This is a genomic window from Sphingomonas sp. CFBP 13728 (assembly GCF_014841895.1).
Taxonomy (GTDB): Bacteria; Pseudomonadota; Alphaproteobacteria; order Sphingomonadales; family Sphingomonadaceae; genus Sphingomonas.
This window is the reverse complement of record NZ_JACYUS010000005.1, coordinates 1-114,889: the sequence shown is the minus strand read 5'-3', so window position 1 is coordinate 114,889 and position 114,889 is coordinate 1. Positions and strand designations below refer to the sequence as shown.

Annotated in this window: 107 protein-coding genes, 1 tRNA gene, 2 pseudogenes and 1 riboswitch (1 of these 111 cut by a window edge); of the genes and pseudogenes, 75 read left to right on the top strand and 35 right to left on the bottom strand. The window is 64.8% G+C overall.

What is annotated here, in order from left to right:
- Positions 1-903 carry the 5' portion of an efflux transporter outer membrane subunit gene (locus tag IFT67_RS17560; RefSeq protein WP_192239443.1) on the bottom strand. The gene continues 570 nt to the left of window position 1, outside the view, so 903 of the gene's 1,473 nt are visible here — the first part of the coding sequence; its start codon is at positions 901-903; its stop codon lies beyond the left edge, outside the window.
- Between the two features lie 654 nt (positions 904-1,557).
- Between IFT67_RS17560 and otsB the strand changes: the two genes are divergently transcribed.
- Genes otsB through IFT67_RS17545 form a run of 3 tightly spaced genes read left to right on the top strand, consistent with a single transcriptional unit; the run spans position 1,558 to position 5,515 of the window.
- A complete protein-coding gene (otsB, locus tag IFT67_RS17555) occupies positions 1,558-2,337 on the top strand; it encodes a trehalose-phosphatase (protein WP_244647488.1) in 780 nt (259 codons plus the stop codon).
- Positions 2,334-4,130, top strand: coding sequence for a glycoside hydrolase family 15 protein (locus tag IFT67_RS17550; protein ID WP_192239442.1), 1,797 nt, complete (start codon positions 2,334-2,336; stop codon positions 4,128-4,130). The genes otsB and IFT67_RS17550 overlap by 4 nt, the downstream gene beginning before the upstream one ends.
- The gene (locus tag IFT67_RS17545; RefSeq protein WP_056047374.1) at positions 4,127-5,515 is read left to right on the top strand and encodes an alpha,alpha-trehalose-phosphate synthase (UDP-forming); all 1,389 of its coding nucleotides are present in this window, start codon (positions 4,127-4,129) and stop codon (positions 5,513-5,515) included. Before IFT67_RS17550 ends, IFT67_RS17545 begins: the two co-directional genes overlap by 4 nt.
- 124 nt (positions 5,516-5,639) lie before the next feature.
- Here the strand turns inward: IFT67_RS17545 and IFT67_RS17540 are convergent, their stop codons facing one another.
- Positions 5,640-6,737 carry a mechanosensitive ion channel family protein gene (locus IFT67_RS17540; RefSeq protein WP_192239441.1) on the bottom strand — a complete coding sequence of 366 codons (1,098 nt, stop codon included), beginning with the start codon at positions 6,735-6,737 and terminating at the stop codon, positions 5,640-5,642.
- Between the two features lie 273 nt (positions 6,738-7,010).
- Between IFT67_RS17540 and IFT67_RS17535 the strand changes: the two genes are divergently transcribed.
- The 6 genes from IFT67_RS17535 (at position 7,011) to IFT67_RS17510 (ending at position 14,780) form a co-directional block, all read left to right on the top strand.
- Positions 7,011-8,669, top strand: coding sequence for an MFS transporter (locus IFT67_RS17535; protein WP_192239440.1), 1,659 nt, complete (start codon positions 7,011-7,013; stop codon positions 8,667-8,669).
- On the top strand, positions 8,666-9,835 hold the full coding sequence (locus IFT67_RS17530; protein ID WP_192239439.1) for an HlyD family secretion protein: 1,170 nt from the start codon (positions 8,666-8,668) through the stop codon (positions 9,833-9,835). Before IFT67_RS17535 ends, IFT67_RS17530 begins: the two co-directional genes overlap by 4 nt.
- 314 nt (positions 9,836-10,149) lie before the next feature.
- The gene (locus IFT67_RS17525; protein WP_192239478.1) at positions 10,150-11,517 is read left to right on the top strand and encodes an efflux transporter outer membrane subunit; all 1,368 of its coding nucleotides are present in this window, start codon (positions 10,150-10,152) and stop codon (positions 11,515-11,517) included.
- A gap of 123 nt (positions 11,518-11,640) precedes the next feature.
- A complete protein-coding gene (locus tag IFT67_RS17520) occupies positions 11,641-12,357 on the top strand; it encodes a phosphocholine cytidylyltransferase family protein (RefSeq protein ID WP_192239438.1) in 717 nt (238 codons plus the stop codon).
- Positions 12,354-13,469, top strand: coding sequence for a CDP-glycerol glycerophosphotransferase family protein (locus IFT67_RS17515; protein WP_192239437.1), 1,116 nt, complete (start codon positions 12,354-12,356; stop codon positions 13,467-13,469). The genes IFT67_RS17520 and IFT67_RS17515 overlap by 4 nt, the downstream gene beginning before the upstream one ends.
- 183 nt (positions 13,470-13,652) lie before the next feature.
- On the top strand, positions 13,653-14,780 hold the full coding sequence (locus IFT67_RS17510; RefSeq protein WP_192239436.1) for a CDP-alcohol phosphatidyltransferase family protein: 1,128 nt from the start codon (positions 13,653-13,655) through the stop codon (positions 14,778-14,780).
- A gap of 139 nt (positions 14,781-14,919) precedes the next feature.
- On the opposite strand, the gene asnB is transcribed toward IFT67_RS17510, so the two are convergent.
- The gene (gene asnB, locus IFT67_RS17505) at positions 14,920-16,863 is read right to left on the bottom strand and encodes an asparagine synthase (glutamine-hydrolyzing) (RefSeq protein ID WP_342450647.1); all 1,944 of its coding nucleotides are present in this window, start codon (positions 16,861-16,863) and stop codon (positions 14,920-14,922) included.
- A 122-nt stretch (positions 16,864-16,985) separates the two neighbouring features.
- On the opposite strand from asnB, the gene IFT67_RS17500 reads away from it, so the two are divergent.
- The 15 genes from IFT67_RS17500 (at position 16,986) to IFT67_RS17430 (ending at position 32,044) form a co-directional block, all read left to right on the top strand.
- The gene (locus IFT67_RS17500) at positions 16,986-18,332 is read left to right on the top strand and encodes a lipopolysaccharide biosynthesis protein (protein WP_192239435.1); all 1,347 of its coding nucleotides are present in this window, start codon (positions 16,986-16,988) and stop codon (positions 18,330-18,332) included.
- A gap of 126 nt (positions 18,333-18,458) precedes the next feature.
- Positions 18,459-18,923, top strand: a complete 465-nt coding sequence (locus IFT67_RS17495) for a DUF2141 domain-containing protein (RefSeq protein WP_192239434.1) — start codon at positions 18,459-18,461, stop codon at positions 18,921-18,923.
- A gap of 131 nt (positions 18,924-19,054) precedes the next feature.
- Positions 19,055-20,077, top strand: a complete 1,023-nt coding sequence (locus IFT67_RS17490) for a diacylglycerol kinase family protein (protein ID WP_192239433.1) — start codon at positions 19,055-19,057, stop codon at positions 20,075-20,077.
- On the top strand, positions 20,074-20,979 hold the full coding sequence (locus tag IFT67_RS17485) for a hypothetical protein (RefSeq protein ID WP_342450646.1): 906 nt from the start codon (positions 20,074-20,076) through the stop codon (positions 20,977-20,979). Before IFT67_RS17490 ends, IFT67_RS17485 begins: the two co-directional genes overlap by 4 nt.
- On the top strand, positions 20,976-21,731 hold the full coding sequence (gene mobA, locus IFT67_RS17480; RefSeq protein WP_192239432.1) for a nucleotidyltransferase family protein: 756 nt from the start codon (positions 20,976-20,978) through the stop codon (positions 21,729-21,731). Before IFT67_RS17485 ends, mobA begins: the two co-directional genes overlap by 4 nt.
- A 158-nt stretch (positions 21,732-21,889) precedes the next feature.
- Positions 21,890-22,618, top strand: coding sequence for a 4-hydroxy-tetrahydrodipicolinate reductase (gene dapB / locus IFT67_RS17475; RefSeq protein WP_107964091.1), 729 nt, complete (start codon positions 21,890-21,892; stop codon positions 22,616-22,618).
- Complete coding sequence (nth, locus tag IFT67_RS17470) at positions 22,615-23,280, top strand: endonuclease III (protein WP_192239431.1); 666 nt, start codon at positions 22,615-22,617, stop codon at positions 23,278-23,280. Before dapB ends, nth begins: the two co-directional genes overlap by 4 nt.
- 59 nt (positions 23,281-23,339) lie before the next feature.
- Positions 23,340-23,416 (top strand) — tRNA-Arg (locus IFT67_RS17465).
- 498 nt (positions 23,417-23,914) lie between these two features.
- Positions 23,915-24,622, top strand: a complete 708-nt coding sequence (locus IFT67_RS17460) for a sugar transferase (RefSeq protein ID WP_342450645.1) — start codon at positions 23,915-23,917, stop codon at positions 24,620-24,622.
- A gap of 77 nt (positions 24,623-24,699) precedes the next feature.
- Complete coding sequence (locus IFT67_RS17455) at positions 24,700-25,824, top strand: glycosyltransferase family 4 protein (protein WP_192239430.1); 1,125 nt, start codon at positions 24,700-24,702, stop codon at positions 25,822-25,824.
- On the top strand, positions 25,821-26,957 hold the full coding sequence (locus IFT67_RS17450) for a glycosyltransferase (protein WP_192239429.1): 1,137 nt from the start codon (positions 25,821-25,823) through the stop codon (positions 26,955-26,957). The genes IFT67_RS17455 and IFT67_RS17450 overlap by 4 nt, the downstream gene beginning before the upstream one ends.
- Complete coding sequence (locus IFT67_RS17445; protein ID WP_192239428.1) at positions 26,954-27,985, top strand: glycosyltransferase family 2 protein; 1,032 nt, start codon at positions 26,954-26,956, stop codon at positions 27,983-27,985. The genes IFT67_RS17450 and IFT67_RS17445 overlap by 4 nt, the downstream gene beginning before the upstream one ends.
- The gene (locus IFT67_RS17440; RefSeq protein WP_192239427.1) at positions 27,982-28,554 is read left to right on the top strand and encodes a polysaccharide biosynthesis/export family protein; all 573 of its coding nucleotides are present in this window, start codon (positions 27,982-27,984) and stop codon (positions 28,552-28,554) included. The genes IFT67_RS17445 and IFT67_RS17440 overlap by 4 nt, the downstream gene beginning before the upstream one ends.
- Positions 28,555-28,559: 5 nt before the next feature.
- A complete protein-coding gene (locus tag IFT67_RS17435) occupies positions 28,560-29,864 on the top strand; it encodes an outer membrane beta-barrel protein (protein WP_192239426.1) in 1,305 nt (434 codons plus the stop codon).
- Between the two features lie 5 nt (positions 29,865-29,869).
- Positions 29,870-32,044, top strand: coding sequence for a GumC family protein (locus IFT67_RS17430; protein ID WP_192239425.1), 2,175 nt, complete (start codon positions 29,870-29,872; stop codon positions 32,042-32,044).
- 13 nt (positions 32,045-32,057) lie between these two features.
- On the opposite strand, the gene IFT67_RS17425 is transcribed toward IFT67_RS17430, so the two are convergent.
- The gene (locus tag IFT67_RS17425; protein ID WP_244647487.1) at positions 32,058-32,969 is read right to left on the bottom strand and encodes a glycoside hydrolase family 26 protein; all 912 of its coding nucleotides are present in this window, start codon (positions 32,967-32,969) and stop codon (positions 32,058-32,060) included.
- A gap of 208 nt (positions 32,970-33,177) precedes the next feature.
- Between IFT67_RS17425 and IFT67_RS17420 the strand changes: the two genes are divergently transcribed.
- On the top strand, positions 33,178-34,479 hold the full coding sequence (locus IFT67_RS17420) for a hypothetical protein (RefSeq protein WP_244647486.1): 1,302 nt from the start codon (positions 33,178-33,180) through the stop codon (positions 34,477-34,479).
- Here IFT67_RS17420 and IFT67_RS17415 read toward each other — a convergent pair.
- Positions 34,466-34,657 carry a hypothetical protein gene (locus IFT67_RS17415; protein WP_192239423.1) on the bottom strand — a complete coding sequence of 64 codons (192 nt, stop codon included), beginning with the start codon at positions 34,655-34,657 and terminating at the stop codon, positions 34,466-34,468. The two genes, IFT67_RS17420 and IFT67_RS17415, sit on opposite strands and share 14 nt — an antisense overlap.
- Positions 34,658-34,846: 189 nt before the next feature.
- Complete coding sequence (locus IFT67_RS17410; protein ID WP_192239422.1) at positions 34,847-35,824, bottom strand: glycosyltransferase family 2 protein; 978 nt, start codon at positions 35,822-35,824, stop codon at positions 34,847-34,849.
- Between the two features lie 47 nt (positions 35,825-35,871).
- Between IFT67_RS17410 and IFT67_RS17405 the strand changes: the two genes are divergently transcribed.
- The gene (locus IFT67_RS17405) at positions 35,872-36,864 is read left to right on the top strand and encodes a glycosyltransferase family 2 protein (RefSeq protein ID WP_192239421.1); all 993 of its coding nucleotides are present in this window, start codon (positions 35,872-35,874) and stop codon (positions 36,862-36,864) included.
- Positions 36,861-38,357, top strand: a complete 1,497-nt coding sequence (locus IFT67_RS17400) for a lipopolysaccharide biosynthesis protein (RefSeq protein WP_192239420.1) — start codon at positions 36,861-36,863, stop codon at positions 38,355-38,357. The genes IFT67_RS17405 and IFT67_RS17400 overlap by 4 nt, the downstream gene beginning before the upstream one ends.
- Before the next feature lie 51 nt (positions 38,358-38,408).
- On the opposite strand, the gene IFT67_RS17395 is transcribed toward IFT67_RS17400, so the two are convergent.
- The 3 genes from IFT67_RS17395 to IFT67_RS17385 all read right to left on the bottom strand — a co-directional run bounded on the left by IFT67_RS17395 (position 38,409) and on the right by IFT67_RS17385 (position 41,247).
- Positions 38,409-39,425: a polysaccharide pyruvyl transferase family protein gene (locus IFT67_RS17395; protein ID WP_192239419.1), complete on the bottom strand. Its 1,017-nt coding sequence runs from the start codon at positions 39,423-39,425 to the stop codon at positions 38,409-38,411.
- A 492-nt stretch (positions 39,426-39,917) separates the two neighbouring features.
- Positions 39,918-40,391 carry a group I truncated hemoglobin gene (locus IFT67_RS17390; protein ID WP_192239418.1) on the bottom strand — a complete coding sequence of 158 codons (474 nt, stop codon included), beginning with the start codon at positions 40,389-40,391 and terminating at the stop codon, positions 39,918-39,920.
- Between the two features lie 4 nt (positions 40,392-40,395).
- Positions 40,396-41,247 carry a DUF3034 family protein gene (locus tag IFT67_RS17385; protein ID WP_342450644.1) on the bottom strand — a complete coding sequence of 284 codons (852 nt, stop codon included), beginning with the start codon at positions 41,245-41,247 and terminating at the stop codon, positions 40,396-40,398.
- A 177-nt stretch (positions 41,248-41,424) separates the two neighbouring features.
- On the opposite strand from IFT67_RS17385, the gene IFT67_RS17380 reads away from it, so the two are divergent.
- Positions 41,425-42,024 (top strand): methylamine utilization protein, encoded by a 600-nt coding sequence (locus tag IFT67_RS17380; protein WP_244647485.1) that lies wholly within the window; start codon positions 41,425-41,427, stop codon positions 42,022-42,024.
- The gene (locus IFT67_RS17375) at positions 42,021-44,393 is read left to right on the top strand and encodes a bifunctional diguanylate cyclase/phosphodiesterase (RefSeq protein ID WP_192239417.1); all 2,373 of its coding nucleotides are present in this window, start codon (positions 42,021-42,023) and stop codon (positions 44,391-44,393) included. The genes IFT67_RS17380 and IFT67_RS17375 overlap by 4 nt, the downstream gene beginning before the upstream one ends.
- A gap of 36 nt (positions 44,394-44,429) precedes the next feature.
- On the opposite strand, the gene IFT67_RS17370 is transcribed toward IFT67_RS17375, so the two are convergent.
- Genes IFT67_RS17370 through IFT67_RS17360 form a run of 3 tightly spaced genes read right to left on the bottom strand, consistent with a single transcriptional unit; the run spans position 44,430 to position 47,031 of the window.
- Positions 44,430-44,924 carry a DUF427 domain-containing protein gene (locus IFT67_RS17370; RefSeq protein WP_192239416.1) on the bottom strand — a complete coding sequence of 165 codons (495 nt, stop codon included), beginning with the start codon at positions 44,922-44,924 and terminating at the stop codon, positions 44,430-44,432.
- Entirely contained in the window at positions 44,921-45,280 is a 360-nt protein-coding gene (locus tag IFT67_RS17365; RefSeq protein WP_192239415.1) for a DCC1-like thiol-disulfide oxidoreductase family protein, read from the bottom strand. Before IFT67_RS17365 ends, IFT67_RS17370 begins: the two co-directional genes overlap by 4 nt.
- Positions 45,277-47,031, bottom strand: coding sequence for a tryptophan-rich sensory protein (locus IFT67_RS17360; RefSeq protein ID WP_192239414.1), 1,755 nt, complete (start codon positions 47,029-47,031; stop codon positions 45,277-45,279). The genes IFT67_RS17365 and IFT67_RS17360 overlap by 4 nt, the downstream gene beginning before the upstream one ends.
- Before the next feature lie 248 nt (positions 47,032-47,279).
- Here IFT67_RS17360 and IFT67_RS17355 point away from each other — a divergent pair, with 248 nt between their 5' ends.
- The 15 genes from IFT67_RS17355 (at position 47,280) to IFT67_RS17285 (ending at position 62,400) form a co-directional block, all read left to right on the top strand.
- Positions 47,280-47,462: a hypothetical protein gene (locus IFT67_RS17355; protein ID WP_192239413.1), complete on the top strand. Its 183-nt coding sequence runs from the start codon at positions 47,280-47,282 to the stop codon at positions 47,460-47,462.
- Positions 47,463-47,569: 107 nt separating this feature from the next.
- Positions 47,570-47,899 carry a hypothetical protein gene (locus IFT67_RS17350; RefSeq protein WP_192239412.1) on the top strand — a complete coding sequence of 110 codons (330 nt, stop codon included), beginning with the start codon at positions 47,570-47,572 and terminating at the stop codon, positions 47,897-47,899.
- A 37-nt stretch (positions 47,900-47,936) separates the two neighbouring features.
- Complete coding sequence (locus IFT67_RS17345) at positions 47,937-48,302, top strand: CsbD family protein (protein ID WP_192239411.1); 366 nt, start codon at positions 47,937-47,939, stop codon at positions 48,300-48,302.
- Positions 48,303-48,320: 18 nt separating this feature from the next.
- Positions 48,321-49,850 carry a PAS domain S-box protein gene (locus IFT67_RS17340; RefSeq protein WP_192239410.1) on the top strand — a complete coding sequence of 510 codons (1,530 nt, stop codon included), beginning with the start codon at positions 48,321-48,323 and terminating at the stop codon, positions 49,848-49,850.
- Positions 49,847-50,032, top strand: a complete 186-nt coding sequence (locus IFT67_RS17335) for a hypothetical protein (RefSeq protein WP_192239409.1) — start codon at positions 49,847-49,849, stop codon at positions 50,030-50,032. Before IFT67_RS17340 ends, IFT67_RS17335 begins: the two co-directional genes overlap by 4 nt.
- 54 nt (positions 50,033-50,086) lie before the next feature.
- Positions 50,087-50,965 (top strand): hypothetical protein, encoded by an 879-nt coding sequence (locus IFT67_RS17330; protein WP_192239408.1) that lies wholly within the window; start codon positions 50,087-50,089, stop codon positions 50,963-50,965.
- 287 nt (positions 50,966-51,252) lie between these two features.
- Positions 51,253-52,164 carry a hydrogen peroxide-inducible genes activator gene (locus tag IFT67_RS17325; RefSeq protein ID WP_192239407.1) on the top strand — a complete coding sequence of 304 codons (912 nt, stop codon included), beginning with the start codon at positions 51,253-51,255 and terminating at the stop codon, positions 52,162-52,164.
- A gap of 198 nt (positions 52,165-52,362) precedes the next feature.
- On the top strand, positions 52,363-53,028 hold the full coding sequence (locus IFT67_RS17320; RefSeq protein ID WP_192239406.1) for a DUF2490 domain-containing protein: 666 nt from the start codon (positions 52,363-52,365) through the stop codon (positions 53,026-53,028).
- Positions 53,029-53,054: 26 nt separating this feature from the next.
- The gene (locus IFT67_RS17315; protein WP_107964107.1) at positions 53,055-53,765 is read left to right on the top strand and encodes a carbonic anhydrase; all 711 of its coding nucleotides are present in this window, start codon (positions 53,055-53,057) and stop codon (positions 53,763-53,765) included.
- Between the two features lie 156 nt (positions 53,766-53,921).
- On the top strand, positions 53,922-54,821 hold the full coding sequence (locus IFT67_RS17310; RefSeq protein ID WP_192239405.1) for a hydrogen peroxide-inducible genes activator: 900 nt from the start codon (positions 53,922-53,924) through the stop codon (positions 54,819-54,821).
- A gap of 94 nt (positions 54,822-54,915) precedes the next feature.
- The gene (locus IFT67_RS17305) at positions 54,916-56,607 is read left to right on the top strand and encodes an ABC transporter transmembrane domain-containing protein (protein ID WP_192239404.1); all 1,692 of its coding nucleotides are present in this window, start codon (positions 54,916-54,918) and stop codon (positions 56,605-56,607) included.
- On the top strand, positions 56,591-57,670 hold the full coding sequence (locus tag IFT67_RS17300) for an efflux RND transporter periplasmic adaptor subunit (protein WP_192239403.1): 1,080 nt from the start codon (positions 56,591-56,593) through the stop codon (positions 57,668-57,670). Before IFT67_RS17305 ends, IFT67_RS17300 begins: the two co-directional genes overlap by 17 nt.
- On the top strand, positions 57,667-59,106 hold the full coding sequence (locus IFT67_RS17295) for a TolC family protein (protein ID WP_192239402.1): 1,440 nt from the start codon (positions 57,667-57,669) through the stop codon (positions 59,104-59,106). Before IFT67_RS17300 ends, IFT67_RS17295 begins: the two co-directional genes overlap by 4 nt.
- Before the next feature lie 173 nt (positions 59,107-59,279).
- A complete protein-coding gene (locus tag IFT67_RS17290; RefSeq protein ID WP_192239401.1) occupies positions 59,280-60,059 on the top strand; it encodes a glutathione S-transferase family protein in 780 nt (259 codons plus the stop codon).
- A gap of 181 nt (positions 60,060-60,240) precedes the next feature.
- Complete coding sequence (locus IFT67_RS17285) at positions 60,241-62,400, top strand: TonB-dependent siderophore receptor (RefSeq protein ID WP_192239400.1); 2,160 nt, start codon at positions 60,241-60,243, stop codon at positions 62,398-62,400.
- Between the two features lie 51 nt (positions 62,401-62,451).
- Here the strand turns inward: IFT67_RS17285 and IFT67_RS17280 are convergent, their stop codons facing one another.
- The 3 genes from IFT67_RS17280 to IFT67_RS17270 form a co-directional block, all read right to left on the bottom strand.
- Complete coding sequence (locus tag IFT67_RS17280; protein ID WP_244647484.1) at positions 62,452-63,354, bottom strand: serine hydrolase; 903 nt, start codon at positions 63,352-63,354, stop codon at positions 62,452-62,454.
- Between the two features lie 130 nt (positions 63,355-63,484).
- Positions 63,485-64,555: an LLM class flavin-dependent oxidoreductase gene (locus tag IFT67_RS17275; protein WP_192239399.1), complete on the bottom strand. Its 1,071-nt coding sequence runs from the start codon at positions 64,553-64,555 to the stop codon at positions 63,485-63,487.
- On the bottom strand, positions 64,552-65,460 hold the full coding sequence (locus tag IFT67_RS17270) for an aldo/keto reductase (protein WP_192239398.1): 909 nt from the start codon (positions 65,458-65,460) through the stop codon (positions 64,552-64,554). Before IFT67_RS17270 ends, IFT67_RS17275 begins: the two co-directional genes overlap by 4 nt.
- Positions 65,461-65,486: 26 nt before the next feature.
- On the opposite strand from IFT67_RS17270, the gene IFT67_RS17265 reads away from it, so the two are divergent.
- From IFT67_RS17265 to IFT67_RS17255, 3 genes are all read left to right on the top strand, one after another.
- Positions 65,487-66,575 carry a Gfo/Idh/MocA family protein gene (locus IFT67_RS17265; RefSeq protein ID WP_192239397.1) on the top strand — a complete coding sequence of 363 codons (1,089 nt, stop codon included), beginning with the start codon at positions 65,487-65,489 and terminating at the stop codon, positions 66,573-66,575.
- Between the two features lie 96 nt (positions 66,576-66,671).
- A complete protein-coding gene (locus IFT67_RS17260; RefSeq protein ID WP_192239396.1) occupies positions 66,672-68,978 on the top strand; it encodes a TonB-dependent receptor in 2,307 nt (768 codons plus the stop codon).
- Positions 68,979-69,067: 89 nt separating this feature from the next.
- Entirely contained in the window at positions 69,068-70,213 is a 1,146-nt protein-coding gene (locus IFT67_RS17255) for an MFS transporter (protein ID WP_192239471.1), read from the top strand.
- Here the strand turns inward: IFT67_RS17255 and IFT67_RS17250 are convergent.
- Positions 70,185-71,192, bottom strand: a complete 1,008-nt coding sequence (locus tag IFT67_RS17250; protein ID WP_192239395.1) for a substrate-binding domain-containing protein — start codon at positions 71,190-71,192, stop codon at positions 70,185-70,187. The two genes, IFT67_RS17255 and IFT67_RS17250, sit on opposite strands and share 29 nt — an antisense overlap.
- A 317-nt stretch (positions 71,193-71,509) precedes the next feature.
- On the opposite strand from IFT67_RS17250, the gene IFT67_RS17245 reads away from it, so the two are divergent.
- Positions 71,510-72,322, top strand: coding sequence for an alpha/beta fold hydrolase (locus IFT67_RS17245; protein ID WP_192239394.1), 813 nt, complete (start codon positions 71,510-71,512; stop codon positions 72,320-72,322).
- Positions 72,323-72,429: 107 nt separating this feature from the next.
- On the opposite strand, the gene IFT67_RS17240 is transcribed toward IFT67_RS17245, so the two are convergent.
- Entirely contained in the window at positions 72,430-73,335 is a 906-nt protein-coding gene (locus IFT67_RS17240; protein ID WP_197983138.1) for an AraC family transcriptional regulator, read from the bottom strand.
- Between the two features lie 306 nt (positions 73,336-73,641).
- Here IFT67_RS17240 and IFT67_RS17235 point away from each other — a divergent pair, with 306 nt between their 5' ends.
- From IFT67_RS17235 to IFT67_RS17215, 5 genes are all read left to right on the top strand, one after another.
- Positions 73,642-75,321, top strand: coding sequence for a GMC family oxidoreductase (locus IFT67_RS17235; protein ID WP_192239392.1), 1,680 nt, complete (start codon positions 73,642-73,644; stop codon positions 75,319-75,321).
- Between the two features lie 158 nt (positions 75,322-75,479).
- Positions 75,480-76,109: a LysE family translocator gene (locus IFT67_RS17230; protein WP_192239391.1), complete on the top strand. Its 630-nt coding sequence runs from the start codon at positions 75,480-75,482 to the stop codon at positions 76,107-76,109.
- A 169-nt stretch (positions 76,110-76,278) separates the two neighbouring features.
- Positions 76,279-77,166, top strand: coding sequence for a proline iminopeptidase-family hydrolase (locus IFT67_RS17225; protein WP_206757941.1), 888 nt, complete (start codon positions 76,279-76,281; stop codon positions 77,164-77,166).
- Positions 77,167-77,376: 210 nt separating this feature from the next.
- Positions 77,377-78,531: an N-acetyltransferase gene (locus IFT67_RS17220; protein ID WP_244647483.1), complete on the top strand. Its 1,155-nt coding sequence runs from the start codon at positions 77,377-77,379 to the stop codon at positions 78,529-78,531.
- A 16-nt stretch (positions 78,532-78,547) separates the two neighbouring features.
- Positions 78,548-79,255 (top strand): MOSC domain-containing protein, encoded by a 708-nt coding sequence (locus IFT67_RS17215; RefSeq protein ID WP_197983137.1) that lies wholly within the window; start codon positions 78,548-78,550, stop codon positions 79,253-79,255.
- 90 nt (positions 79,256-79,345) lie between these two features.
- On the opposite strand, the gene IFT67_RS17210 is transcribed toward IFT67_RS17215, so the two are convergent.
- Positions 79,346-80,020 carry an NADPH-dependent F420 reductase gene (locus tag IFT67_RS17210; RefSeq protein WP_342450648.1) on the bottom strand — a complete coding sequence of 225 codons (675 nt, stop codon included), beginning with the start codon at positions 80,018-80,020 and terminating at the stop codon, positions 79,346-79,348.
- Positions 80,021-80,090: 70 nt separating this feature from the next.
- Between IFT67_RS17210 and IFT67_RS17205 the strand changes: the two genes are divergently transcribed.
- The 5 genes from IFT67_RS17205 to IFT67_RS17185 all read left to right on the top strand — a co-directional run bounded on the left by IFT67_RS17205 (position 80,091) and on the right by IFT67_RS17185 (position 86,820).
- Positions 80,091-80,447, top strand: a complete 357-nt coding sequence (locus tag IFT67_RS17205; protein ID WP_192239387.1) for an HxlR-like winged helix-turn-helix transcriptional regulator — start codon at positions 80,091-80,093, stop codon at positions 80,445-80,447.
- Positions 80,448-82,482: 2,035 nt separating this feature from the next.
- The gene (locus IFT67_RS17200; RefSeq protein ID WP_056019268.1) at positions 82,483-82,920 is read left to right on the top strand and encodes a DUF202 domain-containing protein; all 438 of its coding nucleotides are present in this window, start codon (positions 82,483-82,485) and stop codon (positions 82,918-82,920) included.
- Between the two features lie 37 nt (positions 82,921-82,957).
- Complete coding sequence (locus IFT67_RS17195; protein WP_056019265.1) at positions 82,958-84,733, top strand: SLC13 family permease; 1,776 nt, start codon at positions 82,958-82,960, stop codon at positions 84,731-84,733.
- A gap of 25 nt (positions 84,734-84,758) precedes the next feature.
- Positions 84,759-85,040 (top strand): hypothetical protein, encoded by a 282-nt coding sequence (locus tag IFT67_RS17190; protein WP_132833781.1) that lies wholly within the window; start codon positions 84,759-84,761, stop codon positions 85,038-85,040.
- 121 nt (positions 85,041-85,161) lie between these two features.
- Positions 85,162-86,820: a chloride channel protein gene (locus IFT67_RS17185; RefSeq protein WP_243693493.1), complete on the top strand. Its 1,659-nt coding sequence runs from the start codon at positions 85,162-85,164 to the stop codon at positions 86,818-86,820.
- 28 nt (positions 86,821-86,848) lie between these two features.
- On the opposite strand, the gene IFT67_RS17180 is transcribed toward IFT67_RS17185, so the two are convergent.
- The 4 genes from IFT67_RS17180 to IFT67_RS17165 all read right to left on the bottom strand — a co-directional run bounded on the left by IFT67_RS17180 (position 86,849) and on the right by IFT67_RS17165 (position 89,668).
- Positions 86,849-87,070: a hypothetical protein gene (locus IFT67_RS17180; protein ID WP_056019259.1), complete on the bottom strand. Its 222-nt coding sequence runs from the start codon at positions 87,068-87,070 to the stop codon at positions 86,849-86,851.
- A 299-nt stretch (positions 87,071-87,369) separates the two neighbouring features.
- Entirely contained in the window at positions 87,370-88,788 is a 1,419-nt protein-coding gene (locus IFT67_RS17175; protein ID WP_133032469.1) for a YncE family protein, read from the bottom strand.
- A complete protein-coding gene (copM, locus tag IFT67_RS17170; RefSeq protein WP_244647482.1) occupies positions 88,785-89,165 on the bottom strand; it encodes a CopM family metallochaperone in 381 nt (126 codons plus the stop codon). The genes IFT67_RS17175 and copM overlap by 4 nt, the downstream gene beginning before the upstream one ends.
- A gap of 23 nt (positions 89,166-89,188) precedes the next feature.
- Positions 89,189-89,668 carry a hypothetical protein gene (locus IFT67_RS17165; RefSeq protein ID WP_043150680.1) on the bottom strand — a complete coding sequence of 160 codons (480 nt, stop codon included), beginning with the start codon at positions 89,666-89,668 and terminating at the stop codon, positions 89,189-89,191.
- Between the two features lie 244 nt (positions 89,669-89,912).
- Here IFT67_RS17165 and IFT67_RS17160 point away from each other — a divergent pair, with 244 nt between their 5' ends.
- The 12 genes and pseudogenes from IFT67_RS17160 (at position 89,913) to IFT67_RS17105 (ending at position 100,024) form a co-directional block, all read left to right on the top strand.
- Positions 89,913-91,082, top strand: a complete 1,170-nt coding sequence (locus IFT67_RS17160) for a YncE family protein (protein WP_051583499.1) — start codon at positions 89,913-89,915, stop codon at positions 91,080-91,082.
- The gene (locus IFT67_RS17155; RefSeq protein WP_244647481.1) at positions 91,054-92,112 is read left to right on the top strand and encodes a malate dehydrogenase; all 1,059 of its coding nucleotides are present in this window, start codon (positions 91,054-91,056) and stop codon (positions 92,110-92,112) included. The genes IFT67_RS17160 and IFT67_RS17155 overlap by 29 nt, the downstream gene beginning before the upstream one ends.
- Before the next feature lie 88 nt (positions 92,113-92,200).
- The gene (locus IFT67_RS17150; protein WP_192239386.1) at positions 92,201-93,073 is read left to right on the top strand and encodes a LysR family transcriptional regulator; all 873 of its coding nucleotides are present in this window, start codon (positions 92,201-92,203) and stop codon (positions 93,071-93,073) included.
- Positions 93,070-94,221 (top strand): TDT family transporter, encoded by a 1,152-nt coding sequence (locus tag IFT67_RS17145; protein WP_056056383.1) that lies wholly within the window; start codon positions 93,070-93,072, stop codon positions 94,219-94,221. The genes IFT67_RS17150 and IFT67_RS17145 overlap by 4 nt, the downstream gene beginning before the upstream one ends.
- Positions 94,222-94,327: 106 nt before the next feature.
- On the top strand, positions 94,328-95,572 hold the full coding sequence (locus IFT67_RS17140) for a molybdopterin-dependent oxidoreductase (protein ID WP_197983136.1): 1,245 nt from the start codon (positions 94,328-94,330) through the stop codon (positions 95,570-95,572).
- Positions 95,573-95,585: 13 nt separating this feature from the next.
- A complete protein-coding gene (locus IFT67_RS17135) occupies positions 95,586-96,062 on the top strand; it encodes a hypothetical protein (RefSeq protein WP_037535047.1) in 477 nt (158 codons plus the stop codon).
- Between the two features lie 331 nt (positions 96,063-96,393).
- Positions 96,394-96,726 (top strand): ArsR/SmtB family transcription factor, encoded by a 333-nt coding sequence (locus IFT67_RS17130; protein ID WP_192239385.1) that lies wholly within the window; start codon positions 96,394-96,396, stop codon positions 96,724-96,726.
- Positions 96,727-96,736: 10 nt separating this feature from the next.
- Positions 96,737-97,165: an arsenate reductase (glutaredoxin) gene (gene arsC / locus IFT67_RS17125; RefSeq protein ID WP_133192423.1), complete on the top strand. Its 429-nt coding sequence runs from the start codon at positions 96,737-96,739 to the stop codon at positions 97,163-97,165.
- Positions 97,165-98,325, top strand: coding sequence for an arsenic transporter (gene arsB, locus IFT67_RS17120; protein ID WP_446740825.1), 1,161 nt, complete (start codon positions 97,165-97,167; stop codon positions 98,323-98,325). Before arsC ends, arsB begins: the two co-directional genes overlap by 1 nt.
- Before the next feature lie 384 nt (positions 98,326-98,709).
- Positions 98,710-98,787, bottom strand: a riboswitch (Fluoride riboswitch).
- 161 nt (positions 98,788-98,948) lie between these two features.
- Positions 98,949-99,281: pseudogene (locus IFT67_RS17115) on the top strand (chloride channel protein); the annotation flags it as partial.
- A 104-nt stretch (positions 99,282-99,385) separates the two neighbouring features.
- Positions 99,386-99,748, top strand: coding sequence for a DUF190 domain-containing protein (locus tag IFT67_RS17110; protein WP_192239384.1), 363 nt, complete (start codon positions 99,386-99,388; stop codon positions 99,746-99,748).
- 21 nt (positions 99,749-99,769) lie between these two features.
- Entirely contained in the window at positions 99,770-100,024 is a 255-nt protein-coding gene (locus IFT67_RS17105) for a CrcB family protein (RefSeq protein ID WP_244647480.1), read from the top strand.
- Positions 100,025-100,149: 125 nt separating this feature from the next.
- On the opposite strand, the gene IFT67_RS20890 is transcribed toward IFT67_RS17105, so the two are convergent.
- The 4 genes from IFT67_RS20890 to IFT67_RS17090 are packed head-to-tail and all read right to left on the bottom strand — an operon-like array spanning position 100,150 to position 103,058.
- Positions 100,150-100,275, bottom strand: a complete 126-nt coding sequence (locus IFT67_RS20890; protein ID WP_260171586.1) for a hypothetical protein — start codon at positions 100,273-100,275, stop codon at positions 100,150-100,152.
- Between the two features lie 52 nt (positions 100,276-100,327).
- Entirely contained in the window at positions 100,328-100,840 is a 513-nt protein-coding gene (locus tag IFT67_RS17100; protein ID WP_107963382.1) for an MgtC/SapB family protein, read from the bottom strand.
- Positions 100,837-101,907 carry a sulfite oxidase gene (locus IFT67_RS17095; RefSeq protein ID WP_037535043.1) on the bottom strand — a complete coding sequence of 357 codons (1,071 nt, stop codon included), beginning with the start codon at positions 101,905-101,907 and terminating at the stop codon, positions 100,837-100,839. Before IFT67_RS17095 ends, IFT67_RS17100 begins: the two co-directional genes overlap by 4 nt.
- Before the next feature lie 59 nt (positions 101,908-101,966).
- A complete protein-coding gene (locus IFT67_RS17090) occupies positions 101,967-103,058 on the bottom strand; it encodes a YeiH family protein (RefSeq protein WP_183128845.1) in 1,092 nt (363 codons plus the stop codon).
- 110 nt (positions 103,059-103,168) lie between these two features.
- On the opposite strand from IFT67_RS17090, the pseudogene IFT67_RS17085 reads away from it, so the two are divergent.
- Positions 103,169-104,046, top strand: a pseudogene (locus IFT67_RS17085) (LysR substrate-binding domain-containing protein).
- Positions 104,047-104,541: 495 nt separating this feature from the next.
- Here the strand turns inward: IFT67_RS17085 and IFT67_RS17080 are convergent.
- The 3 genes from IFT67_RS17080 to IFT67_RS17070 all read right to left on the bottom strand — a co-directional run bounded on the left by IFT67_RS17080 (position 104,542) and on the right by IFT67_RS17070 (position 107,653).
- Positions 104,542-105,963 carry a hypothetical protein gene (locus IFT67_RS17080; RefSeq protein ID WP_192239483.1) on the bottom strand — a complete coding sequence of 474 codons (1,422 nt, stop codon included), beginning with the start codon at positions 105,961-105,963 and terminating at the stop codon, positions 104,542-104,544.
- Positions 105,960-106,550 (bottom strand): hypothetical protein, encoded by a 591-nt coding sequence (locus IFT67_RS17075; protein ID WP_192239383.1) that lies wholly within the window; start codon positions 106,548-106,550, stop codon positions 105,960-105,962. Before IFT67_RS17075 ends, IFT67_RS17080 begins: the two co-directional genes overlap by 4 nt.
- 101 nt (positions 106,551-106,651) lie before the next feature.
- Positions 106,652-107,653, bottom strand: a complete 1,002-nt coding sequence (locus IFT67_RS17070; RefSeq protein WP_192239382.1) for a M48 family metalloprotease — start codon at positions 107,651-107,653, stop codon at positions 106,652-106,654.
- 261 nt (positions 107,654-107,914) lie between these two features.
- Between IFT67_RS17070 and IFT67_RS17065 the strand changes: the two genes are divergently transcribed.
- Complete coding sequence (locus tag IFT67_RS17065; protein WP_192239381.1) at positions 107,915-108,235, top strand: SMR family transporter; 321 nt, start codon at positions 107,915-107,917, stop codon at positions 108,233-108,235.
- Between the two features lie 174 nt (positions 108,236-108,409).
- On the opposite strand, the gene IFT67_RS17060 is transcribed toward IFT67_RS17065, so the two are convergent.
- The gene (locus IFT67_RS17060) at positions 108,410-108,820 is read right to left on the bottom strand and encodes a hypothetical protein (RefSeq protein ID WP_244647479.1); all 411 of its coding nucleotides are present in this window, start codon (positions 108,818-108,820) and stop codon (positions 108,410-108,412) included.
- A 544-nt stretch (positions 108,821-109,364) separates the two neighbouring features.
- On the opposite strand from IFT67_RS17060, the gene IFT67_RS17055 reads away from it, so the two are divergent.
- Positions 109,365-109,874: a hypothetical protein gene (locus IFT67_RS17055; RefSeq protein ID WP_192239379.1), complete on the top strand. Its 510-nt coding sequence runs from the start codon at positions 109,365-109,367 to the stop codon at positions 109,872-109,874.
- Positions 109,875-110,363: 489 nt separating this feature from the next.
- Here the strand turns inward: IFT67_RS17055 and IFT67_RS17050 are convergent, their stop codons facing one another.
- From IFT67_RS17050 to IFT67_RS17040, 3 genes are all read right to left on the bottom strand, one after another.
- Positions 110,364-111,107, bottom strand: coding sequence for a TorF family putative porin (locus IFT67_RS17050; RefSeq protein WP_192239378.1), 744 nt, complete (start codon positions 111,105-111,107; stop codon positions 110,364-110,366).
- Positions 111,104-111,553 (bottom strand): hypothetical protein, encoded by a 450-nt coding sequence (locus IFT67_RS17045; protein WP_192239377.1) that lies wholly within the window; start codon positions 111,551-111,553, stop codon positions 111,104-111,106. The genes IFT67_RS17050 and IFT67_RS17045 overlap by 4 nt, the downstream gene beginning before the upstream one ends.
- Positions 111,554-111,645: 92 nt before the next feature.
- The gene (locus IFT67_RS17040; protein ID WP_244647478.1) at positions 111,646-111,798 is read right to left on the bottom strand and encodes a DUF465 domain-containing protein; all 153 of its coding nucleotides are present in this window, start codon (positions 111,796-111,798) and stop codon (positions 111,646-111,648) included.
- Between the two features lie 426 nt (positions 111,799-112,224).
- On the opposite strand from IFT67_RS17040, the gene IFT67_RS17035 reads away from it, so the two are divergent.
- Positions 112,225-112,509, top strand: coding sequence for a hypothetical protein (locus IFT67_RS17035; protein ID WP_192239375.1), 285 nt, complete (start codon positions 112,225-112,227; stop codon positions 112,507-112,509).
- A gap of 31 nt (positions 112,510-112,540) precedes the next feature.
- Here IFT67_RS17035 and IFT67_RS17030 read toward each other — a convergent pair whose 3' ends face one another.
- Together IFT67_RS17030 and IFT67_RS17025 are read right to left on the bottom strand one after the other, a co-directional pair.
- The gene (locus IFT67_RS17030; RefSeq protein WP_342450643.1) at positions 112,541-113,353 is read right to left on the bottom strand and encodes a class I SAM-dependent methyltransferase; all 813 of its coding nucleotides are present in this window, start codon (positions 113,351-113,353) and stop codon (positions 112,541-112,543) included.
- Entirely contained in the window at positions 113,283-113,747 is a 465-nt protein-coding gene (locus tag IFT67_RS17025; RefSeq protein ID WP_192239374.1) for an Rrf2 family transcriptional regulator, read from the bottom strand. Before IFT67_RS17025 ends, IFT67_RS17030 begins: the two co-directional genes overlap by 71 nt.
- A gap of 328 nt (positions 113,748-114,075) precedes the next feature.
- On the opposite strand from IFT67_RS17025, the gene IFT67_RS17020 reads away from it, so the two are divergent.
- Positions 114,076-114,816: an ABC transporter ATP-binding protein gene (locus tag IFT67_RS17020; RefSeq protein WP_192239373.1), complete on the top strand. Its 741-nt coding sequence runs from the start codon at positions 114,076-114,078 to the stop codon at positions 114,814-114,816.
- Positions 114,817-114,889 lie beyond the last annotated feature (73 nt).

Here is a 114,889-nt window from a genome sequence, read left to right as displayed (position 1 = left end):
GATGTCGGGACGCTGGCGGAGCGTGTCGCCGGGAATACCGACGCCGACCGCGGCGGGGCCGGTCGGGATCGCCTTGGCCGGTGCCATCATAGTGCGGAGCGCGCCGGGGGCTTGGCCGGTCAGCACGCCGATCCGCGCGACCGCGGCGGCATATTGCTGGTCGAGGCTCGGGATCGTCGCGGCGGTCTGCGCGCGCTGGGCGCGGGCCTGCTCGGCGTCGACGCTGGAGACGAGCCCGGCTTGGACGCGGAAGCCGGCGATTTCGAGGTTGTCGTCCTGGATCGCGAGCGAGGCGCGGGCGTTGGCGAGTTGCTGCTGGTACGAGCGAGCGAGGACGTAGTTGCGCGCGACCTCGCTTTCGACCGAGATCAGGACGGTGGCGTAGTCGTAGCCGGACGCGGCGTAATCCGCGCGGCTCGCCTCGACGGTGCGGCGGATCTCGCCGAAGACGCCGACCTGATAGCTGGCGCTGGCGCCGAGCGTGAAGCTGTTGGCGCCGCCGCCGCCGGTGTCGACGACGGTGCCGTCGGGCAGCGTGAACGACCGGCCGCCACCGCGGACGTTCTCGTTGCGCTGGTAGCCGGCCGAGCCATTGACCGTCGGAAGCAGCGACGCGCGGTTCTGGAGCAGGCTTTCGCGGGCTTGGCGAAGGCGGGCTACCGATTGTGCGATGTCGAGGTTGGCGGCGGCGGCCTGCTCGACGAGCTGGCCGAGGACGGGGTCGTCGAACTTCTGCCACCAGCGGGTGAGGTCTTCGGGCTTGGTCTCGGGAGTGACCGAGTATGCGTCGGGGACGCCCAGCTCTGCCGCCACCTTGGGGTGGTAGTCCGGGCCGACGGTGCAGCCGGCTAGCAGGACGGCCGCGGATACGGGTGCGATGAGGAGGGCGCGGACGCGGGACATGGGCGGCAGGCATGACCAAGCGGCTGGGGCTAGTCCAGCGGTTTTGTGTCGCGAGGTGTCGCAGGTGGGGTGGATTGGCGGGGGGCGCTGTTCCGTAATCGTTGCTGATGCGCGTCGCCTTTCTCGAGACCCAACTGTGCTTTTCGCATTCACCTTCGTCATCCCCGCGAAGGCGGGGATCCGGATGCTCTGGCGTCAGCGAGCTTGCGGTTAAGGTCTGCCCATGTGGGTTCCCGCCTCCTCGGGAATGACGGGAGAAGATCTGCGTCCGCATCCGCCACACACCACCACCCCGGCGAAGGCCGGGGCCCAATTGGGCGGACCGGGCTTATGAATGACTGTGGGCTATTACGACTGCCTTTCCTATTGGGCCCCGGCCTTCGCCGGGGTGGTGGTGGGTGCGGCGATGTGAGTGGTGAAAATGTGCCACGTCTTAGCGTTCATGCCTGCTTCTCCCTTTCCTGTTCCCCCGCGGAGGCGGGGGGCCAGGGTTACGGGCGTTGCGCTGCTGGGTCCTGGGCTCCCGCGTTCGCGGGAGAACAGGAAGGGTGGTCGCGCTTGCCGCAGCCACCCCACCCCACCCCAAAAATCGAACCGCACCCGTTCCAATTTTGCAGTGCAGCGGAACGGAGCGGTGGCGCTAGGGGTTCAGGGATGATGCTAGCCGAACGCCAGCCCGCGACTGATGTCCTCGCGCCGCCCCTTGCCGTGCCCGACGCCGTGAGCCTGTTCTTCGATTTCGACGGGACGCTCGTCGACCTAGCCGCAACGCCGGATGCGGTTGTGGTGAGCCAGATGCTGCTCGATACACTCGATACGCTCGCCGAGCGTTTTCCCGGTCGCGTCGCGATCATCAGCGGGCGGTCGATCGCGCAGCTCGACGCGATGCTTGGGCGTCACGCGCACCTGTTCGCCGTCGCTGGCAGTCACGGCGCGGAGACGCGCACGCCCGACGACGGCCATGTTGCCGCTGAGCGCCCCGCTTCGCTCGAAGCCGCTGCCGGTGCGTTTCGCGACTTCGCCGACGCTAACGGCCTCGTCTACGAAGCCAAGAGCCTCGGCGCCGGGCTGCACTACCGGATGGCGCCGGACTTCGAACCCGCCGCGGTCCGCCTCGCCGAAGACCTTGCCGCCACCCACGGCCTCACGCTCCAGCGGGGCAAGATGATGGTCGAGCTGCGCACCCCCGGCGACAAGGGTGCAGCCCTCCGCGACCTGATCGGCGCGCCGGCGATGGCGGGCAGCGTGCCGTATTTCTTTGGGGACGACGTCACCGACGAGGACGGGTTCGAGGCCGCGCGCGATCTTGGCGGGGCGGGCGTGCTGATCGGCGAGCAACGGCCTACCGCCGCCACCTACCGCCTGAACGACGTTGCCGCACTTCGCGACTGGATTGCTGCCATATTGGAAACACCCATGTTGGAAACACGATGACCGCACCTACCCAAAAAGCCGACATGAACCTGTGGCCGATCGGCAATTGCCAGGTCTCCGCGCTGATCGACAAGACCGGTACGTTCGTCTGGGGCTGCGTGCCCCGCGTCGACGGCGACCCCGCGTTCTGCGCGCTGCTCGGTAGCGATGCGCCAAAGACCGGGTTCTGGGCGATCGAACTGGAGGGCGGCGCGAAGACCACGCAGGCCTATATCCGCAACACGCCGATCCTGGTGACGCGGCACGAGGACGAGGCCGGCAACGCAGTCGAGGTGATCGATTTCTGCCCGCGCTTCGTGCGCGAAGGGCGGACTTATCGCCCGACCAGCTTCGTCCGGATCGTCAAGCCGATCGCGGGCTCGCCGCGGATCCGTATCCGCATGCGCGTCGCGACCAACTGGGGGCATGCGACCGAGCACACGCAGGGTTCGAACCACATCCGCTTCCTGATGGACGACCAGACGCTGCGGCTGACCACCGATGCGCCGGTCGGGCATATCGTCGGCGAGAACTGGTTCCGGCTCGAACGCCAGATGCACCTGTTCCTCGGCCCCGACGAGAGTTTCGCGGGCGTGCTGCACGAGGCGGCCGAGGCGATGCTGTCGCGGACCAAGGACGAGTGGCGCCACTGGGTGCGCGGGCTGGCGACTCCGGTCGAATGGCAGGACGTCGTCATCCGCGCGGCGATCACGCTGAAGCTGTGCCAGCACGAGGAGACCGGCGCGATCGTCGCCGCGCTCACCACCTCGATCCCCGAGCATGAGGGGTCGGAGCGCAACTGGGACTATCGCTACTGCTGGATCCGCGATGCCTATTACACCGTGCAGGCGCTCAACCGGCTGGGTGCGCTCGACGTGCTCGAGGGGTATCTCGAGTATTTGCGCAACATCGTCGACGCGTCGAAGGGCGGCCACGTCCAGCCGCTCTACGGTGTCGGCGGCGAGGCGACGCTGATCGAGCGGATCGAGAGCGACCTGCCGGGCTATCGCGGCATGGGCCCGGTCCGTGTCGGAAACCAGGCGTACGAGCAGATCCAGCACGACGCGTACGGCCAGATTATCCTGTCCGACGTCCAGGCGTTCTTCGACAAGCGGCTGTTCCGGATGTCGAGCGAAGAGGATTTCAAGAGCCTCGAACTGGTCGGCGACCGCGCTTGGGAGACGTACGACAAACCCGACGCGGGGCTTTGGGAGCTGCGCACCAAGGCGCATGTCCACACCTATTCGGCGGCGATGTGCTGGGCGGCGTGCGACCGGCTTGCCAACGCCGCCGAAGTGCTGGGGCTCGAGGATCGTCGGACGTTCTGGGAAGAGCGTGCGAACACGATCCGTAATACGATCGAGCAGTCGGCATGGCGCGAGGATACGCAGCGTATCTCGGCGACGTTCGGTGGCGACGATCTCGACGCGAGCCTGATCCAGTTGCTCGACCTGCGCTTCTTCGCGCCCGACGATCCGCGCTTCCAGTCGACGCTGAAGGCGGTCGAGGAGGGTCTGCGGCGCGGCAGCCACATGCTGCGCTATGCGACCGAGGATGATTTCGGCCTGCCGCACACCGCGTTCAACGTCTGCACCTTCTGGCTGATCGAAGCGCTGCATGCGACCGGCCGGACCGCCGACGCACGTGCGCTGTTCTGCGAGATGGTCGCGCGCCGGACGCCGGCCGGGCTGCTGTCGGAGGATATCGACCCGAATACCGGCGAGCTGTGGGGCAATTATCCGCAAACCTATTCGCTGGTGGGGCTGATCAACTGCGCGGTCCTGCTGAGCAAGCCGTGGAGTGCCGTCCGATGAGCCGCCTCGTCGTCATCTCGAACCGCGTCCAGTCGGTCGATGCGCCTTCGGGCAACCAGGGCGGCCTTGCGGTCGCGTTGCTAGCGGCGCTGCGCGAAAAGGGCGGGGTCTGGTTCGGCTGGTCGGGATCGACCACCGAGACCTTCACGGGGCACATCAATTTTCAGCAGGGCAAGGGCGTCACCACCGCGACGATCGACCTCGAAGAGCAGGATTTCGACGAATATTATAACGGCTATGCGAACCGGACCTTGTGGCCGCTGTTCCATTATCGGATCGACCTGACCGAGTTCGAACGCGACTTTTCCAGCGGCTACGCGCGCGTCAACAAGCGGTTCGCCGAGACGGTGCTGCCGCTGATCGAGCCCGAGGATCTGGTGTGGGTCCACGATTACCACCACGTTCCGCTCGGGCAGGAACTGCGCAAGCTCGGAGTCGAGAACAAGATCGGGTTCTTCCTCCACATCCCGTGGCCGCCGATGGCGATGCTGCTGTCGTTGCCGAGCCACCGTGCGCTGGTCGAATCGATGTTCGCGTACGACGTGATCGGGTTCCAGACGCAGGACTGGCTCGACAGCTTCCTGCATTACGTGACGAGCCAGCTCGACGGCGTGGTCGGTGAAGACGGCTGGGTGACGGTCGGCGACCGTACGATCAAGGCGATCACGACGCCGATCGGGATCGAAACCGCGGACTTCGAGAAGTCGGCGAACAGCGACGCGGCGCGGCATGCCAAGGAGCGGATGTACATGTCGGCGACCGGGCGCAGCTTGATCGTCGGGGTCGACCGGCTCGATTACTCGAAGGGTCTCGCGGAGCGGTTCGCTGGGTATGAGCGGTTCCTCGGGTCGCATCCGGACCGGCGCGGGCTGGTCTACATGCTCCAGATCGCGCCGCCTTCGCGTGAGAAGGTCGATACGTACCAGGAGATCCGCGCGAACCTCGATTCGATGTCGGGGCGGATCAACGGCGAATATTCGGACATCGACTGGACGCCGATCCGCTACGTCAACCAGGGCTTTCCGCGCGACGTGCTGGCGGGAATCTACCGTGCGGCGCGCGTTGGGTTGGTGACGCCGTTGCGCGATGGGATGAACCTCGTCGCGAAGGAATACGTCGCGGCGCAGGATCCGGAGGATCCTGGCGTGCTGGTGCTCTCGCATTTCGCGGGTGCGGCGACTCAGCTGAAGGATGCGGTGCTGGTCAATCCGTACAGCCCCGAGGAGATGTCCGACGCGATCGACCGGGCGCTGAAGATGCCGCTGGCCGAGCGGAAGGAACGCTGGGAGAAGCTGATCGACAACGTCCGGAAGGAGGACGTGATGTGGTGGTGCGAGCTGTTCATCACTGCGCTCGAGGCAGTGCCGGAGCACGTCGAGGCCTGACGGTCACGAGGCCCTCCAGTTTCGTCATCCCCGCGGAGGCGGGGACCCATAATCTAGGCCGGAGCGCCTCTATCGCGCCGCTAGCCAGTATGGGTTCCCGCTTCCGCGGGAATGACGACGGTGGTTAGAGCGGACTGTTTGCTGAGCCGCGGCTCACCGGGTCGGGCGCCATCAGCAGGCGGTTGCGTGGGATGGCTTCGGGCATTTCCTCGCGGATATACTTCAGCAACGCTTCTCGCACATCACATCGCAGATCGAACGCGATCGCCGCGTCCTTGGCGGTCATCAGCCCGCGCAGTTCGATACAGTCCGTCTTCACGTCGGTCACCTGGAGGTTGTAGAACCGCTTGTCCCAGCGCGGATTGGACGTGACGATCTCGCCCAGTTTCTCCCGCAGACGCGGCACGTCCGCGGACGGGTCTAGATACCAGAACACCGACCCCATCAACTGGCTCGTCTCGCGCGTCCAGTTCTGGAAGCTCTGTTCGAGGAACTTCGACACCGGCACGACGAGGCGGCGCTCGTCCCAGATCTTGATGACCACGAACGTCAGGTTGATCTGCTCGACGCGCCCCCATTCGCCGTCGACGATCAGCACGTCGTCGATCCGGATCGGTTCGGTGAACGCCATCTGCACGCCGGCGATCAGGTTCTTCAGCGCGGGCTGTGCGGCGGCACCGACGACGAGGCCGGCGATACCGGCGGACGCCATCAGCGTGACGCCGATCGAGCGGATGCCGGGGACGCTGAGCAGCATCAGGCAGACGCTGACGAAGATGATGAAGAACGTCCCGATGCGTCCGAGAATGGCGGCACGGGTGCGCTTGCGGCGGGCGCGGAGATTGTCCTCGACCGAGATGTCGGCGCGGATCTCGATCACGTCCTGGAATGCGCGCAGCGCGGCGACCGCGAGCCAGCCGAGCAGAGCGGGGACAAGGAAGCCGAGCAACTGCTTCCACAGATCCTCGATGTCGTTGTCCATAGGCAGGATCCGCGCGACGAACGCGACCGCGACCGAAACGAACACCGCGCGGAGCGGACGGCGGACGCGCGCGAGGACGAGACCGTCGGTCTTGGCGGTCGAGCGGCGCTGGGCATGGCCGCCGATTCGCATCGTCAGCCAGTGCGCGACCAGCGCGACGAGGACGGCCGCCGAGACGACGGCGACGCTCTCCAGCCAGACCCATTCGGGGGGTATGTGGAGCGATCTGAAAATGCGCATGTTAGCGCAACGGTTGGGTGGGCGCGCGAGTTCCGCTGCAGTGCAGCATTTTGCTCATTAGACTAGGATTGACCACCGGACAGTCACCACCCCGGCGAAGGCCGGGGCCCAATTGGGAAGGTCGCAGTAACGGCGGACTGCGCATCGTTACAGCCGTCCCCCAATTGGGCCCCGGCCTTCGCCGGGGTGGTCTGCTGATTTGATTCGCGTTGCCTACCGTCGAAAGCGTTCCTGGATGACGCCCCGCCCCGATCATGCCAGAACCGCCCAACCATGATCGCCCAGAGAATCAGACACTTCCTGAGCGAAGAGGACTGGCAGTTCGCCGAGCACGAACGCCCTGTCCTCCCCGGCTCCCCCGGTTCGCCGCTGCATCCGAGACACCGCCAGATCGCCTATGCGCTAATCGGCATCCTGCTCGGGCTGACGGTCGGCTTCGGCAACGCGCTCATCAGCGCCAACACGTACACACTGCAGGGCGCGCTCGGGCTCGATCCGGCGGAGATCGCGTGGCTGCCGACGGTCTACGTCATGACCAACGTCAGCATAAACCTGCTGATGATCAAGTTCCGCGCCCAGTTCGGGCTGCGGCCGTTCGCGATGATCTTCCTGATCCTCTACGTGCTGATCACGCTCGCGCATCTGTTCGTCCACGGCTTCGCGACTGCGATTGCGGTTCGCGCGATCAGCGGGATGGCGGGCGCGGCGCTGAGCAGCCTGTGCCTCTATTACGTGATGCAGTCGCTCCCCGCGAAATGGCGGCTGAAGGCGGTCGTGCTCGGCATCGGCATCCCGCAATGCGCGACGCCGCTCGCGCGGCTGTTCTCGCCGGACCTGCTGGCGATGTCGCAGTGGCGGACTCTGTACCTGTTCGAACTGGGCCTAGCGCTGCTGTCGCTCGCCGCGGTCGCAGCCCTCCGCCTCCCGCCGACGACGCGAAGCAAGGCGTTCGAGCCGCTCGACTTCCTGACGTTCGTGCTGTTCGCCGGATCGACCGCGCTGTTCGCCGCGGTGCTCGGGCTCGGTCGGATCGTGTGGTGGACCAACGCGCCGTGGATCGGCTGGGCGCTGATCGTGGCGATCCCGATGTTCGCCGCGGCGATCGTCGTCGAGCATCACCGCGCCAACCCGCTGCTCAACACCCGCTGGCTGGGCAGCGCCGACATCGTCCGCTTCACGATCGTGATCGTGATGGCGCGGATCGTGCTGTCGGAGCAGACCTATGCGTCGGTCGGGCTGCTGACGGTATTGGGCCAGAACAACGACCAGCTCGTGCCGTTCTTCCTGATCATCTTCGTCGCGTCGGTCGCCGGCGTGATCGCAAGCGCGGTGACGCTCGACGTCGAGCGGCTCGGGCATCCGATCATGCTGGCGATCGGCCTGGTCGCGGTGGCGGCGTGGTTCGATTCCTACGCGACCAGCCTGACGCGCGCGCCGCAGATGTACGTGACGCAGGCGATCATCGGCTTCTCCGCGACGTTCTTCCTCGGGCCCGCTTTGCTGTTCGGCATGACCCGCGCGCTGAAGGAAGGCGCCGGCCACATCATCAGCTTCATCGCGCTGTTCGGGATCATCAATTCGCTCGGCGGGCTTGGCGGCACTGCGTTGCTCGGCAGCTACCAGGTGATCCGCGAGAAGGCGAATAGCGTCGCGCTGGTCCAGCAGATCTCGCCGACCGACCCGATCGTCACGCAGCGCATTGCCGCAGGTGGCGCCGCGGTCAGCCGGGTGATCGTCGATCCGACCCTGCGCAATGCCGAGGGCGCCGCGATCCTCTCGCAAACCACGACGCGGGAGGCGAACGTGCTTGCGTATGACGACGTCTTCCGGTTGATCGCGGTCCTCGCCGGCGGCACGTTCGGGTATCTGCTGTTCCTGCTGGCGAGACGCGCGCGACGCGAACGACGGGCGCGGCTGGAGGGGACTACATGAGCGACGCACGCAGCCCGGTGGCCGAGGGGCCGGCGACCGAAGAAAAGCAGGCGGAGGTGGCCGCGACGACCGCTGCACCCGCCGCCCCGGTCACGCCGGTCGGCTCTGGCTGGCGACCGCAACCCCCCAGCCGCAATGTCATCATCATTATTGCCCTGCTCGCGATCGCGGGCGTATGCGCGGTGCTCGCGGCGTGGCGCCTGCCGCCGTTCGCGACCAGCTATCAGTCGACCGACAACGCCTATGTGCGTGGGCGGACGACGGTGATCAGCCCGCAGGTCAGCGGCTATGTGACGCAGGTGCTGGTGCGTGATTTCGCCGATGTGAAGCAGGGCGATCCGCTGGTGAAGATCGACGACCGCATCTATCGCCAGCGCGTCGACCAGGCTCAGGCGCAGGTCGATGCGCAGGCCGCGACGCTCGCCAACAGCCGGCAGACGGCCGCCAGCCGCGAAGCGACGTTCGCGGCGCAGGACGCCGCGGTCGCGAATGCCGAGGCGCAATTGATGCGCGCGCAGGCCGACATGGCGCGCGTCAACGATCTCGTGACCGACGGCTCGGTGTCGCTGCGCGAGCGAGACCAGACGCTGGCGGCGTTGCGCCAGGCGCAGGCACAGGTCCGGCAGGCCAAGGCCGCACGGGAGATCGCGCGGCAGGATATCCGTACGGTCGAGGTCGGGCGTGGTGGCCAGCAGGCAGGCGTCTCCGGCGCGGAGGCGGCGCGACAGCTTGCCCGGATCGACCTCGCCAACACCGTGATCCGCGCGCCCGAGACGGGGCGGTTGAGCGAGGTCGGCGTTCGGCTGGGGCAGTATGTGACGGCAGGGTCGCAGCTCATGTTCCTGGTGCCGCCCGAGACGTGGGTGATCGCGAACTTCAAGGAAGCGCAGACCGCGAAGATGGTGGTTGGGCAGCCGGCGTCGTTCACCGTCGACGGGTTGGCGAACGCGCGGCTGACTGGCCGTGTCGAGCGGATCTCGCCGGCGGCGGGGTCGGAGTTCGCGGTACTGAAGGCGGACAATGCGACGGGGAACTTCACCAAGGTGCCGCAGCGGATCGCTGTGCGGATTCGGGTGGATGGGGGGCAGCCGCTGAGCGCACGGTTGCGACCGGGGATGTCGGTGCAGGCTCGGGTGGATACGGCTGGCGGACCGGGGGTTCGATAATGGAGCCCAAACTTGGGGTAACGCCCGCTTCTTGTTCTCCCGCGAAGGCGGGAGCCCAGTCTGGGTCCCCGCCTTCGCGGGGAAACATTGCTTGCTTGGGCCCCGTCCGCAGCGACGGAAAAAGAGGTGGAAGTCCCACCCCAAACGGCCCCACCCCGGCGAAGGCCGGGGCCCAGTTGGGGGACGGTGGTAACGAAGCGCAGTCCGCTATTACTGCCACCTTTCCGCCTGGGCCCCGGCCTTCGCCGGGGTGGCGTGGCGTTGCGGGATGGCAGCGCGCAGTTGAGTGGCGGCGCGGCAAAACCGCCGCCGCCCTGACCCTCGCCCTCCTCGCCACCGCCTGTATCGGCCCCCGCCCCGAGGCGCCCGCCACCACAGCTGTAACCCCGCCCCCCGCCTGGCGCACCGCGCTCGGCCCCGGGGCACCGATCCGTGCGGACTGGTGGAGCGCGTTCGGCGACCCCGTCCTCACCGATCTCGTCGCCCGCGCGCTCGCCAACAGCCCCGACCTCGGCTCCGCCGCCGCGCGCATCGACGAAGCCCGCGCCGCCGCACGTCTTGCCCGCGCGCAACAGACGCCGCTGGTCAGCGGCTCGGCACCAAGCACCACCGGCCAGACCGTCAGCCCGCTCGGCACGCCCTCCGACGCGATCGGCGCGCAGCCGGGGGTGGCGATCAGCTACGACCTCGACCTGTTCGGACGCCTCCGCCTCGCGAGCCAAGCCGCCCGCGCGCAGTTGCTCGCTAGCGAAGCCGCGCGCGACACGGTGAGGCTCGGCATCGCGAGCAGCGTCGCGACCGGCTACATCACGCTCCGCGCACTCGACCTCCGCCTCGCCGTCGCGCGCCAGACGCTTGCGGCGCGTGCGGAGGGCTTGCGCATCGCCCGGCGACGCGCAGAGACCGGTTACACCTCGAACCTCGAATTGCGGCAATCGGAAGCGGAATATCACGCCACCGAACAGCTCGTCCCCGCCGCCGAACTCGCGATCAGCCGGCAGGAGAACGCGCTCAGCCTGCTGCTTGGCGACGTGCCGGGCCCGATCCCGCGCGGCCGCACGCTGGACCAACTCGCTGCACCGGCGATCCCGGACGGCCTGCCCGCCGCCCTGCTTCGTCGCCGCCCCGATCTCTACCAGGCCGAGCAGACGCTGGTCGCCACTGATCGCTCGCTCGACAGCGCACGCGCGGCGATGCTGCCGAACCTAGCGCTGACTGGCTCGGCGGGCGTGGTATTGTCGTCCGCGCTGGCCAACCCGATCGCAGTGTTCTCGATCGGCGCAAGCGTGCTCAGCCCGATCTTCGACGGCGGGCGTCTGGGCGCCCAAGCCGACGCCGCCACCGCGCGTCGCGACCAAGCCGCGTTCGCCTATCGGCGCACCGCGCTCCAGGCGTTCCGGGAGGTCGACGACAGCCTTGCCGGCGTCCAGCGCTCGGGGCAGCAGGCAGTCGCGCTCGCCGGGCAGCGCGACGCGCTTGCGGGCGCGCTGCGCAATGCGTCTAACCGGTACCGCGCGGGGTATTCGGCGTATATCGATCAGCTCGATGCGCAACGCGGTTTGCTGACCGCGGAGCTATCGCTCGTGCAGGCGCGCGCGGATCGGCTGACGGCGTATGTGACGCTGTACCAGGCAATGGGTGGCGGCTGGTCGCGCGCGGACGCCGAGGGGGTACGGCGCTAGTGTTCCCCGCGAAGGCAGGGGCGCAGGGTCAAGCAGCGCTGCGTTCGTAGTCCTGAGCATCCGCCTCCGAGTGAGAACTACGATGCATTTTCCTGCCACACTTCGCCCGTAGAGCCGTCCCCCATGAAGGCCATCATCCTTGCCGCGGGCCACGGATCGCGGCTGCTGCCGCTGACGCTCACCACGCCGAAATGCCTGGTCGAGGTCGGCGGTCGTGCGATCCTCGACCATCAGCTCGACGCGGTCGCTGCGGCGGGATTTGCCGGTGCGGTGATCGTCGGTGGCTACCGGATCGACCAGATCGAGGCGCATCTGGGCGCGCGCGACTATGGCCTGCCGACCGAGCTCGTCTTCAATCCATTCTGGTCGACCGCCAACAGCATCGGCAGCGTGTGGGCGGCGCGCGCGTATCTCGAGGCGCCGTTCGCGCTCATGAACGGCGACACCGTGTTCGATCCGGCGATCCTGCGCACGGCGATGGCGGGCGGGACCGAAGAGGTAGCGTTGCTGGTCGAGCCGCTCGTCGATGCCGGTCTCGACGACATGCTGGTCGAGACCGAGGACGACCGGGTGATCGCGGTCGGAAAGCATCTCGTCGGTCATGCGGCGACGGATCGATCGCTCGGGCTGATCGTGTCGCAGGGCGGGACGGCCTATGCCGAGGCACTGCGCGCGGTGATCGGCGAAGAGAACGGCATTCACGCCTATCACCACGCCGTCGTCGCGCGAGTCGCGCAGGGGACGGGCGTGACGGCGGTGCGGATCGCGTCCGGCGCGCACTGGCAGGAGATTGACCGGCCCGAGGATATCGCGCTCTGGGAAGGCGATCACGGCCGATGATGCCGAAGGTCGCGTTCCTGTTCCTGGGCGAGACGCTGCTGATCCCGCATCTCTATCCGATCGTCGAGGCGCTCGCCGCCGCGTCGGACGTGCCGATCGAGTTGTGGGTCAGCACGTCGGTGCACGAGACGTTGCTGACGCGGTGGACGGCGCCCTTCCCGACCGTCCGCATCCGCCGTGCGCCCGGGTTTCGCGTCGTTGCGGACGACGGCAGCGGGCGTAATCCGGTGCTGCCGGCGAAGATGCCGATGCTGCTGCGGCTGCTGCCGTATCTACGCAGCGCGGCGGTCGTCGTGTGTGCCGAGCAGACGAGCCTGTGGCTGCCGCGGCTGTTTCCGATGCGCGCGAAGTTCGTGAAGACCTCGCACGGGGTTGGCTCGATGAGCGCGCGTGACGACCCACGCAGGCGGGCGGCGGCGTTGACTCTGGTGCCGAGCGAACTGGAGCGGCAGACCTATCTCGACCGCGGGTTTGCGCCCGAGAAGTTCGTCGCGACCGGCTATGTGAAGGCCGACTTCGCGCACCGGACGCACGCCGCGCCACCGTTCGCGGATACGCGGCCGGTCGTGCTGTATACGCCGCACTGGCAGCAGCATCGCTCGTCGTGGTGGCGCTGGGGGGCGGAGGTCGTGCGGCGGCTGGTTGCGGACAGGCGCTACAACCTGATCTTCGCGCCGCACCAGCGACTGGTCGAGCGCGCGCCCGAGGTGGCGGAATTGATGCGCGAGATCGGGGACTTGGCGCATGTGCATTGCGACATCGACGGGTTCGCAATGGTTGATGGGAGCTATACCGGCGTTGCCGACGTGTATCTGGGCGATACGTCGAGCCAGGTGATCGAGTTCCTGATGCGGCCGCGGCCTTGCGTGTTCCTTAATGCGGGGAGTGTCGCGTGGGAGGGTGATCCGAATTACGCGATGTGGGTGTGTGGCGAGGTGGTTGGCGATGTTGCGGATGTGGTGGCGGCGGTGGATCGGTCGGCGCTGCGGCATGCGCAGTATGCGGCGGTTCAGGCGGAGTTTGCCGGGCGGTCGCTGGGGGCGGTCGAGGGTGGCGCGGCGAGAGCGGCGGGAGAGATCGTTCGGATGTTGGAGGCCACGCAGGCCCCTTAAATCTCGACCACCCCGGCGGAGGCCGGGGCCCAATTGGGGGACGTTGCAAACGAAGGACCGCGCGAGGTTACTCAGGACGTTCCAATTGGGCCCCGGCCTTCGCCGGGGTGGTGGCTCTGGGGGAGTGTCCTTCACTTACCGCCCCCTCTCGCTTTCACGACCAGATCGGGTAACGGGTGCGGCATGGTAGATTCGACAGCCCCTACGCCAGCGCTCCGGACCGTCCGGGCGAACGACACGCTGCTCTGGGGCATGACCAATGCCGAGCGGATCCGGCGGATCGGCGTCGCGCAGGGTCTGGCCACCGACGGCGACGACACCGCGACCGGCCCCGTCATCCTCGCCAACCTCGCCTACGCGTTCGACCCGATGTGGATCGCGTATCTGAAGCCGCGGCCGGGCACCGTCGTGACGCGCACCGGCGTGCCCGTGCTCGCGCATGTCCGGGATGCCGACGAGCGTGCGCGGATGACCGCGGCGATGCTCGGCGAGGCGCCGCTGGTGACCGGGCTGACGGTGATTGCCGCCGAGGCCGAGGAAGGCATCTTCAATGAGGCGTTGCGCAAGCGTGAGCGGCCGTTCGCGGAATTGCTCACCCCCGCCGCGGTGCCGGCGATCGAGCGCGCGAGCTATGTCGGCGCGTACAAGGGCGTCACCGACCTGCTGACCAAGTATCTGTGGCCGGAATGGGCGCTGGCGATCACGCGGGTCTGCGCGCGCGCCGGGATCACGCCGAACCAGGTGACCGCGCTCGGCTCGGTGCTGTGCATCGTCGCGACGGTGGCGTTCTGGTATGGCTGGTTCTGGACGGGCCTCGCCACGGGGCTGTTCTTCATGGTGCTCGATACTGTCGACGGGAAGCTGGCGCGGTGCACGATCACCTCGTCGAAGCTCGGCAATGCGTGGGATCACGGCGTCGACCTGGTCCACCCGCCATTCTGGTGGTGGGCCTGGGCGGCGGGGTGTGCGCCGTATGGGCGACCGCTCGAGGACGGCGTGTTCTGGGCGGTGATCGGGACGATGCTGTTCGGCTATGTCGCGCAGCGGCTGATCGAGGGGGCGTTCATCGTCCGGTTCGGGATGCACATCCATGTGTGGGAGCGGTTCGATAGCTGGTTCCGGCTGATCACCGCGCGGCGCAATCCGAACATGGTGATTTTGTTCGCGGGGCTGCTGGTAACGCGGCCCGACTGGGGGATCATCGGGGTCGCCGCGTGGACCGCGATCTCGCTGGTGGTGCATCTGGTGCGGCTGGCGCAGGCGATGCTGCGCAAGGCCAAGGGTGAAACGTTGGTGAGTTGGCTGGCGTAGAGCCTTCACCCGCGCAATCCTCCCCCGCCAGGGGGAGGTGGCACCGCAGGTGACGGAGGGGGAGGACACGGAACGCCGGTATCGCGTGCCTCCCCCTCCGACTGGCACGTGCCAGCCACCTCCCCCTGGCGGGGGAGGATCAGGGAATGTGCAGAGCCTTCGGCCGCCCGATCCACCACAGGCAGTAGATCGCCAGCGCATACAGGAAGCGGCTGTGGTCGCGCTTGCCCGCGCGGTGATCGGCGAACACCTTGTCGACCGCGCTGGCGCGCCAGATGCCTTGCTCGCGGACGCCGCTGTCGCGCCAGAGTTGCTCCGCATACGCGCCGAAATCGCCCGCGAACCACGCCGCCAGCGGCATCTGGAAACCTTGTTTGCGGCGGTCGAGGATCCCTTCGGGCAACCACGGCGCGATCGCCTGGCGGATGACGTATTTGCCGATCTTGCCGTTGAGCTTCATGTTCGCGGGCATCGACAGCGCGAGGTCGACCATGCCCTGCCCCAGCATCGGCACGCGCACCTCGAGCGAATGCGCCATGCTCGCGCGGTCGACCTTGGTCAGCATCGCGCCCGGCAGGTTGAGCGCTAGGTCGGCGAGACCGAACTGCTCGAGCGTGTCGGTCGAGATCGCGGCGGGATCGGGGAAATATTCCGCGACCAGCGCGGCGATCCCGCACGCCTCCTCGGCGATGAACTCTGCGGAGAATATCTCGCGGCGGAAGGCTTCGTTGGTGATCTGCGTCTTGGCGAAGAACCGCGCGATCCCGTTCGGGAGCGCAGCGCTGCCGGTGGTTTTCCGCCAGCGCTGCAACACGGCGTTCGCATGCCTCGACGGCAAGGTAGGCACCGCATCCAGCGCACGCGCAAGCTTACGCAGCGGCGCGGGCAGCGCACCGATCCGCCGCTCGGTCGCGTGTCGCTTGTAGCCAAAGAACAGTTCGTCGCCGCCATCGCCCGACAGCGCGACCTTCACCTCCTGCGCGGCGATCTGGCTGACGTACCAGGTCGGCACCGCGGAGGGATCGGCGAACGGCTCGTCATAGCAATGCTGGACCTCGGGCAGCATCGCCTGCGCATCCGCCAACTCCAGCGTGCGCGTGACATGGTGGCAGCCGAGATGCCGCGCGATCGCCTCGGCGTGCGGCGATTCGTCGAAGCGCGGGTCGGGGAAGCCGATCGTGAAGGTGCGGACGGGGCGATCCGAGACCTGCGCCATCGCCGCGACCACCGCGGAGGAGTCCACGCCGCCGGACAGGAACGCGCCGACATCGACATCCGCGACCATCTGCTTGCCGATCGTGTCGAGCCATTCGTCGCGGAAGCGCTCGATCCACGCCGCCTCGGAGCGGGGCTCGGCGGGATGATAGGCCGGCGTCCAATAGGCGCGCATCGTCGGCGTCCCGCTCGCCTCGACGGTCATTACATGGCCCGGCGGCAGGGTGCGGACCTGCGCGTAGATCGAGCGCGGGGTGCGGACGTGGCCGAAGCTGAAATAATCGTGGAGTGCACGTCGATCGACGTCGAACGCCATGCCGGGGAGCAACGTCAGCGTCTTCAGTTCTGAGCCGAACGCGAACCCGGCGGCCTGGTCGGTATAATAGAGCGGCTTGATCCCGATCGGGTCGCGCGCCAGCGTCAATTTCCGATCGAGCGTATCCCACACCGCGACCGCGAACATACCGTCGAGCCTTGCCCAGACGTCGTCGCCCCAGCGCTCATAGCCGGCGAGGATGACTTCGGTATCGCCCGCACTCTCGAACACGCGGCCGAGCGCCTGCAACTCGCGCCGCAATTCGCGGAAATTGTAGATCTCGCCGTTGAAGACGAGCGCATAGCGATGGTCGGGCGAATGGAACGGCTGGTGCCCGCCCTCGATGTCGATGATACTCAGTCGGCGCATCCCGAAGCCGAAATCGCCATCGGTCATCACGCCCTGGTCGTCTGGTCCGCGGTGCAGGATCGCGTCGCACTGCGCGGTAATGAGGGGCGCGGTGACGAGGCGGGGCGAGACGGCAGCGCTACCTCGCGCGTAAAGGCCGGCAATTCCGCAGATAGAGAAGTATCCTCGATATCTGGGCGGCACGCTCGCCCGATCGTCCGCGATCTATAAGCCACCCGCCGCTTTGTCACCTCCGGCATTCCGGAGCACCTGCGTACCGCGCCGCACTTGCCGCGTGGGTTAACGCGTTATAGGGGCCGGACAGCATGGTTCAGGCCCCCGCTCCTCCCCCGGCACCGGCGCCTACTCCGGCTCCAGCCGGCACGGCCGGGATTTTCCGGGCCGCGGCACGCAACCTCGGCTGGCTGCTCGCCAGCCGCAGCGTGCTGGCGATCCTGTCGCTGTTCTATCTCGGGTTCGCGACGCGCACACTGGGCGTGGTCGATTTCGGCCGGTTCGCGCTCATCAGCGGGGCTGCACAGGCGCTGGCGACGTTCGTCGGCTTCCAGACATGGCAGATCATCGTCCAATACGGCGTCGAACCGATCCAGACCGGTGACACCCCGAGGCTGGCGCGGTTGCTGCGGCTGTCCGGAATTCTCGATCTGTGCAGCGCGCTGCTCGGCGCGGTGCTCAGCGTGGCGATCCTGTGGACGTGGAGCGAGAGCTTCGGCATCCCGCCCGACCTGATGCGCGACACGTTGATGTTCGCGGTGGTGCAGCTCATCACGATCCGTTCGACCCCACTCGGCATCCTTCGCCTGCGCGATAAATTCTCGTTGTCGGCGGTGGCGGACAGCATGACGCCGATCATGCGCTTCGTCGGTGCGGGCGCAGCGATCCTGTTCGAACCGACGATCCGTGGATTCATGATCGCCTGGGCAGTGGCGGAGATCGTGACCGCGGGTACCTACTGGCTGATGGTGGCCAAGAGCGGCGACCTCGACCTGCTCGCAAAGGGTCGCGGAACGTGGCGACAGATCCGCGACGAAAATCCCGGTATCGTCCGCTTTTCGCTCAGCACCAACGCCAGTGCCACCTTGGGCCTGTCGAGCAAGCAGATCCCGTTGCTGCTCGTCGGTGCGTCGATCGGCCCCGCTGCCGCCGGCGCGTTCCGACTGGCGACGCAATTGGCACAGGCCTTGGCCAAGCTGTCGCAGATGCTGTCGCGCGCCGCCTTCCCCGAGATCGTTCGCGCGGTACGCACCGCGGAGCCCACGCGCCTGCGCCGGATACTGGTGCGGACGATGCTGGCGAGCACCGCGGCTGCGCTCGTCATTCTCGCGATCGTTGCGCTGGTCGGCGAACCGATCCTGAAGCTGGTCGGCGGCAAGTCCTTCGGCCACGCCTATCCCGTGCTCCTGTGGCTGGCGGCCGCGGGCTGCTTCGACCTGGCGACCGTGAGCCTCGACACGGTGATGACGGCGTTGCACCGCGCCGGCACGGTGTTCGCGATCCGCGCCGTCGGCGTGCTGCTGTTGTTCGTCACGGCCTTTGCGTTGATGCCGACCTATGATTCGACCGGCGTTGCCGCGGCAGTCGCGGTCGGATCGATGGCCGTCGCGATCCTGCTCGGGTTCGCGGCGGCGCGGATGACGCGCGCGCTGAGCTGAAAGCTGAGCCGGCTGCTGGGCCGGCAGGCGCCGAACGGGGTCGCGGATACGATAAAGGCGGCGTTCACGTCGACAATGCCATCGGGGCGCCCCGCTACCGCCACTTTTCCAGGTCTTTATCCGCCGATGAAATATGCACTATCCTTGGGCCTCGCTGTGCTCGTCGGTATCGTCGCGCCGGTTCAGGCCAGTGCGGCCGAAACGTGCGAGGGCACGCCGGGCAACGGCAATGCAAAGTTGGTCCTCGAAGCGACGACGATGCACAATGCCGTCGGCGAAGTCGCCTTCACCGTGTATCCCGACGACAAGAAACGGTTTTTGGCAAAAGGCGCAAAGCTGGCGCGGGTGCGCGTTGCTGCCACGACGCCCCGCGCCTGTTTCTGGCTGAAGCCCGGCTATTACGCGATCGCGCAATATCATGACGAGAACAGCGACCACAATTTCAACCGCACGCTGTTCACGCCCAAAGAGGGGTTCGGCTTTTCCAACGATGCTCCGACGTCGATCGGATTGCCGTCGTTCGAGGCTGTTCGAGTCGCGTTGCCGGCGTCGGGAACGGTCGTGCGGATGAAGATGCGGTACCGCCGTTAGGGTGAACCGGTCTCCGCCGACGCGGAACCGAAATCTTCCTGACATAAATTTGTAGCGGTTACGGACCGTGACGGGTAGTTTGTATTGTGGCTGATGCTGTTTCCAACTTTCAGGCCTTTGGAGGGCGCCCGGTGTCGCCATCGGCATGGATACCCGACGTCCTGTCGGAACCCGTCGGCGTGAGCCCGCGCGAGGCGGCCGCGAAGATCCGCACCGGCATCATCTGCAACCCGAAAAGCCACCGTAATCGCAGCAGCGTCGAGGCGACCAAGCCGTTCCTGTCGGGCACCGTGCTCGCGGTAACGCCGCGTACGCAAGCCGAACTCGCCGAAGTGCTGACCGATTTCGCGCGCCACGGTATCGAACTGCTGGTGATCGACGGCGGCGACGGGACGATCCGCGACGTGATGACCGCCGCCGCGCGCGTCTGGACCGGCGCTGCACCCCGTGTGGCGATCGTGCCGTCGGGCAAGACCAACGCGCTCGCACTCGATCTCGGCATCCCCGACAGCTGGACGCTCGACCAGGCGCTCACCGCGGCGCGCGACGGCAACGTCAAGACCCGCAGCCCGATCGAGATCGTTCGCAAGGACAATGGCACGCGTCTGCACGGTTTCCTGTTCGGCGCGGGCGCGTTCGTCCAGGCCACCGCGCTGGCGCAGCGCACCCACCGCGCGGGCGCGTTCAACGGCGTCGCCGTCGGACTGGCGCTGTGCTGGGCGATCCTCCAGACGCTGTTCGGCGGCGCCAACAGCGCGTGGCGTGCAGGCACCCGGATGCGGATCCGCTTTCAGGGCGGCGAGACCTCGGGTGCGCATGCCCCGGGCGCGAACACCAACTCCGACCGCGCACGCTACATCATGCTGGCGTCGACGCTGAAGCGTATGCCGGTCGGTATCCGCCCGTTCGGCGTGCCGCGCGCGGGCATGAAGACGCTAGTCGTCGATGCACCGCCGCGCTGGCTGGCGGCTGCGACGCCGTTGATCGTGACGGGCTCGCCCGCCGCATGGCTCGATCGGGCCGGCTATCACCGGATCGACGCGCCGTCGCTCGACCTGTCGATGGACTCGGGCTTCATCCTCGACGGCGAGATCTATCCGGGCGGCGACCTGATCGTCCGCGAAGGCAAGCCGCTCCGCTTCGTCGTCCCGTGACCACATTGGACGACGTCGTCCGGCGCCAGCTTCGCGCCTCGACGATCCCGGCGGTCCGCGATGTCGCGGCGCTGCTCACCGAACCGTCCGACGTGGTGGCGATACTCTTCTACGGCTCGAACCTGCGCACCGGACTGACCGAGGGCGTGCTCGACTTCTACGTGCTGACCGCCGGCCCGCCCGAGCGCGGCATCTGGCCGACCGTCAGCTACCGCGAGTTCGACCTGCACGGCGAAACGCTGCGCGCGAAGATCGCGACGATGCGGCTGACGACGTTCGCGAAGGCGGCCGCGGCCCGTACGCTCGACACCACGATCTGGACACGATTCGTCCAGCCCTCCGCCCTGGTATGGGTTCGCGATGGTGCAACCACGCAGGCGGTGGCGACGGCTATCGGCGATGCGGCGAAGTCGGCGGCGCGGTTCGCCGCGGCGCTTGGCCCCGACAGCGGCACGGCGGATGAGTATTGGCGGGCGCTGTTTCGCCAGACCTACGCCGCCGAACTGCGCGTCGAACGCAAGGGCCGCGAGGGGCAGATCCTCCAGTTCGATCCGGGGCGCTACGACGCGCTGCTTCCCCTGGCATGGGCGGCGGATGGTATCGCGTTCGTCGACAACGCCGGCGTGCTGCAACCTGCGCTTCCCCCCGCACAGCGCGCGCGCCTGTTGCAGGCTTGGCGTCATCGCCGGCGCGCGGGCAAACCGATCAACGTCGTTCGCCTCGTCCGCGCCGCCTTCACCTTTGAAGGTGCCGCGCGCTACGGTGCATGGAAAGTCGAGCGCCATACGGGGATCCCCGTGCCGATGACGCCGTGGCGCGAGAAGCACCCGATCCTAGCCGCCCCTGGCGTGTTCTGGCGGGTGTGGCGGGCACGCGCCAACGAGTCTGCAAAACCGGCATGAACACGGGCTTCAGCGCGCTGATCCTCGCGGGCTCGCGTGGCGGCGTCGATCCGGTCGCAGCTTACGGCGACGCGTCGCACAAGGCGCTGATCCTGCTCGACGGCAAGACCCTGCTCGCGCGCGTCACCCAGTCGCTGCGAGACGCGGGCGCGACGCGGATCGCCGTTTCGGTGTCGGACGACAGGGTCCGCGCCCACGCGATCGCGCTGGGCCTTACCGTCCTGACGGCCGCCGCCGGCCCCAGCCTCAGCGTCCGCGAAGGCATCGAGGCACTCGGCACGCCGTTGCTCGTCACCACGGCCGACCACGCGCTGCTCCAGCCCGAATGGATCACGCGCTTCCTCGCCGACGCGCCCCCGAAGGCCGACGTCGCGGCGTTGCTCGCGCGTCAGGACGTGATCGAGGCCGCCGCCCCTGGCACGCGCCGAACCTATCTTCGCTTCGCCGACGGGGCATGGTCCGGCTGCAACCTGTTCTACTTCGCCACGCCGCGCTCGGTCGCTGCGCTCGATCTGTGGGCGCAGGTCGAAGCGGACCGCAAGCGGCCTTGGCGGATCGTCCGTCGGCTCGGCATCGGCACGTTGTTCCGCTATCTTTCTGGCCGGTTGACGCTGGTCGCAGCGATCGCGCATCTCGGTCGGCTTGCCGGCCTCGACGCGGCGGCGGTGGCGAGCCCGTTCGGGCTTGCGGCGGTTGATGTCGACAAACCCGCCGATCTCGATCTGGTCCGGAGCTTGATCGCGAACGGCTGAAGCGGCGTCGTTACGACAGAGCCGCTGCGACGGCCTGCGCCAATTCCACGAAGAAATAGCGCGACCGGCCTGTTCGCCCCTGTCCCCAAGCGCTGGCTTGGTGCAAAGCGCCGCGCATGCAAACGTACGCGCCCCAAACCGCCCCGCATGCCCGTGGCATGACCTCGATCGGCATCTACGGCAGTGCAGGACGCATGGGTCGCGCGATCGTCGACGCGATCGAAGCCGCCGGTGCGACGCTCGCTGGTGGCGTCGACGCACGCGAGGATCCCAACGCGCTTGCACAGACCGCCGACGTGCTGGTGGACTTCTCGACCGCGTCCGCCGTCGAAGCACACCTTGCCGCCGCGCGTGCGGCTGGTACCGCTATCGTCATCGGCACGACCGGCCTTTCGCCGCAGCACCAGTCGATGATCGACGCGGCCGCGAACGATATCGCCGTGCTGCAGACCGGCAACACCTCGCTCGGCGTGACGCTGCTCGGCATCCTGGTGCGCGAAGCCGCCGCTCGCCTCGGCTCGGACTGGGACGTCGAGATCGTCGAGATGCACCACAAGCACAAGGTCGATGCCCCCTCCGGCACCGCCCTGCTGCTCGGCGAGGCGGCAGCCAAGGGACGCGGCACCACGCTTGCCGAACTCCGCGTCGACAGCCGCGCCGGGCTCGTCGGTGCACGGACCGAGGGGACGATCGGCTTCGCGTCGCTTCGCGGCGGCTCGGTAATCGGCGATCACAGCGTGATCTTCGCGGGCGAAGGCGAGCGGATCGAACTCAATCACCGCGGGGACGATCGCTCGATCTTCGCACGCGGCGCCGTACGCGCGGCGATCTGGCTCGCTGGCCAACCCGCCGGGCGCTACCGGATGGGCGACGTGCTCGGACTGTGAAGAAGGCGGACGTCGTCGAATTCTACGCGCGTCTGGCGGAGGCCGATCCGCACCCCGAGACCGAGCTGGAATTCGTCAATCCCTACACGCTCGTCGTGGCGGTAGCGCTCTCCGCCCAGGCGACCGACGTCGGCGTCAACAAGGCGACGCGCGCGCTGTTCCGCGACGTCGATACGCCCGAGAAGATGATCGCGCTGGGCATCGACGAACTCAAACGCCACATCAAGACGATCGGCCTGTTCAACACCAAGGCAAAGAACGTCATCGCGTTGTCGCAGATGCTGATCGACGATTTCGACGGCGAAGTACCGGCGGACCGCGAGTCGCTCGAACGCCTGCCGGGCGTGGGCCGCAAGACCGCCAACGTCGTGATGAACGTCGCGTTCGGCGCGGAGACGTTCGCCGTCGACACGCACATCTTCCGCGTCGGCAACCGCACGGGCCTCGCACGGGGCAAGACTCCCTTGGCGGTCGAGCTGAAACTCGACAAGGCGACCCCGCAACCGTTCCGCCTCCACGCGCATCACTGGCTGATCCTGCACGGCCGCTACGTCTGCAAGGCGCGGACGCCCGAATGCTGGCGGTGCATCGTCGCCGATCTCTGCGCGTTCAAACCCAAGACGCCGCCGCCCAAGGTCAGGAATGCCATACCGACGAAGTGATGCGCGGGCATCAAAACGGCTGGCGCCCCGCCCCCAGCTTTGCTAGGCGCTCCCATCTGGCACCCGTAGCTCAGCTGGATAGAGCGCTGCCCTCCGAAGGCAGAGGCCACTGGTTCGAATCCAGTCGGGTGCACCAAAATTTTCCGTAATGTCCTGGCATGACCTAGATCGCCTGTTCCGGTGTTGTCCCGGAGCCATTGGAAGTTGGGCGAGCTTTCGAGACATGCGGCAGGCCGAAGATGCTCGGGCATTTGCTCTCGCTCGTTTCTAAACTCACGCTATCCTCCCCCAAGAGTGCGCTCGGTACAGTAAGATCAGACGGACTTCGGCGACCTGATGTGGCGAACGGACATGTTCCGCGAAACCACATACCCGACGATCAGCGCCAACGATCTCCAACCACAGCCGCCGATATTCAATCTGAACCTCGGTCAATATAGTTAACGCATCACTGCATGCGAAAAAGTCAGATTTCAGACAGAATGTGCCACCGCTAGGATCAGTTGCAGCACATTTGCTGCAATGCGACGAATAGTCCGAAAGCCGGGCCAGCTAGCGCTACGGCAGCTAGGCAAATGTGGTCTTATCTGAAATATTGCACTGCAGCGATACACATCAGTCAAGAGGTGCGGCCATGGATTTTTATGGCGACGTGCGTACTCGTTTTCGAGTGCATTCGGGACTAAATGGCGCGCTTGGGATGGCATCTCGCGCTAACCTGAGGCGCAAGGTGGACGGCAATATATCTAGACTGATCGACATAGTCTTTTCTTCGACGGCGTTTCTCATTCTTCTTCCGGTTATCGCCCTGATTTGCATAGCAATTGTTGTGCAGGATGGTGGCTCGCCGTTCTTCGTGCATCGCCGTATAGGTCGGGGTGGGCGACTGTTCCCGTGCCTCAAGTTGCGCACCATGGTGCTCGATTCCGAAGCCCGGTTGCGCCGTCATCTCGAAGAGAATCCCGAGGCTCAGGCCGAGTGGGCGCTGGACCAGAAGCTGCGCAACGATCCCCGGATCACGCCGCTCGGCGTCTTCCTGCGCAAGTCGAGTCTCGACGAACTGCCGCAGCTGCTCAACGTCGTGTGGGGGCATATGAGCCTCGTCGGACCGCGGCCGATCGTGCCGGCCGAAGTGCCGCGTTATGGCCGGTACATGGAGTTCTACTGCAACATGCGGCCCGGCATCACCGGGTTGTGGCAGGTCAGCGGTCGCAACGACATCAGCTATCGCCGACGTGTGGCGATGGACACGATCTATAGCCGGACGCGGTGGTTCGGTGGCGATATCTGGATCATGGTCCGTACCGTTCCGGCGGTGTTCGCGAGCAAGGGTTCGTTCTGAATACCGCCCTGCTCCCGTCGCGCGCGGACGCGACGATCGCCGGCCAAATGGGTCATTCCCCACCACGATCGGTCCTGATGGTCGATCCCTCGCTTTTCACCGCGCCCTATGATGCAGCACTGTCCGACGGTCTCCAGGCCAGTGGCACTCAGCCGACCTGGGCGACCCGTGCGCTCCGTGCGAACGAGGAGGATTTGCTAGCGATGACGTCGTGCCTGCCCTTCTTCTATCCGTTCACCGATGGGCCACGTCGACGGACTGGCTCGGGTTGGCGGGCTGTCAAAGGCCTCGAGCACGTGGCCGGGTTGCGGCGCCTCCGGAAGGAGGCGGCGCGGTTCGACCTGGTTCATTTCCAGTGGGCGCCGCTGCCGATGCTCGACGTTCGCGCCGTGCGTCGCATCCGCCGGGACCGTCCGGTGGTATTGACCGTGCACGACGTCGAACCCTTCAACGGCCGCCCCGTCAGCGCCGCGCAGAGCGGTGGCTATCACGCAATGCTGGGCCAGTTCGACCGGCTGATCGTGCATACCGAGCAAGGCCGCGACGCGCTCCGTACGCGCGGCCTGCCTGCCGACCGTATTCGTGTCATACCGCACGGCGTATTGCCGCTGCGCGCCGCCGCACCCGAGCCGCGCGCGGACGATGGCCGCTGGCGCATCGTGCTGTTCGGGCGATTGCAGGCGTACAAGGGCGTCGACCTGCTCGTAGAGGCGCTCGGCCTGATTGATCCGGCGGTCCGCGCGCGGATCGAGGTGATCGTCGCGGGCGAGGCGCAGATGCCGGTCGAACCCATCCTGGCGCGGGCTGCCGACCTGAACCTCGGCGCGAGCTTCACCTTGCGCGCTGGGCGGCTGTCGGAGGACGCGATGGCTGCTCTGTTGCGGAGCTCCGACGCGTTCGTCTTTCCCTATCGCGCGATCGACGCGAGCGGCGTCCTCCATCTCGTCGCCGATCTCCATCGCTGGCTGATCGCGAGCGACATTGGCGCATTCCGGACGATGATCGGCAAGTCCGACGATACGGGCGATCTCGTCGCTCCCGCCGATACCCAGGCGCTGGCGGACGCGATCGTCCGATCGATCGGCCGACGCCCACAAGCGCCACCCGACACGGGCGTATCCGACTGGACGCAGATCGGCGCGATGACGCGCGACGTGTACGAGGCGGCGCTCGCCGATCGCGGCCGGAGCGCGGCGTCATGAGCCGATCGCTTCTCATTCTGCAGGACAGTCCCGAGTTTGGCGGGCATGAAGCGATGTTTCTCCGCTTCCTCCCGACGCTCGTGCAGGACGGCGGCTATGACCGGATCGTCGTCCGGCATCCGGTATCCAACGCGAAACTGGCCGAGCGACTCCAGCCTTACGCCTCGGACACATTCGAGGTGAAGCCCTGGCATTTCACCAAGCAGCGCGCCGAACCGTATCTGGCCGGTTTCCGCCGGACCTACGCGCACGCCGTCCAGCAGGTCTTCGCCGAGATGCGGCCGACCGCCACCTTGCTGCTTCAGGGCAGGATCGAGAATTGCGCCGTTCCCTTATTGGCGGCGCCCCGCAACAGCTTTGTCGTCAGCTATGTGCCGATGGCGCACAAGATGGCCGATCTGGGTCGTCGCGCGGTGCCGGGCGACTGGGTTCGCCGACGCCTGTACCGTCGCCCCGATCGCTTCATCGTCCCTGGTTCTGCAGTCGTCGGCCAGGTCCGCGCCGCAGGCGGGCGCTCGCCGGTTGTGGTCGCCGACAACGTCGTCGCGCCGCCGCCCCGCCCCGATCGTGCGCAGGCTCGGGAAGCGCTCGGGCTCGCGCCCGAAGCACGCGTCGCGCTGTTCCTGGGACGGCTCGACGTGCGCCAGAAGGGGCTCGACAACCTCGCCGACGCGATCCGTCGCGATGCCGCGCGGCTCGGTGGTTGGACGTTCCTGTTCGTCGGTGCGGGCGAAGGCCAAGCCGACCTGGAAACGCTGGCCCGCGATCTCAGCGACAAGGTCGATATCCGCTGTTCGAGCTGGACCGACAGCCCGCACGCGACGTTGGCCGCCGCCGATCTGTTGCTGATGCCGTCGCGCTGGGAAGGCGTGCCGCTCGTCATGCTGGAGGCGATGACCTACGGGGTGCCGATCCTCGCCTCGCAGATCGACGTCTTCCAGGACTATCTGCCACCCGCCAACCGCACCGATTTCGCGAACGTCGATCTGGCGGATTCGATGACGCAGGCGATCTCCCCACCCGTCGCCTACAGCTACCGCACGCATGTGGGTCAACGGTTGGCGACGACCGATCTCCAGCAATCAAGCATGCGCTTCGTCGAGGCACTACGCCCGGAAGGGACACCGATATGACGGCGACGGTCATCATCCCCACCCTCAACGAGATCGCGCATATCGACACCCTGCTCGCCAAGCTTCTCGGCGAACCGGCAGCGGTAGTCGGCGAGATACTCGTCGCCGATGGCGGCAGCAGCGACGGCACGCGCGAAGCCGTCTCCGCCTTCGCGCGACGCTCCCCGCGTGTGCGACTGATCGACAACCCCGAGCGCATCCAGGCTGCGGGCGTCAACCGCGCTGTAGCCGCGGCGGATCGCCACTTCGACGTCATCGTCCGGGTCGATGCGCATGCGCTCTACCCGGCGGATTACGTCGCACGCCTGCTTGCCTCGCTGGAGACGAGCAAAGCGGACTCGGTGGTGGTCCAGCTTACGACCAGAGGTCATGGCGGCTTTCAACGCGCAGTTGCGATCGCGCAGAACAGCAAGATCGGCACGGGCGGTTCGGCCCATCGGATGGGCAATGTGTCGGGGTGGGTGGAGCATGGGCATCATGCGGCCTTTCGTCGCGCTCTGTTCGAGCGGGCGGGCGGGTACGACACCAGTTTCGAGGCGAACGAAGATGCCGAGCTCGACGCGCGACTGCGGGCGCTCGGCGGCCGGATCTGGCTCGATACGACGATCCCCGTCATCTACTACCCTCGCGCCACGCTCAGCGGCCTCGCGCGGCAGTATTTCCGCTATGGCTCGGGCCGCGCGCGGACCAGTTACAAGCATGGCGAGCGACTGCGTCTGCGCCAGATGCTGCCTCCCGTCGTTGCATTGGCAATCGGTTTCAGCCTGCTTGGCGCCATCCTGCTCCCCGCGTTGCTGGTAATTCCGCTGCTCTACGCGCTCGTGCTGCTCGCCGCATCGAGCCTGTTCGCCGTCAAGGAGCGGTGGCTCGGCGCGCTTATGGCCGCTCCGGCGCTGGCAACGATGCATATCGCGTGGGGCGTCGGCTTCCTGAAGCGGAAAGCGCTGCAAATCCGAAATAGGAAACATATGATCGGTAACGAGATCGAACGAGTCCGCCGTACGAAACGTGGCGGAGAAGCGATATGAAGCGGAAGGTCGCAAGAGCCTTTGCGGCGGCCTGTGCGGTGTCGGTCTGGCTGGCCGGCTGCACCGCCGATATCGCGCAGACGCCCGCGGGCGCCCCGCCCACCGCCGCCTATGTCTACCGGCTCGCGCCCGACGATCGGTTGCGGATCAACGTCTATAACGAGCCCGGCGTGACCGGCGAATATGCGGTCAACAGCGAAGGCGACATCTCGTTTCCGCTGGTCGGCATGATCAAGGCGCAGGGACAGACGCTCGGCGAGTTCTCGGCGACGCTGACGCAGACGCTCCAGGCACGGTATTTCAAGAATGCGCACCTGGTCGTGGATCTCGTCGCCTCACGGCCGATCTACGTGCTGGGCGAAGTAAACAAGGCGGGCCAGTTCCCCTATCAATCGGGGATGACGGTGCTCGGCGCGGTCGCGACGGCGGGGGGCTTCACCTACCGTGCCAACCAGAAAACCGTGATGATCCGCCATACCGGACAGGCTGCCGAACAACGCGAACCGCTGACCGCCGACGTGATCGTGCAGCCCGGTGATACCGTCCGGATCCGAGAGCGAAACTTCTAGCCGCCGTGTTCCGCCGTACACCGTATTGGCTTCGTCATGCCGCCCGCACCAGCGTGTTGGGCAGTGCGATGTTGTGCCCGCAATTGGTCCATGCCCAGGAGGCACCGCTGTTGCCCGAGGAAAAGCCCCAGATCGAAACGCGGCATACCGCCGTGCTCGAGCGCGTGCAGCCGGGCTATGTCGCGCCGGGCATCCCGCTCGGCGGGTTCCAGCTGGCGCCGTCGGTCGAGATCACCGGCGTCTACGACGACAATATCTTCGGTACGCAGGACGACCGGGTCGCCGACAGCCTGTTGCGGATCCAGCCGCAGGCGAAACTGCAATCGCAATGGGCACGCAACAGCCTCAGCCTCGAAGCCAAGGGCAAGATCGACCGGTATCTGAACCGCAGCACTGAGAACGTCGAAGATTATTCGGTGACCAGCCGCGGCGTCTATGAATTCGATCACGCGACCGCGCTGACCGCTGCGATCCGTGCCGAAGGCATCCACCAGTCGCGCCTGTCGCAGGACATCTTTTCGCAGACGATCAAGCCGATCTATTACACGCAGCAATCGGGCGCGATGCTGCTCGCGCATGATTTCGACAAACTGCGGCTGTCGGCGACCGCGCGCGTGGCCCGGTTCGATTTCCGCGACGGCCAGCTCGCAGACGGCTCGATCGCGGATTACCAGCCGAGCGACAATACAAGCTACCGGGTCGGCATGCGCGCCTCCTATGCGCAGACGCCGTCGATCGCGTGGTTCACCAGCGCGAGCTACAATGTCCGCCGGTTCCGGGTCGGGACGATCGAGACGCCCAAGCGCAATTCGGAAGGGTTCGAGCTGCTTGCGGGCGTGAGCTTCGAGCCGGCGGCGCTGATCCGCGGCAGCATCGGCATCGGCTATATCCAGCAGCGGTTCCGCCTGCCCTTCTACAGCGATCTCGGCGGCCTCGGCTTCAACGCCACGGTGCAGTTCTTCCCGACCCAGCTGACCACGGTCACGATCAGGGGCAATCGCTCGGTGCTCGACTCCGGCATCCCGGGCTCAGGCGGTTATCTGTCGACGCAGGGCAGCATCCAGGTCGATCACGAATGGCTGCGTCAGCTGATCCTGTCCGCATCGATCGGATACCAGGACAGCCGGTTCAACAATCTCGATCGCACCGATGGTCGCCTCAGCGCCAAGGCCAGCGCGACCTACCGTATCAACCGCCATGCCGGGCTCAAATTCGGCATCGAGCGGCTCGACCAATCCTCCAACGGCACTGATCGTTACCGCGCGTTCAAGGACAACCGCGCGACGATCGGCCTGACGCTGACAAGGTGAACGCCATGGACGACTTCCGCTCCAGCCAGACTGCCGATTCCCATACCGCCGGGCCCCGTGCGAAAGGGCGATTGGCCGCAACGATCGCCGACCCGATGGACAGCATCCGTCGCGCATTCGCGGCCGCACGCCACCGGAAATGGCTCGCGATCGGCGTGTTCCTGAGCGCGCTGGCGATGGTGCTCGCCTACGGGTTCACGCGGACCAAGCTGTACACCGCGACGTCGGGCATGGTCGTCAATTCGCGCGAGTTGAACGTGTCCGAAAAGGACAAGGAAGTGCTGCCCGGCCTGTCCACCGCCGACACCGCAGTCGCGACCGAAGTGGAGATCATGCGCTCTTCGGCGGTCGCGCTCGGCACCGTCCGCGCGCTGAACCTCGTCGACAATCCGGTCTTCGCCGCGAGCATCGCCAAGCTGCCAGCCACCGCCCGGGAAACCGCAGCCACCGGCATGGTGATCGGCGGCACCAAGATCATCCGACCCGGTGAATCGAGCGTCGTCTCGATCGCCTATACGACGTCCGACCCGATGCTTGCCAAGGCGGTGGCGGATCAGATCGGCCACCAATATCTCGCGGTGAAGGAGAAATCCCGCCGCGCCGCCGTCGAGCAGGTCGGCCGTGGGCTCGGCAACGAACTCGACAATCTGCGCATCCAGCTCGAAGCCGCGGATACCGAGGTCGCCCGATACCGTGCGCAACACGATCTGTTCGACAGCCAGGGCGCGACCTTCACGCAGCAGGAACTGTCGCTGTACAAGCAGCAGCAGGCCGCCGCGCAAGCCGCACTCGCCGATGCGCAGGCCAAGCTCAGCACCGCGCGCGGCCAGACGCGCAAGGGCGACACTGGCGGCGTCGGTGCGGTCCTGCAATCCCCGGTGATCCAGCAGCTGCGCAACCAGCGCGCGTTGCTGGCGACTACTTACGCCGACATGCAGGGCCGGTATCAGCCCGATCATCCCGACCTGATCCGCACCAAGGATCAGGTCGAAGCGCTCGACCGCGCGATCAGTGCGGAAACCAGCCGGCAGCTCGCCAATCTGAACGCCAACGCACAGATCGCCCGCGATCAGGTCGCCAACGCGGCCGGTATCGTCGCGCGGACGACGGGTACGCTCGCCAGCGACAACAACGCATCGGTCCAGCTTTCCCAGTTGCAGCGCAAGGCGGACGGCCTGCGGTCGACCTATCAGGCGCTGCTGGAGCGCAAGAACCTGATCAGCAGCCAGGCACTCGTCGCGGACGAGGATGCACGGATATTCTCCCCGGCTGCCTTCCCGCAGCGGCCGACCTCGCCCAACAAGCCGCTGATCCTGATGATCGGGCTCGTGCTGGCGACAATCGTCGCGGGTGCGGCGGTGTGGATCGCGGAAGCGTTCGATCGCAAGCTGAACTCGTCGGCCGACATCGAGCGAAAGCTCGGCCTGCCGCATATCGCCAATGTGCCGGAGATTTCGTCGATCGCCCGGCCCGGCGAGGAAGGGATCTCCGCGATCGATTTCCCGGTGGAGCGTCCGTTGTCGCTCTACGCCGAACAATTGCGCGCCGTACGACTGGCTCTGGTGCGCAAGGGCCGCAATGCCATGACGAGCGTCGGCATAACCTCCGCACGCCCGAGCGAGGGCAAGACCACGCTCGCAATCTCGCTCGCGCGGACGTCGGCGATGGCGGGCAGCCGCACGTTGCTCGTGGATGCCGATCTCCGTCGGGCTTCCGTGTCGCGGGCGATGGGTCTGCCGCCGCATGCAGGGCTGGTGCAGGTGCTGCGCCGGACCGCGACGCTCGACGAGGCGCTGATCCACGACGCGGTCAGCGGGATGTACGTGCTGCCGGCAGGCGATACGACCGAGAACCGGCAGGACCTTTTCGCCGCAGCGAACATAAGTGCGCTGCTGGCCGAGGCGGAAAAGCGTTTCGACCTGGTGATCTTCGACGCGGCGCCCGCGCTCGCCGTGACCGACGCCCGGTTGCTGCTACGTCAGGTCGACGAGGTGCTGATGGCGCTGCGCTGGAACGATACGCCGAGCCAGACCGCGGCGGCGACGTTGAAGCGGATGCGCGCGCTCGATATCGAGCCGCTCGGCGTGATCGCGACCCGTGTCGACATGCGCGCGCTGGCCGCCTTCGGCCACGGCGATGTCGATCGCGATCACGCCGACTATGGGGCCTATTATGCCTGAGTCGGTTGGCCGCTCACTTCGCGAACTCCTCCTTGTAGGCCGCGAGCGCCAACGGGAATTTGCCGGCCGACATCGTCGCATCGTAATCGGACGCGGTGAAATCCCAATAGCTCGCATACGCGACGCGGTGCGTCCGCATCCAGGCGGCCATGTTGTGGATGAACGTCGGATCGTCGCCATAGCCATGCCCGTCCGGCCGCGTGCCCGTGCCCCATTCGGGCACCACGATCGGCTTGCCGTGCGCGGTGGCGAACTTCGCCAGCCAGTTCAGGCCGTAATTGGCAGTGAGGTAACCCTGCCAGCGCGTGGCGGCATCGGTATCCTGCGGGCGCCAGCTCTGGTTGTAGATATCGATGCCGATCAGGTCGACGGCATCGTCGCCCGGCCACAGCGAGTCGGGGGTGTTCACGCCGGTGGCGAGCGAAGGGTTCCACACGATCCGGAAATGCTGGCCGGGCACGGCGCGCAGCACCTCGACGACGTGACGGAACGCGCCGACGAACGAGACCGGGTCCTTCTCGGCGGCCCAGGCATACCAGTTGCCGTTGAACTCCCAGCCGAGCCGGATGACCGTATCGGCGCGACCCTTTGCGACGAGCAGGTCGCCGATCTTGCGGAACTCCGCGTCATACTCACCGGCAGCAGCCGAACTCAGCGTACCGCCCTTGACGATGAGCGGCACGCCGAGTGCGAGGCGAACCGGCTGGTTCTGCCAGCAGGTCAGCGCCCATTGCGCGCCGCTATGCAGTTGAGCCCAGCTTTCGGCGGACAGGAAATCCGAGACGCCGTCGAGCTTGCGACCGATCACGCCCTGATAGCGTGGCAGCCGATCCTTACCGTCGCAGCCGGCGCCCTTGTAGACGTACATCAGCGGGTTGGCTTGCGCAGGCGTTGCGGCCAACGCGGCGGCAGCAAGTGCGATCATAACGGCAGTCCGGGCCATGAGGCGGCACTCCAGCCCGGCCGGGATGGGAAAACGAAACACCGGCCGGCCGGGCGACGGCGGTGGCGATCGATCCTCTACCGGTCCGCTCTCTGGCAGCCTGTGCGTAGCGATACGCCCTACGGAACCCGTGGAAAAGCACCGCGCCACGCGACGCCCCGCGCGCGAGACGAGGCGAGTTGGTAACGTCATGACCACCATGCCCACCCCCCGAGATCATGCTCTCCGATACGATGCCTTGCGGGACGGGATCGCGGCGGACGCGCAGGACCAGTCCGAGCGCGACAGCCGGATCTTCGTCCACGGCACGTTGATCGCCTGCCTGATCCTGCAACGGTTCGGCGCGATGCCGGGCGGAAGCGCGGTGTTCATAAGCCTGCCGGCGTTCGGGCTGCTGCTCGGATGGGGTCTCTCCAGCGGTATCGCGACATTGCGCCCACGCGGCGTGGCGCTCTATCTCGCGTTCGCCGCGTGCACATTGATCTCGACGCTGATCGCGTTGACCACGCCCGATGGCCGTTTCGGCACCAGCGTCAGCTCGGTGGTCGCGATCCTGGTGACGTACGGCTTCACCATGATCGGACCCAGCGTGCGGTTCGACCGGGCAACCGTGTTTCGCCTGTTCCTCGCCTATACGCGCGTCATCGCGGCAGCGGGCATCGTCCAGTGGCTGGTGCAGTTCGTCGGCATCCGGATCTTCTCGTTCATGGTGACGGTGCCTGCGCTCAAGCCGGTGCTGGTCGAGCAGTTGTATAACTTCAATCCGATCATGCATTACGGATCGACGGTCATGCGCTCCAACGGCTTCTTCCTGCTGGAGCCGAGCATGTTGTCGCAGACGCTCGTGATCGCCGTCGTGATCGAGTATTTCATCCTCGGCCGCGTCAAATACCTGCCGCTCTATCTGGTCTCCTACATCCTGTCGTTCTCGGGCACCGGCGCCTTGTCGCTCGCGCTCGCGGTGCCGTTCTATGCGTGTCTGTCGGCCAGGAATTTCGGGCGCGTCGCCGGTTTCCTGATCGCCGGCGTGGTCGCGCTGGCGCTCGGATCGATCGTCTTTCCCGAGCAGATCGGGTCGATCCTCGGCCGCACCAACGAGCTCAGCTATTCCCGGTCCAGCGGCTATGCGCGCTTCATCGGCCCGTTCCTGCCGATCGCGGAGCTCAGCCACGAGGCGCGTATCCTGATCGGCTGGGGGCCGGGCGCGACCGAGCGGTATCTCTACTTCAAGGAGGGCACGGGCAATTCGATCGCCAAGCTGATCACCGATTACGGCGCGATCGGAATCACCGCGTTCATGGCGATGTTCGTCGGCACGTTGTGGCGGCGCGAGATCGCGATCCTGTCCGTGCTGGCGCTGACCACGTTCATCATCGGCGGCGGCTATCTGCTGTTCACGCCGATGCTCGTGCTGCTGTTCCTGCTGTGCATCTGGGGCGGCGTGCCATCGGATGCCGCGGTCGCGATCGACGGCGGCGTCAGGCCAGCTTGATGATCACCATCCACAACAGGACGCCGACGACGGCGGCGACACCCCAGGCGGTGAATGAAATGCGACGTCCCGTCGGCGCCTGCTGCCACGGCGAGCCCGCCACGCGCGACGCTTCAGTATCGGCAAAGGATGCCGCACTTCGGCTCAGCGGTTCGGGCGCGATCGGCGCACGAGTCATCGGCTCGCTCTCTTTTCCCGTAGGATCCTCGCCAATCATCCCTGCCTCTCCGGCCGCTAATGTTCTGCAGTGCACGGCCGGCATATGACACAGCACACGCGAATGCTGCCCCGTTCCGACCGGACTTACTGCTCTTATCGCCCCGATATAGAACAATTTCTAAAGATTAGCTTGCGGAATCCGCGGAGATTACAGGTCCGCGGCGACATCCTGATCGCGAAAGCGCAGGCGGGAGACGAAGGTGCAGTTGGTACGCCGCTGCACCTCGGCCGCGACGATCATTGCGACGCGCTTCGGCGTGGGCTCGAGACGCAGCGCGCCGAGCATCAGCGCCCGCGCCTCGCGGTAATGGCGCATCGTGAAGTTCACCCGGCCGCATTCCCACATCTGGCTGGCACGCATCGCCCGCTCCAGCTTGCGCCATGTCGGGGCGGAGAACCGCGCGCGGATCGTCGCGTTGCCGCCGATCGTGTCGAGACAGGGCTGATGATTGGCCCAGTCGACCGAAAGGCCGCCCGACGAACTGCCCGGCCGGACCCGCAGCGAGAACACTTCGGGCTCGGTCCCGATAAACGCGAACTCGCCCTCGGCGGCGAGCCGGCACCAGAACTCCCAGTCCTCGCTCAGCCGCAGCCGGGTATCGAAGCCGCCGAGCCGGCGCGCGACCTCGGTCCGGATCAGGACGTGACCGCCATTGGCGAGGAAATTGCCGCGCAGCATCGGCTCCAGCACGTCGCCGTTGGGATAGCGATGCAGCGCGAGCGGCTTTTGCCCCGGATAGGGCGCGCCGCTCGGCAGGATCTTCAGGAACGTGCCGAACGCCGCGACCGCGTCGTCCCTGGCGTCCAGGGCGTCGGCAAGGCGCGCGAACGCGGTCGGGTTGAGCACGTCGTCGCCGTCGAGGAACATCACGAACTTGCCCTGAGCCAGCGACAGGCCGTTATTTCGCGCGGCAGACACCCCTGCATTTTTTTGCTGCACCAGCGAAATGCGCGGGTCGTCGAGCGTGCGTATCTCGTCCGCGGTAGCGTCCGTCGAGCCGTCGTCGACGACGATCGCCTGCCAGTCGGCGCGCGATTGGGCCATGATGGATGCCAGACAGGGCAGGATGAGTCCGGCCACGTTGTATGCTGGTACGATCACCGTAATCTGAGGGTCCGACATCATGCTCCTTTCGAGCAGCGATCCCGGAAACCCGCCTTGAGGGAACCCGTATGATCCAGGCCAGCGTCATCATTCCGGCCTATAATGCCGAGCAGTATATCCAGGCGACGATCGCTTCTGCAATGCAGCAAAAGGGGTGCGATCTGGAGATCATCGTGGTCGATGACCGGTCGACCGATAACACCGCCGCGATCGTCGCGGAGATCGCCCGCAGCGATGCACGCGTGTCGCTGCTCGCACTGCCGCGCAACGGCGGGCCGTCGGTCGCGCGCAATGCCGGGATCGGCGCGGCGCGCGGGACATGGATCGCGCTGCTCGACGCGGACGACGCCTTCATGCCCGGCAGGCTCGCAGCGTTGATCGCGCTCGGCGAAGTAAAGAACGCCGACATGGTCGCGGACAACCTTCTACTCGTCGATCAGGTGGACGGGTCCGAACTGCCAATGCTCGCACCCGGCGCGCTGACGGCGCCCTGCCCGATCGACCTGCGGGAGTTCATCGCCCGCAACATCTCCGCGCCGGAAGCACCGCGCACCAATTACGGTTTCCTCAAGCCGCTGATGCGGCGCGATTTCCTGACGCGCCACGGCCTGCGCTACGACGAGAACGTCCGGTTCGCGGAAGATTTCGCGCTGTATGTCGCGTGCCTGCGAGCGGGCGCGCGGTGGTGGCTGCATCCCGAACCCTTTTACCGGTATCTGGTCCGCCCGGATTCGCTGACGCAGATCCAGACGACCGGCGATCTCGACGCGTTGCGCCGCCGCCAGCGCGCGCTGCTCGCCGAGGCGCAGGCCACGGGAGACGGTCCGTTGGCCGCCCTTCTCCGCCAGCATCTTCGTACCGTCGACCGCTGCTATTATTATCGCGGTTTCACCGACGAACTGAAGGCACGCCGCCCGCAACGCGCGCTCGGCTATCTGTTCGCCAGCACCGACAGCACACTGCTCGTCGCGCAGGAGGGCGCGCGTCAGTTGCCGCTGATCCTGCGCAAGGCGTTGCAAGGGGGCTACAATAAGGGCGGCAACAAGAAGGCGGCGCAATGACCGATATCGCAATGCCGCCCGAATTCTCCCCGGAAGGCGATTCGTCCGCGCTGAAGCGCCGGTCGGCGATGGGCGCGGTCATCACCATGGGGGGCCAGGGCAGCAAGTTCGTGCTGCAATTCGGCAGTCAGGTCGCGCTCGCCCGCCTGCTGTTGCCGACCGACTTCGGGTTGCTGGCGATGGTCGGCCCGCTGGTCGCCGCCGCCTTGCTGATGACCGACCTCGGTCTCTCCGCCGCCACCATCCAGCGGCCGACGATCAACCAGACCGAGCTGTCGAGCCTGTTCTGGCTCAACGTCCTGATCGGCTTCTGTCTTGCCGGCCTTGCGGTCGCCGCCGCGCCTCTTGCCGCGATATTCTACGCCACCCCCGCGGTGACGCCAGTGATGATGGCGATGTCCGCAGCGCTGCTGTTGTCGAGCCTCGCCGCACAGCATCTCGCGCTGCTCAACCGCCGCATGCAGTTCGGTGCGATCGCCATGATCGAGGTCGGCGCGCTGGTCGCCGGCGTCATCGTCGGCGTCGGCGGCGCGCTTGCCGGGTTCGGCTATTGGTCGCTCGTCGCGATGCAGATCACCAACGGTCTCGCCACGCTGATCCTTGCCTGCGTATTTTCGCGGTGGCGACCGTCGCGACCTGGTATCTCGCGTGATGCGCTCCACCTGCTGCGCTTCGGCGGCACCGTGACCGGCTATAATCTGCTCGGCTATCTGATCACCAACCTCGGCAACATCCTGATCGGCGCGCGGTTCGGCGCGGGTCCGCTCGGGATCTACGATCGTGCCTACAAGCTGATGTTCCAGCCGCTGTGGCAGATGACTGCGCCAGCTGCGCGTGTCGCGGTACCCCTGCTGTCGCGGCTGGCGGCCGACGACGCCGGCTATCGCAGTGCATACCTCGCGATGCTCGGCGGCGTCCTGACGCTCACCACGCCTGGCATCCTGTGCGCCATCGTCTTTGCGAAACCGGTGATCGTCGTCCTGCTCGGCGAACGGTGGCTGGACGTCGTGCCGACGTTCGCCTGGCTCGGCGGCGCCGCGCTGACGCTCCAGCTGCGCCAGGCCGCATCCTGGCTGTTCGTCAGCCAGGGGCGTGCCAGGGAACAACTCAAATGGGGCGGCCTGGGATCAGCGGCGATCATCATCGGCTATCTGATCGGCATCTTCTGGGGACCGAAAGGCATCGCCATGTCCGCCGCGATCTCCAGCGCGCTGGTGCAGATCCCGATGATGTGGTGGGCGGTCACGCGCAGCGGGCCGGTGACGCGGGCGGATGCGATCCAGCTGGCGATCCCGATCGCGTTCGCGACGGCGATCACCGGCGGGTTGCTCGCGCTGGCGGCACGCGAACCGATCTGGAGCAGCCTGCCGATGCTCGCGGTTGCCGGTATCCTTGCCTACGCGCTCTTCATTGGTGCGCTGGCGTTGTTCCCCAATGGTCGGGCCCAGTTGTCGAAGGCCGGCGGGATCGTCCGGAGGTTGGCGAAGCGCTGAAAGCGAACGATCCTCCCCCGCCAGGGGGAGGATTCCAGACCCAGCTTCTCGCTAGCCTGCGCGCACGTCCGCGATCAGCCCCTCGACGGCGTGCTCGAGCTGGCCGAGACGCTCGGCGAAGATCGCATCCTTGCTGAGATAGCTCTGCCCCGTCGCCGCCGCCTTCAAGGCACGGCTCGCGTCTGCCAGCCGACGGCCGTCGAACCGCGTCGCCGCCGTCTTCAGCAACGCCTTGATCGCGCCCGGTGCCGCGACCGCGCCGATCACTGCGGGCTCCTCGCGGAACCGGTCCTGGAAATCGGCGATCAGCGCCGCGTCGTCTACGCTGGCTGAATCGGTATGCGCGACGCTGCGCCCGCCCGCCTGCGTCAGGCGGCTGATACGATCGTAGCGGAAAGCCTCCAGTCGCGCGGTCGGGGGCAGCGCGACCGGCCGGTAGGCGAGATCGAGCGACCCTGCCCAGTCGCGCCATTTGAAGATGCTGACCTCGGGCGAGATCATCACCGGGATCCACGGGATACGCAGCGTATCCGCGACGATCGCGCCGTGCATCGCCTCGGTCACGACCAGCTTGGCGCGGCCATAGCAGGCAAGGATGCGGTCGGGCGTCCATTGCGGATCGACGAAGGTCATCCCCGCCTGCTCGGCCGCTGCCTGCCAGCGACTGTTCACCAGCGTCCGGTGATGCGGCATGAACAGGATCTCGTCGGGGTTTGCAGACCGCGGCACCAGATCGGGAAGCTTGGCGAGCAACGCGGCGCTGTCGGTCACCGCGGCTTCGGGACGGCCGATCACCGTCGCGGTCAACGGCCCGCGGACCGCGCAATAGGTCCAGCGCGCGTAATCGTCGGGCAACCGGCCATACGCCGCGCCCGATCCGAGCACGAACACGCGCTTGTCGACGGTCACGACGTCGCGAAACCGTGCCTCGTCGAGCAGGCTGCCGATGCCCACCAGCACGGTATCGGGCGCCGCGCGCACGTCGTCGGGCAAGACCCGGGGCCAGATCAGTTCGTTCAGGTCATCGCCGAAATTGCCGACGGCATCCTTGTAGTAGACGATCTGCATCTGTGTTCCTGTCTCAGTCGTTGGCTAGAAAGCGATGCGGCTAGAAAGCGATGCGGCTCGACACGCGTTTGCGCCCGGTATCTCGATCAGCGAACCGACCGAGGTTGGGAATGTGGCGGGATGCGGCCGCTTCGCGCGCAAAATGATGCAGCGTCCGCGTTACCGTCGCGGCGGGAGCGAGCACGTCTGTCATTACTCTATTGCACCGCAACATGATCTTCTACGCAAGCGGTCTCGCTCGCGGATCGAGACGCACCGTGCACCATTCGGGCTTATCCCAGATTTAGGCGATTTTTGACCAGCCAGCGTCGAACGGGACGGCGCGCCCGGAGCATGGCTGTTCTCGCTGCGACCGCGCTGAAACATGGTGCACGGCAACATCGGCGGCATCTCCATCGCCAAGACCGATGCCGCTTCCGCGACGCTCGGATTCAGATCTACGCCACCGCGCGCTGACCGAGGCCTGACGACAAGCCTATCCCTGCTCGCTCGCTAGCGGGTGACGACATCGCGTTTCATCGGCGCGAGCTTGGCGAGCAAGGCGTTCTGCGCGCGGAACGCGACGTGCTCGCGGGTCATCGCAGCCTGGAGGTTTTCGACGAGCGCGTTCATGTCCTTTGCCTGGATCCCCAGATCCTTGTGCGCGGTCGCCATGTCGCGGCCCGAATAGCTGCAGCCGCCGGCCAGCAGATAACAGAACTGCTCTTTCAGCGTACGGCGCAGGCGGACCATGTCCTGCCCCTTGAAGATGTCACCGATGCGCGGGTCCGCCTGGCTCGTCGTGACGAGGTCGTCGACGACGCGGTCTATCCCCGCGCGACCGTGGAACGCCTCCAGCAGGGCCGTGTCCCTGGCGGGGCGGGCACCGGCATGGGTATCGCGCATGATATAGGGTGCGACCGGGTCTTCCCCGGACAGCGCGGGCGCGACTTGCAGCAGCGCGACCAGCAACGAAAGCATCGTCATGTCCTCAAAATGCCGCCTGGAGCGACAGGAATCCGCCGCGTTGGCGATCCGCGGTGGCGATCGAACCCAGGTCGACATACGCCGCGGTCGCGGTCAGGTTCTTGCCGATCCCATAGGCGACATAGGCGGTTGCCCAATCGTCCTCCCTTGCGAAACGGAGATTGTCAGGCTTGGAGCGATATTCGCCGCCGACCAACAATCGCCGCGAGACTTGATACCCGAGCGTCGCTTCGCACTGGAGCGTGCGAGCCTTGCCGGCATCGCCGCCGAAGCCGAGCAGGCCGTTCTGGTTGGCCTTGGTATAGCGGGCGGTCGCGCCGACCAGGATGCTCTGGCGCAGCAACAGCTTGGTTGCGGCTACGTAGAAATCGGTACCGTTGGCGTGTCGCGCACCGACCGCGGCGGCGATCGGCGCATCGAGGTTGTGCTTGTACTGCATCCCGACCGCGATCTGCGGCAAATAGGGGCTGCCATAGACCGCATCGCCCGCGAGCCGCACTTTCGCGCCGAACACGTCCTGGTCGAGCGTGGTGCCGCGACCGATACCGAGCCTGCCGCCAACCGCGCGCGTATCGAGCGACTGGCGTGCATAGCTCAGCTCGAGGCGATCCTCGAGGCCGACCGCTGCACCGTAGCTTGCGAAGCGGAAGTCCGGGAGGACGATGCCGGAGACGTGCAGCGATCCGCCGACGCCGTCCGCGGTTTCGTTGCCGGCGATCAGCGCCCAGGTCGAGATGCCCCCGCCCGAGCTCCCCTCGATCGTCGTGACGCCGTTGGTCAGCATCAGCTTGCCACCCGCACGTCCGTCCTGCGCGGATGCGGGCGACAACGCGAGTGCGCCTAGCAGGGGAATCAAGGCAGTCGATCGGCGTATCGGAGGTCTACACAATGTCGGGTCGATGACCGGTTTCGGGGGATGCTCGCGGCGAGGCCGGAAACATCGAATTTGAACGTTTAATGTACCCGAAATGGTTTCTCGTGGGTAAACAACGTCTTCACGAGTTCGAAAGCGCAAGGCGTTAACCTCGCTGGCATGGTGTACCGCGTCTTTCCGTTCGTTCTCGCTTTCCTGGGCCTCGGCCTGCCCTCGACCGGGTCTGCCGCGGCCGTCTCGATCGATATCCGCGCGATCGACGGTAAACCGCTGGCCGGTGCGGTCGTCACGATCGAAACGCCCAAGGCGCCCGCGGCAACGGTGCGCGGGCCCTATAATGTGGAACAGCGCAACATCGCGTTCCAGCCGCACGTCCTGATCGTACCGGTCGGCGCGACGGTCGGCTTTCCGAACCGCGACAAGGTACGGCACCATGTCTATTCCTTCTCGAAGGCGAAGAAGTTCGACCTGAAGCTATATGGTCGCGAAGATGCACGGACGGTGGTTTTCGACAAACCCGGCATCGTGCCGCTCGGCTGCAACATCCATGACGCGATGAACGGTTTCGTCTACGTCACCGCGACCCCCTTTGCGGCGCTGACCGACGGCGCGGGGCATGTCACGATCGACGGCGTGCCGGTGGGGGGCGCGACGGTGCGCGTCTGGCATCCCTCGATCCGTGCGCCAGGCAGCACCGCGTCGCAGCCCGTGACCGTCGGATCCTCCGGGCTGGCGACGATCTTCGCGCTGCACCGATGATGGATCTGACGGATATCCGAGCAGCGCGCCCGCGGTTCAAGCGCCTCCGAACGAAGCTGTCGGTGCTGTACGCAGGCCTGTTCGTGGTCGCACTGGTGCTTCTGGCGGTCGTGGCTCAGGTGATGATCGGCAATCACGCGCGCGACTCCGTCCGGGCCGAGCTCACCACCAGCGGCAGTGTGTACGACCGGCTCTGGGCGTTGCGCGCGCAATCCCTGTCGAGCTCGGCCGACGTGCTCGCGCGCGATTTCGGATTTCGTGCGGCGGTGGCGAGCGGCGATCGGCCGACGATCGCCTCCGCGCTCGCCAACCTGGCGACCCGGGCGTCGGTATCGGCAGCCTATGTGGTCGACAATGACGGGCAGGTCACGGGGCCCTCCGGCGCACTCGAATCGGCGGTGGCACCGTTTCCGTTCGCGGTTCCCGAGGGGCGTAACGACGCGGTCGTCGCGGTTGGCGGCGACGTCTACCGGCTGGTGCTGTCGCCGGTCATGGCGCCGACCCGGATCGGCTGGGTGGTCTTTGCGGTACGGCTCGATGCGGCGGAGATGCGTGCGCTCGAACGCCTGTCGTCGATCCCGCTGATCGCAACCATGATGCAGCGCGATGCCGCGGGGCATTGGCAGGCGACCGATCGATCGATCCGGAGCTCGCGCGCGATCGATGTGCTGGTCGAGCGATCGCAGTCCGGACGCGCGCTGGCGACGCTCGATCTCGCCGCCGGGCGCGCGTTCGCCCTCGCCAAGCCGCTGGCCGGTACGGGGCACAAGCCGCAGGCCGCGATCCTCATCCGCTATCCGCTCGATGCCGCGCTCGCGCCCTATCTGCCGTTGCAGGGCGGCATCGCGCTCGCAGGGCTTGTCGGGTTGCTGCTCGTACTGTTCGGCAGCAGCCGGCTCGCGCGCAGCATCGCCAAGCCGATCGCCGCGCTCGACACCGCCGCCAAGGCCCTCGAGCAGGGCAGCCGCGTGCCGGCGATCGTCGAAGGTACCGACGAGATCGGACGGCTTGCCGCCAGCTTCAACCGGATGGCGGCGGGTATTGTCGACCGCGAGAACCGGATCAGCCATCTCGCGTTCCACGATCCGCTGACCAGCCTGCCCAACCGCATCTATTTCCGCGAGGCCCTCGACCAGGCGATCTCGCAGGTCGGCCGGCATGGGCTGGCGCACGGCGGCGGGACGGTCGCGGTGCTGTGTCTCGATCTCGATCGGTTCAAGGGAATCAACGATACGCTCGGTCATCCGATCGGCGACGCGTTGCTCGCCGCGGTCGGCCGGCGGCTGGCGGACGTGGCCCCCGACGGGCTCGTCGCACGGCTCGGCGGCGACGAATATGCGATCATCCTGTCGGGTCCGTGCGAACCCGATCGGCCTCGTGCGCTGGCGCAGGCGTTGCTCGACGCGCTGCGCGACCCCGTCGAGGCCGAAGACCATCTGATCGCGACCGGTATCAGCATCGGCATCGCGATCGGTCCGGCCGACGGCGACACCGCGGACGAACTGCTCAAGAACGCCGATCTCGCGCTGTACCGCGCCAAGGAAGACGGGCGCGGCGTGTTCCGGTTCTTCGAACCCGCGCTCGACGCCGCCGCGCGCGAGCGCCACCAGGTCGAACTCGATCTGCGCGATGCGATCCGGGACGGACAGTTCGTGCTCAACTACCAGCCGGTCTTCGATCTGAAGGCGAACCGGATCGGCGGGTTCGAGGCGTTGCTGCGCTGGCATCATCCGACCCGGGGCTTGGTGCCACCGCTCGCTTTCATCCCGATCGCCGAGGAAACCGGGCTGATTGTGGCGATCGGCGCCTGGGTGCTGCACGAGGCGTGTCGCGAGGCGGTGCACTGGCCCGACCACGTCCGTGTCGCGGTCAACGTTTCGCCGCTGCAGTTCCGCAACGCGGGGTTCCAGGCCATCGTGTTGCAAGCGCTCGCCAACAGTGGCCTGTCGCCCGACCGGCTCGAGATCGAGATCACCGAGTCGATATTCCTCGAGGGCGAGGCGCCGGTCGTCGCGCTGCTCCACCGGCTGCGCGAAATGGGCATCCGCGTTGCGCTCGACGACTTCGGCACGGGCTATTCGTCGCTGAGCTATCTGCGCAGCTTCCCGTTCGACAAGATCAAGATCGACCGCTCGTTCGTCACCGGCGTAGCATGCGATCCGAGCGCGGCGGCGATCGTCCGCGCGATCGTCGATCTTGCCACCGCACTTCACATGGAAACCACAGCCGAAGGCGTAGAGGACATCGACCAGCTCGAACGGCTGCGCGACGAAGGCTGCGGCAATATCCAGGGCTATCTGTTCAGCAGACCCGTCGAGAGTCAGCACATCGCCGGATTGCTCGGCCGGGTGATGCTCAAGGCAGCCTGACGATGCGACGATTGCGGTCGATGGCCTGCTACCGGCTTACCAACCCATACTGCCCGGCACGTCCTTGAACGGACCGGCGAGGTCGGACGTGATCCACCCGCCATAAAACCCGCCAGGCTGCGGTCGCACGCGCTCGCCATCGACCGAGCAGCGATCGAAAGGCCCCGCATAGAAGGCGACATGATCGCGCAGGATGGCGAAGGCCGGCGTGGGATCGGGATAGCTCCACGCGACGTCGGTGAAGGTGCATCCGCCGATCTCGACGTTCCAGTATAGCGCCTCGCCCTTCCATTCGCAGAACGAGCGGCGCGCCGATCGATGGAGCAGTCCCTGCGCGATCGCGTCCGGCGGGACGTACCAGCTCGGCGGATGGCTCGTCTCGATCGTGCGTACCGCCGCGGAGGTATCGACAACGACGATACCGGCATGCTCGATGACGATGCGGCGCTGGCTTGGCTCGGCAATCGCCGGCCGGGGATAGTGCCAGACGCTCTCCTGTCCGGGCGCGACCGGATCCGGCTTCGGCCTCATGCCTTCGCCTCGTGTTTGCCCAACCAGCGTTGCAGACGCGGACGGACCTTCAGAAAGCGCAGATACGCGCGCTCCAGCAGGTCGAGTACGGGGCGATACCGCGCGAGCAGACCGATCGGCCGAAGCAGGGGAATCGCGCGCCACATCGCGGCAAACGCAGCGGCTCCGGACAGAAGACGCCCGTCCTCCATCGCATGGAAGCGCGCCAGCAACGCGGCGCGATCGATCGGGCAATCGTCCGCACCGGTCGCGTCGATGAAATCGATCCTGCCGCGCCGGTCCAGCCGTCGCATGATCGCGATCTCGCGGCGACAGAGCGGGCAATTGCCGTCGTGCCAGACGGTGACGCGCGTCACTTCCCTTGGTCCGGATTGTCGCGCCAGATGCGTTCGGCGAGCAAGGTCGCAAAGCCGAGCCACGCAACGAACGGCAGGCCGACCGCCGCGGCCGGCTTGTCCACCTTGGCGGCGGTCGCGACATAGGCTGCGCTGGAGGCGACCATGGCGCCCGATACGACCGCGCTCGTCCCGAGGCGCCTTTCGCGGAAGAACAACTGCGTCCAGCCGCCGACCATGGCGGTGTTCAGCAGCCAGAGCCCGACCGCTGCATTGCGCGTCGTGCCCGATGGCTGCCGCAACAACCGATAGCCGCCGACCGCAAGGCCGGTTTCCAGCACCGGCCAGACCGCCCCGAATGCCGCATCGGGCGGCGTGAAGCCCGGTTTTTCGAGCCGGCGATACCACCGGCGGATCCCGGGATGCGACGGATCGGGCGCATTGCGCCGTCCGACGATCGCGCTCGCGCCCAGCACCAGACCGACCGCGCCAAACGCCAACAGCGGCGACAGCCCACCTGGCGATGGCGCAGCGCTGGAGGGCTGCGCGTGACGTGTCGCAACGCCGGCTGGCACATCCGCCGTCGCGTCGACATAGCGAGACAGGTCTGGCGCCTTCGACCGACCACCGAACAGCTTGCCCGCCGTCCCGCGAACGGCCGGCCGGCTCGCCATGCCCAACACACCGTGCAGCAGACGAATACCTAGCCGACTATGCGGATTCATCAGCCGTGGCGCGATCTTGGGGACGCCCTGCGCATCGTCCACCATCGGCCGCATCGCCTGCTCATACGCAGCGAAGGCGGTGGCGACACCATCGCTCCGTACCATCTCCGCAGCGAGCACATAGGCGCCGGTGATCGCCAGCGTCGTTCCGATGCCCGCGATCGGCGTCGCGCACCACGCAGCGTCGCCGGTCAACACGACCCTGCCCTTCGACCACCGCGTCATCCGCACCTGCCGCAACACATCGAAGTAAAAGTCGTCGGTCGCGTCCATGCCATCGAGCACGCGCGCGGATTGCCAGCCGGCGTCGGTGAAGCGCTCGCGAAGCCAAGCCTTCTGGCGCGCCGTGGTCCAATCCTGCTCGTCGCCCGGTGGCTGCTGCACCGACAGCATCGCACGCGTGGTACCATGACGGTCAGGACGCAGCGACACGCTGCGTCCCTCGGTCGCGTTGTACCAGCGCCACAGCCGATCGTCGCCGGACGCCCGCGGTATCGTGCAATAGGCGATCGTGAGATCCATCCAGCGCGGCGCGTTCTCGTTCGGAAAGACAAGCCCGCGCGTGGCCGAACCGACGCCTTCGGCGACGATGACCGCGTCGTACTGCTCCGTATTGCCGCTGGCGAAGGTTACGAACGCCGCCTCGTCGGTCTGCTCGATCGCGGTCACGCTGTCGCCGAAACGATACGCCGCGTGTTCCGCCGCAGGTTCGTAGAGCAGCCGCGCAAGATCGCCGCGCAGGATCTCCATTTCGGCGGTCGGCCCATCCGCCTCCATCTCCGCCGTCAGGAACTGCGCCACGATCCTGCCATCGCCGTCTACCCAGGCGGTGCCCTCTTCACCGGTGCCTGCGTCGAGTGCCGTCTGCTCCAGCGCCATGCGCCGCAGCACCTCGCGACCCGATCCGCGTACGTCGATGTTCTGACCACCATCGCGGAACCCGGACGCGCGTTCGACCACCGTCACGTCGAAACCGGCGCGACCAAGCCACCACGCCGCGGTATTTCCGGCGACGCTGGCACCGGTGATCAAAATTTGGCGGGACATGAAACGCTCTCCTCTGCACCGCACAACGGCCGAGGCCGCGTTAAGGTCGCCACGCATCCGACCAGCACGCAAATTCGGTTCGAGCGGGTCAAGTGGCGGCGAGCATCGCCGCAATGGACGGCGCCGGAAGTAGTTTTGTCGGTCGCAACGTTCTGACATTTCTACCTGTACGACTGGATATTTCTGATCACGCGCAATGCCCCGTGTTGGCATAACGAATGCTGCTAGATCACATGGGAGCTATCGCCGTGACGGACGAAGCCGAGACGATTTTTACGGGCGATAGCGACGACGACCGGACCTATTTTCGGGGACGGGCGGCATGGCACGAACAGCGTGCCGAAATCGCCAGCGACAGCTCTACGCGGATGCTGCATCGCCGGTTCGCCAAGATGTACGCAACCAGATCGCTGTCCGAAACTAGTACATAAGACCCAGGCGCTCTACACAAAACTACCAGGAACCAAGTGGTTACCTCACGCTTTATGCGTCCGGTCCGATTGCAACGTCGCTTCGGCCGGTAGGCGGGGTATCATCCTTGAAACGCATTCTCGCAAACGGTGGGGCGATAGCCCTGCTGACGATTACTGTCGGTTGCGCCGCTCCGGCGACCCGGATCTCGACCGGCCTTCAGCGCTATGGCCTGGATGAAAGCCGTGCCGATTGCGTCGGCGACCGGCTTCAGGCGAACCTGTCGCTGGGCCAGTTACAGCGCCTCGGCAAGGCCGCCGCGGCGTATCGGCAGGGCGATACCACGCCGGGCGTATTGACCGCGTCCGACCTCGTCCGTGTCGCGGCGCAGCTCAAGGATCCTGCGATCGCACTTGAGGTCGGCAAGGCCGCCGCCGGGTGCGGCGTGCTGCCGTGACGATCCGAGCTTTTTCTCTTTCGAACAGGACAGACCAATGAACAAAGACGAATTCCAGGGCGGCGCCCGCTATGTCGGTGGCAAGGTCGAGAAGGCCGTCGGCGACACCGTGAACAGCCGCGACTGGCAGGTCGACGGCGTGGTCGATCAGGTCGCTGGCGGCGCCCAGAACCTGTACGGGCGCGCGAAGTCGGCAATCGAAGACGTCGTCGACGGTGCGCCCGAACTCGCCGACAAGATCGGCAGCGATGCACGCGACGCTGCCGAGCGCGCAGCCGAGGTGGCAAAGCGCGGCGCACGTTCCGCCCAGGCATCGGCGCAGGACGCCCCCGTCCTCTGGGCGCTGGGTGCGGCGGCGATCGGCTATGGCATCGCCTGGCTCGTCCACGGCCAGCGCAGCTGATCCGGGACGACTGAGATCGTGGCATCGGCTCCGGCCCTCAAGTCGCTTCGCGACTCCGCCGATCTGCGCCACCTGCGCCAGATCATCGCGGGGCTCGACGAAGGCGTCATACTGGTCGACCCCGACCAGAGTATCCTGTGGGCCAATGATGCGGCGCTCGGGATGCACGGGGTCGCATCCGTCGAGGAACTCGGGACCGATGTCGACGAGTATCGCCAGCGTTTCCAGCTGCGCTATCGCAACAACCACAAGCTGACCGATGCGGACTATCCCATCGAGCGCGTGGTGTCCGGCGAGGCGTTTTCGGAAGTCGTGGTCGAGGTCGCCGTGGCTGGCGAGGAGGAACCGCGCTGGGTTCATCAGGTGCGCAGCCTCGTCCTGACCAACGATGCGGACGAACCGGAATGCCTGGTCATGGTGATCCAGGACGTCTCGGCGCGGTTCGAGGCGGAGGATCGTTTCGAACAGTCGTTCAACGCGAACCCCGCACCGGCCGTGATCTGTCGCCTGTGCGATCTTCGCTTCGTGAAGGTCAATCAGGGCTTCATCGACATGACCGGGCATGATCGCGAGACGATCCTCTCGCGGACGGTGTACGATATCGACGTGCTGGAACGCGCCGAACAGCGCGATTTGGCCAAGGGGCGACTGGCGGAAGGACGCACGATTCCGCAGATGGAAGCCGAGTTCGGTCTGCCGGATGGCAGTACCAAGCTCGTCATCGTCGCCGGTCAGCCGATCGACATCGGCGATCAGTCCTGCATGCTGTTCACCTTCGCCGATCTCGAACCGCGCCGCAAAGCCGAGACCGCGCTGCGGCATAGCGAAGAACGGTTCATGCGGACCTTCTCCCTTGCGCCGGTCGCGCTGGCGATCGGTGCGCTGGATGGCCACCGCCTGTGCGACGTGAACGAGGCCTTTACCGGTCTGACCGGATATTCCTCCGAGATCGTCGGTCGTCCGCTCGGCGATGTCGAGCTGTGGGAAACTCCTGCCCTTCGCCAGGCGATCGAAGCGGATATCGAGGCGGGCCATCCGATCCGCGACCGCGAGGTCCGGATCCGGTCGAAAGAGGGGCACGTCCTCGACTGCATCGTGTCGGCCGAACCGATCCGGCTGGGCGACGAGGCCTGCGTCCTGTGGGCGATGCGCGACATCAGCGTCCGCAAGGCGTCCGAGCGCGAACTCGTCAACGCGATCGAAGCGGTGATGAAGGACACGAGCTGGCTCAGCCGGTCGATCATGGAAAAGCTCGCGCGCATCCGCACGCCGGATGCCGAACCGGCGGGCGTCGGTCTCGACGAGCTGACGCAGCGCGAGCGCGAAGTCCTCGCTCTGATCTGTCGCGGGCTCGACGACAAGTCGATCGCGCGGACGCTGGACGTGACCGGCAACACGGTGCGCAACCACGTCGCACGGATCTACGCCAAGATCGGCGTCAACCGCCGCAACGCCGCCGCTGCCTGGGCGCGCGCCCGCGGGTTCGACGGCGATTCCATGCCGATACCGCAGCGCGGCGGCCCAACTTTGAAGGACGCAGCAGCATGACGAGCAAGTCGGACGAGGCGCGGACCCGTCGGGCCAAGGGCTCCGTGCAGGAGGCCATCGGCAAGATCATCGGCGACACCGCGGTCGAAAAGCAGGGCCTCAGCGAAAGCAAGGCCGGCGCCCGACAGGCGAAGTCCGAACACCCGATCGATCCGCCGATCGATAGCGATGGCAAGGACTGACCCGGTCCGCCGACAGCGTTTCAGAAATTCCCTTACGAATAAACAGGAGTGATTATGGCTACCCATCTGACGCCCGGCGTCCTGCCGGTCGATGACGTTCGCTATGCGAAGACCCCGACGCGCGTATCTTGGGGCGCGATTTTTGCAGGCGTCGTGCTTGCGATCGCGATCCAGCTCGTGCTGGGCATCCTCGGCACCGGCATCGGCCTCAGCCTCGTCGATCCCGTCGAAGGCACTACCCCCGGCGCGGCTGGGTTCGGCATTGGTGCGGGGATCTACTGGATCATCACCACGGTGATCGCACTCGGTGCAGGCGGTTATGCCGCAGCACGCGTGGCCGGCGTGCAGGACCGGTTCGACGGTCTGGTCCACGGTCTGGTCGTCTGGGGTGTCACGCTGATCCTCACGCTGTACCTGCTGACATCAGCCGTCGGCGGAATCATCGGCGGCGCCTTCCGCACCGTCGGTTCGGTCGCGACCGCAGCCGGTAGCGGCATCGGTGCAGCAGCACCCAAGGTTGCCGACGTCGCCAACGTCGACGTGACCGACGTACGCGACGAGGCTTCGGCCTATCTGTCGACCGCACCGTCGGATCCCGCCCAGATGACGCCGGAACAGGCCCAGAAGGAAATCGCCCAGGAACTGCCGGCCCTTGCCCGTGGTGGCCAGGATGGCGTCCGCGCGGAAAGCCGTATTGTCGACATCGTCGCTGCCCAGCGCAAGATCAGCCGTCCTGAGGCTCAGGCTCAGGTTACGCGTGCCAAGGCGCAGTTCGTGAAGACCAAGAACGAGACGATCGCAACCGCGAAGTCCGCGACAGACACCGCCGCCGGTGCAGCTGCCGGGACGTCGTTCATGGTCGTGATCGCCCTGCTGATCGGCGCTGCCGCCGCTGGCTTCGGCGCCACCGCGGCTGCTCGTCGTCGGGTCTGATATCGACCGGTTTCGATAACGACTGGTTTCGATACCGAAAGGAGGGCGCTACCCGGTCGACGGGTTGGCGCCCTTCCTCGTTTTGCACGAGCGTTCGCCAGCCGATCCGGGCCATTCAGACGTGCGACCACATACCTAGAAAAGCCCGTAGCGCCGGCCGGCCCGGCTTCCCGGCAGCAGTCGTTACGCTTGCGTGCGGTTGCCCGAAGATGGAATGTTCGGTCTGTGGAAGTGACACGCCTGCTGCCGGCATCTAAACATTTCACAGCAAATGAGCGGGAGCCGGCATGCCAACTTTTCGTCAGCTGGAATATCTCGTGGCGATCGCCGACGCCCAGAATTTCCGCCGCGCTGCCGCAGCCGTGCATGTTTCCCAACCAACATTGAGCCAACAGCTTCGCGTGCTCGAAACGGAACTCGGCATCACGTTAGTCGAGCGTCAGCTGGCCGGAGCGCAGTTGACGCCGATCGGGCGGGATATCGCCGACCGTGCTCGCAAGCTTCTGGTAGAACGACAGGATATCTGTGATCTCGCATCGTCCTCCCGCGATAGCGCCGTGGGGACGATCCGGTTCGGGGTGACGCCGACGCTCGGGCCGTATCTCTTACCTGGCGTCATTGCCGACCTCACGCGCGATCATCCCGGATTGCGGCTGTATATTCGCGAAGGCATTCCGGACGAACAAACGCTCGAACTTGCGCGCGGCAAGCTCGACATGATCCTGGGTCCGCTACCGATACACGGCGACGCACTTTCGATCGAGCCGCTGTTCCGCGAAGATCTGGTGCTCGTTGCATCGCCACTCCACCGGTTGGCGCAGCGCAGCCAGGTGACGGCGGAGGATCTACGTGGCGCCGAAGTGCTGAGCCTCGATCCGCGGCATCACCTCCACCGACAGGGCATGATCCTGTGCGAGCGATACGGCATGGTTCTGTTACGCGACTATGAAGGCACCAGCCTCGACAGTCTTCGGCAGATGGCAGCGACGGGTCTGGGACTTGCGATCCTACCGAAGCTTTACATGTGTTCTGAAGTGGGTGGTGACGCGGGAATCCGAATTCTGCGACCGGATGGCTGGAACGGTCACCGGATGATCGCAGCCAGCTGGCGTGAGAACGCGGCAAACGGCGCGCTGTACGCGATGATCGCCGCCCGCGTGTCCGACAGCGCGACGCGGATCATGGAGGCCTGTCGCTAACATTACTCCGATAGCGTCAGCCTATCGAAAAGCGCCTTAACTATCGATTGGCGCGAAGGTACCGAAGCGGCCATTTCCATCCTGCGAGCAACGTCCCGATCAGGTGGCACGCTCACGAATGGAAGGAGAGACGTCGTGGCCGTATCACGCAAGCGTTTGAAGGATCAGCGAGGTCCGCCGCCGCAGTTCGCGAAAATAATGAGGCTGTCCGCCCTGATCGTCACCTGTCTCGGGGCAACCCCCGCGCTGGCGCAGAGCGACGTCCAGGCATGGGGTGGCTTCCTCGCAAGCGGAACCGTCCGGGGGCAGCTCGGGGTGTGGGCCGAAGGGCAGATCCGGGTCATCGATGACATCGGGCACCTAGGCCAACGCAACCTTCGCCTCGGGCTTGGCTGGGAGCCATCGCCCGACCTCTCGATCTACGGAGGCTATGCGGTCTTTCGCAATACGCCGGTCGACGATCGTGCGTCATCGACCGAGCATCGCACCTGGCAGCAGCTGCTCGTCACACTGCATTCGTCCCCGAAGCTGCGGCTGATCGGGCGGACGCGGACCGAACAGCGGTGGCGTGAGAATGCGAGCGGAACGTCGTGGCGGGCACGACAGATGCTGCGCGGTGTGATGCCGCTGGGCAAGCCCGGCGCGCCGTCCGCCATCGTGACGAGCGAAGTCTTCTTCGAACTTGCCGACACGCGCTGGGGTGTCCGCTCCGGGCTCGATCAAGTCCGCACCTTTGCCGGTGTCGGTATTCCTCTGAAGCCCGGACTGTCGACCGAGATCGGCTATCTCAACCAGACGTTGATCGGCCGCGACCGGCCCGGACCCAACCATATCGCGCAGATCACCCTGGTTGCCCGATTCTGAAGTTCCCTCACCTGAAAGGACGATCCATGACCATTTCCCGACGTGACATTCTGACCACCGGCACGCTCGCATCGATTGCAGCCGCAACGACGGCGACCTCCGCTGGCGCCGCTGATCCGATCGTATCGGCCACTCCCCAACTTACCCCCGACGCGGCGTTACGACGACTGAAGGACGGCAATGCAGGGTTCGTCGCGGATCGGCCGGTCAAGTCCGACCTGTCGCGCGCCCGGCGTCTCGCACTCGCCGAGGGCCAGCAGCCGTTCGCGACGCTGGTCGGCTGCTCGGACTCGCGGGTCGGCCCCGAACAGCTGTTCGGGGCGGGCCTCGGCGAATTGTTCATCGTCCGCACCGCCGGCAACAATGTCGATACCGCGGGCATGGGCTCGATCGAATATTCGGTCACGGCGCTCGGCGTGCCGCTGGTGGTGGTGCTGGGGCACGAGAAATGCGGTGCCGTCGCGGCCGCGGTCGACGTCGTGAACAAGGATGTCCGGCTGCCGGGCAGCATCGGGCGCATGATCGAACCGATCATTCCCTCGGTTCTGGTCGCACGGCGCGCCGGTGCGACGAACGAGACGCTGCTGAACCGTACGATCGACGAGAATGTCCGCCGCATGGTCGATCGGCTGCAGAACTATTCGGAGCCGATGCTGCTCGAACCCCAGCGTCAGGGGAAGCTGAAGGTCGTCGGAGCGGTCTACAGCCTGGCGACCGGTGCGGTGCGCTGGCTCTAGCACGGATCGTCCGGGTCACGACATCTCCGAACTCACCCGTCATGCCGGAACGAGGCTCTCCTGAGTGGAGTCGAAGGCACGGCATGACGGGGCCGCGGCCCCCAGACAGGACGAATTAGGATGCGTCTCACGACCTGTGGCGCGATAGCGTGGGGCATGCACCGCCCGCGCACCACGACCCGCCAGCTCAGCTACTTTGTCGCGCTTGCCGAGACCGGGAGCTTCACCCGCGCCGCTGAGCGCATGGGGATATCGCAGCCGTCGCTGTCGCAGCAGATCCGCGGCCTCGAGCTGGTGATCGGCGCGCCGCTGTTGGAGCGCGGCGGTCCGGCGCTCCTCACCCCGCTCGGGCGCGAGGCGCTGGAGCGGGCAAGGCGCATCCTGCTCGACGTGACGGACCTGGAGGAGATGCGGGCGGCGTCGGCGGATGCGCTCGTCGGGACGATCCGGCTTGGCGTGTCGCCGACGCTGGGCGCGTACCTCCTGCCAAGCCTGGTGGCGCGACTGCACCGCGAACATCCGACGTTGCGCGTGCACATCCGCGAAGGGCTGCCGTCGACGCTGACGAGCGGGCTCGTCGCCGGCGACCACGACCTGATCCTGCTTCAGCTGCCCGTCGCGGGGCGGGCGTTGCATACCGAACGCCTGTTTCGCGAGGCGCTCTGGCTGGCGATGGCGACCGACCATCCCCTGTCCGCCAAGTCCGCCATCGAACCGGCAGATCTTCGCGGCCAGAACCTGCTGACGCTGGTTCCCGAGTACCGGCTGGCGGAACAGGTCGCCGAAATCGCTGCCGACTTCGGTGGCATCATGCTGAACGATTACGAAGGAACCAGCCTCGATGCCATCCGCCAGATGGCGGGCATGGGGATGGGACTGGCGTTGCTGCCCGAACTCTATGTCCGGCAGGAGGTGCGTGACGGCGACGACGTGATCGTCCGACCGATCAAGGGCGGACGCTATTACCGCGAGATCGGGCTGTTGTGGCGCGTCGGAGCGGGCCGCTCCCCCGCCTATCGGCTGATCGCGGACATGCTGCGAGCCGTGGGACCATAGGATAATCCTATCGCCGATATAGCCTGCGCAATATTGTACCAATAGCCCCGATCGCCGACCCTATGCGTCTCTGCAACGACGCTGGATTATGCAAGTGGCACACGAACGGATCGGCTGGCGCGAGGCAAGCGAATGGCTCGGGCAGATCGTCGGACCGGACATGCCGTATCTGCGGCTTGCCGCGGTCTACGGCATAGCGATCAGCCTCCTGTCGCTGGCGACCCCGATCTCGGTCCAGCTGCTGATCAACAACGTCGCCAACACGGCGCTGCCGGCACCGCTCTGGACGCTGGCGGGGTTGCTGCTGCTGTTGCTGCTGTTCGTCGCCGGCCTCAGCGCGATGCGATTCTGGATCATGGCGTTGTTCGAGCGGCACGCCTTCGCGCGCGTCGTATCCGAGGTGACGACGCGTGCGATCCACGCCCAGAACCCGTTCTTCGCCGACCAGAACCGCGGCGACCTGTTCAACCGCTATTTCGATCTCGTCGTGGTGCAAAAGGCCGTGCCGAGCCTGATCATCGGCGGGTTCACGATCCTGCTGCAATCCGTCGTCGGGCTCGTCGTCACCAGTTTCTACCATCCGTTCTTCCTCGCGTTCAACGCGCTGCTGGTTGTGCTGGTGCTGGCGATCTGGCTGCTCTGGTCGCGCGGGTCGATCCGGTCCGCGGTCGCGCTCAGCCACGCCAAGCATGATGCCGCGCGGTGGCTGGAAAGCCTCGGTGCGTCGAACGGCTTCTACAAATCCAGCCGTCATCTCGATTTCGCGATGGATCGTTCGGACGCCGTCACCGCGACCTATGTCGAGCGGCACCGTCGCTACTTCCGCTACAGCTTCGCGCAGACGGTCGCGTTCCTGCTGCTCTATGCCTTTGCCAGCGCGGCACTGCTCGCGCTCGGCGGAAGCCTGATCCTGCGCGGCGAACTGTCGATCGGCCAACTGGTTGCGGCCGAGCTGATCCTGAGCGGCGTGTTCTACGGCGTGTCGCAGCTCGGCTGGTATCTCGACACGCTGTACGATCTGGTGGCGAGTGCCGAGGAGCTCTCGCTGCTGTTCGCAATTCCGCAGGAGACCGCGGTCGCCAAGGCGGGCGAGGCGCCCGTCGACGGGGCCGTGCAGCTCGCGGGGGTCGAGATCGAGCATGCCTGCTTCGACTTCGTGCTGGCGGCGGGCGAGCAGCTCGTCACCCTGTCCGACGGCAGTGCCGAGCGGTTGCTGGCGATGGTGCTGAAGCGCCACCTCGTTCCCGAGCGCGGTCTGGTCACCGTCGGCGGTGCCGACATGGCGACGTTCGACACCTATCGACTGCGGTCCGAGATCATGGTGCTCGATCGTCCGACCATCGTCGAAGTCACGATCCGCGAATATCTGACGCTCGCAAACGACGCTTCGGTGCCCGGCGCGGTGCTCGACGCGCTCACCATGGTCGGCCTGCGCAACGCCATCGCGCGGCTGCCGCTCGAGCTCGATACGCCGCTGGCGGCATCGGGCTTTCCGCTGTCGATCGCCGAGGTCATCGCGTTGAAGCTGGCAAAGGCGCTGCTCGTGCGCCCGCGCGTGCTGATGCTGTCCGAACTGTTCGATCTCGTGCCCACCGACCGACTCGTCAATGTGCTGCGCCAGTTGAAGGCGGCGCAGACCACGACGCTGCTCTGCACCGGCAGGCCCGAGGACATCAGACTCGATGGCTGGTTCCAGCTCGATCCCCGTCGACAGCGGCGGTTCGACACGCGCGAGGCGCTGATCGCGGCCACGCGGAAGGAGGCGACCGATGCCGTACACGCCTGATCGTTCCGCCCATTTCCCCACGCTGGGCAGGATGCGGCCACCCCGGGTGGCGAGGACGCTCGCCTGGATGCTCACGATCGGCGTCGCGACCGCGGGGGCGATCATGGCGCTGGTCCCCTGGGTGCAGACCGCGAGCGGGACAGGCCAGGTCGTCGCGCTCGATCCCGACGATCGGCAGCAGCAGGTCACCGCGTTCGTGCCGGGCCGTGTCGAGCGCTGGTATGTCCATGACGGCCAGCACGTCGCCAAGGGCGATCCGATCGCGCGCGTGGTCGATCTCGATCCCGACCTGCTGTCCCGCCTCGGTGCCGAGCGCGCGCAGGTCCAGGCGGAAATCGCCGCGATCCAGCAAAGTCGCGCGGTCGCCGGGATCGACGTGTCGCGGACGGCGCAGTTGTTCGCCGAAGGGTTGGCCGCGCGGCGCGACTATGAGCAGACGCAGATCAAGGTCGCCGATGCCGGGGCCAAGCTCGCAGAGGCGCGCGCCAAGCTCAACCGGATCGACATCCAGCTCAATCGCCAGTCCGTGCAGATGGTCCGCGCACCACGCGAAGGGCGTGTCCAGCAGCTCAACGCCGAAACCGGGGGCGCGATGGTGTCGCCTGGTACGGTGCTGGCGGTAATCGCACCCGAGCGCATCGAGCGCGCGGTCGAGCTGTTCGTCGACGGACGCGACGTGCCGCTGCTCCGGACCGGGCGACCGGTGCGGCTCGAATTCGAAGGCTGGCCCGCGATCCAGTTCAGCGGCTGGCCGTCGGTGGCGCAAGGCATGTTCGACGGCCGCGTCCGAACGATCGATCCCAATGCCGCGGTCGACGGGCTGTTCCGCATCCTGGTCGAACCGCAACCGGGCAAGCCGGCCTGGCCCGCGCGTGAGTTCGCACGTCCCGGCGGCAAGGTCCGCGGCTGGGTGCAGGGCGAGACGGTCCTGGTCGGTTACGAACTCTGGCGCCAGCTTAACGATTTCCCGCTGGAGTTCGGTCGCCGTCCCGCCGCGCCTGCGAAGGACGATGCGAAGGCTGCTGCCTCGAAGGCCGGCGACGACGAGGGAGCGAAGAAATGATCCGGCTCCTCCTGTGCTCGGTCATCGCCTTGTGCCCCGCGGCGGCGCGCGCTCAGGCCCTGTCCGGCACGCAGGTCGCGTCTCCCGGCGTGGTCACGCCACTGACGCTCGACGAGGTGCTGCGATCGTCCGCCCGCTCCGCGCCGCAGATCGTCGAAGCGCTGGCCCGCGTCCGCCAGGCGGAGGGCCGATCGCTGTCCGCCGAGGGTGCGTTCGACACCGTGTTCGATGTCGACGGCAAGTCGCGCGTGGCCGGTTACTATGACGGCACCGTCGTCGAAGGTCGCGCGACGCGGCCGCTGACCGGCAATGGTGGGTATTTCTACGGCAATTACCGCGCATCGCGGGGCACGTTCCCCGTCTACGAGGACCAAGCCTATACCAACCGCGCCGGCGAGGCGAAGGTCGGCGCGCTGTTCGCGCTGCTGCGCGACCGGGTCGTCGACGAACGCCGTACGCGCCGTACCCTTGCCGGCGCCGATATCGACGTCGCCCGGTTCGAGGGCGAGATGGTCGCGATCGGCGTGCAGCGGCGCGCGGTCGACGCCTATCAGGGCTGGGTCGCGGCCGGATTGCGATTGCGCGCCTACCGCGAATTGCTGGATCTCGCGGAACGTCGTCGCGGCGCCATCGGACGCCTGGTCACGCTCGGCGCCCGGCCCGAGATACTGCTCACCGAAAACGACCAGAATTTCGTCCGGCGTCGCGCCCTCGTCGTTCGCGCCGAGCAGGATATCGCGAGCGCGGCCAACGCGTTGTCGCTATATCTGCGCGATGACAACGGCGCACCGCTGCTCGTATCGGCCGAGCGATTGCCGCCGGACACGACACCGCTGGCAGGTCTGGCCGCGGCGTCCCCGATCAAGGCCCCCGTTGCGCGCCCGGACTATCGCGCGATCCTGACCCGGATCGACCAGTCGACCGCAAAGCTGATGCTGGCCGAGAACGATCTTTCGCCGCGGCTCGATCTGCGCGGCGACGTCGGCAAGGACCTCGGTGCCGTCGGTCTCGGCGGCCCGAGCCGTACGCCGCTCGAAGCCACGGTCGGGTTCCGCTTCAGCGTGCCCTTGCAGAACCGCGCCGCCAAGGGGCGTGTCGCCGAGGCACGGGCCGAGATCGACGCGCTCGGCCAACGCAGTCGCTTCCTGCGCGATCAGATCGCCGTCGAGGTCGACGGAATCGTCATCGCGGTCGATGCCACCGAACGGCTGGCGGCCATCGCGGACGAGGAGCGCCGCCTTGCCGATCGCCTTGCAGTCGCCGAACGACGTCGCTTCGAGCTGGGCTCAGGCGATTTCTTCCTCGTCAACCAACGCGAGGAAACCGCGACCGACGCCCGCGTGCGACTGATCGATGCACAGGCCCGGATCGCCTCCGCTCGCGCAGAACTCGCCGCAGCCACCGCCGATCGTGCGGCGTTGCGGTTGGAGAACTGATCAGCCACGCCACACCGCGGCAGTCGTCGTTCGTGGTCGGCAGCCAGCGAAACTCCGACCGGATGACGGTCCTGCTCGACGTCTTCGGGATCGGCGAGCATCACCGCCGAGGCTATCTCGACAGCGCGCCGTCGGTACCTTAGGCCGTTCCAGCTGCTGACGAAGGCACGTGCATGATACTCTACGATCACCCGCTTTCCTCCTACGCGCAAAAAGTGAAGATCGCTTTGCGCGAGAAGGGCGTCGCGTTCGAGCGGTTGCTACCTGACGATTTCGGTACCGGAAGGCGCGATACCCCCTTCGCTGCCGCCAATCCGCGCGGAGAGGTGCCGGTCCTGATCGACGGTAACGACGCGATCTTCGAGTCCACAATAATCCTCGAATACATCGAGGAGCGTTGGCCCGAGCCACCTCTGTTGCCGATCGGTGCGCTTGCGCGGGCCGCCGCGAGGATGACCGAGGAGGTTTGCGACACGCAATATGAGGCCGTGAACTGGGGCTTCGGCGAACTTCTCTGGTTCCGGCGGGCCGAGGGCGATCTCGCCGGACGCCTCAAGGCCGCTGCCGCCCGTGACACAGCGACGCTTCAGACTTGGCTCGCCGAACGCCTCGGCGACGCCGACTGGTTCGGCGGCGAGCGGTTCGGGTGGGCCGACGCCGCAGCGGCACCAATGGTCAACCGCTCCGCCCATTACGGCATGGGCCCTACCTCCGACATGCCGCTCGCCCGTTGGCTAGCCCGGATCCGCGAGCGTTCGTCGGTTGCTGCGACGTTCTCGGAGTTCGAAGAGGCGGCGTCCGCGATGGCTGGCGCTGCGGACTATTATCGGACCGGCGGGCGACGACGTGAATATCGCGATCACCGGCTCGAGTGGATGGTTCGCTCGGGCGGCATCGATGTGGTGCGCGCTGGACTGCGCGACGACACGATCCGCTTTTCCTGGCCGGGTTGACGCTGCGGGACATGCTGCTCGATTGCGCCCCTCGAAATTGGCGTGACACAATTCGAGGGCCCGTTCAGTTCGTGGCCAAGCCGAGAAGACCCGATACACAAACCCCCCTCTTATTGAGATTGACTTGCATTAGTTACTAGTACGCGCCAAGAGCCTGCAAAAGGTTCCTTAGGGGAAATCAATGTCTGCCTTACTCGCCGTTCTATTGACCGCGGCCGATCCCACCGCGGGGTCCGTTACCATGCCCGATCCCGCGCTCCAGACGGGTCAGTCCAATGACGAGATCGTCGTCACCGGCGCGCGTACCGAGGGCAGCAGCGATTACACCATCCCCGAACAGACCACCGCGACCCGCCTCAATCTGACGCTGCGCGAGACGCCACAGTCGGTCAGCGTCGTCACGCGCGCGCAGATCGAGGATTTCCAGCTCAACGACGTCAACACGCTGCTCGCCACGGTTCCCGGCGTGAACGTGCAGGCCGGCGAGACCGACCGCGTGTATTTCTCCGCGCGCGGCTTCGACATCCAGACGTTCCAGGTCGATGGCATCGGCGTGCCGTTCGCGTTCGGGATCCAGACCGGATCGATCGACACCGCCTTCTACGACCATATCGAGGTCGTCCGCGGCGCGCCTGGCCTTCTCTCCTCGACCGGCAACCCGTCCGCCGTGGTCAACTTCATCCGCAAGCGCCCGACCAAGGATCTGCAAGTGCGCGCGAGTGGGCAATATGGCTCGTTCGACCAGTATCGCGGCGAGGCCGACGTCAGCGTGCCGATCACCAAGGATGGCAGCGTCCGCGCCCGCGCAGTTGGCGCGTATCAGGACGGCGACAGCCACCTCGACCGCTACGGCCTGCGCCGCTGGGTCGGCTACGGTATCGTCGAGGCTGATCTCGGCGCCAACACCACGGTCAGCGCAGGGTACGGCCATCAGGATCACAAGAGCCGCGGCGCGATGTGGGGCGCGATCCCGCTCACCTACAGCGACGGCACGCCATTGAACTTCGCGCGCTCGTCGAACGTCGCGCCCGACTGGTCGAGCTGGAACGTCATCGACCGCCAGATCTTCGGCGACATCACGCACCGCTTCGGCAATGGCTGGATCGCGCGCGCCAGCGCCATCCGCCGCGCCACCGATGAAAACAACACGCTGTTCTACGTGTATGGCAACCCGCTGCGGAACGACGCCGACGGGATCGGCATCGACCCGGCAACCGGGCTTCAGACCGGGATCCAGAGCTACCCCGGCAAGTTCCGCGCGACCACGCGCAACCTGACGATGGAAGCCTACATCGCGGGCCCGGTAACGTTCCTCGGCCGCGAGCACGAGATCAACATCGGCGTGAACCGCAGCGCGCAGGAATACATCCAGCAGTCGAGCTACGACAACAGCACGATCGGGACCTACCTGCCCTACCCCGACTTGTTCGCGGGCAATTTTCCGCTACCCAACTTCCCGACCGAATTCTCGAGCGATCCGATCTCGAGCCAGAACACGCACACGACGCGCGAGACCGCCTATGGCCTCATTCGGTTCAACCCCGGCGATGCAGTGAAGGTGATGTTCGGCGGCAACGTGACGCATGCCAAGAGCACGGGCTTTTCCTACGGCACCAACACCGATTTCGACGCGACGCGCTTCCTGCCGTTTGCCGGCGCGACCGTCGACATCTCGCGCAACCTGAGCCTCTACGGCAGCTACGCGACGATCTTCAATCCGCAGAACCAGCTGCTCGACCTCAACAGGCGCATCATCGATCCGATCGAGGGCGAAAACCTCGAACTGGGGATCAAGGGCGACTGGTTCGCGGGCCGGTTGAACGCGACGGTCGCGGTGTTCAAGACGCGGCAGGACAATACCGCCGAGGCCGCGGGCATCGTCGTCGAGAACAACGTCACCCGCACCTATTATGTCGGGATCGATGCGCAGTCGGAAGGCATCGAGCTCGACGTCGGCGGCCAGATCGCACCGGGTCTGCAGATGACCGGCGGGTACACCGTGATGCGGATCGAGGACCCCGAGGGCAATCCGGTCCGCCGCTACGTCGCGCGCAACACCGGGCGGCTCAACCTCAGCTATACGCTGCCGATGCTGCCCGCGCTCAAGGTGGGGGCGTCAGCGCAGTACCAGAGCCGCATCATCTCACCGTCCGGGCTGGGCCGGCAGGGCAATTACGCGTTGCTCGACCTGCTGGCGGCGTACAGCATCACCCCGAACATCTCGGCCGCGGTGAATGTGCGCAACGTTACCAACACCAAGTACCTGACGGCGACCAACTTCGACGGCGGCTATTACGGCGCACCGCGCTCGGTGATGGGTACGATCAGCGTGCGATACTGAGCGACGCACGAATGTGCGGTGGACGCGAGCGCCCAATCGGCGACACCCGGATCACCGCATTCGCATGAAAAGAGACAGTGCGCTGCGCGCGCTGTCTGCAAAATAGTCATAGATGGCGCGGGAGACTTCGGCGATGACCGGCTGGCGATCGCGGCCACCGCGGGCGAACACGACGATGGCCACGCGGCGGCCGTCGGGCATGGTGATGAACCCGACATCGTTGGTGATCCCGTCGAGCGTGCCGGTCTTGTCCTCCACACGAGTACCCGCGGGCAGCAGCGCGCGGATACGGCGCGTGCCGGTCTGGCAGCGGCTCATCAGTTCGAGCAGGAAATTGCGGCTCTGAGCCGTCAGGACGGTTCCGTTATCGAGCTTGTTCAACAGCGTGACCATCGCGATCGGCGTGGCGACGTCCTTGCTGTCGGCAAGATGGCCGCGCTCTCGCAGCAGCTGGGCTATGGTCCGGTCCATCCGGATGCCGGCTATCTTGTGCGACCACAGCCACTGCTGGATTACGACGGGGCCGCCGAGCGCGGCAAGCAGCTGGTCGGTCGCCTGGTTGTCGCTGCGTACGATCATCAGCTCCAGGGCTTTTGCGGCGGGACGGCCCACGATCATGTCGCCAAGCGTGCGTCGCCCTTGATCGACATCGGCAAGGTAGGCGCCTGCGATGGCGAGCTTGACCGTGCTCGCCATCGGAAACGGCGTGTCGCCTCTGATCGAGACGGTCGAGCCATCGCGAAGGTCGAGCGCCGCGATGCCGTAGTCTCCGGAGCGTTCCGCGACCAGCATGCTCAGAACCCGCTCGAGCCCCGTGGGTTCGAAAGCGCTTGTGGTTGCCGATGCCGATGCTGGGACGAGGAAGCTTGCAGCGATACTGGAGAGAAACAGGCGGGAAAGCCGGGGTGCGCGCATCGATCGTCCTCGAATGTTGTCCTTCAGCGACTTGCTCATGCTAGACCCGAAAACCTGAACACTTCATGTTGCATGCCGGTGACGTACGAACAACGGTGGATCGCGACTGAGCGAAGCGACTTGCCTGTATCGTCGCCCTCGTGCGGACGACATACGCCGCCGCCGCAAATCAGGTGCTATGCGATAGCGGCGCGTGCGTCATCTTCGGCAGCACGTGGCGGGCGAACAGGTCCGCCTCCGCAGCATGGGGGTAGCCCGAGAGGATGAACGCCTCGATCCCCATGTCCTGGTACATGCCGAGCTTGGCGAGCACCTGATCGGGATCGCCGACGATCGCCGCACCGCAGCCCGAGCGCGCGCGCCCGATACCGGTCCACAGATTGTCCTCGGCATAGCCGTCGGCCGATGCGCCTTCGCGCAGGGCTGCTTGCGCCGCGACTCCGGCAGACCCCGAATCCAGCGACTTGGCGCGGATCGCCGCGCCCTGTTCGGCATCGAGCTTCGAGAGCAGGCGATCGGCGTACACCCGCGCCTCGTCCTCGGTTTCGCGGACGATGACGTGCGCGCGGTAGCCGAACCGCAGCGTTCGGCCGTGGCGGGCTGCGCGTGCAGTCATGTCGGCGATGATGTCGGCGACCTTCTCGCGCGTGTCTGGCCACATCAGATAGACGTCGCATTCCTTGGCCGCCGCCTCGCGCGCGTCCGGCGACAGCCCGCCGAAATACAGCAACGGCGCCTTGCCGGAGACCGTGCCGATGCGCGGCGGATCGACCTTCAGTTTCCAGAACTCGCCGTCGTGATCGAGCGGTTCGCCGTTCAGCAGCGTCTTGAGGATACGCATTAACTCGACCGTGCGAGCATAGCGCGGGCCGGACGCGAGCGTCTCGCCGGGCATATCCGACGAGATGATGTTGATATTGAGCCGCCCGCCCAGCATCCGGTCGATCGTCGCGATCTGGCGCGCGAGTTGCGGCGGCCAGCTTTCGCCGACGCGTACCGCCATCAGCAGCGCCAGCCGCCGCAGCATCGGCGCGATCGCCGCGGCGAAGGCGGTGGTGTCGAGCCCCAGCGCGTAACCCGAGGGGAGCAGAATGTTGTCGTAACCACCGGTCTCCGCCTGGAGGACGATGTCGCGGCAATGCTCCCAGCTCGATTGCAGCCGGGGATCGGGCACGCCGAGAAACTCGTAGTCGTCGTCGCACAGCGCCGAGAACCAGCTGACTTCGCAGGATTTCGTCATGGCAGCGGCTCGCCCCGTGCCGCGATCAGGACGTCGTACCACTCCTGCCGCGTCCACGTGATTGTGAAGGCCTGCGCCAGTTCGGCGATCCGCGCGGGGTTCTGCGTGCCGACGATCGGGATCGCGCGCACCGGATGCGCCATAATCCAGCTATAGGCAGTCGCCGCCCGGCTCGCTCCCGTCTCGGCTGCCTTGCAATCGAGCGCCGCCGCCACCGCTGCGCTACGCGCGTCGGCGGGCACGCCGAGCCGGCCACCGCCAAGCGGCGACCAGGCGAGCACCGCCATGTCGCGCTCCGTCGCCTGATCGAACAGCCCGTTTTCGAGCGGCTCGAGGTGGAGCGGCGAGAATTCGGGCTGATGACTGACGAGCGGAATCGTCAGGAACGACGCCAGTGCTTGAGCCTGCGCAGGCGTATAGTTCGACACGCCGACCGCACGCACCTTACCCGCCGTCACCGCATCCTCGAGCGCGCGCGCCGCTTCCTGTGGGTGCGTCAGGATGTCGGGGCGGTGGATCTGGTAGAGATCGACCTGGTCGACTCCGAGCCGGGTCAGCGAGGCGTCGAGCGCCTTCGTCAGATAGGCCGGACTGGAGTCATACGGTAGCGGCGGGAGGATACCGCCCTTGGTGGACAGGACCATCCGCTCGCGTAGGCCGGGCGAACCTGCGAAGATGCGGCCGAGCAGCACTTCCGCATCGCCGAACCCGCCAGCGCCGTCGAAACCATAGATGTCGGCGGTGTCGAACAAGGTGACGCCCGCCTCGAACGCCGCCTCGATCAGCGCGCGTCCCTCGGCGACGCCGACTCCGGCGAACCGCCACATGCCCCAGGCTATCGGGCTGACAAGGATTCCGCTCTTGCCGAGCGGAATGGCTTTGGGTGTAGGATTAAGCTGCGACATCGCTGTCACGAATAGGGGTAATACGCTTGGTCGAGCAAGTACGTTATGGGCTGGTCGGAACCGGCATGATGGGGGTCGAGCATCTCCAGAACCTGGCCGTCACCCCCGGCGCGGTAGTGACCGCGATCGCCGATCCGGTGAGCACGTCGCTTGGTTGGGCACGCGATGCGTTGGGTACGCGCGGCGACGACGTGCAGGAGTTTGCGGATGCCGCGACGCTCGCCCGCAGCGGACTGGTCGACGCGGTGATCGTCGCCAGCCCGAACTATACACACCGCGACGTGCTTGAGCCGCTGTTCGACGCGGACGTCGCGATCCTCTGCGAAAAGCCGCTGGCGACCACGCTGGATGATGCCCGCTGGGTCGTCGATCGTGCCGCGCAGATGACGCGGCCGTTCTCGACCGCGATGGAATATCGCTACATGCCGCCCGCCGCGGCGTTCATCGAGCAGGTGCATGGCGGTCGAATCGGCGCACTTCGGATGCTGTCGATCCGCGAACACCGCTTCCCCTTCCTGCCCAAGGTCGGCGACTGGAACCGTTTCAGCCGCAACACTGGCGGGACGATGGTCGAGAAATGCTGTCACTTCTTCGACCTAATGCGGCTGATCGTCCGATCCGAACCCGTCCGCGTCTATTGCTCGGGCGCGATGGACGTGAATCATGTCGACGAACGCTATGACGGCGAGCGGCCCGACATCATCGACAACAGCTACACGACCGTGGACTTCGCCAACGGCGTCCGCGCGATGCTCGACCTGTCGATGTTCGCGGACGGCGCCGAGAACCAGGAGGAGATCACCGCGGTCGGCGACGCCGCTCGGCTTGACGTGCTGATCCCCGAAGGTGCGCTCGTGTTCAGCCCCCGCACCGGCTTTCTCAATCCGAAACAGGTCGAACGGCAGGTGATCGAGGTCGATCGCACCGCGCTCGACGCCGGCAGCCATCACGGCTCGACCTTCTATCAGCACCAGAAATTCATCGCCGCGGTGCGCGGCGAGATCGACGTCGAGGTCACCGCGCGCGACGGGCTCATGGCAGTGGCGATCGGCACCGCGGCCGAGATCAGCGCAAGCACGAAACGCGTCGTGGAGATGACCGAACTGGGGTTCTGATGAAGCCGCGCTTGGCTGCACCCAAGACAAACTCGTGCATGACAGCGCGAGACATTCGATAGCCTACCGGACGAGTAGGAATATTTAGGGGGTGGCATGAAGAACTGGTTGCTGGCAGGCGCGGCATTGGCCGCAGGACTGGGCGCGCCGGCCTGGGCGCAGGACGTCCCGAACGGGAACGGTCCCGCGGATAGCGGCCAAACCGGCAATCCCGCCCCCGCCGCGTCCGAACCCGGCGAGATCGTGGTCACCGCACAGAAGCGCTCCGAGCGTCTTCAGGATGTGCCGGTCGCGGTGTCGGTGATCTCGGGCGCGCAGATCGCCGCGCAGGGCGGGGTAAACCTCGAAAGCGCGCAGTACCTCGTACCAACGCTGAATTTCCGCAAATCCGGCACGACGATCAACCAGTCGCTGTTCCTGCGCGGCGTCGGCACCTCGACCTTCTCGGTGGCGGGCGAGCCGTCGATCTCCACCGTCGTCGACGGCGTCGTCTACAGCCGTGCGGGCGAAGCGTTCAGCGACCTGATCGACATCGACCGGATCGAAGTCTTGCGCGGTCCGCAGGGCACGTTGTTCGGCAAGAACACGAGCGCCGGCGTCATCAACATCGTCACCAAGCGACCCGGCGACGTGCTCGCCGGGACGGTCGAAGGGTCGTTCTTTACCGGCAACGGCAACGAATATCGCACGCGCGCCGCGCTCGACATTCCGGTGAGCGAGACGATCAAGAGCCGCTTCACCGGATTCTACGGCAATTACGCGGGCAACATCCGCAACGTCGCGCACAATAACCGGCGCGTGAACGGCTACGAGCATTACGGTTTCCGCGGCATGGTCGTCGCCGACGCCACGCCCGACCTGACCTTCACGCTGATCGGCGACTATCGCCGGAGCAACGACGATTGCTGCGCCGAAGTCATCGGCACCACGCCGACCACGGGCCTTACCGCCAGCGTCCTGCCCGATCGCAACGGCAACAAGTCGCGCACCGTCAATCAGGACCTGATCACGCATACCGACGAAAAGAGCTGGGGCGTCTCGCTGCAAGCCGACGCGACGCTCGGCACGCAGACGGTGACGTACATCGGCTCCTACCGCGAATACGACAATACCGAGATCCGCGACGGCGACTGGCTGCCGACCGCCTATGTCGGCGCCAACCAACTCCACGATTTCGGGCCGCAGACGAGCAATACGTTCACGCAGGAAGTCCGGATCGCGTCACCGTCGAACCAGTTCTTCAGCTACGTGGTCGGCGCATTCTACTCGCGCGCGGAAACCGAGCGGACGTTTCGTCGCGACGACGTCGTCTGCACCGCTACGCCGACGCCGACCGTGCTCACCCCGTGCTCGACCGCGGGCACAACGGTCAGCCGACCGACCGGCACCGCGGTGTTCGGCTCGACCTTCAAGAACCTCGCCTTTTTCGGGCAGGGCGTCTTCAACCTCACCGATCGGTTCCGTGCGATCGCAGGCGTTCGCTACACCAGCGACCAGCTCGACGTCTTCCACAGCCGCGTCACCGCCCTCGCAGGGCCAGGCATCAACCCGAGCTTCGGGCCGTTCGCGGGCAAGACCACCAACACCAACTGGTCGGGCAAGGGCGGCTTGCAGTTCGACGTGACGCCGCAGTCGACGACCTACGCGACCTATTCGCGCGGCTATAAGGGGCCCGCGTTCAACATCTTCTACAATCTCGGCGCGACCGGCACGAACGTGATCGATCCGGAGACCGCGGACAGTTACGAAATCGGCCTCAAGAACACGCTGTTCGGCGGCAAGCTGGTGATCAACCTCGCCGCCTATTACGCGAAATACCACAATTTCCAGGCCAACAACCCGGACGTGGTCGCCGGCGTGCTCGTCACCCGCTTCACCAACGCGGGCGACATCTCGACCCGCGGGGGCGAGCTCGACCTGCTCTATCGCCCGGTCCGCGATCTCAACATCTCGGGCGGGCTCGCCTATACCGATGCGCATGTCGACCAGTTCAAGGTTCCGACCAACGGCTCGACCACCGGCGTCGTGCCCGCGGGTACGCAACTCGGTTACGCGCCGCGGTGGAAGGGCTCGCTTGGCGGCGACTACCGGATCCGCACCGGCAGCAGCATCGACTTCACGCTGGGTGCGCAAGGCTCCTACCAGTCCAGCCAGATCTCGCAGTTCGACGCGAGCGCCGCGATCCGCGACGCGACGACGATCAAGGCATACGGTCTGCTCGATCTCTCCGCCGGCATCGTCGATGCGAAGGACGCGTTCCGGATCGTGCTGCAGGTGAAGAACGTGCTCGACACCAGCTTCGCCTCGTCGATCGTCAGCGGCGGGCCCGGTGGTGCGTATCGCTACATCATCCCGCGCGAGGCCGATCGCTACGCCGGCATCACCGCAAGGCTGAACTTTTGACGGAAACGGTACGGATCCCCTCCCCGGCCCCCTCGCCCGCCCAATCCAAGGCGCGCTGGGTGGTCGTCGCGCTCGTGTTCTTCGCGATCATGCTGAACTATGTCGACCGGCAGATCCTGGCGTTGCTGAAACCGACGCTCGAGCGCGAGTTCGCGTGGTCTGATCAGGATTATGGCAACATGGCGTCGGCGTTCCAGTTCGCCGCCGCGATCGCGTTTCTCGGAACCGGCTGGTTCATCGACCGGGTCGGCCTTCGGATCGGTTTCGCGGCAGGCGTCTTCGTATGGAGCCTCGCCGGGATGGCACACGCCTTCGTATCCGGCGTGACCGGGTTCATCGGCGCGCGCGTCGTACTCGGCGCAGCGGAGTCGATCGGTACCCCCGCCGCGGTCAAGTCCGCCGCAACCTATTTCGGGCCCAAGGACCGCTCGATCGCACTGGGGATCGGCAACACCGCGCCCAATGTCGGTGCGGTCATCACCCCGCTCGTCATCCCGGCGCTGGCGATCGCATTCGGCTGGCGCGCGGCATTCCTCGTCGCGGGTGGCCTGGGACTTGTCTGGGTCGTCGCATGGTTCGCGTTCAAGATGCCCGCCGCGATTGCGGAAACCGGCGGACCCGCGCCAATCCGCTGGATCGACCTGTTCAAGGACCGCCGGACGCTCGCCATCGCGGTCGCCAAGGTGCTGTCCGATCAGGTCTGGTTCTTCATGCTGTCGTGGCTGCCCGATCTGTTCCACCGGCTGTTCGGACTGCCGCAAGGTCAGGTCGGGCTCCCCGTAGCACTCGTCTATGCGCTCGCGGCCTGCGGAGCGCTGACCGGCGGCTGGCTGCCGACCCGGCTGATGGCACGCGGCTGGAGCCTCGACCGTGCGCGCAAATCGACGCTGCTGCTGTACGCGCTACTGATCCTGCCGGTGCCAATCGTGCTGTCGCTGCAAAGCCCGTGGACCGCCGCACTGGTGCTCGGCCTTGGGCTGTTCGCCCATCAGGGGTTTTCGACCAACGTCTTCGCGTTGACGACCGACGTGATGCCGGCACGATCGGTCGGGTCGACGATCGGGATCGCGGCGCTCTGTGGCAACATGGGCTCGATCGGCATGATCCAGCTATCCGCCTGGTCGCTCGGCCACGGGTTCGGCTATGCGCCGATGCTGGCGATCTGCGCGGTCAGCTATCTGCTGGCGCTGGGGTTCATCCAGCTGCTCATCCCGCGGATCGAAGCGGCCCGGTAGAGTCGCGGCGGATCAGTTCGAACGGGACTTCGATCCGCTTCACCGCGAACTCCGCGGCGAGGAGCAGATCGGCCGCCGTGTAGCCGAGCGTCCGCGTCGGCTGGCGGATCGTCGTCAACGCGGGCCAGACGAAGCGCGAGATCGCGTCGTCGCCAAAACCGGCGATCGACAGGTCGGCCGGTACCGCCAGCCCGCGCCGGTGCGCGACGCTGAGCGCGCCCGCCGCCATGTCGTCGTTCGAGGCGAAGATCGCGGTCGGCGGCTGGCGAAGGGCGAGAAGTGCTTCCGTCGCGTCCGCACCCGACGCGAAGTCGTAATCGCCGGGGCGGATCAGGACGGGATCAAACGCGATGTCTGCCTCGTCGAGTGCCGCACGGTAGCCCGCCAGCCGCTGCGCACTGGTCGCATAGCTCGCATGTCCCGTGATGAAGCCGATCCGACGATGGCCGAGCGCCAGCAGATGCCGCGTCATCACGGTCGCGGCGCCGATATTGTCGATGAACACCGACGCGGTGAGGTCGAGCTCGGTTCCCGGCGAGACGCGAACGAACCGCACTTTCCGGCGCGCCATCAGCGCCAGCACCTCGGGATAGTCGGTCGCCGGCGGTGTCAGGATCAATCCGTCGACACCAGATCCGTCGATCAGGCTCTCGATATCGTCGATCAACCGGTCGGAGTCGTGGTCGTAAGGCTGCGCGATCATCCGCACGCCGTCGAGCAGACAGCGGTCGCGAATGCCGGACTGCATCTCGTAGACGTAATACGGACTGGGATTGTCGCACGCGAGCGCGATCTGGAAACTGCGGTGCCCTGCCAAGGTCCTGGCGGCCATGTTGGGTCGATATTTAAGGGTCGCGAACGCCGCCGTCACCCGCGCACGCGTCGCATCCGACACGCGGGGCTCGTTGTTGAGGACGCGCGACACCGTCTTGATGGAAACGCCTGCAAGCCGGGAAACGTCGCTGATCGTCGGCCGCACGCATGGTCCTAAAAAGCGTCACGATGAGCAGTTTGAACAAAACCGTCAAAGAAAACCCCACATAATCGCGCGTTCGATCGGCGAGTGGTCAGCCGCGCCTCGGTACTGATACCTGCATGCGCAACGAGAGGGGCTATTGGCATCCTCAATGAAACCGAGACAGGCAAGATGGTGGCGGACCCGAAAAGCCCCCCCCCCAAACTCCAAGGCTTACCGTCCTTCTGGATGCAAGGTCATGAAGAGCGGCTTCTCGTGCATGGTGTACGATCGGTGATCAGACGACACCGGATCATCAATCAGGTGACCGGAGAACAGTGATGAACATCCCCCTTTTCAAGCTTCTTATGGCGTCTGCGGCATTGATGGTAACCGGCGGCAATGCCGCATCTGCCAAGGAAAATAGCGTGGCGGAGCATCCGACGATCGTTCTGGTTCATGGCGCCTGGCAGACCGGCGATGCCTGGTTGCCCGTCGCAGATCGCCTGCGCGGCGACGGCTACCGCGTCATTACCGTCAACCTTCCGGGCCGCGCCGGCACCCCGCTCGCCGCGTCGGCCGCCAGCCTGGCGCTCTACCGGGATACCGTCATCACGGCGATCGGCGCGGAGCGGAACCCGGTCGTGCTCGTCGGTCACAGCTTTGGAGGCATCACCATCTCCAACGTCGCCGAAACCATTCCCGAACGCATCAAGACCCTCGTCTACGTTGCCGCATTCCTCCCCCGTGATGGCGTATCGCTGCTGGATATGGCCAAGACCGACGCTGGCAGCCTGGTGGTGCCCCACCTGCACGTCGATTCCGCGGCCGGCGTGATGAGGCTCGACTCAGCCGGTGCAGCGCTGTTCGCGCAGGACGGCACCGTCGAACAGCAGGCCTCGGTTGCCGCCAGTTCGGCCGACGAGCCGCTTGCGCCGCTGGCGACGCCCGTCCACCTGACGCAAGCCCGGTTCGGCAAGGCAGATCGCGTGTACATCAAGACGTTGCGGGATCAGGCCATCAGCCCCGCATTCCAGGATGCGATGATCGCCGCTGGCCGCGTTCGGCTTACGCTCAAGGTCGATACCGGACATCTGCCCGCGCTGACCAATCCTGAGGGACTGACGACAGCGATCGAGACGGCAGCCAAGTAGGTCTTCATCGGCGCGGGCCGACCGGCGAGCCCGCGCCGTTACACCAGTTGTCCTTTGCCTGCACGGGCGTCGAACGGACCATAGCATTTAGTCGTCCAACCCCATGCCTATTGCCTGGGCTTTGCGACCTTGGGTGACTGGCCGAAGTGAGCCTTGTACGCACGACTGAAACCAGCCTCCGACTGGTAGCCTGCGGCGCGCCCGGCGGTTCCCACCGAGGCAGCGCCAGCGCTGATGAGTTGGTCGGCAACCGTGAGCCGCCAGCGTGTCAGGTATCGCATCGGCGCTTCCCCAACCGACGCCGAAAATCGCTCCGCAAACGCCGAACGAGACATGCCAGCGAGATCGGCAAGTCCCGCCAACGTCCACTGAACCGCCGGCTCGGCATGCAATGCGTTGAGCACCCGTCCGATCCGCGCGTCGCCTAGTCCGCCCAGCCATCCCGCTTCGTCGGGATAGAGATCCGCCCAGCTCCGCAACGTACGGATCACCAACAGATCGATGGTCCGCGAGATCATCAGCGCGGACCCCGGTCGCGGCTCTCGTGCCTCGAGCATCAGAAAATGGACCATGTGCTGGAGCCAGTCGGGCACCTTGCCTCCATCGTCCCGAATATGAATCAGTATCGGTAGACCGGTGACGACGGGCGGCAGCGGGTGCTCCTCGAACCGGAACGTCGCGCCGATGCAGCGAACTTCGGATCCGGCGCCGTCCCCGACCCGTATGACGAGCCTTTCGGGATCAAAAGCCGGTGATCCCAGCATGTCGCTGCCGGTTGCCCGCCCGGTTGCCCGATCTGCGATCAGATGGCCTTTTCCATGCGGTAGCAGAACCAGGTCGCCCGCCTTCAACAGGATCGGCTCCGAGCCGACCGGGGTCACCCATACCGAACCAAGCTCGACGAACAGCAGGTGAGACGGGCCAGCCGCAAAGCTGCCAGCGAATTGACCGGACAACTCCGCGGAATACACCAGCTCGCCGCGTAGCCTCACCAGCGTAAGCAGATGCGACAATACATCGGATTGATCCGCTACTCTTCTCGATCCAACCGAATATTCTGGACGATCAGTCAAGGATTCAGGTGGCGTCTTCATGGTCGGGAGCGCCTCGATCTTCCAAAAGGGACTATGCCATTTGGAGTAAAGTCTTGGAAAATTATAGCCTTGCCGGCTTTGGCCTTCTGCCCCAGTGGCAGGCATTGGTCGCCGCACGCCATGCTGCCCGCGTAACCAATCCATCGGATCGCCCAGCGTTTACTGGGGTGCCCATAGCCGATGAACCGCTCGCCGTCTCCCCTCCGCCTGTTTCTGGCCCGCACCATGAAGCGTAACAGCGAAAGCACCGCGGCGTTTGCCATGCGGGCAAGCGCAAACCAGGCCGAACGTCGCGCGAACCTGCTCGGCGAATACGACTTCATCGTCTGCGGCGCAGGATCCTCGGGATCGGTCGTCGCACGCCGTCTGGCGGAAGACCTCGATATGTCCGTCCTGCTGATCGAGGCGGGCGGAGACGATAACGCGGCGAGTGTGTCCGACCCTTCGCTCTGGCCGACCAATCTCGGCAGCGAACGCGATTGGGGCTTCGTCGCGGAGCCGAGTTCCCATCTGGCCGGACGGTCGATGCCGCTGTCGATGGGCAAGGGCCTGGGTGGCGGATCGTCGGTCAACGCCATGATCTGGGCGCGGGGGCATGCGAACGACTGGGACTATTTCGCTGACGAAGCGAACGATCCGGCGTGGAATTATCCGAGCGTCCTCGACATCTATCGTCGCATCGAGGACTGGAGTGGCAATCCCGACCGGCAGCGACGCGGCCGAGGCGGCCTGTTCCCGGTCGAACCCGCTCAGAACGCGCATCCGATTGCAAGTGCCATGCTCAAGGGTGCGGCTGCGGCCGGAATCCCGACGTTCGACGATCATAACGGCGCCATGATGGAAGACGCGGGTGGCGCTGCGCTCAGCAACCTCGCGGTTCGCGACGGTCGCCGATCCTCGGTGTTTCAGCGCTACGTCGCGCCGGTCATGGCTCAGGCCAATCTCACGGTGCTGACGCATGCGACCGTCAATCGCGTCATCGTCGAGCGGGGCAAGGCTACAGGTGTCGAGATTGCGCTCGGGAATGAGCATCTGCGGTTGCGCGCACGACGAGAAACGATCCTTTCGCTTGGAGCGATCCACACCCCCAAGGTCCTCATGCAGTCCGGCATCGGCGATGCCGCCATGCTGCGGCGGCACGGAATCGAGGTCGTCGAACATCTTCCAGGCGTCGGCAGCAACTTCCAGGACCATGTGATGGTGGCGGGCTGCGTCTGGGAAAGTCCCGTTCCGATCGTGCCGCGCAATAATCTGGGTGAGGCGACGTTCTTCTGGAAAAGCGACGATCGGCTCGACACGCCGGATATCCAGGCGTTCCTGATCGAGGTTCCGATCGTGGCACCCGATGCGCTCGAGCAATATGGAACGCCGCCTGCTGCTGCATGGGCGTTGCTGCCGGGTCTGGTTCGCCCGAAAAGCAGGGGTAGCGTCTGGCTGACGGGTCCCGACCCAAGCGATCCCGTGGCGATCGATGCCAATGTGCTCTCGCACCCCGACGATCTGACGGCACTCGTCCGCAGCGTCGAGCTATGTCGCGAGATCGGCAACGGTGCGGCTCTCAGCGCTTTCGCAAAGCGCGAGATCATGCCGGGCAATCTCACCGGCGAGGCGTTGCGCGCGTTCGTCCGCAACACGGCGTCGAGCGTGTGGCACCAATCCGGAACCGCCAAAATGGGCACGGACGGCATGTCCGTCGTGGACTCCGAACTCCGCGTCTACGGGGTCGAGAACCTGCGGATCGCCGATGCCTCGATCATGCCGCGGGTGACGACCGGCAACACCATGGCACCCTGCGTCGTGATCGGTGAACGGCTCGCCGGCTTGCTGACGGGGGGACGACGCTCTGCTGCTGCCTCCCGGGCAATGCGTCGGGAAAGCGACGAGGCACTCGAAGTCACTCGCTGATCGGCGGGCGGGGGCACCGATCGAGCAGGATCTGGTGTCCCGCCCTTACGCAACAGATCGGCTCACATCGCTGCGATCGAGGCCGGCGCCGCCGTCCCTGGGCAATTCTGCGCGCCCGATGTGCCGACGCAAAAATTCTACTGGAATCGAGACGTTCAATGTTCGCCGAAAACATCATTGCGTTCGTCGTCACCGCGACGGCGCTGACCATGGCGCCGGGCCTCGATACCGCGATGGTCCTTCGATCTGCGCTCGCTAACGGCGGTCGGCACGGAGCCTTGACGGCTGTCGGCGTGGCGGCAGGCTGCCTGTGCTGGGGTAGCGCGGCGGTGCTGGGTTTGTCGGCATTGTTGCAGGCCTGGCCTCTGGCATTCCTGGCGCTGAAATGGGGCGGTGCCGCGTATCTGGCCTGGCTCGGCGCGCAACTCCTGCTCCATCCGCGCGAGGCGATCGTCCCCGGCCATGTCGCGACGTCTCCTTCGCCAAGATACGGAGCATCCATCATGCGGGGATTCGGCACGAACATCCTGAACCCCAAAGTAGGTTTGTTCTACGTATCCTTCCTCCCGCAATTCGTTCCTCGGACGGAAATCGGCAGCAACTATGCTTTCTGGCTTGCATGCAGTGCCGCTGGCATCGCTCTTGTCTGGTTCACCCTTCTGGCAACTATCACCGCCGCCATCAGACCTTGGCTCAAAAGCGCACGGGTAGCGAAGGCGCTCGATCGCATGACCGGAGGTGTCTTTCTGATCCTCGGGTTCAAGCTCACCCAGATAGCAAATGCCTGATCCTCGGCTCAAACAACAATAGAGACGCGATATGCACGATACTGACCGCCGAACATTCGTCGCGGGGTTTCTGGCCACTGCTGCCATTCCAGTATCGGCGCGCGCTATGATCTCATCATATCCGGACGCCCAATCTTGGCACATGGAAACCAGACCGGAGCGGGAAGGCATGGCGCCCGGACCCAATGGCCCCGTCTATTACCGGCTCTATGGCAAGACGGGTGGCAGGCCGCTGATCGTCTTGCACGGCGGCCCGGCAGCTGGCGAAATCTATATGAGACCCTATGCAGGTCTGGCGGTCGACCGGCAGGTCGTCCTCTACGATCAGACCGGTTGTGGTCGTTCGGCGAAACCTGGCAATCTCGCGGGCTATACCCCGGACGCCTATGTTTCCGAACTCGAAGCGTTGCGCGATCACCTGGGCTTCGAGCAGGTTTCCCTCCTCGGCCATAGTTGGGGCGGCTTTCTCGGCGTTCTCTACGCTACGGCGTATCCCGACCGCGTCGCCTCACTCGTGCTGGCAGGAACGGCCACATCGATGAACGACTTTTCGCAGGCGGCAGACCGCTGGCTGAACGCGTTCGGACCGTCGGCACGTACGACGATAGCGCGGCAGGAACTGCCCCCCGCCGAGCCCACTCCAGCCTATGAGGCCGCGTACGAGGATCTGACCGAAGCATATTATCGGCGTCATTTGCTGCGCCTGGATCCGTGGCCGGGATTCTTCATGAAGGTCGGCGCCGCGCTCGCGGTCAATCCGGTCTATACCTATCTCAACGGGCCATCCGAGTTTCAGCTGACCGGCAAACTCGCGACACTGGATATCAGCAGCGAACTCAAACGTATCGCGGTCCCGACGTTGGTTACCTGCGGGGAGTTCGACGAGGCACCCCCATGGGTGGCTACGAAGATCGTGCGCCTGATGGCCAACGCCACGCTCGCCGTATTTCCCGGCGCGTCTCACATGGCGCATATCGAGCAACCCGAACTCGTAATGGCCGCGACCTCCCGGTTTCTGCGCTCCTCGGACCGTGCGTCGTCGCAGGCCGCACGATGACGCCCTGCGTCGTGGTGGCCCGTGCATGGCCGACAACCCGCCGCCCCTCCGGAGCCCCGCCCCCTTTACGTTCGGCCCCCTCACGCAATCACTCGCTTGCAGCGTTCGGCGCTGGCTGCCCGCAATGACGCACGAAAGTCGAAAGCCGGATGAGCCGGGCGGATGCCGTCTCGCTTGCCGCTCCATCGCCATGACATATCGGAACATTTCTTGCCCACGTTAAAAATCGCACCCGTGACGTCGAAGAACGATCGAAAGCTCTTCGTCGATCTGCCGTTTCGCCTCTACCGCGACGATCCGTTCTGGGTGCCTCCGCTTAAGAGCGAAGCGCTCGGCCTCATCACGCCGGCCAAGAACGGATGGTTCAGCCATGCCGAAGCGCAGCTGTTCCTGGCCTATGAGGACGATCGCGTCGTCGGGCGGATCTCGGCGCACATCGATACACTGGCGCTGACGATGCAGGCCGGGCGCGGCTTCGGGCCGGGTGTCGGTCAATGGGGGCTGATGGATGCCGAACGCGAAGACATATTCGTCGCCCTTCTCGCTCACGCGGAGAACTGGTTGCGCAGCCGCGGGATGGCGCAGGCTCTCGGCCCGATCAGCATGTCGGTCTGGGAGGAGCCGGGCCTGCTTGTCCAAGGTTTCGATCATTCCCCGACGATAATGATGGGTCATGCCAAGCCGGCGTATCAGGGCTGGATCGAACGGGCCGGCTATCGGGCAGCCAAGCAGCTTCTGACCTACGACCTCGACATCACGCATGCGTTCCCGAAAATCGTCCAGCGGATCATTGCGTCAGGCGAGGCAAACCCCCGCATCCACATTCGCAAGGTAGATAAATCCAACTTCGTCGAGGAAGCCGCGATCCTGCTGGCCATCCTGAACGATGCCTGGTCCGAGAATTGGGGCTTCGTACCGCTTACCGAGCCCGAGATCCGCGACGTCGGCGTAAAGTTGAAACCGATCGTGTTCGACGACCTGATCCGCATCGCCGAACTGGACGGCAAGCCGGTCGCTTTCATGATCACGCTTCCCGATCTCAACGAGGCGATCAAACCGCTGAACGGGTCGCTGTTGCCGTTCGGATGGGCGAAGCTGTTGCTGTGGTTGCGCCACCCGAAGGTCCGGACGATGCGCGTGCCGTTGATGGGCGTCGTCAAGGACCTTCAATCGTCACGCATGGCAGGCCAGCTCGCCTTCATGATGATCGAATATATCCGCCGTGCCGCAGTCGAGAGATATGGGGCGACGCGGGCGGAGATCGGCTGGATCCTCGAAGACAATCAGGGAATGCGATCGATCGCCGAAACGCTCAATGGCCGCGTCAACAAGACGTACACGATTTATGGCAAGTCACTGCTTTAGAAGATCGGGTCGATCCATGAACCATATCAACCAGAAGATGGTGCGCGTCGACACGCTACTCACCGGAGCGTTGGTCCCGCTCGGGCCACGCAACGTGCCCAGCGGCATAATCAAGACACCGGTCGACGGACCGACGCTTCTCGGTAGCGAAGGACTGGTGACGGATCGGCAGGGCGATCTGAAAAATCATGGCGGTCCGGAAAAAGCCGTTCATCATTATTCGATCGATCACTACGCGACATGGTCGCAAGAAATCGGCACTCGCGAAACGCTGACACGCGCCGGTGCCTTCGGTGAGAACTTCTCCAGCTCAGGGCTGAACGAACGCGATATAGCGATCGGCGACGTGTTCGGCGTTGGCGGCGCCATCGTCGAGGTAAGCCAAGGACGGCTGCCGTGCTGGAAGCTCAATCAAAGATTCGACGTTCCCGACATGGCGCTGCGGGTTCAGGCGAGCGGTCGCACGGGATGGTATTACCGGGTGTTGCAGCCGGGCAAGATCGCACCCGGCGACGGACTCGTGCCGCTCGACCGTGCCACGCCAGATTGGACGATCGAGCGGCTGCATCGACTTTTCTATATCGATCCGTTCAATCCCGACGAACTCGCTGAGGCCGCCGCGCTGACGCCTCTTGCGGAGGGGTGGCGCAAATGCGCTCAGCGCCGACTGGAAACCCGACGGGTCGAGGACTGGGTACCGCGTTTGACCGGCGCGTCGAGCTAGCACGCGTCGGTGTCTCCCGCGCCGGTGTCGGTCCAGACAACGAGCGCGGGATGGATAGGAGGCGCAACGGCCAGGTTCACGGGGGTGGCGCTATGCGGATACCCCGGCGCCGCGGACGACCGCCTGCAGGCCTTCGCGCAAAGTCTCGACCGTCCTGGGCACGCAATAGACCGGCGTGCCGGCCTCGAACCGCCATCCTTCGGACAAATCGCCCGCATCCACGACATCGAAGCCGATCGCATCCAGCAGGCCGACCACCACCGTCTTGGCAGCGACGTCGTCTCCCGCGATTGGCAAGGCGCGGCGGTCGTGCGTGCCCGTCGGCGTTCCATCGCGTTCGATGTCGCCCGCCAGGATCGCATTGAACACCTTGATCACGTGCGATGCCGGAAGATGCTGCGCGAGAATTTCACTGGTGGTGGTCTCGTCGCGGTCGAGCGCAGCAATCGCACCATCGCGGTCGGGATAATAATTGCCCGCGTCGAGCACGATCTTTCCGGTCAAGGGCTCGGCCGGGATCGTATCATAGGCATACAGGGGTATCGTAACCAGCACGACGTCGCCGAACGCCGCGGCCTCGTCCACCGTCCCGCCCTTGCAGCCGATGATGTTGACGGCGGTAAACAAACTCCGCGGCCCCCGGGTGTTCGAAATCATGACGTCATGGCCCGCGCGTGTAGCAACGCCCGCAACCGCACGAGCGATATAGCCCGCGCCGATGATACCGATCTTCATGTGATTTTCCTCAGTTTTCGAGACCGGGATATCGGAGCGGTGGAATTAATGGCAAGAACTTACAGAAAAGTGCCATACATACCAAAAGGTGCCCGTCCTTATGCTCGATGTTCCCACCTGCGATTCCACGATACGCGGTCATTGCGGCGTCACGATGCAGTCGGCGATCCGGTCGATCGAAGGTCGCTGGAAAATGATGATATTGTCGCATCTCTACTATTCGGCACGTCCGATGCGACTCTCGGAACTCAAGCGCGAAATTGCAGGCGTTTCACAAAAGATGCTGATTCAGCAATTGCGATCGCTCGAGGACGAGCAGATAATAGTGCGAACCGTCTATCCCGTGGTTCCACCCAAGGTCGAATATACGCTGACCGACCTGGGGCGAGCGCTCGAACCCGTGCTGGTGGCATTGCTATCCTGGGCGGACGCGAGAAAAGAGTTTCCGCGCTTGTGAATGCCAGCGCGTGTGACCTTCCCTACCGACGCTGTCTGCCTGTGTCAGTCGCTGGATCGATAGCAGAGTCGTGGCGGCTTCCTTTTTGCACCGAGCTCACTCTTATGGAGTTGTCAAGGGCATCGGCAGCTGCAGATCTCGCACGGCGTAAACATTCCCCATTCAGCTACACGGTGAGCTGTACCGGCCGCAGGAATTCGCAGCGCCGTGGCCCAAACGCGCGAGAGCCCCGGGCTGTGGGCCTGGGGCTTTTGTGGTTTTGGTTGCGGGGACAGGATTTGAACCTGTGACCTTCAGGTTATGAGTACGTGAAGCTGACATACAGATCTCTGTAAAACAACACTGAATTTTATTTTTCTCAGGATGTGTACTAGCACTTGTGCTAAGAAGGCTGTTGGAACTTTGCCACTCCGGGCCCGCTACGGTAGATTGACACACCCGAACGGGACCTTCTGCCGCACTGCGATGTGAGTGGGAGCTCACTCGGATTTTTACTGGGGTCGTTTTCTAAGAGCGAGGCAACCGAGCAGGAGTGCTAGGTCAATATGTGAGAGAAACCTCAGCTGCCCCTCCCCGCTTCGCTCAACCGCCTTTCTCCGAGCTTCCTGCTTGCCGTAACCGCGTCTTATCGCTTTCCGACCGTACCACGTAGTCGGACTGGGCCTGCTTCAGCAGATTGTTTTCGAGTGTCGCGCCAAGCAAGGCGGCGGTCTTGCTGGCCCGGACAGGCAGGCTCCGCCTTGGCTTGACCGGTCATTCAGGTTCTAGACCTTGAAGAAGAGAGTCTAGTTTCGCTGTTACCAACCCTGTTTGAACAGGTTTTGTGTCGCATAGCCCCTGCCCAGTCAGGGTATACCCGGAATGACGCTGAGCATGACCTCCCGCCCTTTTGGTTCAGTGACGGAAAACCTCCAGATTTTGGTTTCCGCACAATCGAACAAAGCGACAGGGTTTGTCGCATGTGCCACGCATGGGTTGGGGTAGCCCCGGTCGCCTGACCTGCCGCCTGACGACAATCATGTGTTTTCCGACACTGGCGGGGCTAGTCGGCGCTTAAAAACGGCAGGGCCGTTCACGCCCACACCCGGACGCTCGGGTTAGTAATTCGGAGTCCCGGTAGTAGTCATTCGTTCAGTGGGATTATGGGGAACTTTCCAGACATGAGTTGCAATCGGGGCGCTCGGGATTGGTAAAGCTGTCTAGTTACGGCCAATGGGCAAGCGCGGTAAAATGGATCGCAAAAGCGATTACGCTGATATAATCTGGCATCGGAGGTAAATGCAGAAATGGAAAGTAGCCGTCAGCTGGAGAGCATCGCCCTCGCAATTGCTCCAATGCTAGCGACTTCTGTATCCGAAGTATGGATCGTGGCAGAAGTTCATGACGACTGGATACAGAGGCGCTACGATGTCGTGTGCAACGGTAAGCTTGTTGAGGGGGTGGAAGGTGAGAGAACCATGAACCGATCCGTCAATGATGCTCTATCCACCCTAAGGCGTGACATGCTTAAAGAGAGTCAGGAAGATTGGCATCATTGCACCTATGTTTTGAGGTCTGACGGAATCTTCAAAATGGAGTTCGATCGTAGCAGACCGCCGAGCGTGTGAATGTAACGATAGATACTCCTGTAAAAGGAGGCAGCGCCACAGAATGTCGGCCATCGCCAGCACCTTCCCGAAAGCCGCCGTTCCGCTTTCCTGCCCAACCCGGACATTCCCGAAATTCGATCCAGACCGTGCGAAAACTCACCGCCGCCCCCGATACAGACGTGATGCTCGAAACATAACGTCGCCAGATATGGCTGCGACGCAAGATAGCCAATCACCTGGCAACCGACACGCAGCTATATTAGTACGCTACATTCGGGGTTGGAGTTTTCGCACGGTCTGGATCGTTTTCGAGAAAGGTTTCGTGCCGCAACCAGCCGGTTTTGACACCTGTGAAGGCGGGGGATCTGCTAACCTCGATAACTTATTCGGCATGATCCTTTTTAACATTCGATGTGCTGAAAGCGTGTGGGTATCGTTGATCATCCATGGCCAACGAACGACTGTCATTGACCCGTGATTTCAACGGCCCATTCGTTCACGGTGCGGACCGGTTGGAGCATAGCGCCAAGCAGCAAGCAGATAGCGCCGATCGGCGCACGGAGCTTGCTGCCGATCGAACAGTCATGGCAGCGGAGCGCACCTACGCAGCCTGGGTCCGTACCGGGCTTGCCGCTCTAGCCGCAGGAATTGGCGCCCGCGCATTGCTTGAGAACATCGTGCCCGGCTGGCTTGCCGGTGCGACCGCAACCGTCCTGATCCTGTTCAGCGGCTTCTGCTTCGTTGCAGCGGTCTGGCGTGAAATGATTCCTATCGCCCCACCGCGGCCCGACACTCAGCGACTGCCGGCTTGGTTGCTGATCTCTGTGAACGGCTTCCTAGCGATTGCCGTCTTGGCGGCACTCGTCGGGATTTGGCTGCAATAACCGGCGTGACTATCGCCATTTTACGGATTCTGCTTGCATGACCACGCCGCAACTTATGTCGATTGGCCTGCTGATTGGCATGATGGGCCTCTTTCTTTGGGGCCGATTTCGCTATGATGTCACGGCCATCATCGCCCTGCTTGCCGGGCTGTCGCTGGGATTGGTGAAGCCCAAAGCGGCATTTACTGGCTTTTCCGATGACATCGTTATCATCGTTGGATCGGCGCTGGTGATCTCATCGGCAATGCAGCGTTCCGGCCTAATCGAGAGCGCGCTCGGGATACTGGCGCGGCGCGTGACACGCGTCCGGTCGCAACTCGTGGTGCTGACTACGGCAGTCGGGGTATCGTCCGGGCTCGTAAAGAACGTCGGTGCCTTGGCTATGCTGATGCCGGCAGCCGTGCAGACGGCGAAGAAATCGGACACTAGCCCCTCGGTGTTCCTGATGCCGATGTCGTTCGCTTCGCTCCTTGGCGGGTTGATGACCCTCGTTGGTACGTCGCCGAATATTATTGTCAGCAGAGTACGAGAGCAGATGACCGGTGAGCCGTTCGGCATGTTCGATTATCTGCCAACGGGGCTGGGCCTGCTTGTGGTCGGCCTCATTTTCCTGCGTTTCGGCTACCGCCTCCTGCCCAGGGAACGCCGCGCAGCGCCGACCATGGGCGAAGCTCTAAACATCACGGACTATGTCACTGAGGCGACCATCCAAGACGGATCGCCCGCTGTCGGCGAAACGGTTGAGTCCTTCATCGACCGTCATGATAATGAGGTGACGATCGCCAATGTTGTCCGTGACGATGTGCGCACGAGCATTACGGCCGAGTTCCTTCTGGCTGCCGGCGACACGCTGATCTTGGGCGGTGACCCGGATACGCTTGAGCGTGTCATTGCGGGTGACCACCTAGCACTTGCCGGACAGCATCGTGACCTACCGGAAGGCAGCGAAGATGATGAGGTTGGCGTCATTGAGGCGGTCATCACCACCGGCTCCGTGTTGGTCCGCCAGTCCGCTGGACGACTGCGGCTTCAGCAACGCTATGGCGTCAATCTCATCGCGGTATCGCGCGCCGGCAAACGGCTGACCAAGCAGCTCAGCGAGACCGTCTTGCGCGCCGGCGATGTCATTGTTCTTCAAGGACCCCTCACACTCTTGCCGGAACGCATGCGTGACCTCGGTACGCTGCCGCTGGCAGAGCGTGCCCTGCGTCTGGGAAGTTCGAAGCGTCGCTTCCTACCACTTATCATCCTCGCGGTGGCGATGACCGTAACCGCGACCGGCTATGTGCCTGTGGCCGTCGCCTTCTTCGCCGCTGCCGGTCTAATGATGGCGACCGGAGCGCTACCGCTGCGAGATGCCTATGATGGCGTCGAATGGCCAATTCTCATCATGCTGGGCGCGCTCATTCCGGTCAGTGAAACCCTGCGCACCACCGGCGCGTCGGATGTACTCGCGACCTCGCTTGCCCATCTGGCGGCCTCCTTGCCGCCATGGGGCGCGGTCGCCCTGATCCTCGTAGCGGCGATGGCTGTGACGCCGTTTCTCAACAATGCCGCGACGGTCTTGGTGATGGCGCCAATCGCGGCGGTGTTCGCGCATGACCTCGGATATCGCCCCGAAGCCTTCCTCATCGGGACCGCTATCGGGGCAGGATGCGATTTCCTGACGCCGATTGGGCATCAGTGTAACACCTTGGTTTTTGGTCCTGGGGGCTACCGCTTCAGCGATTACGCCCGGCTGGGCGCACCACTATCGGTTCTGGTGGTCTTGGTTGGTACGCCTCTAGTGATGTGGACTTGGCCACTGCACTGATCGCCGGGTACTGTTGATGGGCAGCATGGCCAAGCCGCAGGCGTTCGAAGATACTGAATGGCGTCCGTGGCGAGGAAGCGTACCGGGCGGCTCGGAAGGTTGTGGCACCGCAGATGTAGCAGGCGTAGGCGGCTTCATGCGTTTTTTCCACTCGCGGGCAGCCATGCCCGTTCTCATCGTCCTACTGCTTGCAACAATCACGGCAGCTGGACTGGCGACGTCTTGGACGCTGTCGATTGTGATGTGGCTTTCGAGCGCCGTTCTCGCCGCAGCCCTGTTTGCAACCTTGATGCAGGACGCCGACTGACATGGCTTCAGCGCCACTGATCGATAGCGCAGCTAGTCCACCTGGATCTGGTCGGGTGGCGCCATCGTGGCTCCGTAAAGCTTTTCGATCCAGCGAAGCTGCACTCATCGTGCTGGCCATCATGATCGGCAGTGCAGCCGGATTGCTCAGTGTCGTCCAGGGTACGCTCGCACAGGCGATGCAGCATCTGCTTTATGCCTTGTCGCCGGATGAAAGGCTGAGTGCGGCCACGACGATCCCTTACCTTGCTCTACTTGCCCTGCCGGCTGGTGGAGCCGTCCTCGCACTCTTCTCTTGGGTTACTCATGCTCGCCGGCGCCGGATGGTCGACGCTGTAGAGGCGAACGCCCTTCATGGTGGTCGCATGTCATGGTCCGACAGCCTCGTTATCTCCGGGCAAACGATCCTTTCCAACGGCTTCGGTGCGTCTGTGGGGCTTGAGGCGGCGTATGCGCAGTTGGGAGGGCTCGTCGCCTCGCTCAGCGGCAACTGGTTTGCGTTACGCAGGTCCGATCTGCGCATCTTGGTCGGCGCCGGAACGGGCGCCGCCATCGCAGGTGCATTCGGGGCTCCATTAGCTGGGGCCTTCTATGCCTTTGAGATCGTAATCGGGGCCTATACGATATCAGCGCTGGCACCTGTCGCTGCGGCGTGCCTGGCGAGTGTCCTTGTGGCGCAGGCGTTTGGTGCTCAACCGTATCTGGTTGCGGCTAATGCAGGCGAACAGATCGAGACGTTCCACTACCTTCTCTACGCCGGTCTTGGGGCCTGTGCCGCTGGCGCTGGTATACTGCTGATGCGGGCTGTTGCGGAGATGGAAGCAGCTACACGCAAACTGCCGATACCCTCGATTTGCCGGCCGATATTGGGCGGTCTTCTGCTCATCCCTCTGGCGATGCTCACGCCGCAAATTCTCTCTGCTGGTCACGGCGCCCTCCACCTCAATCTTGAAGCCGAGGTATCGCTGCGCTTCCTCGCCGCCATCTTCGTCGTCAAGTGCGCGGCCTCCATCATCTCACTTGGCTTTGGCTTCCGCGGTGGCCTGTTCTTCGCATCCTTGTTCTTGGGCAGCCTGCTGGGTCACCTGTTTGCTGGTTCACTCGAATGGATTGTCGGATCGCCTGTGATCGACCCGCACAATGCGGCCCTGGTGGGGATGGCCGCATTAGCGGTCGCCGTAGTTGGCGGGCCGATGACGATGGCGATGCTAGTCCTTGAGGCGACCCACGACTTCTCCCTTGCCGGCGCGGCCATTGCAGCATCGCTGGTCTCGTCCACCATCGTCCGCGAGCTGTTCGGCTATTCCTTTTCTACGTGGCGCCTGCATCTCCGGGGCGAAACCATCAAAAGCGCCCGCGATGTCGGCTGGGTCAGAACGCTTACAGCGGGCAAGATGATGCGACGTGTCGAAAGGGCTACGCCGTGCAACACGACGATCGCCGAGTTTCGTCGGGCGTTTCCGCTTGGTTCCACAAGTCGGGTCCTACTAGTCGATGACCACGAAAATTATGGCGGTATCGTACAGACTGCCAGTGCATTTGCCGAAGAGGTCGATCAGAAGGCACCGATCGGGTCGCTGGCGATCCACACGGGTCTCGCCCTTACGCCGGATTCAGACATCAGAAGCGTCATGACTACGTTCGATACCGAAGGTGCGGACGAACTGGCGGTAGTTGGAAGCGACGGGGCAGTTCTCGGCATCCTCTCCGAGAGCTATGCGCGACGCCGCTACGCAGAGGAATTGGACAAGGCGCAACGTGAGTTGTTTGGAGAAAGCTGACCAGCCGGCACGCAGCAAACGCTTCGTCCTACCGGTCTCGCTTAAGCCGGGCTTCGATTTTGACCCAGAACATGCCGCATCGCAGACCCATTCCGGCGAGTTGGGCGCCATGTACTGACATCAGCTCCGCACCGCGGCGAAACTGTTCAACCGGCACGGATATGGCGACGAACAGCCCGGCGTAGAGCAGCTGCGACATGATCGAGTGGATCACGACGGCGACCCCCAGCACTATCAGGCGGGCAGGCACGGAAGGCCGATGCGGCGCCGGATCGGGGCCTGTAATGAGCTAGGCGTAAAGGCATCCTGCTGCGACGAAATGGAAGTGCACCAGGTAGTGGAGCGCACCTGCCCTCTCTAAAGCAGCCAGTCCGCTTTCCTTCCCATTGTCGGCATTCAGCGGCCCGATATGTAGAAAACCCAGTCGTAATCACCATTGTGCGACAAACAAGTGCTTTCCGACACTCTCGAGACGTCGTGTCGACCTAGCCCAGCGTCATGCCGAATATACCGGACACGGACAGCGGGGCGCAGGTTTCACCGGAATCCTCATTTTTGCACCTGAACGACAGCGCCCGGCATCATCGGGTCGCCCGGAGCAATGACGAGGTAACGGCGCATGTCGCCTTTCGCGTCGCTGACGATCTGGCGGAGCGGTCCGAGCGTGTTTACTATCGCGCCGCCCGCCGGATTGGTCATGAACTTCGCCAGAGGCTGGATCACGCCGCTGCCGTCAGCGTGGGAGGATAATCCAAGGACATAGGGCATCTTTGGGCTGAGGCCCGCAACCGCCGCCTGCAAAATCTGGACCTGGCCTTGATCGAACAGCGTGACCTGGCTGCGCCCAGTCCCGGATAGAGTCAGCTGGATCTTCATGCCGGCCTGCGCGAGCGGCACCAGGTTTGCACGGCCATCGCCTACCGGCACCGCGCCGGGAACATATGCCACGCCTTGCGGCCCCTGACCGATTGGAATCGTCGCGATGACGGTGTTGCTTGCTGTGTCGATCGCCGCGACCGCATCGGCGTTCTCCAGCCCGACATACATCCGCGTGCCGTCGCCCGACGGCCATAGGCCGTGCGGGAGCGCGCCGACCGGGATGCTCGCCACCTGCACGAAGTCAGTGGTGCGGAACACCTTCACGACATTCTCGGTGCCGACCGTCACAAAGGCGAACTGGCCATTCTTATTGCGGGCGATATTGACGTGGTTGGTGATCGCGCCGGTATCGAACGTCTTGAGCACTGCGAAGGGTGGCTTGGCGTCGAACACCATGACCTTGCCGACGTCCTTGAGCGTCAACCAGACCTGCTTACCGTCGGGCGTCGCGGCGATGTCAGGGCAGAACGGGCTCGCCTGCTTGACGCGACCGACGATCTTCTTCGAGGCGGTGTCGATCACAACTGTCTCGGGCGAGAAGCTCGAACAGACGTAACCGTATTTCCCGTTTGGCGAAAAGATCGTCATGCCGGGGCCATTAGGAACGGGGATGCGCGTGGTCGGCGCGAAGGTCTTGCCGTCGAGCACCTGGATATAATCCTCGCCGCGCACCGCGACCCAGACTTCGCGACCGTCGGGGCGGAAAAACGCCTCATGCGGCGAGCGCCCGACATAGGTCGTGTGCTTCACGGCATTGGTCGCGGTATCGATGAACGTCACCGAGTTCGAACCGATCGAGATCGCCGCCAGCGTCTTACGATCGGGCGAGAAGCCCATGCCGTGGACAAGCAGCTGCCCCTTGTAGAGCGGGCTGAGGTTGGCGGGGGTCTGGTCGCCGAGCTTGATGACGCCGAGCAGCGTGTTGGTTGATGGGTCGATCACCGACACGGTGTTGGAGAACTGGTCCGACGTGTAGAACCGGTCCTGCGCGCTGACAGGGATGTCGGGGGTCGCATTGGGCACTTGCTGGGCAAACGCAGGGCCTGAAAAGCACAAGGCGGTGCAGGCGGTTAGGGTGAAACGCTTCATGGACGGTCTCCGTGATGGGGGTGACCAGTCGCGGTCGGTCCGGTGTGACGTGACAACGCGCCGCCTTCGGATAGGATGCCCTGCATCACCGCGATTTCCTGACGCTGTTCGACGATGATCCCTTGCGCAAGCCGGCGCAGGCGTTCGTCCTTGCCGTAACGCAGCTCGATCTCAGCCATGTCGATCGCACCTTGATGATGCGGGATCATCATCCTTGCGAAGTCGCGATCGGGATCGTTTGAATAGCCAGTCATCATCGCGCCGTGCATCCGCGTCATCGCCGCATCCATCGCGGACGCGAAGCCGTCCGTTTGCGCGATAGCAGCGGTCGATACGGACAAGCCTATCGCCATCAGCAAGGTCATGCGTGATCTCATCGTCCTGTCCCTAGTTTTCCTGTTTACGACACGCGAGCGATGATGCCGATAATCGTTGCTAGCACGGCCATGCAGGCCGGGAGAAAGAGCATCTGTATAGCCGCTTCGCGCCCTGTGATCGTGCCCGTCAAGATATCGACCGGGCCCTTGATGAACTCCGAGAACGAACGGAGGGGTTCGCCGGGGGCGGGAGTATCGCTGAGTACGATGCCGCCAGCAATCAGACCGAAATACAGGATCATGAAGACCGACACGACCGTCAGGACGAGCGCCGTAGCTGCATCACGTGCGAAGAAGGTCCAGAAAGTCAGCAACATTGCTGCATACACGCCGACGAGCAAGCCCAACGTGGCAGGATGGACGCCGCGCGATGCGATGCCTGGAGCCGTTCTTTCCAGCTCGTCATAATTGCCTGCATCCGGCACGATTGCGAGATGTCGACGCACAGGCTTAGGAGCAACGAGTGTCTCGGTAGCGAGATCGTAGATCGGCTGTGTTGCCATGAGGAAGTCTCCGCGCGTCTCGATGAATGCCGAGCGTGACAGGATAGATGATTGCGGCGGGGCGGTCGGTCCAACGCATAACCACGGTCATTCCAATCATTTAACAGGAACGGTCGGCGATCTATAATCGCGTTTTCGTATTGAAATCATCGCGACCATGCGTTGGACGCGAGGGACATATCGGTCGATCTAGCGGCATCGGACCGGCACGATCACCCGCCGGGTCCGTGATAAGGATCAAACGATGAAAGCTGCGATCGTTCTGGTTGCCGCGATGTTGGCCTCCGTAGCGCCAGTCCCGGCGATCGCTCAGGCCTATTGGGCTGCACCTGCGGCGGACGACTTTCCCTACGATATCAAGGCGGTTCAGGCACCGTGGTCGAAGGCTGATATCGACCTCAGCCATCATGACCGGATCTATGTGTCTGACCCTACATCGACGAAGATCGTTGTCATCGATCCTGCAGCGGGCAACGAACTGGGACGGATCGACCTCGCCAAAAGCGCGATAGCTGAGCCCAGCTTTTCCAGCCCCAAAGTCCAGCACCTGGCTGCAACGCGTGACGGGCGGACCCTGGCGGTATCGGCATTAGCGCAGCACAGTGTGACGCTCGTAGATCTGGCCACGAACACGGAACGAGGCCGGACCGTGTTCCAGACGTCGCCTACCGCCGTCGCGTTTACGCCCAATGGGCACGAACTCTGGGTTTCGCTCGGCGATGAACATGCCATCGCGGTCGTGGATCCTAAGACAGCGCGGGAGATCACCCGCGTACCAGCAAGTGGCGGAGCGGGCGCGACCATCCTGTCGCCAAACGGACGCTATGCCTTTGTATCGCTTACTGAAAGGCCGTCCATCCTGGTTGTCGACGTCGAGCATCGGCGCGTCGTCGGACACGTTGCCAGCAACGGTGCAGGTGCGGGAGCAATCGCGGTCTCGCCAGATGGCAAACAGATCTGGGCAACACGCCGCGAGAGCGGCACGACCACGGTCTTTGCTGCCAAACCGCCGTTTGCGGTACGCGAAGTGATAAACACTGGTCCAGCAACGGGCGCGGTCAACTTCGCCCAGCGCGCAGACGATTCCTTTGCCTATGTCAGCGTTGGCGGCGATCAACCTGCAATCAAGGTCTATAGAACCGACAGCCTGGAGGCTGTGGCAACCGTCCCGCTACAAGCGGCTCCGAGTGCGGTTTGGCCGTCGGGCGATGGTACGAGGATCTATGCCAGCCTGGCCGGAACCAACAAGGTCGCTGGGATCGACACGCTGACGTACACCACCGTGTCGACGATCCCGATCAGTACGGATGCGCAGAGCCTGATCTACGTTCCTGGTGCCGTAAGATCAGGAAAAGGTCTCGCCAATCTGGTGCCATCCGGGCGCGATGCGGCGCTTGCCCTGGCGGCGCGTTGATCGGTCTCACACCGTCTGTAATCTCCCAACGAAAGCCCTTTCCAAAATGACCAAGCCCCCCGTCAGGATCGCGATCAGCGGTGCCGCAGGACAAATTTGCTATTCGCTGCTCTTCCGGGTCGCGCAGGGTGACGTGTTCGGACCGGACCAGCCCGTTATCCTTCAACTGCTCGACGTGCCGCAGGCGCTGGACGCAGTACGCGGCGTGGTCATGGAACTGGAGGATTGCGCGTTCCCGCTGCTGGCAGATGTGATCATTACTGATGATCCGATGGTGGCTTTCAAGGACATCGATGCGGCCATGCTGGTCGGGTCTCGTCCCCGCTCGAAGGGCATGGAGCGCCGTGATTTGCTCGCTGCCAACGCAGCGATCTTCAAGACGCAGGGCGCAGCGCTGGACGCAGTGGCCAAACGCGACGCCAAGATCCTGGTCGTCGGTAATCCCGCCAACACAAATGCCTGGATCATTGCGCAAAGCGCACCGGGTTTCCCTGCCGAAAACATCACGTCGATGATCCGCCTCGATCACAACCGCGCGCAGGGACAGCTTGCGGCCAAGGCGGGTGTCGGTGTCGATGCGATTACAAAGCTCGTCGTCTGGGGAAACCATTCGCCGACGATGTTTGCCGACTGGGGGAATGCCGAACTCGATGGCCAAAAGCTTGCCGACCGTATCGGAAACGAGGCCTGGTACCGCGAGACCCTGATCCCCACCGTTGCGCAGCGCGGAACCGCGATCATCGAAGCACGGGGTGCGTCCTCGGCCGCGTCGGCAGCAAATGCGGCGATCGACCATCTGCGCGATTGGGTGCACGGCGCAGGCGACAATTGGGTGTCGATGGGCGTGGTGTCAGATGGCTCCTACGGTATCCCGCAAGGGCTGGTGTGCGGCGTGCCGGTGCACTGCAAAAGCGGTGGGTATGCGCGTATCGAAGGACTGATCCTCGATCCATTCCAGCGAACGATGCTTGATCGCACGATTGCCGAACTGGTCGATGAACGTGAGGCGGTTATCGACATTCTGAAATGACCAATCGGTATATATGATTGGAATGACCGTAATCTTTGGTTGGTGCGATTGATCTCCTTTCCCTATCATTGGGGCAAGGAGATCGGGCATGACCCTGGAACAACTCAGGATTTTCGTCGGTGTCGCTGAGCGCGAGCACATGACGCGCGCGGCCGAAGCGCTCAATGTGACGCAGTCAGCCGCAAGCGCTGCCATCGCCGCGCTAGAAGCGCGGCACGGCGTGCCGCTGTTCCACCGGGTCGGCCGTGGGATCGAACTGTCCGAAGCGGGCCGTATGTTTCTGGTCGACGCACGCGCAGTGCTTGGCCGTGCCGCCAGCGCGGAACTTGCACTGGCCGAATATGCAGGACTGGAGCGCGGCACTCTGCGGCTAGTCGCAAGCCAGACGATCGCGGGCTATTGGCTGCCCCGCCAGCTGGCCGCGTTCCATGCGCGCTACCCCGCGATCTCAATCGAACTGGCGATCGACAACACCGAGGGGGCCGCGGCGCGCGTGCTCGACGGTGCGGTCGAGCTCGGCTTCGTCGAGGGTGTGATCGACGAGCCCGCGCTCGCGCATTGGACGGTCGCTAACGACCGCATGGTGCTGGTGAGTGACCGCGCTGCCGACACGATCGACGAGGACTGGATCCGGACCGCGCGCTGGATCGTCCGCGAGCAGGGATCGGGCACGCGCTCGTCGTTCGAGGAGGTGTTGCGCCAGCGCGGCGTCGATCCGTCGGACCTTACCATAGCGCTGACCCTGCCATCGAACGAGGCGGTCCGCAGCGCGGTCGAGGCCGGCGCGGGCGTCGCGGTGCTGTCGCAGCATGTCGTCGCACCTGCAATCGCGGCCGGCACGTTGCACGATCTGCCGCTCGGTCTGCCGCGGCGTCCATTCTACGCGCTGCGGCACAAGGAGCGCTATCGTACCCGGGCGGCCGACGCGCTGACCGATCTCATCAAGGAGACTGGCAAGTGACTGCCGATCTGAAACCCGTTCTCGATGGTCTGAAGCCGCTCAGCCGGCTTGATTCTCCGCGCGAGATGATCCGCCAGTTCACCCCCAACTGGTTCGCCGCTACGATGGGCACGGGCATCCTCGCGCTGGCCTTGCCGCAGGTGCCGGGCGTCGGCGCATCGCTGCACCCGGTCGGCGAGGCGTTGTGGTATTTCAACATCGCGCTCTTCACGCTGTTCGCCGGGCTCTACACCGCGCGCTGGACGATGTTCGGGCACGAGGCGCGTCGGATCTTCGGGCACAATACCGTGTCGATGTTCATCGGCACGATCCCGATGGGCCTCGCGACGATCATCAACGGGTTCCTGGCGTTCGGCCTGCCGCGGTTCGGCGCCGGCGTTATCCCGATCGCCGAGACATTGTGGTGGATCGACGTCGCGATGTCGCTCGCCTGCGGTGTAGCGATCCCCTACCTCATGTTTACCCGGCACGAACATTCGCTCGACGGCATGACCGCGGTGTGGCTCCTGCCAGTGGTCGCGGCCGAGGTCGCAGGCGCGAGCGGAGGCCTGCTCGCACCGCATCTGGCGGACGCGCACCACCAGTTCGTGGTGCTGGCGACCTCCTTTGTCCTCTGGGCGTATTCGGTGCCGGTCGCGTTCGGCATCCTCGCGATCCTCATCCTGCGGATGGCGCTGCACAAGCTGCCGCACGAGAGCATGGCCGCATCGAGTTGGCTCGCACTAGGCCCGATCGGCACCGGTGCGCTCGGGATGCTGGTGCTCGGCAGCGACGCGCCCGCGATCCTCGCCGCCAACGGCCTCGGCCAGATCGGCGCGGTAGCGCAGGGGATCGGCACGATCGCCGGGCTGCTGCTCTGGGGCTTCGGCCTGTGGTGGCTGGCGCTCGCGACGCTGATCACGATCCGCTACTGGCGCGCGGGCATTCCGTTCAACCTCGGGTGGTGGGGCTACACCTTCCCGCTCGGCGTCTACACGGTCGCCACCTTCAAGCTCGGCACGACGCTCCAGCTCGGCTTTTTCGGGATCGTCGGCACCGTCCTTACCATCGCGCTCGCAGCGATGTGGCTGCTGGTCGGCGCCAAGACGGTCACAGGCGGCTGGCGCGGAAACCTGTTCGTGTCGCCCTGCATCGCCCAAGCCAATTGATGGGCCGAACTGATCGTCCTGCCGGATCGAACCGGCGCATCCGATCGACCCGTACCGGGCAGACCGTCGGACGGATCGCGCATAAGAGCATGACATCGAAGGGAGAATGCTGGTGGACAGCCTGGATATGAAACTGGCGCAGGCGACGAACCGCCGTCGCTTTCTCGCAGAGGCTGCGATCGGCAGCGGCGCGTTGATCGCCGCACCCGCGCTGGCGCAGAGCATTGTCGATCTGCACCTGCCTGGCGGTCCGTCGGAACGACCGATGACCAGTGCGTTCCCTGGCAAGGGCAACATGATCCTCCAGCGTATCCACCCGCCTTTGCTGGAAACGCCGATGAGCGTGTTCAATGGCGACGTCTTCACGCCAAACGACCAGTTCTTCGTCCGCTGGCACTGGGCTGACATCCCCACCGCGATCGATGTCGAGGCGTTCCGGATCAAGGTGCACGGCGCGGTCACGCGGCCGCTGTCAATCTCGCTCGCGCAACTGCTGAAGTTGCCACGCGTCGAGCTGGCGGCGATCAACCAATGCTCGGGCAATTCGCGTGCGCTGTTCCAGCCGCCCGTTGCCGGTGCGCAGTGGCGTCACGGGGCCATGGGCAACGCCAAATGGCTCGGCGTGCGCCTGCGCGACGTGCTCGACATCGCCGGCGTGAAGCCGGGCGCGGTTGCAGTGCGGTTCGGTGCGCTCGACCAGCCGGTGGTCGCGGGTGGACCGGATTTCGCCAAGTCGCTGTCGATCGACCACGCACGCGACGGCGAAGTGATGCTCGCCTTCGGGATGAACGGCGAACAGATGCCGCTCCTCAACGGCTTCCCGGTCCGGCTGATCGTACCCGGCTGGTATTCGACCTATTGGGTCAAGATGCTGAACGACATCGAGGTGCTCGCCGCGCCCGACGACGGTTACTGGATGGCCAAGGCGTACAAAATCCCTGACACTCCAGGCGCGAACGTGCGGCCGGGCCAGAAGGATTTCCCGGCCGTTCCGATCAACAAGATGATCCCGCGCAGTTGGGTCACGAGCCTCGACGAAGGGCAGGCGATCGCGTTCGACCGGTCGATCCCGCTGGGCGGCATTGCGATGGGGGGCGATTGCGGCGTCGCCAAGGTCGATGTGTCGACCGACAACGGCAAGACCTGGTACAAGACGACGCTCGGCCCCGATCACGGCAAATACAGTTTCCGCCGCTGGGACGCGCAGGTGCCGCTCACGCATGCGGGCCCGACCAGGCTGATGTCGCGCTGCTGGAACACCGCCGGCATCGCGCAGCCGATGACGCCGATCTGGAACCCGGGCGGGTTCATGCGCGGCAACATCGAAACCACCAACATCGTCGTCGGCTGAGGAGCGCTCCCCCATGAAAACGCCTTCCATCGGCACGCTGTCGTTCGGGTTCGTCGGCGCGACCGTCGTTCTTCTGCTCGCGATTGGTGCCCCGAACAGCCGCGTCGCCCCGCCGCCTGCCGCCCCGACCGCACCACCGCCGCCAAGCGTCTCGGCGCGCGGCTTCTCGCTGGCGTCCACTTCGGTCGATCTCCCAACCGACGAAGGGCAATATCCCGCCGGCCCGCATGCCGACGTCATCAATGCGAACTGCACCTCGTGTCATTCGGCGAGCATGGCGCTGAACCAGCCGCCACTCTCCGCCGACCAGTGGACCGCGGAGGTCACCAAGATGCGCGAGGTCTACAAAGCCCCCGTCGCCGCAGCCGACGTGCCGGCGATCGTCGCTTATCTGACCGCCATGAGCGCAAAGCAGCCGGGCGCCGCGAAGGGCAAGGCGCAAGACCCCGATCCGAAGGCTGCGCCCGACGTATCGGGGGGATCAGGCTAAGCCCATCAACTCACGACACGCGGTTCTGCGCGCGAAGTGCTGTGCGGTGTGGCCTCTGGGGGAGGGCGTCGACGCCAATCGAAACACTGCTCGCGCCTGCGCGTTCGCAGGTGCGCCACGTGGCACACCTTACGCGATAATCGTCACCCGGCAGGGCCGAGACGCCGGCACGATGGCTCGGTCGGCACGCCCAGCGGGCCGATAGAGCCGTGCCCGCGGGGTCCCGCCCCACTCGTTGGGGACTTCGGAAAAGAGCGTAGGGTGCCGACTGCCTGCCTACTTGGTGCTATAAACGTCTGTACCGGAACCATATAGCTGCTATTCTGGATATATGGAAAACAACACGGCAATTCCAGCGCTCGGCGCGCTCGCACAAGGAACACGCCTCGACGTGTTCCGCCTGTTGGTGCGGCACGAACCGCATGGCTTGGCTGCGGGCAAAATCGCCCGTCAGCTCGACGTACCGCAAAACACAATGTCCGCACACCTCGGCATCCTCGCCCGTGGCGGGCTGGTGCGATCCGAACGTCATAGCCGCTCGATCATCTATCGTGCCGATCTCGACGGCCTGCGCGCGCTAACGCTCTTCCTCGTCAAGGATTGCTGCGCCGGCAACGCGGAGCTGTGCGCCCCGCTGATCGCCGAACTCACCCCCTGCTGCTGAAAGGACGCCCGTGGCCGTCGATATCGTGATCTATCACAACCCCGTGTGCGGCACGTCGCGCAACACGCTCGGCCTGATCCGCAATGCCGGCATCGAACCGCACGTGGTCGAATATCTGAAAACTCCGCCCTCGCGCGCGCTGCTGGTCGAGCTGATCGACCGCGCCGGCATAACGCCCCGCGAGCTGCTGCGCGAAAAGGGTACGCCCTATGCGGAGCTCGGCCTGGGCGACACGTCGCTGTCCGACGACGCGCTGGTGGATGCGATGATGACGCACCCGATCCTCATCAACCGGCCGATAGTCGTCTCACCGCTCGGCGTGAAGCTCTGCCGGCCGTCCGAAGCCGTGCTTGATCTGCTGCCGGGCGATCAGCGCGGCGCGTTCGCGAAGGACGACGGACAACAGGTGGTGGACGCCTCGGGCCAGCGCATCGCCTGATGCTTCTTGCCGTCCTGATCTTCGTCGTCACGATCGTGCTCGTCATCTGGCAGCCCAAGGGGCTCGGAATCGGGTGGAGCGCGATAGGCGGGGCCGTCTTGGCGCTGCTCGCGGGGGTCGTCACGCTGTCCGACGTACCGGTCGTTTGGGGCATCGTCTGGAACGCGACGGCTGCATTCGTCTCGATCATTGTCATAAGCCTGTTGCTCGATGAAGCTGGATCCTTCGAATGGGCGGCGCTGCACGTTGCGCGCTGGGGCAGGGGACATGGGCGCCGGCTCTTCGTCCTAATCGTGCTGCTCGGCGCGGCGGTGTCGGCGTTGTTCGCCAATGATGGTGCGGCGCTGATCCTCACGCCGATCGTCATCGCCATGCTGCGCGCGCTGGGGTTCAAGGACAAGGCGACGCTGGCGTTCGTCATGGCGGCCGGGTTCATCGCCGACACGGCCAGCCTGCCGCTGGTGGTCTCGAACCTCGTCAACATCGTGTCAGCCGACTTCTTCAAGATCGGGTTCGGCACATACACGTCCGTGATGGTGCCGGTCGACCTGGTATCGATCGCCGCCACGCTGGGCGTGCTGCTGCTGTTCTTCCGGCGCGACCTCCCAGAAGACTATGACGTGGGGGCGCTGCGCGCGCCCCGAGAAGCGATCCGCGACGTTGCGACCTTCCGCGCCGGGTGGATCATCCTCGCGCTGCTGCTGGCCGGCTTCTTCCTGCTCGAACCCCTTGGCGTGCCGGTCAGCGCCGTCGCCGCTGCCGGTGCAATCCTCCTGCTGGTGATCGCGGGGCGGGGCAACGTGATCCAGACCGGCAAGGTGCTGCGCGGCGCGCCGTGGCAGGTCGTGATCTTCTCTCTCGGCATGTACCTAGTCGTCTACGGGCTGCGGAACGCCGGCCTGACCGACCATCTGGCGGCGCTTCTCGATCGCACCGCCCAAGGCGGCGTGTGGGGCGCGGCGTTCGGAACAGGCGTGATCGCGGCCGTCCTGTCGTCGGTGATGAACAACATGCCGACAGTGCTGGTGGGCGCGCTGTCGATTGACGCGGCCCATGCCACTGGCGCGGTGAAGGAAGCGATGATCTATGCCAACGTCATCGGCTGCGACCTCGGCCCCAAGCTGACGCCGATCGGCTCGCTCGCACCGCCGAAGAGATGAGTGGCGATCGTGCCGATGAAGACCAACGGTGCCATGCGCAGCGGAACGCCGCCTCCGGGCTCGTGTATCTGCTCGACGATGAGATTATTGCCCGCTTCGACCGAACGGCCGGGAGGTGATAGAGCAACGCGACCGCCGCTCCGCCTAAGGGCAGGAGGTAAAGCAGCCAGGGATAGTCGAACCGCGCCTGTGTCGCGGCGTCGAGGCTCCAAAGGAAAGCCGCGCAGAGTGTTCCCACCAGCGCCGCCATCGGCACGAGGACCAGCGTCCAGCGCAACACCGACAGGGCATGGTCATGGCGATCGCGAAAAAAAGCGGCCAAGTTTAATGCGTTATAGAGATTGCGAAACGTCGCGCGCACAATTCCTCCTTGCTGCCTTGCGGCGCCCGGTAGGAATCATCGGCCCTTGCGAGGGCGGTTCGGCCAACATAGCCAGGCGGAAATCCATCGCCTTCGGCCACTATATGTCGCCGCGGTGCGGCAACGTCAATCCGATGTAGAAATGAAACTGTATGGTTGCCGGATGACAGGCCCGAAACGGCAGGATAACTGACGGACCGATGCTGTTGCTCGCAGCCATCCGATTGCTGTGGCCGGCGGAGCAGGCGAAGAGCCGCCGCCCAAGGGCGGCGAGGTCACGCCGCTGTTCTTCATCGGCGCGGCGCTGGGTCATGCGCTCGCCGGCCCGATCGGTGTCCCCGTCGACCTCTTTGCCGCGCTCGGTTTCGTGGCGGTTTTCGCGGGCGCGGCCAATACGCCGCTGGCCTGCACGATCATGGGCGTCGAGCTGTTCGGCGCCGAGACCGCAGTGCCGGTCGCGGTCGCCTGTTTCGTCGCTTACGCCTGCTCCGGGCATAACGGCATCTACCTGTCGCAACGGGTGGCGGTGCCGAAGCGGGCGGGCAGCACCCTGCCGCCGGACCTGACGCTGCGCGATGCGCGCGCGCTCCGTCCCGTGCCCGACCTTTCAGACCTGTTCGCTCCTCACCCCACGGAAGGCTTATCCATGTCCGACGCCCACCACGTGTCGCAGACCGAGATCGGCTGGTCCGCATCTACATGAAGCCAGCCGACAAGGCGGTAAAGCCGGGCACGCGCTCACGCTGGGCTGCCAAGCCGCTCGACCGAACGCTCGTCGCGCAGGCCAAGGCGGACGGAATCATGAACGCTGTCGCCCACCATACCCACTACGGCTACAGCAACCACGGCCCGGTGCGTGAGAACGGCGCCGAGATCGCCGATCCGCACCTCACCATGTGTGTCGAACTGATCGGCCAGCGCGAGCAGCTCGAAGGCTTCTGCCGGGCGCACGGCGACCTGCTTGCGAACAAGGTCATCGTCTACAAGCACCTGGAGCATTGGACGGTCAGCCCGGCGGGCTTGCGCCAGGAAGATGCGGATACGGCCGAGCTGGCTGGCTGAGGCATGGGGCCATACCTGATTATGTTCGCCGGGACTGGTTCCGACGGCATGCTGCGGTATGGGCTGAACGGCCTCAGCCTGCGCCTGTTCGGCCCCGACCTGCCGATCGGAACGCCCATCATCAACGTGCTCGGCTCATTCCTTATGGGTCTGCTGGACGGCTGGTTCCTGTTGCGGAGCGGATCGAGCCGGGGATGGCGATTGTTCCTCACCACCGGCGGGCTGGGCGGCGTCACGACCTTCTCGACCTTCTCGCTGGAAGCGGCCTTGCTTTAGGAGAGAGCCGAAGTCGGGCAAGCCGCCCTTTATGTTGTCGGATCGGTTGGGCTGGGCGTGCTCGCGCTGTTCGGCGGCCTCGCTCTCGTTCGCTCCTTCAGCCCGGCTTAGCGGCGCCAACCGGCTCAGGAGCGATCATCTTCCTTGACGTTGTCAACCTTCGCCTTGTCTTTGGCGCGGACCGACTCCTCCAGCTCCAGAATCTCGGCCGATTCTTGCGTGGTGGGCTTCTTCTTGTCGATATCGCTCATGAAGTCCTCCGTCTGCAAAACTACTGGTACACCGTTTCGCGCCAAGGATTATTCAGGGTTTCTGCTCGGCGTCCCGCCGGTCCGCTTCGGCCGGGGTCTGCCGAGCGCGTTCGCGGATACGGCGTTCGAGCGGTGCGCCGACGAACAACACTAGCATCGCCAGCAGCAGACCGCCCACAAGTAGTGGCCACACCGCCAATCCCGCTGCCGCTCCGAGCGTCGCTGACACCCAGATGCACGCCGCCGTTGCTAGCCCGTGCACCTCCTGCCCGCTGCCAACGCGCAGGACCGCGCCCGCGCCGATGAAGCCGACGCCGGATAGGATGCCCTGCATCACTCGACCTGCTGCATCGGCGTTCACGTTCGGCAAGCCGCTGTGGACGATCGCCTGGACGGCGATGCAACTCGCGAGCCCGACCAGCCCCAGCGTCCGCAGACCCATGATCTGTCGGTTCTCGCGTGACCGTTCCCAGCCGAGCGTCATGCCGGCCGCCGTCGCCACGATCATCCTGCCGATCGCGTCGACCCAGAAGGCGAGATCGACCGACAAAGGCGGCGGATTCACTCGACCAGCACGTGGACGTGGTGCCAGGCCGTGCAGAGGTATCCGGCGAAGTTCCACATCGTATCGGGTAGTTCGGGCTGACCCTGGCCCGCATCGTCGAACGCGCGCACCACAAGGTGCTGGCGCCCCTTGGGCAGTTCCGCATCGAGCGACCAGCGCTGCCAGCTCCACTGCCCGTCCGGATCGTCGGAGAAATCGGCCTGCCGCCAGTCTCGACCGCCGTTCAGCGACACCTCTACCCGCGACACGTCGCGCTCATAGGCGACGGCATAGCCCTCGATCCGGACCTTGCCCGCGGGCAGACTCTCGCCCGAACCAGGCGAGCAGATCGCGGCGTTGAGCGGCATGGCGTTGATCGTCAGCCCTTGCGTCCAGTCCGCCGTCTCGCTGGTCACGTCGGCCGGAAAAAGCTTGTAATCGTGCGCCTGGATCGGCGCCTCGGAGGGCGTGTCCTTGACCTCGATCCGGGTCAGCCACTTGGCGCTACGCACGCCAGCATAGCCTGGCACGACCAGACGCAACGGCGCACCGTGCTCGGATGCCAGCGGTTCGCCGTTCATCGCCCAGGCGAGCAGCACGTCGGGCGCCCGCGCCTTGGTCATAGCGATCGAGACGCCGAACGGTGCCACCTCGCCTTCCACATCCACCTCGTCAGCGCCGGTGAAGCAGACGAACAGGTTGGACGCGTCCGATGCTCCAACTGCATCCAACAGGTCTGCGAGCCGCACGCCCGTCCACTCGGCATTGCCGATCGCGCCTATGTCCCACGGATCGCCTGAAGTCTTGCCCACCTGTTGGAGATCGGTCCGGCGGTTGCCGGCGCACTGAAGCACAGCCGTGACAGTCCGGACCGGAAAGCGCGCCTTCAACTCCGCAATCGAGATGGAGCACTCGCCCACACTGATCCCGCCCACCTCAATCCGGTGATCGGCCGGCAGGTCCGGCACGGGCCCATGGCTGCGAACATAGAACAGGTTCTGTGGCGTCAAGAACCGCTCGATCAAGGCGCCGGGCACCGGCTCGGCGTTGTAGGGCTCGGGGTTCCGCTCTATCATCAGCTCGCTCATGCTATTGTAACGCCTGACAATCGGTTTGGCCTCGGCCTCATCCTCACTATCTTGCCCGATCATGCGATGTGCAGCGCGGCCAGCAGCGTCAGGCTGATCGCGGCCAAGCCGAGCAACGACAACACGACGGCCATGGTCACGCGGCCCCCGGCCTTGGCGACGGTGCGGACGTCCACGCCGAGCCCGAGCGCCGCCATGGAAACGACGGTCAGCAGCGTGGCGCTCCGGCCGATCGGCGCGATGGCGACGGTCGGCACCAGACCCAGCGAGCGGCAGGCGACCAGTGCGAGGAAGCCGATGATGAACCAGGGCACGAGGTGGGCGAGGTCCATCCGCTTGGCCGTAGGCGCACCGGCGACGAACTCGCCTTCGGGAACCGACTGCGGCGCGAGACGAGGCGCCACCAGCGACAGAACAAGGCACACCGGCCCGAGCATCAGCACGCGCACCAGCTTGACGAGCGTACCCATCTGCACGGCGGTGGCGCCCAACGGCGAGGCGGCTGCGATCACCTGCGGCACGGCATAGACAGTGAGCCCGGCGAGCGCCCCGAAGGCGAGCCCGCCCATGCCGAGCGCAATCCCGAGCAGTGGCAGGCCAAGCACTACCACCACACCCAGTACCGCCGTGAACGCGATCGAGGCAGCTACGTCGTCGCTGTCGGCGCCGATTACCGGTGCCACGGCCGCGATGGCGGAGTTGCCGCAGATTGAATTGCCGCAAGCCACCAGCAGCGCCATCCGCGTCGGCAAGCCGAGCAATCGGCCGATCCCAAAGCTGAGCAGGATTGCGCTCACGACCACGCCGGCGATACCGGCGAGGAGCGGCAGCCCGGCCGCCAAGATGGTCGCGGCACTGACCGAAGCACCGAGCAGGACGACCGCCACCTCCAGTAAGTATTTGGCGCTGAATGCGATGCCTTCGTGCCACCTTTCATCCGGGGTCCACAGGCTGCGCACGGCGGTGCCGATCAGGATGGCGAGCACCAGCGCCTCCAGCCACGCCTTGCCGGCCAGTGCGCGCTCGCCCGCCTCCAGCGCGTAGGCCGAGCCGGTGACGGCGAGGCAGAGGCCGACGCCGGGCAGCAGCGCGGGCAATCTGCTAGTCTGGACGGTAGGGAATATACGATCGGGATAGGCAAAACTGGCCACGGCGGTGTTCCTTCCGTCGCACGATCTAAACCCTGCCTACCGATCGCTCCAACTTAGCCTTGTTGTCATTCCGATCGTCAATCGTGATCGGTTTCTATATCAGGTGCGGTGTGACACTGGAGCAACTGCGCATCTTCGTCGGCGTGGCCGAGCGCAAGCATATGACCGTCGCGGCGCGGCCTTAAACGTCACGCAGTCAGAGGCTTCCGCAGCCATCGCCTCGCTTGAGGAGCGACACGCAACCAAGCTCTTCCACCGCGTCGGGCGCGGCATCGCTCTGACAGAGGCCGGACGGCTGTTCCTGACCGAGGCTCGCGGAGTTCTTGCGCGGGCCGACGCGGCCGAGACGGTGCTGGAGGAGCTTGGCGGGCTGAAGCGGGGCACGCTGCGCCTCGTCGCCGGCCAGACCATCGCCGCCTACTGGTTGCCGCCCATCCTTGCGGCTTTCCATGAGCGCTATCCGGCGATTAGTATCGAACTGTCGATCGGCAACACCGGGCAGGCCGCGGCACGCGTCTATGACGGCAAGGCCGATCTGGGTATTGTCGAGGGCGAGATCGACAACCCGGCGTTGGCACATTGGCCGATCGGCGAAGACCGGCTGTTGCTCGTCGGAGCACAGCCTTTCGGCGACGCCGACATCGACGTGACATGGCTGCGACGAGCACGCTGGGGGCAACGGGAGCCTGGATCAGGCACGCGATCGACGTTGAATAGCGAGTTGCGCAGCTTGGGAGTCGATCCGGCTGCCCTCGACGTGGCGCTGACGATGCCGTCTAATGAAAGCGACCGAACGGCCGTGGAGGCTGGGGCGGACGTTGCTGTCCTGTCGGCGCTAGTGGTCGACCCGGCCATCAAGGCAGGTCTGTTGCACGTCGCACCGATCACATTCGCTCCTCGCCCCTTCTTCGGGCTGCGGCATAAGGAACGCTATCGCACGAAAGCCGCGGATGCGCTGTTGGACGTGATCGGGTTGCAGCGGCGGTAGGTACGCATCGGCATTCTCAAAACGCCATCCTTTTTGGGACCGCCCGCGATCGCCATCTCCTTCCTGAAACCTGTCTGACCGCACTCTACCAGATTTGCGCCATAGTAGGACGGGACATCGCCCACGAGCGGCCGGATCTGGCAGTAGCTGTCGTTCGGCAGACCGTGCCGGGACGACGCCCTTGTCCCAGAAGGCGTAGATTACGGCGGAAAACCCTGTCGCCATCCTGGATGCACGACAAACGGGTGTTTTGCGCCGCCTGCGCAGACCGGTCGGCGCTTAGCGTATATCTGGGTCCGTTCTACGTACCGCCCCCAATAGCCCGATCCGAGTAGACGGCACAATCCCGTTCAAATCGTCGGTCATTCGGGTTGAACATGGAGTGGAGATCCTGCCGTTTTGCAACATTGCGAGGCGTTAAAAGCGTTGTCCGCTGTCTTCGACTGGCTCAGCACGGACGGAGCTGGGCGCGGGTCAACTCATCCCCATCTTGCTCTACGGCTGGCGCTCGTACCGTCCCTTGGCGCCCTCGATAACCAGCGCGGTACCCGCGATGCGCAGGTGCAACGTGTCAAACGGGCGCGCCATCAGTTGCTGCCGATCGAAGCCGATCCGGACGATCCCGTGTTGCAGCGGTGCGAAGGTGATCGTCATGTCACCCGCGATCGGCGCCTCGGTGTGAACGGTAACGCTGACGGCCTTCGTCGTTGCGCCGCGCGGGGCGAACGCGAAGCCGCTCCTGCCGGTGACCAGCTTCTCCTTAGTGCCATTCGCAAAGTGCATCGTGACGGGGAGGTTGCGCGCGGGCAGGTCCGACGCGGGATCGAAAATCTTGATCGCCACGCCGGGGGAGGGTCGCGCGGTACCGCTTTCGGCCGCGTCGGCTGGCGACATGGTGCACGCGGCGGGCAGTGTCGGATCGGCTAGCGTGGGTTCCGGCAAGCCCGCCGCACGTGTGGCCTGGAGCGCCAGCGCGCGCGCATCCTGCCAATCGGACAATGCCTGCCGGACCTGCGGGGCAGCTGGCTTTGCGGGGGTCGGCGGACCATCTGACATCAGTCGTTCAGCCAGGAGCTCCGCATTCCTCCTGGCAGCGTTCGCAGCGCGCAATGCCGTGGCGGCGCGCTGTTGAAGGATCGTCGCGGACGGCGCGGGGGCATTGTCGGCGGTCATCAAAGGCGTCGCGGAGACAAATGGTTCGGGGAAGATCGGGCAGCTGGCGCGGATCGTGGCCTCGATCTTACTGCGCTGGTACCGCCGACGTTCGTCTTCGGTCTCCTCATCCCACGGCGCGGTGGACAAATAGGAGAAGAGCGGCTTCTGCGCGCTTGGTGCGGACGCCACGAGCACGACCTCGTCGCGCTCGACGTGCCACATGCCCTGCGCCTCCTGGTCCAGCGCACCGTAACTCAACGCCCAGTCGAACTGGCCGTCTGGCCGCAGCAACAGCTCGGATCCGGTCTCCATCACACCCATGAGGTAATAATGGCCAACGAGCGCGGCAGGTGTAGCGTGGTCGCCCGCACGCTCGTCGGCAGGCGTGCCCTGCGCCGAGGGGGCATCGGCAGGAGCGAGCGCATCCAGTGTGTCGCTCAGGTGACACGACTTGCCCGGTTGATAGTCGAGAAACTCGGCAACGGTCAGGATGTTACGATCACCCTCCTTGCTATAGCTGCCCATCACGTCGGCAGACGCGCGCCGGCGATCCTTGCGATAGCGGGTGACCGCTTGAGCTCCCGGCACATCGCGCAGCAGGTAGCGCGACGCCGCCAGATCGCACCGCGTGAGGATGACCTCGCCTCGCTCGATCGCCAGCGTACCGATGAAGCTGTCCATGCCGGAGGGTTGCGCATACGCTGGCAGCGGCGCGACCAGTGCCAGCGAGACGACGGTCGCGCGGTGCCAGTTCCGTCTCACAGCGATGTCCCATCCTTGTCCAGCATATCGAACCGATATGCGCAGCCGTAGAGTGTCTTGCCGGGGTGCGTGGTGACGTTGGAGATCGTTCGGGCGACTACCATGCGGCTGCCATAGCCGTCCTTGCCGGCGGGTTCGGTGACGTCGGTCATGATCCGCTCGCCCAGGAACTTGCGAAAGGGGAACTCGGCTTCCGCCTGGGCGCGGGTCACCCTTCCCGAGGCCACCATCGCGTCGATCATCGGCTGGGCCGACATGCTGTTGTCGATCTTCTCGGCGCGCGCCACGATGGCGGGGTCCGCGACGTCGAGGACCGCGAGGATGGCGTCGCCGGTAAAGGCGATCCGGCGCGTGCTGTATGACCCCGCAACGGTAATCGGCTTCGGCAGGTCATATTCGGCCATGAACGAATTGGGCGAGGCGATCTTCTTCCATCCCCGCGTCCGCGCGAGCTGTTCCTCGCCATCGATCGCCATGGCGAAGCGCATGTAACTGGGAACGTCCAGACGGCAGCTAATGACATCGATCTCGGAGACATCAGCAGGGTCGGTCTCCGCGGCGGTCTGCTGGAGCATCGCGGCGAGCATCAGGGCGTAGAGAATGAGCATCGACGGACGTTAGGGTTGCAGCCAGAATTTGCCAGCGACATCGCCGCAACAGGGCCGGTCGGCTTCCTACGGTAGCGGTTCTATGCAGCGACGACCAGCTTGACGAGCGTCCCAGGCTTCAGTGGCTCGTCAGCCGGAAGGCCATTGATGACAATAAAGCGTTCGCGCTTGCTGTCGGCTACTGCCATGCGCTGGCTCAACGTATCGATCGTGTCCCTTGCGCCAACAGTGACGATCCGGATGACCTTGCGACCCTCCTTGCCGTCGGCATAAGGCAGGCCATCGAGCATGCGGAGGAACGCCGTATCCTGGGTGGTTGCAAGCTCCGGCTTGCCGGTGGCCTTCGCCAGTGCCTCTGCGCGCTGCACACGATCGGCGCCATTTGGATGCGTCGATGCCCATGTCGGCGCAGACCGTGCGGTGCCGCTGGCCTGCGCCGTCAGCCCGGTCGATTCATCGAGGGCCGCCAGGATGTCGGCCGAGGCGTAGGGCGAGTAGCCCGCAGCGGTAATGTAGCGGACGCCAAGCGCATCAGCCTGATATTCCTGATCACGTCCGTATTTCAGCGTGTACAGCTGCGCGCCCGTGCCAGCGATGCGGGTCGCGAGATCGCTTCTCGTCGCCAGGCTGACGCCACGAGCGAGTAGGCCACCGATCGTCGCACGTGTATTGCGCGAGGCGGCGTGGCGGGCGGCGACATGGCCTACCTCATGGCCCATCACGGAAGCGAGTTCCGCTTCCGAGGTCATCAGTGCAAGCAGCTGACGGGTGACGTAGATGTACCCACCCGGGATGGCGAAGGCGTTCTCGACCGGGGAGTCCAGCAGGGTGACGGTGAAGTCGCTGCCCGCATTCGACAGGCCGGACTGGACCGCCACGCGCTTGCCGACGCGTTCGACGAATGTGGCCTGCGGCCCCTTATACACACCGCCGAACTGCGCGAGCAGTTGCGGATGAGCCTGAGTGCCCTGCGCCTTGTCGGTCGCCGAGATTGAGCGGACCGTGTTCTGGGCGATGACAGGGGCAACGGGTGCCAGCAGGAATGCGCTGGCTAGCAGTACGGCAATGCGACGGCGGATCATGAAGCTCTCCCCGGTAACGACGGTATAAAGCGACCGTTACACCGTTGTTCCGGATAAGCATCGATACCGCTCTGCGCTGAACGCGCGCGGCCCCGTTCCTGCCGATTAACGAAACTAATGGTGCGCTACTCTCCATCGTGCCTGGTAGCTGCCGTTGAAATATCGTTAGGGCACAATTATTTAGATATGCGGCGACAACGTTCCCACCCCAATACGGGGGTAGAAGTCCGGGACGGCCCGGCAGCTCCGATGGAGACTGCTGTGGCGTGGATTGCACTCGTGTTTGCTGGTTTGTTCGAGATTGTCTGGGCTTCGGCCATGAAGCACTCTAATGGGTTCACACGGCTCTGGCCAAGCATCATTACTGGGGTGGGCATGTTGGTCAGCTTTGGCCTTCTTGCGTCAGCGATGCGGGTTCTGCCGCTCGGAACAGCTTACACAATTTGGACCGGCATCGGCGCGATCGGCGCGTTCGTGGTCGGCATCATGGTCTTTGGCGAGGCTATGACCGCGATGCGCCTTCTAGCCGCCGGGCTCATTGTCAGCGGCCTAGTCTTAATGAAGTTGTCCACGACTGGGTGATCTTGAACGCCGCAAGGAGCGCTAGCGCCTGGCCCGATGTTCCTAAAAGGAAAGGCAGTCGAGACGGCATCGGCGTTCTCGGAATCGATCGTTATTAAGAATGGTCGGGAGCGGTATGTCGGTTTGGACGATGCAAAAGACTTCCAAACACCAGTATAAGGCTTACACGCCCTGTCAGCCGCCCCCTGCGAGCGGTCGGCAGGCCGTCTTGGAGAGCGTATAACTAGCGAAAGGCTTCTCAACAGCTTTGCGGTCCCGCATGGCAATCTGCCAAGTGAGGCGGTCGCCTAACATGCGCCAGCGGTTCACGTAGGCCTTGTCCGGATATTGGTAAGTAATATCGAACCCGTCTGCCTTGCTTTCGCCGCGTCCAGCTACCGCGGACGCTCCGCCAAAACTGTCCGCCCAATATCCAACGATAGGGTCAGCCTCGGTTGCGGACGGCTTGCCGCTTCCTCCAAAAATCAGGTGTGCCGCGTACTGGTCCTGCGGATCGGCGAGCGCGATGCTTGCGGCTTCAACAGCCAGCATCGCATCCTGGACGATCGGATAGGCGTTAACCGCAATAGCGACGGCTTTGCCCATCACCGTACCCTGCCCCTCCCAACATCCCCCGAGTGCGTTGACCGAAGTGGGCACAGGCATGACCCCCGCTTCTAGAGCGCTGCCAGTGAATGATGCCGCAAGCATAACCATTGCGATGTAAGGCTTTCCAATCATCAGTCCCCCCGTTCCTGTCTAGGTGTCTAGTCCAAGCATCTGATGCATCGGGTTGGCGATGAACCGGTCTGACTCTGACCTCCAGATTTCGGCGATGTATTTGTAGGGTTAGACCACAGAGCGTGTAGATCCTATGCATTATCCGGACACAATTCCGCAAACGATCGATTCCGAGAACGCTTTCCCCATCTCAAACGTCGTTCGATTTCGGGAAGCCAACCAGACCGTTGCCGACCCGCAGCGGATCTTGCCGGCAGGTTATTGTCGAAGGCGTTTCTCCTTCACGGTGCCAAGCTGCACGAGGGGTTCGCCACAGTTTCGGGGAAACTCCGGGGTGGTACCACGCGGCCTTCAGACCTAATCTCATCGCGTTCGAGCATGCGTGAGCGAGCGAGGGGAAAGCAAGAATATGCGTCATCGACCTGGCACAGTCGCCTTTGCCGGCATGATCGCCTTAGCGACCGGTGCGGCTGCACAGGGACTTGCAACCAGAAATCTGACGGGCGTCGGTCAGGCGGCTGCCACGGCGTTGGGCTCCGGCTTCGAGGCAAAAGAGGAACCGCAGCGGGTCACCTTGTTCTGCGCGGATTGTGTGGGCTCACCGGTCGTTGACGTTCTGATGGGGCGTCAGGTGGATGGAACGGAGGAACGGGTTCGGTCGGGCACGACAAGCATCGCCGATCTGCAACAGATCTGTCGCGCGCGCAGCCCTCGATGCACCGTCACGGCAATGGAGGTGGCGCCGGCTGTGGGTTGGGTAAGCGGGTATCCGCTAGGCGACCGTGCGGGGGCCACGGCGATCATCATCCGCGATGGCGATCTGCTGACCGTTCGCTCGCTTGCACAGGATACCGCATCGGCCAGACAGGCGATCGATCGCTTGTTGCCGCTGGTCCGATCCCGGATCATCGGACCTTGATCAGCTACCCGGCCAAAGAATCCGTAATGCGATGAAGGGCTAGCACACGCCCGATGCTGCCAACGAGCACGAGCAGCTTTCCCAAAATTCAATCCTTTGTGAAGAGCGCGATTCCCGCGCTGCCGACAAACATAACAATGGTATATGTGCTCATGGACGCGAGCACCGTTGCGCAAATGCCAATGAATCATTCAGCGTGAGCAAGACGCTACCTCGCTAAGATTTTTGAACCTTTGGCAAGCACCTCTATATCCGTTCAACAACTGAGAGGAGGTGGTCGAATGTCTCATTGTTATACGCCGCTTACGGCAAACCGGATGATTGCGCCCCGCTGGCGGGGCCGTCCAGCTCTAAAGAACGAGCCATCAGTGGCTGACAATGGAAAGGCCGCCCTGTGAGGGGCGGCCTTCTGAACATGTGCAGGCGGTCCTGCCGAAGCATTTTGTGTACACATCAGTGTTAATTGGCACCCGCTGTCAGCGGTATTCGTCAGAACGAAACCTGGACGCGCCCTAAAATTCGGTCTCTGGCGTTGCGTCGATCGGCAAACCTAATCGCAATGGCCTTGTGGGAGACGTCAGTCCCAACATAATCGACTCCAATCGTCAGACGGTTGCGACGATGTTCGAAACCCAATCGCCAGTTGGTGTAACTGCCGCCCGGACGAAGACGCTCGACCCGGATGGGGTCGCGGACGCTGCCGGATGAGTGGCCGATCTCGGCGAGCATAGTCAGCGGCGTACCGGGAATACCGGCATTGGCGTTCGCATAGATATGCACATTGCTACCACCGATCGCGTGCTGCGACGGGGCACCGATCACGCCGACCGTGGCGTAGAGCGGACCATAGGCATAGCTTGCCGATACGCCGGCCTCGACATAGTCCATGCGTCCTCGCGCGCCCGCGAATGTGTGGCCCGTGGCGTCGGTGCGGATACGCACCGCGCCCAGATCCCAGTCGGTTCCCACTGAAAGGTCGACGACCGCATCGGCGCCACCGTGTCGCACGCTGTTCCGAAGCGTTACCACGCGCGCCGATGCATCGAGCCGGCCGCGCGAGACGCGAATATCGCCTGCCAGCGCGGCACGTCCCTCACTCCAGCTCAGCCCGCGCCGTTCCTCGTCGCTCATCACCTCCAAGGTTATCGACCCGGCATCCTTTGCAAACGCGGGCGTGATCAGGCCGCAACTTGCGGCACCGAGCACGCCCGCCAATCGAACGCGCCGGATCATCCTGCGCGCTGCGGACCGTGGATCTGGTCGAGCTCGACGCGCAGCATGTGCTCGTCTTCCTGCGCCAGCTTTACCAGATGCCGCTGCATGTTCGCGGACTTCGTCGCGACCTCCTTCTTGATCGCGCCATGGCTCGCAACGCACCAGCCGGGCCGGGTGCCCGAAATCACCGGTTCGCTGTCGATGCTGCGCACCAGCCTGGTACCCGATGCCGCGACCGCGTGCCGCGCGACTGACATGCTCGCCGCCCAGTCGCAGCGTAGCGACGACGGTCTTCCGCCAGGTGCAACCGCGCCCACCTGCTTATGGGTGATGACCACGTCGCCGCGATATTTGACGGCGACCGGACCGCTGCGGTGATCCACCTGGTTCTGATGATCGACAGTCATGCCGAGGGCCGCACCGGTAGCAGCAAGCACCAAGCCGGCGGTTAGAAGATAGGCCATTTTCGCTCTCCTTTTGCCATCCCGATCCATTCTGATCGGTGAAGCCAATCCTTACGGACGATGATCCTACAACGATGGTTCAGCGTGTCGGTTCAGCTGAACTGTGGCTGCATGGCGCGTGCGTGCAGGCGGTCCTTCACGTCTAGACGCAACCGCTTCAGCCGAAATAGCCGCAAGGTATCGGGCATGCGTCGCTTCATCTCGACGCAGATCTTCTCATCCAGCCTGGCATGCAACTCGATCAACTTGTTAGAAAATATAGGCAAAGCCGCTCTCCAACCAACGATTGAACGATCGGATCAGTCCCGATGAAAGCAGGCAAACAGGCCAGGCCTAGACATCGAGAAAACCCGATGCGGTCCGACATCACGTTCGTCCTGAGACGACCGCCAGAGGGGCCCGGCCCGCTTCCTCAAGCTAGAGAGTCGCCGGTCAAGGTCAATAGGATTGCGAATGGATTTGCACGAGTTGACATTAGGACATGGGTCCCCGATGTTACTGACATGTACGCTCCTGCGACACATAAGCGTTTCCGCGACCACGCCGGCCAACTCGCCGCACGCGCTTAGCCCGAGCTCGCGGCTACGGCCGTTCGAGTTCGGGCATTATTCGATCTGACCTTTGGGACGCGTTCTGCGCGACCATGATCTCGAATAAGTGGAAACCGTGTAGTGGAAAACCAAGTCTCAAAATCCGATGATTTGTGTCAGGATGACCGTCTGCATCAAGTTGCCAATCCAGCACCTCAGCCTTTCCTGCGGATGAGGCCACAAAGCTTTTTCTCGAACAAATTCGATCTAGAAATCCTAGAAAGCTATTCTAAGGCAGATGCCGAAGACAGGCGGAATGAAACCAAAAACTGGCTAAGCCGACTTATGGAGCTTAACCTTTTACTTTTGATCGTTTTGGTTGGCGTACCGGTGCTGGTATATTGCGTCTTATCCTCTGCACTTTAGAACAGAATAAGATGTCGCCCTCGCGCTAAAACTAGGCGCGAGATACCCAGCCCCGCCAGGTGAACGCAGCGTAGAAAAGCTCCACGTCCTTGAAGCCTGCATCGCGCAAGCAGGTCTCATCTTCGTCAGGTGTAAGCAAAGCCAAGCTGGCACCCACCGCAGCGCGGGCCTGTTCGGTCTGAGCAGGTTCAGCACCGGACGCGACCGCATACGCGGCATAGCGGGCAAGCCAGCGCGTGCGGAACGGTTCGTCCTGTGGAAAACTCGAATGTACCACGACTAGCGGGGCGCCCGGCTTCATGCGGCGGTTCATCTCGCTCAGTGTACGTACGCGCTCATTGCGATCGAGGAAATGAAGCGTGAGGAGGCAGGTTGCAGCATCGAACGGGCCAGCGGGCGCAGCATCGATATAGCCCTCGATCAGGTGAGCGCGGTCGGCATCCTCGCCCATTGTTTCGCGCGCTAGATCAAGCATCGGTCCGGCGGGGTCGACGCCCGTAAAATGCCAGCCAGCTTGCGCCTGGGCCAATGCCTCTAGTTCGAGCCCACCACCGGCACCGAGCACAAGCACATGGGCGTCGGCTGGCGCGTGCTCGGCTAGCAAGAGCGCCGTCATGCGACGCACCGCGTCGATGCCGGGTGTGAAGCGCCGAGGACCATCAGCGTAGTGCGCGATGCGCTCGCGATCGGAGAACATTTCGAGGAACATCCGATTGTTAACAGGCATGAATTTCCCCTTGAAACTGGGTCTGGCGAAGAGCGAGGCGTTCGCGTCATTCGCGATGTACGATTTCGAGATCGACGGATTTGCCGCAGGCAACCATCCGAGCGTGGAAGTCAGCACTCAGTTCGGTGAGCGTCACCGCGTTGAAGCGGTCGAGCAGCAGCGTTTTCGCATCTTGGAAAGCGTCGTTCAGCGCGCCGTTGACCGCCTGTTCGACCAGGCAGCCCGGTGCTTCAGTGCGGTTGCCCATAGCGAACAGCTCAGGTTCGCCAAGAGCTCCGTAGACGTCGCGCAACGTGACGAAGGCAAGATCACGGGCGATCGTCCAACCGCCGCCATGCCCCTTCTCCGAGCGAACGAAGCCGGCATCGCGCAAGCCTGCCATAATGCGACGAATGACCACCGGGTTGGTCTGCATCGCCTTGGCCATCGTCTCAGATGTCACCGGCCCTTCCACCTCGGCCATGTGAAGGAGGACGTGCAACACGCCCGACAATCTACTGTCTCGCTTCATGCAATATCATATGTTGCATGAGCATCGTCGCGTCAAGATGCGAGTGAGGGGCCACCCCCCTGTCGCAAGCGTGAATGCGCGACAGCAGCAAGTCAGCAATTTCGCGACCGGCAGCGCCAAGCGTCACATCGTGGTTGTCTAGCCTGCCGCTCGAAGAGGCGTCGATGATGCCCGCTGTTGGTTCGCAGTCGAGCGTTATGAGTACAAACTCCTCCGGCGATGAACTGTGTGTCACGCGCTACCCGCTCCCTTTCGGAACATGGAATGTTGCAACACGGCAACAACGCCGTATGATACGCTATATCATGTCGCTTACAGATTGAGGTCTATGCCCGATAACAACGGTAACCCTATCGCTATCCACGAACTGGCGCTTGCCTACGGCAACCATCGCGTTCTCGACGGTCTTTCGCTTACCGTTCCTGCCAGCAGCATCACGGCGTTGCTGGGCGGCAACGGAGCGGGCAAGTCGACCACCTTGTCCGCTCTGCTTGGCTTTGTGCGCGCCGATGCGGGACAGATCGCAGTCTGCGGCATCGATCCAGGGGCTGACGCTGACGCGGCACGCCGACGCATTGCCTATCTCCCCGAAAACGTCGCGCTGTACGAGCATCTGAGCGCGGTTGAGAATGCCGATTACCTGTTGGCACTGGCGGATCAACGTCAGGACCGGGGAACGATCACCGACGCGCTGGCTGCTGCCGGGTTGCAGGACCGGGCTTGGGACCAGCGGCTGGGCGGCTTCTCCAAGGGGATGCGGCAGAAGGTTGCGATTGCAGTGGCACTGCTGCGCGAAGTGCCGGTGCTGCTGCTCGACGAGCCGACTTCTGGTCTCGACCCGCGCGCAACCGCCGACTTCAACGCGCTGCTCCTGAAAGTGCGCGACCGCGGCACCGCGGTGCTCATGGTCACGCACGACCTATTATCCGCGGCCGATGTCGCCGACCGTATCGCCTTCCTTGAACAGGGCCGGATCGTTGAAGATGTCACGGCCACCGGGTCCGAACGGTTCGACATTCGTGCCCTGCACGCGCGGTTCCAAGTCGGCGTGGGGACCCGTGCGGCGTGAGTGCGACCCACCTGATCGCGCGCGATGAACTCCGGTTGATGGCGCGCAACCGCGTCGCGGTGATCGCGCTTGT

Bases quoted from the DNA above. Each gene is read 5' to 3' on its own strand.
- IFT67_RS17540 (WP_192239441.1), bottom strand. From the start codon at position 6,737: ATGCGCATTTTCAGATCGCTCCACATACCCCCCGAATGGGTCTGGCTG.
- IFT67_RS17370 (WP_192239416.1), bottom strand. From the start codon at position 44,924: ATGAGGCCGAAGCCGGATCCGGTCGCGCCCGGACAGGAGAGCGTCTGG.
- IFT67_RS17055 (WP_192239379.1), top strand. From the start codon at position 109,365: ATGCGTCATCGACCTGGCACAGTCGCCTTTGCCGGCATGATCGCCTTA.
- IFT67_RS17500 (WP_192239435.1), top strand. From the start codon at position 16,986: ATGGTTCAGGCCCCCGCTCCTCCCCCGGCACCGGCGCCTACTCCGGCT.
- IFT67_RS17060 (WP_244647479.1), bottom strand. From the start codon at position 108,820: ATGGGCAAAGCCGTCGCTATTGCGGTTAACGCCTATCCGATCGTCCAG.
- IFT67_RS17275 (WP_192239399.1), bottom strand. From the start codon at position 64,555: ATGACGAAATCCTGCGAAGTCAGCTGGTTCTCGGCGCTGTGCGACGAC.
- IFT67_RS17545 (WP_056047374.1), top strand. From the start codon at position 4,127: ATGAGCCGCCTCGTCGTCATCTCGAACCGCGTCCAGTCGGTCGATGCG.
- IFT67_RS17225 (WP_206757941.1), top strand. From the start codon at position 76,279: ATGGCGCCCGGACCCAATGGCCCCGTCTATTACCGGCTCTATGGCAAG.
- IFT67_RS17135 (WP_037535047.1), top strand. From the start codon at position 95,586: ATGAAAACGCCTTCCATCGGCACGCTGTCGTTCGGGTTCGTCGGCGCG.
- IFT67_RS17310 (WP_192239405.1), top strand. From the start codon at position 53,922: ATGCACCGCCCGCGCACCACGACCCGCCAGCTCAGCTACTTTGTCGCG.
- IFT67_RS17045 (WP_192239377.1), bottom strand. From the start codon at position 111,553: ATGGCCTATCTTCTAACCGCCGGCTTGGTGCTTGCTGCTACCGGTGCG.
- IFT67_RS17320 (WP_192239406.1), top strand. From the start codon at position 52,363: ATGAGGCTGTCCGCCCTGATCGTCACCTGTCTCGGGGCAACCCCCGCG.
- IFT67_RS17380 (WP_244647485.1), top strand. From the start codon at position 41,425: ATGGTGTACCGCGTCTTTCCGTTCGTTCTCGCTTTCCTGGGCCTCGGC.
- IFT67_RS17520 (WP_192239438.1), top strand. From the start codon at position 11,641: ATGAAGGCCATCATCCTTGCCGCGGGCCACGGATCGCGGCTGCTGCCG.
- IFT67_RS17395 (WP_192239419.1), bottom strand. From the start codon at position 39,425: ATGCAGATCGTCTACTACAAGGATGCCGTCGGCAATTTCGGCGATGAC.
- IFT67_RS17295 (WP_192239402.1), top strand. From the start codon at position 57,667: ATGATCCGGCTCCTCCTGTGCTCGGTCATCGCCTTGTGCCCCGCGGCG.
- IFT67_RS17335 (WP_192239409.1), top strand. From the start codon at position 49,847: ATGACGAGCAAGTCGGACGAGGCGCGGACCCGTCGGGCCAAGGGCTCC.
- arsB (WP_446740825.1), top strand. From the start codon at position 97,165: ATGCTTCTTGCCGTCCTGATCTTCGTCGTCACGATCGTGCTCGTCATC.
- IFT67_RS20890 (WP_260171586.1), bottom strand. From the start codon at position 100,275: ATGAGCGATATCGACAAGAAGAAGCCCACCACGCAAGAATCGGCCGAG.
- IFT67_RS17165 (WP_043150680.1), bottom strand. From the start codon at position 89,668: ATGGCAACACAGCCGATCTACGATCTCGCTACCGAGACACTCGTTGCT.
- IFT67_RS17075 (WP_192239383.1), bottom strand. From the start codon at position 106,550: ATGCTCGCCGCGATGCTCCAGCAGACCGCCGCGGAGACCGACCCTGCT.
- mobA (WP_192239432.1), top strand. From the start codon at position 20,976: ATGAACACGGGCTTCAGCGCGCTGATCCTCGCGGGCTCGCGTGGCGGC.
- IFT67_RS17390 (WP_192239418.1), bottom strand. From the start codon at position 40,391: ATGACGATGCTTTCGTTGCTGGTCGCGCTGCTGCAAGTCGCGCCCGCG.
- IFT67_RS17095 (WP_037535043.1), bottom strand. From the start codon at position 101,907: ATGAGCGAGCTGATGATAGAGCGGAACCCCGAGCCCTACAACGCCGAG.
- IFT67_RS17290 (WP_192239401.1), top strand. From the start codon at position 59,280: ATGATACTCTACGATCACCCGCTTTCCTCCTACGCGCAAAAAGTGAAG.
- IFT67_RS17535 (WP_192239440.1), top strand. From the start codon at position 7,011: ATGATCGCCCAGAGAATCAGACACTTCCTGAGCGAAGAGGACTGGCAG.
- IFT67_RS17300 (WP_192239403.1), top strand. From the start codon at position 56,591: ATGCCGTACACGCCTGATCGTTCCGCCCATTTCCCCACGCTGGGCAGG.
- IFT67_RS17400 (WP_192239420.1), top strand. From the start codon at position 36,861: ATGACCGATATCGCAATGCCGCCCGAATTCTCCCCGGAAGGCGATTCG.
- IFT67_RS17410 (WP_192239422.1), bottom strand. From the start codon at position 35,824: ATGATGTCGGACCCTCAGATTACGGTGATCGTACCAGCATACAACGTG.
- IFT67_RS17440 (WP_192239427.1), top strand. From the start codon at position 27,982: ATGAAGCGGAAGGTCGCAAGAGCCTTTGCGGCGGCCTGTGCGGTGTCG.
- IFT67_RS17195 (WP_056019265.1), top strand. From the start codon at position 82,958: ATGACCACGCCGCAACTTATGTCGATTGGCCTGCTGATTGGCATGATG.
- IFT67_RS17460 (WP_342450645.1), top strand. From the start codon at position 23,915: ATGGATTTTTATGGCGACGTGCGTACTCGTTTTCGAGTGCATTCGGGA.
- IFT67_RS17415 (WP_192239423.1), bottom strand. From the start codon at position 34,657: ATGACTCGTGCGCCGATCGCGCCCGAACCGCTGAGCCGAAGTGCGGCA.
- IFT67_RS17420 (WP_244647486.1), top strand. From the start codon at position 33,178: ATGACCACCATGCCCACCCCCCGAGATCATGCTCTCCGATACGATGCC.
- IFT67_RS17375 (WP_192239417.1), top strand. From the start codon at position 42,021: ATGATGGATCTGACGGATATCCGAGCAGCGCGCCCGCGGTTCAAGCGC.
- IFT67_RS17515 (WP_192239437.1), top strand. From the start codon at position 12,354: ATGATGCCGAAGGTCGCGTTCCTGTTCCTGGGCGAGACGCTGCTGATC.
- IFT67_RS17140 (WP_197983136.1), top strand. From the start codon at position 94,328: ATGCTGGTGGACAGCCTGGATATGAAACTGGCGCAGGCGACGAACCGC.
- IFT67_RS17405 (WP_192239421.1), top strand. From the start codon at position 35,872: ATGATCCAGGCCAGCGTCATCATTCCGGCCTATAATGCCGAGCAGTAT.
- IFT67_RS17205 (WP_192239387.1), top strand. From the start codon at position 80,091: ATGCTCGATGTTCCCACCTGCGATTCCACGATACGCGGTCATTGCGGC.
- IFT67_RS17235 (WP_192239392.1), top strand. From the start codon at position 73,642: ATGAAGCGTAACAGCGAAAGCACCGCGGCGTTTGCCATGCGGGCAAGC.
- IFT67_RS17215 (WP_197983137.1), top strand. From the start codon at position 78,548: ATGAACCATATCAACCAGAAGATGGTGCGCGTCGACACGCTACTCACC.
- IFT67_RS17150 (WP_192239386.1), top strand. From the start codon at position 92,201: ATGACCCTGGAACAACTCAGGATTTTCGTCGGTGTCGCTGAGCGCGAG.
- IFT67_RS17160 (WP_051583499.1), top strand. From the start codon at position 89,913: ATGAAAGCTGCGATCGTTCTGGTTGCCGCGATGTTGGCCTCCGTAGCG.
- IFT67_RS17315 (WP_107964107.1), top strand. From the start codon at position 53,055: ATGACCATTTCCCGACGTGACATTCTGACCACCGGCACGCTCGCATCG.
- IFT67_RS17190 (WP_132833781.1), top strand. From the start codon at position 84,759: ATGGCCAAGCCGCAGGCGTTCGAAGATACTGAATGGCGTCCGTGGCGA.
- IFT67_RS17345 (WP_192239411.1), top strand. From the start codon at position 47,937: ATGAACAAAGACGAATTCCAGGGCGGCGCCCGCTATGTCGGTGGCAAG.
- IFT67_RS17495 (WP_192239434.1), top strand. From the start codon at position 18,459: ATGAAATATGCACTATCCTTGGGCCTCGCTGTGCTCGTCGGTATCGTC.
- IFT67_RS17260 (WP_192239396.1), top strand. From the start codon at position 66,672: ATGAAGAACTGGTTGCTGGCAGGCGCGGCATTGGCCGCAGGACTGGGC.
- otsB (WP_244647488.1), top strand. From the start codon at position 1,558: ATGATGCTAGCCGAACGCCAGCCCGCGACTGATGTCCTCGCGCCGCCC.
- IFT67_RS17155 (WP_244647481.1), top strand. From the start codon at position 91,054: ATGCGGCGCTTGCCCTGGCGGCGCGTTGATCGGTCTCACACCGTCTGT.
- IFT67_RS17270 (WP_192239398.1), bottom strand. From the start codon at position 65,460: ATGTCGCAGCTTAATCCTACACCCAAAGCCATTCCGCTCGGCAAGAGC.
- IFT67_RS17230 (WP_192239391.1), top strand. From the start codon at position 75,480: ATGTTCGCCGAAAACATCATTGCGTTCGTCGTCACCGCGACGGCGCTG.
- IFT67_RS17455 (WP_192239430.1), top strand. From the start codon at position 24,700: ATGGTCGATCCCTCGCTTTTCACCGCGCCCTATGATGCAGCACTGTCC.
- IFT67_RS17430 (WP_192239425.1), top strand. From the start codon at position 29,870: ATGGACGACTTCCGCTCCAGCCAGACTGCCGATTCCCATACCGCCGGG.
- IFT67_RS17445 (WP_192239428.1), top strand. From the start codon at position 26,954: ATGACGGCGACGGTCATCATCCCCACCCTCAACGAGATCGCGCATATC.
- IFT67_RS17020 (WP_192239373.1), top strand. From the start codon at position 114,076: ATGCCCGATAACAACGGTAACCCTATCGCTATCCACGAACTGGCGCTT.
- IFT67_RS17425 (WP_244647487.1), bottom strand. From the start codon at position 32,969: ATGATCGCACTTGCTGCCGCCGCGTTGGCCGCAACGCCTGCGCAAGCC.
- IFT67_RS17050 (WP_192239378.1), bottom strand. From the start codon at position 111,107: ATGATCCGGCGCGTTCGATTGGCGGGCGTGCTCGGTGCCGCAAGTTGC.
- IFT67_RS17070 (WP_192239382.1), bottom strand. From the start codon at position 107,653: ATGATCCGCCGTCGCATTGCCGTACTGCTAGCCAGCGCATTCCTGCTG.
- IFT67_RS17280 (WP_244647484.1), bottom strand. From the start codon at position 63,354: ATGAGCAAGTCGCTGAAGGACAACATTCGAGGACGATCGATGCGCGCA.
- IFT67_RS17175 (WP_133032469.1), bottom strand. From the start codon at position 88,788: ATGAAGCGTTTCACCCTAACCGCCTGCACCGCCTTGTGCTTTTCAGGC.
- IFT67_RS17360 (WP_192239414.1), bottom strand. From the start codon at position 47,031: ATGTCCCGCCAAATTTTGATCACCGGTGCCAGCGTCGCCGGAAATACC.
- IFT67_RS17245 (WP_192239394.1), top strand. From the start codon at position 71,510: ATGAACATCCCCCTTTTCAAGCTTCTTATGGCGTCTGCGGCATTGATG.
- IFT67_RS17330 (WP_192239408.1), top strand. From the start codon at position 50,087: ATGGCTACCCATCTGACGCCCGGCGTCCTGCCGGTCGATGACGTTCGC.
- IFT67_RS17285 (WP_192239400.1), top strand. From the start codon at position 60,241: ATGTCTGCCTTACTCGCCGTTCTATTGACCGCGGCCGATCCCACCGCG.
- IFT67_RS17200 (WP_056019268.1), top strand. From the start codon at position 82,483: ATGGCCAACGAACGACTGTCATTGACCCGTGATTTCAACGGCCCATTC.
- IFT67_RS17130 (WP_192239385.1), top strand. From the start codon at position 96,394: ATGGAAAACAACACGGCAATTCCAGCGCTCGGCGCGCTCGCACAAGGA.
- copM (WP_244647482.1), bottom strand. From the start codon at position 89,165: ATGAGATCACGCATGACCTTGCTGATGGCGATAGGCTTGTCCGTATCG.
- IFT67_RS17105 (WP_244647480.1), top strand. From the start codon at position 99,770: ATGTTCGCCGGGACTGGTTCCGACGGCATGCTGCGGTATGGGCTGAAC.
- IFT67_RS17110 (WP_192239384.1), top strand. From the start codon at position 99,386: ATGAAGCCAGCCGACAAGGCGGTAAAGCCGGGCACGCGCTCACGCTGG.
- IFT67_RS17450 (WP_192239429.1), top strand. From the start codon at position 25,821: ATGAGCCGATCGCTTCTCATTCTGCAGGACAGTCCCGAGTTTGGCGGG.
- dapB (WP_107964091.1), top strand. From the start codon at position 21,890: ATGACCTCGATCGGCATCTACGGCAGTGCAGGACGCATGGGTCGCGCG.
- IFT67_RS17255 (WP_192239471.1), top strand. From the start codon at position 69,068: ATGCTGAACTATGTCGACCGGCAGATCCTGGCGTTGCTGAAACCGACG.
- IFT67_RS17530 (WP_192239439.1), top strand. From the start codon at position 8,666: ATGAGCGACGCACGCAGCCCGGTGGCCGAGGGGCCGGCGACCGAAGAA.
- IFT67_RS17025 (WP_192239374.1), bottom strand. From the start codon at position 113,747: ATGAAGCGAGACAGTAGATTGTCGGGCGTGTTGCACGTCCTCCTTCAC.
- IFT67_RS17550 (WP_192239442.1), top strand. From the start codon at position 2,334: ATGACCGCACCTACCCAAAAAGCCGACATGAACCTGTGGCCGATCGGC.
- IFT67_RS17510 (WP_192239436.1), top strand. From the start codon at position 13,653: ATGGTAGATTCGACAGCCCCTACGCCAGCGCTCCGGACCGTCCGGGCG.
- IFT67_RS17325 (WP_192239407.1), top strand. From the start codon at position 51,253: ATGCCAACTTTTCGTCAGCTGGAATATCTCGTGGCGATCGCCGACGCC.
- IFT67_RS17185 (WP_243693493.1), top strand. From the start codon at position 85,162: ATGATCGGCAGTGCAGCCGGATTGCTCAGTGTCGTCCAGGGTACGCTC.